The sequence below is a fragment of the Pseudomonas fluorescens genome (genome assembly GCF_001307155.1).
Taxonomy (GTDB): Bacteria; Pseudomonadota; Gammaproteobacteria; order Pseudomonadales; family Pseudomonadaceae; genus Aquipseudomonas; species Aquipseudomonas helvetica.
Genome location: NZ_CP012830.1, coordinates 4,880,680 through 4,996,022, shown reverse-complemented (window position 1 = coordinate 4,996,022; position 115,343 = coordinate 4,880,680). Strand labels below are relative to the sequence as shown.

The window sequence follows — 115,343 nt, the reverse complement described above, 5'->3', positions numbered from 1 at the left end:
CCGAATATCGGCCTGCTGACCGACATCATCTGCTGCCCCGGTGGCGACTTCTGCTCCCTGGCCAACGCCAAGTCGATTCCTATCGCCGAAGCCATCCAGCGCCGTTTCGATGACCTGGACTACCTGTTCGACATCGGCGAACTGGACCTGAACATTTCCGGCTGCATGAACGCCTGTGGTCACCACCACGTCGGCCACATCGGCATCCTCGGAGTGGACAAGAAAGGTGAAGAGTTCTACCAGGTATCCCTCGGTGGCAGCGCCAGCCGTGACGCCAGCCTGGGCAAGATCCTCGGCCCGTCCTTTGCCCAGGACGACATGCCTGACGTGATCTCGAAGCTGATCGACGTGTACGTGGAACAACGTACCGAAGACGAACGCTTCATCGACACCTATCAACGTATCGGCATCGACCTCTTCAAGGAACGCGTCTATGCAGCGAATAATTAAGAACAACGAAGTCATCGACGAAACCTGGCACTTGTTGCCCAAGGACGCGACTTTCGACGGCATTTCCAACTGCGACGACCTGATCGTCCCGCTGGCCCTGTGGCGCGATCACGCGCATGCGCTCAAGGCGCGTGATGGCGGTTTGGGGGTGTGGCTGGATGCCGATGAAGAAGCCGAGGAAATCGGTGACGACGTCGATCACTTCCAGGTCATTGCCTTGAACTTCCCGGCCTTCACCGACGGGCGCAACTACTCCAACGCGCGCCTGCTGCGTGACCGCTACGGCTACAAGGGCGAACTGCGGGCGATCGGCGATGTGCTGCGCGATCAGTTGTTCTACCTGCACCGCTGCGGTTTCGACGCGTATGCATTGCGCGCCGACAAGGACCCGTACGAAGCCCTTGAAAGCCTCAAGGACTTCTCGGTGACCTACCAGGCCGCCACCGACGAACCGCTGCCGCTGTTCCGTCGCCGCTGATCGACAAAAAAACCTTGAGCCCGGCACCTATGTCGGGCTCAAGGTTTTTTATTGTGGCTACAGACTCCTCGCTCCACCTACGACGCTTGAAAAGTCTCACCATCGAGACTGGCTTTTTTCACTGGCGGCTCCTTGAATAAAGTGATTCTGTCTTCCAGTCGTACAAAACTGGCAAACGGATCATCCCTATCGAAAATCGACCATTCCACGCCCTCGAACAGGTGCTGGCAAAGCTCCTGCGAAGCATCCATCTCATTAACCATTCGCCACACTCGCTGTTGCAAAGGTGCATAGTCCACCAGGAAATCGGCCGTGCGTGTCAGCGCGTCCAAAGTACCGAAGAAACGATCACTCCCCTCTTTTGCAAACACACGCTCCCAGCGTGCAGTCTGTTGTGCCGCCTGCTCAGGGAGAAGCCCGGTCAACCACGTGTTTGGACTGGTAACATCGTGTACCGCTGACCCCATCCATAAATTGATCCCCGTCTGCTTTCGATGGGCTACAACCCATTGCAGACTGTCTACGTCGGTTAGCGGATTACCTGAAAGCAAGACGTTGCCCACGGCCACCGACTGCTTACGAACCGATTCAGGCACTCGGACAAGCTGGTTATCACGAAGATCCAAGCGCTCCAGGCCAGGAAAATCCAGAGCAAAAGTCGGGCAAGATTTAAGCTCCGCACGCCTCAACTTGAGTTGACGCAATTCGGACATCTCAAACACTGGCGGTGGGAGACCCAACGGATTTTCGCTTAGATCGAGCTCCTGAAGTCGGGTGAGCTCGGCGAGTTGGCCTACGGTTCCCTCCGTCAGGACCAGCCGGGTCGCTTTCAGGTTCAAGACCTCAAGCCGAGACAACTGGCCGATGGCAGGCGGCAATCGACCAACCGCTATGCCATTCTGGTCAAAGAGTCGTAGATCAACGCCCTGCATATTCAATGTGCGAAGGTTGGGGAAACACTCAAGGAATCCGTTAAGGCTGCCGCGCTGCGTTAACTTGAAATTCGGCATGGTGAGAGAGACTACGTCATTCAACTTTACGTTGAGCTGCGGGAGGTAGTGCATCTGCTCGAAGTCCATATCCAGGTGAAAGCCGATGAACTGTCCGTCCCGATAAACCCGGCTTTCTGGCCCGCTACGCTTTTGCCAAATGGCGATCAGGTCTTCGGCCAGCTCATATCGGGTATCACGTTCAATATCCATCCACTCGTCTATGCGCGCGTCGTTCTCCGCCTTAATCTCGGCGTCGCTCATTCCCTCCGTGCCCTCATCACCCGCGAGCAGAATATCTATATCCATCTCTTCGATATCATCGGTGATGTTTTCGATCCAACCGGTGATATCGAAACGTAGTTGCTCTGACTGCAACCTCAGTCGATAAAGATCAGCCTGAGCCTGGGCACCTGCATTCAATAGAAACTCATCCGCCTGCTCAGTCGTAAAAGCAGGATAAATCTCTTTAACCTGAAGCCGCATGATTTCTGTGGACAGCTCGCCGAACTGCGCGGTGTCAGGGAATCCACCGCCGTGCAACCCGAAACGCTGAAAGGGCAATCCGGAGTCGATCCTGTGTAGCCCCAGCATCAACTCGGAGCGCGACAGGGTGTTTTCCCGAATTATTAACTGCAAGTCCTGCCATTCATGGCCTGGACGCAAACCAAGGGCCGCGCGTTGTTCTTGCGGCAGAAGCCCGAGCAGCGCTTGATCAAAGTCAGCCGTACCGACCCGCCCGTAGAGCGCCTCGATTCGAGTCGCACGCGACCAGCCCGGCAGCCGTTCCAGCGTCTGCAATACAAGAACATCACTGTCGGCGTTTTCGACCGACTTTAGATAAAGCCCCTCATAGGCGCGGCACAGACGTACATTCTGCGTGTACTGCTGCGCCTTGCCGCCCAACTGCCCGAGCACTCGCTTGGCGTCAGCCAGTGTGTGGGGCGCAGCAATGTCCACTCCCGACCTGTCGAGCATTTGCTCCACCGCACTTTTCGGCAAACCGGGGTATTGATCCCGAAACAACCTGAGCCAGTCATTATCCGATTGCTGTAGCGCGTCGTAGCGCTGCCTGAACTGTTCGACTCGCGTGCTTTTTAGCTGTTCGGCCTGCACAGAGCCTTCGGGTAGCGCGTCAATGGCACGCTGCAGATCCTGATCGAGCGTGAAACGACTGATGGTATCCGCCAGCACCGGAGCCGGTGACCGCTGCCCGGTGTGCATCAGGCGTAATACATCATCATCCACGGGGCTGACATGAGCTATCTGGGCCAGAACCTCATCACTGAATGCCTGGACACTCGGCCCAATACCTCGCATCAGCTGCGCCCGTTCAGCGCCAACGGCGGAAGGTGCAACATTTTCGGCCACCAGCGAGGACTCGCCGGACAAGGGTTCGTCCATAAACGCGGGGGCAGGACCGGGTTCAGACCCGATGCCGACGGCATGTTCTTCGGCCTTGATGGCTGCCCCTTCCGCGGCCAGTGGCAAGGCATTGAGCAAACCGAATACGGTACGCGTGACACCTGCCGAACGCTCTTCAGCGGTCTTGCCATCAACCGCCTGAGCCAATCCATAACCGGCATCGATAAGTCCGGCCAGCGCCAACAAACCTTCGCCACCCGGAACGAACAACGCCAAGGGACCAAATTTGTTGATCCATTGCACAATGGGCTGAACCACCGCACTCAAATCATCCCGATTGACCTGGGTATCGTCTCGAATCGATTCAATACTGGACTGGGCCGCTTGCTTCATCAGCAACACCCACTGCGCGAAGGGATCGGCTGGAGACGTCGCAACCTCGAAGTGAATGTAATCGGCAGGATCCCAGTAACCATCATCGTTGAAAAAACCATGGCCTTTCTTCAAATGATGCTGTTTGGGGTAAATCGCCATGCCGTCCAACGCGGTCGACACGCCCGCGTGGAATGTGCCGTCCTGCCGGTCATCTTCGGAAAAATGCGCTGCCAGAGCATCCCGCCGGGCGACGTCCCGGCCCACATCGACCACCCATTTGTGTAACGCCTTTTGATCGGCGAACTCGTGGAACGGAGAAGAGTTACTCGGGATATAAAGCAAAATCCGCTCACTGGTTTTCTCTCGAAAGCTCCAGATATCGCTCGATACATAACGGTAAATGACCAGACGCGCAGCCTCTATGGAGGACTCGGTCGTCGCCCAGGCCTGCAATTGCTCAACCGTCAGTTGCTCCCACGTTTGCTGCGGATCAAACCCGGCAACCTGCAGTGCCAGTTTGAGTCCGTCCTGGGTCAGGCTGTTTTCCCGGTGTTGCAAATAAGCCGCCATGACAAAGGCCGTCTTGACCGAAGTGCGCAGCGGATAACCTTGGGGGGCAAGACAAACCTCGTCGGAAGGCCACGCAGCGTGCACATAAGCGGTGTATTTGTCCTTGAACTCCAGCTCCCACACCCACTTTTTGAACGCTGCCGGCTGCAGCTTTAGCTGAGTGCTCGGACCGTAGAGCTGAGGGTTGGTCTGGCGGTAGATGCCCTCATAGTCCAGGAACCCGCCGTCTGGATTGATAGACTCATCGATCTCGACGATTTGGACTTCCGGGCCCACGACAGGAGGCGTGTACAGGCCGAATCCCGTTTCCCCGAAACGACCCGCGCCCACGGTCTGATGGTTGGACAACAGGGCCTGTACCAGGCTTTGTGATTTTCTGACCCGGCCTTGCTGCACGTTCTGTTGTGCAGGGTAACCATAAAAATGGTAATTGAGGTCAACCAGGCGAGCAGCCAATAACTCTGCTCCCCAACGTTCCTTGATCAGCTTCGCGGCATATTGGGTCGGAGTCGAAGGCAATACGGCGTCCAGTGCAAGGCTCGACAGTGGCTGTTTGTTCCGAGCAGATAACCGGCGTGTGACAGGCTGGTGTTGACTCTCTAGCGCCATCATTTGCAATCCTTTGCAGTTGATTCGGGAGCTAAGAGCTTATGCATCGCCTGCCGCAAAAAAAGCAGGAAATATCCTCAATCCGATGGGAAAACGCGACGGCCTCAAAAGACCTGAAATACGGCGGGTAAACACTCGAAACTGAGCAGCGTCGAGCATTGCACTCGACACCGTAAAAACGGGCCCGCATTGGCGGGCCCCGTGTTCCCTACCAAAAACGCTGCTGGGTGAGACGGCTCCACCACGTCAGCAAGACCCGATCAATCGAACCGCTGGCCGCCAGGCCGACGCGTTCTTGCAGGCTCTTGCGTTCGGCATAATGCAGGTGAAACAGCTCTGCGCCCTTGGCCCGTTCGGCGAGGTATTCATCACTGGTTTTCAGCTCATCGACCAGTCGTTTTTCGAGTGCGGCAACACCCAGCCAGACTTCACCGGTGGCCACTTCATTGATGGCCAGTTGCGGCCGGTAGCGTGAGACGAAGTTCTTGAACAGTTCGTGAGTCACATCCAGGTCTTCCTGGAACTTCTCCCGGCCCTTCTCGGTGTTTTCGCCAAACACTGTCAGCGTGCGCTTGTACTCACCCGCCGTCAGGACTTCAAAGTCGATGTCGTGCTTTTTCAGCAGGCGATTGACGTTAGGCAACTGTGCCACCACCCCGATCGAACCCAGAATGGCAAACGGCGCACTGATGATCTTCTCGCCGATGCACGCCATCATGTAACCGCCGCTGGCCGCGACCTTGTCGATACACACGGTCAATGGCACACCGGCCTGACGAATGCGCGCCAGTTGCGAGGACGCCAGACCGTAGCTGTGAACCATGCCACCGCCGCTTTCCAGGCGCAGCACGACTTCGTCCTTTGGCGTGGCCAGGGACAACAACGCGGTAATTTCATGGCGCAGGCTTTCAGTCGCTGAAGCCCTGATGTCACCATCGAAATCCAGCACGAACACCCGCGGTTTGGCCTCCGGCTTTTTCTTCTGTTTTTTCTCGGACTTGGCTTCGGATTTACGCAAGGCCTTGAGCTGGTCCTTGTCGAGCAGTGTCTGCTCCAGGCGCTCACGCAGTTCCTTGTAGAAATCATTGAGTTTACTGACCTGCAACTGGCCCGTGAACTTGCGCCGGCCTTTGCTGCGCAACGCCGCGAAGCTGGCCAGGACCACCAGAATAGCGATCACCAGGGTAACGGTTTTAGCCAGAAAACTTGCGTACTCGGCAAGAAAATCCACATTGACTCCTTAACGACAGTGCGCCGCAGAACACGCGGACGCGTATACCTTCAGCATACCCATGCAGCCGCGTTGCGACCAGTCGTGAAACCTTCTGTGACAGGCCTCCAACGAGCATTTCAAACAAGCGTATGTTTTTTCATTGACAGCTCATCGCCATCCTCATAACCTCGCAAAACCTTCAACGTACCCGGATGACGCGGACGTGGGCAGCATCTATTTGATTCGACATGGCCAGGCCTCTTTCGGTGCAGACGACTACGACGTGCTGTCGCCAACCGGTATTCGCCAGGCAGAAATTCTCGGCAGTCACCTGGCTGAACTGGGATTGAGTTTCGATCGCTGCCTGTCGGGCAACCTGCGCCGCCAGCAACACACCGCCAGCAGTGCCCTGGCACAATTCGGCGCTGTCGGCCTGCCAGTGCCGCCGCTGGAAATCGATTCGGCTTTCAACGAGTTCGACGCCGACGCGGTGATTCGCGCGCTGATTCCAGACCTGCTGCCCGAAGAACCCGAAGCCCTGAATATTCTGCGCAATGCCGCGCAGAATCGCGGCGAGTTTCAGCGAATCTTTGCCTTGATCATCGAGCGTTGGCTGGCCGGTACTTACGACCCACCGGGGCTGGAAAGCTGGCCAGGCTTCGTCGAGCGGGTCCAGGCCGGTTTGCAGCGTATTCTCGAACAGGCCGACAACACCCAGAAAATCGCCGTGTTCACCTCCGGCGGGACCATCACTGCCCTGCTCCACCTGATTACTCAAATGCCGGCCAGGCAGGCCTTTGAGCTGAATTGGCAAATCGTTAACACCTCGCTCAACCAACTGAAGTTCCGTGGTCGCGAGGTGACACTGGCTTCCTTCAACAGTCATGCACATTTGCAACTGCTGAAGGCCCCGGAACTCATCACTTTCCGTTGAGTCCGGATCACTGTGACCCTTGCTGTAACACTTCATAAAAGGATCGAACCATGACCTCCGTAGCTGACGCCGTACAAGCCATGAAAGCCAAGTTCAACCCAGCCGCTGCTGCCGGTCTGGACCTGGTTTTCGGTTTCCGCATCGACGACACCAAGAACTTCTCGCTGATCGTTAAAGACAGCACGTGCGAGCTGAAAGAAGGCGAGAACCCGGACGCTCAAGTGACTCTGGTCATGGACGGCGAAACCCTGGAAGGCATCGTCGACGGTTCGACCGACGGCATGCAGGCATTCATGGGCGGCAAACTGCGCGCTGAAGGCGACATGATGCTGGCCATGAAACTGTCCGAGCTGTTCCCAAGCTAAGACGACGGCTCCCAGCCTCGGGAGCCCTCTGGCTGCCTACGAATCCCGCCCTTATGGCGGGATTCGTCGTTTCTGCCGGTCGTAAATGTGCCCGCCCGACACATCGACTGCGGATTTGCCGTCTATATTCTTTGCTGGCCGTATGGCTCGCACATTCGGCTGCTCGCTCGACCGAACACCTGCGGAGAACGGCGCCATGAACCCACCTGATGAACACGACGATTTCAACCACCGCCGCGTACTGCAAGGCCTTTCGGCAGGCACCGTCAGCGCCTGGACCAGTCCTCTATTTGCGCAGAGCACCAGCATGACCAACTCCCCAGCCGATCTCATCCTGTTCAACGGTCGCATGCACACGGTCGACCGGGATAAACCCCTTGCGAGCGCGGTCGCCATCAAGGACGGGCGGTTTATTACCGTCGGCAATGATACGGACGTCATGCCCCTGCGCGGCGCCAGCACGCAAGTCATCGACCTGCAAAAACGTACGGTGATCCCTGGCCTCAACGACTCGCACCTGCACCTGATCCGTGGTGGCCTGAACTACAACCTCGAACTGCGCTGGGAAGGCGTGCCGTCATTGGTCGACGCCTTGCGCCTGCTCAAGGATCAGGCCGACCGCACGCCGGCACCGCAATGGGTGCGCGTGGTCGGCGGCTGGACCGAGTTTCAGTTCGCCGAAAAGCGTCTGCCGACGATTGAAGAGCTGAACAAGGCTGCACCTGACACCCCGGTGTTCGTCCTGCACCTGTATGACCGCGCCCTGCTCAACCGCGCGGCGCTGAAAGTGGTGGGCTATGACCGCAAGACCCCGAACCCGCCGGGTGGCGAAATCCAGCACGATGCCAATGGTGACCCTACGGGCATGCTGATCGCCCGCCCGAATGCGATGATTCTCTACTCGACGCTGGCCAAGGGGCCGAAGTTGCCGCTGGACTATCAGGTCAACTCGACCCGGCAGTTCATGCGCGAACTCAATCGCCTCGGTGTCACCAGCGCCATCGATGCCGGTGGCGGCTTTCAGAATTACCCTGACGACTATCAGGTCATCCAGCAGTTGGCGAAAGACCGGCAACTGAGCGTGCGCATCGCCTACAACCTGTTCACCCAAAAACCCAAGGAAGAGCTGACCGACTTCAAGAACTGGACCAGCACCTCGCGCTACGGCCAGGGTGACGATTTCCTGCGGCACAACGGCGCTGGCGAAATGCTGGTGTTCTCCGCCGCCGACTTTGAAGACTTCCTCGAACCACGCCCCGATCTGCCGCAAACCATGGAGCAGGAACTGGAACCGGTGGTGCGCCATCTGGTGGAGCAGCGCTGGCCATTTCGCCTGCACGCCACCTACAACGAATCGATAAGCCGAATGCTCGACGTCTTCGAAAAGGTCAACCGCGATATCCCGTTCGACGGGCTGCCGTGGTTCTTCGATCACGCCGAAACCATCACCCCGCAGAACATCGAGCGGGTTCGTGCACTGGGCGGCGGCGTTGCGATTCAGGACCGCATGGCCTTTCAGGGTGAGTATTTTGTCGACCGTTACGGCGCCAAGGCTGCCGAGCACACCCCACCGATCCAGCGCATGCTCGCCGAAGGCATCCCGGTCGGTGCCGGCACCGACGCCACGCGGGTTTCCAGCTACAACCCATGGACGTCGCTCTACTGGCTGGTCAGCGGCCGCACCGTCGGCGGCCTGGAGTTGTACCCGCAAGGCCTGAGCCGCGACACGGCGCTGGAACTCTACACCCATGGCAGTGCCTGGTTCTCCTCCGAGCAAGGCTCAAAAGGTCAGATCAAGGTCGGGCAACTGGCCGATCTGGTGGCGTTGTCTGCCGACTACTTCAGCGTCGACGACGAAGCGATCAAATGGATTGAATCGGTGCTGACCGTGGTCGACGGCAAGGTGGTGTACGGCAGCCTCGAATTCGAAAAACTCGGCCCACCGCGTTTGCCGGTCATGCCCGACTGGTCACCGGTGGTGAACGTGCCGGGGCACTGGAAACCCTTGGCACCGCTCACCGCCCAGATGCATCAATGCGCAGGCACCTGCGCAGTGCATGCCCACAGCCATGAGCGGGCGCGCTTGTCGAACGCACCCGTCAGCGACGTCCAGGGATTCTGGGGCGCGTTTGGCTGTTCGTGTTTTGCGTTTTGACGAATGCCTTTGACAGTAAGCCCGCCAATGGCGCAATGCTGTTCACTTAAGGAAGTCTGGAGGCCTGAGAAGTATCTGTGGCGAGGGAGCTTGCTCCCGCTGGACTGCGTAGCAGGCCAATTCAGGCGCCGCGCCCAGCATCAATTCAGGGCCGCTTCGCGCCCCAGCGGGAGCAAGCTCCCTCGCCACAACTGCGGTTGTGCCTGAAACATCGGCTTAAGTGAACAGCATTGCGCCATTGGCGGGCTTGTTGTTCAAGGATTTCAAGCACGCCCAACGGTGGCGTGGAGCTCAATGCCCATCGCACGCATCACTTTAATCACCGTGTCGAAGCGTGGCTTGGCGCCTGGCGAAAATGCTTTGTACAAGCTCGCCCGGCCAAGGCCTGAGTCATTCGCAATCTGGGCCATGCCGCGCGCTTTTGCGACGTATCCAACTGCACGGATGAACTCGTCAGTGTCGCCCTCGGCCAGAACCTGAGAGAGGTATTCACCGACCGCTTCGTCAGTGTCCAGGAGCTCCGCCATATCAAACGGCATAAGGGTATCGGACATTTTTAAACCTCCTTTGCCAATCTTTTGGCCTGCCGGATATCGGAAGGTTGAGTGGACTTGCCCCCGCCAGCCAGCAGGACCACGACAACACCGCCGCGCATTGTGAAATACACGCGGTATCCAGCCCCGACATCAACGCGCACCTCGGATACACCTTCACCTACTGGCTTCACATCGCCCAGGTTGCCCGTTGTGGCTCGATCAATGCGTCGAGCGATGGCAATCGCTTGCGCGTATATCACACACAGATACAAGCCAATGAGCAAAATACTTGGTTTGCTGGATCAGATAAGTCACGAGGAAATGTATCCAATTGGAGACAGAAAGCAACCGTGTTTTGTGAGTCGAAGGGGCGAGAGATTCTTCTCAGCCACCTCCAATCAAGCGAATGCGTCTTGACGTGAAAGAAACCATCAGCGATGCAAATGCTTGAACACGTAACCCACCAGGTCGGTGTTGACGAATGCGGGGACCTGATTATTCAGGCGTAGCACCTCCAGCAGCGCGAGTTGGCAATCCCACACCATCTCCCGTCGGTCACGCCGCAGGCTTACTTCGGCGCTGACGATGTGGTTATAGGCTGCGTAACAGGAGCGTGAGGTTTTTCCGGGTGCTCGCTCGATGGCGACCGGGTTGTCAGCGACAGTCACTGTCGCCCCCTTATGATCGACCACCGATTGCGCGGTCAATTGACCGAGCGTGTCGCACTGGCTGCGACAGACGACCTTTCGGTTTTTCAGCTCACCGAACCCACGCTCATACAGGGTGATTTGAGAACCGACCTTCTTCACGCAAGCCTCTTCAAAAGCGTTAAGCACTTTCTCGGCATTACCCAGACTTGTCTCAAGCTCCGAGAGTCTCAGGAAGCGTTCCAGTTGCTCGTCTTGAAGGCTCTTCAAGCCACGGGTGATTGTCGACAAATGGGTGAACTCTTTTTTGCAGGCCACCACGTGAACTTCAAACTGATAGCCGGCTGACACGGCCAGCGGCGGGAAGGCCGCGAAGTCTGCCAAGTCCAGCGCCGACTCCATGATGATGTTGTACTTCTCGGCAAAGGCCTTCTTGAAGACTTCTGTGCACACCGCCCGCACAAAGGCCTCGGTGTGCTCATACACGTGCAGCACGCCGTGGGCTTGCATCTGCGAATACTGCGGATGCTTTTTGCGGTATTCCGGTAGATACAGCCTGATGTAGTTCAAGTATTTGTCGGTTTTAAGCAGTGACTCTTCCAACAACCAGGTTTTCCCCGAGCCCTGGATACCCGCCACGATCAGCATTTGCGGGTTGGAGGTGCTAATGACCTTGTCCTTGAACAGACTGGTGCTGATGTCTGAAAACGCTGCTTTCACCTGTTCGTCTGTGTATGAGTATTCATTGCTGTTTGGCACGTTGGTTAATTCCCTTTAAGTGGATGTCCGATCTTCTTGCCTGAAGATCAGGGGTCACTTTATGCCTTGGCCATCCACTTGAGGCCCTACATAGATAACACCTGCGTGTGTACCGGAACTGCCTTGCCAAGGTGTAGGGCCCGCCCCTGTAGCAGCTGCCGAGCCCTCGCAAACCCTGCGTGCGCGGTTTACCTGAAAGAACGTGTTGCATGATTTACGACCGCCCCGCGGCCGAACGTCGCCTCGCGGGCTCGGCAGCTGCTACGACAGGTATTTAAGCTTGCCCACGCTGTGCCCATCAGAGGCTACAGCGCCTTGCGTCACGGCCTACACTTGCACCAGAATCCGCCGGTTTGTGCGTATTGGCTCTCACCCCTATCGTTTCCGTGTCGCTGACCATTCAGCGAACGGGCTTGGCGGCCTCGAAATCAAGGTGCTTCTCGATGACAAAGTGAGGTTCACCATGTTCAAAACCACCCAGAACCCCTCTGAAACCGACCCCGCTCCCCCTACGCGTCCCTCGATTCAAGAGAACTCCGCGCCGCCGCACAGCGCGCGCTCGATCATTACCTGGTGCTACCCGAGACCAAGCAGTTGTTAGCCGACCGACGTCCTGGCTGTATTTTCGTCATCGCACCGGATGTCGACTTGGCTGTGAATCGCGCCCTCGATCACCTCGACCCACCGGACTCACCGCAGTAGCACGCCAACACGCTGATCGTTCCCACGCTCCCGCGTGAGAATGCAGCCCGTGACGCTCCGCGTCACTGGACGCGGAGCGCCTCTAGAGGCATTCCTTTGCGGCGCGTGGGAACGATCCTGCTAGAGCAACAACGCGACCAGCGCGCTCCAGCCGGTTTGATGGCTGGCACCCAGGCCGCGGCCGGTTTCGCCGTGGAAATACTCGTGAAATAGCACCAGGTCGCAGCTCAACGGGTCGGCCTGGAGCTGCGCGTAGCCGACCATCGACGGTCGGCTACCGTTTTCATCCCGCAAGAACAGTCGGGTCAGACGCTGGCTCAAACTGTCGGCTACCTGGGCAAGCGATGCCAGATAGCCTGAGCCGCTGGGGTATTCGACCGAAAAATTTTCGCCGTAGTAGCGATGAAACTCACGCAACGACTCGATCAGCAGGTAGTTGATCGGCATCCACAACGGCCCGCGCCAGTTGGAATTGCCGCCGTACAGCCGCGAACCGGATTCCGCCGGTTCATAGTCGGCACACAGTTTATTGCCATTGATCTGCATGCCAAACGGATGCTCGGCGAAGGCTTTGGACAAGGAGCGAACGCCGAATTCGGAGAGGAACTCGGCCTCATCGAGCATGCGCTTGAGCAGGTTTTTGGTGCGCTCGCCACGCAACAGCGCGAGCAGGATCCGATTGCCTTTTCCAGGCTCGGTCCAGCGTGAAATCAGACTTGCCAGGTCCGGCCGATGATGCAGGAAGCCCAATAAACGTTCACGCAAGCCCGGCAACCCCTCGTGCTCATGCTGTTCCAGCACCTGCACCGCAAACAGTGGCATCAAGCCAACGATGGAGCGCAGGCGCAGCGGTTCGCTGACGCCATCCGGGCGGTGCAGCACATCGTAGAAAAACTGATCCTGCTCATCCCACAACCCTTCCGCGGCATCGTCCACGCGGTTGATGGCGCCAGCGATATAGAGGAAGTGCTCGAAGAATTTCACCGCGATGTCGACGTACACCGGATTGCGCTTGGCCAGTTCCAGGGCAATCCGCATCAAGTCCAGTGAATACGCCGCTACCCACGCCGTACCGTCGGCCTGATCCAGGTGAAAACCGGGGGGTAACGCGGCCGAACGATCAAACAGCGCAATGTTGTCCAGCCCGAGAAACCCGCCCTGGAACAGGTTGCGACCTTCGGCATCCTTGCGGTTGACCCACCAGGAAAAATTCAGCAGCAGCTTGTGGAAAATCCGCTCGAGAAAATCCATATCGCCGACACCGGTCAAGGCCTTGTCACGCTGATACACCCGCCAACTGGCCCAGGCATGCACCGGCGGGTTGGCATCGTCGAAACGCCACTCATAGGCCGGCAGTTGACCGTTGGGGTGCATGAAGCGGTCTTTGACCAACAGCAGCAGTTGATGCTTGGCAAAACCCGGATCGATCAACGCGTAAGCAACGGCCTGAAAGCCCAGGTCCCACGAGGCGTACCACGGATATTCCCAGGTATCGGGCATGGAAACGATGTCGGAGTTCGACAAATGCCGCCAATGGGTGTTGCGGATGTTCAGCCGTCCGGGCGGTGGCGAGGGTTGTCCGGGGTCGCCATCGAGCCAGCGATTGACGTCGAAGTAATACAGCTGCTTGGACCAGAGCAGCCCGGCCAGCGCCTGACGCTGAACGTTACGTGCGTCCGGGTCCGTCATCTGTGCTTGCAGCACCGCGTAATAGTCATCGGCCTCCAAGCGGCGGCGTTCGAACAGCGCCTTGGCGTTGACCTTGGGCGCGACGGTCGGCGCAAAGCGCAGGTAGATGCATTTGCGCGCCAGCCCGTCCAGTTCGAGAACAAAATGCGCCGCGACCCGAGTACCGGCGTCACGCCGAATCGCCCCCGCCACACCGTCGACCAGATAATCGTTGATGCCATCCTTGAACGGGCCGTTGGCGGGCACACCGTCGAGTTTCGGATGATTGGTCTGGTTGTCGCAGAACAGCCACTCACACTCCTCCTCGCCCCAGGCACTGAGTTGCCGGTCCGTGAGCATCGGGTGCCGCGCCAGGACCGAGTCACCGGTCAGCGTCAGGCTGGGCATGTGTCGGTCACCGCCCCAACTCCAGGTATTGCGCGCCCACACCTGGGGCAAGACTCGCAGACGCGCCGGCAGATCCGAACGGTTGTGCACGGTGACCCGCATCAACAGATCGTCCGGGCTGTTCTTGGCGTATTCCACCGTTACGTCGAAGTAGCGGTCGTCCTCGAACACCCCGGTATCGAGGATTTCATACTCGGTATCGCAAAGGCCGCGACGAGCGTTTTCAGCCACCAGGTCGGCATAGGGAAACATAGCTTGCGGGTATTTGTAGAGCATGCGCATGTAGGCATGGCTCGGCACCCCGTCGACATAAAAATACAGCTCTTTGACGTCCTCGCCGTGATTGCCTTCGGCATTGTTCAGGCCAAACAGGCGCTCCTTGAGAATCGGGTCGCGCTCGTTCCATAGCCCCAACCCGATGCACCAGTGCTGGGCCCGGTCGCAGAACCCGGCCAACCCGTCCTCGCCCCAACGATAGGCCCGGCTACGGGCGTGCTCATGCGGGAAATAGGTCCAGGCATCGCCATCGGCGCTGTAGTCCTCGCGCACGGTGCCCCATTGCCGTTCACTCAAATACGGGCCCCACTCACGCCAGCACTCGGCCTCATCGCCAACCAGACGCTGGCCTTCGACGGTGCCGAGAATGTTCGTGGCCGACTGCGCTGTCATGGGAACGTCCGTTGTTGTCCGGGATGGTTTGCAGTGTAGAGCGAGGATTCGCCCCCGTGCATGCCGCTTCCTGCTCATTCAGTTCGAGTTCAGGCGCGCTTGCTCTACACTGCGGGGCTCTTCACCTGAGCGACTGCTTATGGACATCGATCTCGCCCGTACCTTTCTGGAAATCGTTCGCTGCGGCAGTCTTGCGGCCGCCGCCGATAAGCTGCACGTCACCCAGACCGCGATCACCGCTCGGGTACAGAAGCTCGAAAGCCAGCTCGCCAGCACCTTGTTCGTGCGCAACCGCGCTGGCGCTCGCCTGACCGCAGACGGTGAAGCCTTCGTGGTGTACGCCAATCAGCTGGTACAGACGTGGGAAGCCGCGCGCCGGGATTTGCCGTTGCCGGAAGGCTACCGCAATGTGCTGCACATCGGCGGCGAGGTCAGTTTGTGCAACCCATTGATGCTCAGTTGGGCCCGCGAACTGCGTGAGAAGATCCCCAGCCACGCCTTGCGCACAGAAATCCGCGACGGCGAAAACCTGCTGCGCCAGCTGGAATTGGGCGTGCTGGATGCCGCGCTGGTGTTTCAACCCGAGTACTGGCCACAGCTGCAAGTGGAGCAACTGCTTGAGGAGAAACTCATTCTGGTGCGCCTGCCGTCCAGACCCGAACCCTACGTCTATATCGACTGGGGCAAGGAGTTCCGGCGCCAGCACGACGCGGCGCTGCCGGACAAGGCCAAAGCCGCGGTGAGCTTCAATCTCGGCCCGCTGGCGCTGCAATACATCCTGCAGAACGGTGGCACCGGTTATTTCCGCACTCGGGTGGTTCAGACCTACCTCGACAGCGGCGTGCTGGAACGGGTGCCCAAAGCCCCGGAATTCAGTTACCCGACCTATCTGGTGTATTCGCGGGATCGCGACTCGGCGGTGCTGCAACAGGCCTTCGAGTTGTTGCGCGAACTGGTCAAGACCGACAGCGACTGGTCGCAGCGCTGGGATCCGTTGATCTGAGCAACATCCATACCCGTTCGGCGTGAATACCCACTCATTCCCGACATCCATTGGCTGAATAATTTCTCCGCGACTAGTCTTTTGTTAATAACAACGACAACAGGTGATCGCGGTGAGGCAAACCACGCAGGCGTTTCGTGCCCGTTACCGGGCCGATATTCATCGGCTCTACAACCCGTGGCTGCACGGCGGTTTTGTATTGGCCTTCGGTGTGCTGGGCATCACGCTGTTCTGGAGCACCGTGCACCAGGTGCAACCGCTGGAGTGGCTGGCGGTGCCGCTGACGCTGTTGTTTTTCAATTTCGCGGTCTACGTGGTGCACCGCCACCTGGGCCATCACAAAAAGGCTTTTGCGCGGTTGTTCTATGCCCGACACGCAGGCGATCACCACAGTTTTTTCGCCCCCGGCTACATGACCTACGATTCTGCGCGCGACTGGCGGGTGATTCTGTTTCCGGCGTGGCTGATTGTGCTGCACAGCCTGGCGATCACCCTGCCCGCCTGGTGGCTGCTCAAACATCTCAATGGCAACATCGCCGGACTGTTCGCAGGCTGCATGATCCTTGGCTATCTGGCCTACGAGGTGTTTCACGCCTGCGAACATCTGCCGCCGGGCAATCCCGTCACCCGCCTGCCGTGGATTTGCCAGATGCGCCGCCTACACGCACTGCATCACCGTCGCGAGCTGATGCAGGAGCGCAATTTCAATATCGTTTTCCCGCTAATGGACTACCTGTTTGGCACGCTGTATTGGGAGGCTGAACCCGATCATTCGCACCTTCAAACGAGACGAGCGCCCATGACCCGCCTGCAACACCGGATCGACATCGGGCGCGACCCGATCTCGGTGCTTGCCTACGCCAGCACCGCGACGCGTTGGCCTGAGTGGCACCCATCATCGCTGAAAGTCGACGGCCCGCCAGGACCGCTGCACGCGGGGGCACGTTTTGAAGAGGACATTCATGCGGGTGGACGAGCCGGGCATCTGAGCTGGGAGGTCGAGGAGTATTTGCCGGGGCGACGCTGGAGCGCTCGCGCTCAGGGTGATCATGGTCTGGAGCTGCTGCTGACTTATGAATGCGCCAGCGAGGGTGGCAGCACGCGCTTCGTTCGCACCCTGGAATACCGCTTCAGCGGACGACTGATGCGCCTGGCCAATCGACTGCTGCTCAAGCGGCGTATCGAGCACGAATCGGCAGCCTCGATGCTGGCCTTGCGCGACATGGCGCAACAGACGATCCCGGCCCAGACAGGGGCAATCGCCTGATACGCAACACTCAATGTTGAATCAACGCTTGCAATCGGGCTGCCAAACAAGGGGGCGACACCGCGCCCCCACGGTGGTCACGTTCTGACAGAACCGTTCAAACTCCGGGATATTTCGTCTTTGATTGAAAGGCGCTTTGCCTTGAGCTTCCTCAATTCGTCATCTGCCAGAGCCTGGGCTTCTGCCTCCAGGACACGCTTGTCGATATCCGAATATTTGTCCAGCAGCGCGTTCAGGTGAGGATCATTGGCGCGCTTTTGCTGAATGACTTCCTTTGAGCAGCTCAGGTCCTGATACAGGTCATGATTAACCGGCATGGAACACCTCCGTTTGTTGATCGGTGGCGAACGCCATTGCGTGCGCTCGCCAGTTATCAGAATGGCCTCGCTCGGTGGTCGCTGTCGACTATCAATCAGACCAGCGGTGACCGTTGGTCGGACGTGTCGATATTGTCAGCGCCCTCACCCACCAGAATAGTCTCGTGCCCACCGCTGTGTTGAGCACCGCATGTCGGCAACCGGAATATCAGTCGGTGCCGTACATCGGCGACCGCGGCCCGTACAGCAAGCCCGCCGGGTGTCCCGCCGACAGCAGTCGTGCGCTGGTGATACCGGCAATCGGGTGACCGGCGTCGGTGGAGCTGTTGATGACCTGCTTGACCGCTGCGGTGATCAGCGCACCCAACAAACCGCCTCCACTGTTGTTGTTGCCCTCTTCGCTCGACGCGCTGGCCGAGCCGGTCCACAAGGTCGTGCCCGTCTTGAGGTCCACCAGTTTCGCGCTGGCGGTAACCACGGTTGCACTGGAGATCACCATGTAGCGAGTGCCGTAGTCAGTCACGGTAATGTAGAGCGCGGCATCGGCACCGAAGATTTCTTGCAGTTTGTTGGCCGGCGCCTGGTGGATGTCCGCCGGCGTGGTCAGGCCGTTCTGGTGGAACGTCTCGTCGACCAGCGCGATCGGCAGCACGTAGTAACCGGCTTCAGCCAGCGGGTACGTAACCTGCGAGAGCATGCTGTAGGACGCCTTGACGTCCGGCGAGTTGTTCAGCGGCGGCAGCACCAGAATGGTTTTTGGACGGCTTTGCTTGTAAGCCGAGTAGTCCACGGTCTTGGGGCTGACGCAACCGCCGAGGACGGCCAGGGCCAGCAAGCCGGCCATCAGTTTCAATGAGCGCGCGATCATTGGGCATCTCCGGTCTTGGCGTTTTTAAGCAGAAAGTTCATGTACGGCGTCGACTCGGGAAACAGGGTCTTCTCGGTTCTGAACTGCTGCACCATCTGATCGTCCTTGCCCAGGCTCAGGTACAACAGCCCCAGGTGAGCGTGGTAACCAGGCGGCGGAGTCTTGCCGGTGGACTTGATCTTTTGCAGGTCGCGCTCCAGCGCTTCGGCCTGAGCTTCCTTGGGCTCTTCGCCTTTGAAATACTCATAAACCTGTGGCTGGTAGCCTTCCCACTGATAAAGGGTTTTCGGACTGTTGCATCCGGCCAGCAGGCCACTGACCAGCAACATCGACGCCATCGGCGCCCACGACATATAACGCTTGAACATGCTTGTACTGCTCCTTGTCATCGACCTTGATCAGTTGCCCGGCTTCCATGCACCCGAGTTCATGCCATCCACCAGGCGATTGATCGCCTCGCGCATGGCCAGGTCGAGCACCTTGCCGTTGAGGGTCGAATCGTAGGCAGCAGTACCGCCGAAGCCGATGACTTCACGGTTGGACAAGGCGTATTCACCTGCGCCCTGGGTCGAATAAACGACTTCCGAGGTGCTGATATTGACGATATTCAAATTGACCTTGGCGTATGCCACCTGGGTCTTGCCACGGCCAAGAATGCCGAACAGCTGGTGATCGCCGGTCTCTTTGCGACCGAACTCGGTAACGTCGCCGGTCACCACGAAATCAGCACCCTTGAGGCGCTGGGACTGCCCCTTGATCGCCGCTTCCTGCTGGATCTCGCCCATGTTGTCGCGGTCCAGCACGCTGAAGCGGTTGGTCTGCTGCAAGTGAGTGATCAGGATGGTCTTGGCCTGACCGCCGAGGCGATCCACACCATCGGAGAAGATCCCGCGCATGTAGCTCGAACGGTTGTCGAACTTGCCGACAGCCATCGGCACTCGAACACCGACAAAGGCCTGGCTGGCGCTTTCGACTTTGGCTACCGGCAATGCCCGGGAGCTTTCGGTCGCACACCCGGCCATCGCGCCTAATACGGCAATCGCTGCCCCTGATACCACCATTCGAGAGATCATTCTCACTGTGCATTCCTTCTGAAAAACGGTTTATCCCGGCATGACAGCGACCCGCCACTGCGGATTGTGGTGGCGAAAAAGCGATGGGGATTCGAATCGATAAGCGACGTGCAGGACGTCAGCGGGCGGCATTATGCCAAAGTGCCACTACTGATGACAGTGATTATATTTTCTGGCGTCAGTTTCTTGAATAATCATGGCGACTAGTGAAAATCCCGGCTATGCACGCTGATGCCGTTGAGCAACGGGCTCAGGTCGCTCAAGCGTCCGGCGATCAGGTGCCGGACTTCGCCGACCTTCTCCCAGCGGCCGTCGATCTTGAGCAATTGCGAGCCGATCAGGGCTTTGCGTTGACGCTCGGCGAGGTCGCGCCAGACCACGACGTTGATGTTGCCGAACTCATCTTCAAGGGTCACGAAGGTCACGCCACTGGCCGTGCCCGGGCGTTGGCGGCCGGTGACCAGGCCGGCGACGCTGACGTTGCGTCCATGTTCGACCTCCAGCAATTCCCGTGAGCTGCGGCAACGTCGGGCACGCAACTCATCGCGCAACAACGCCAGCGGATGCGGACCGAGGGTCGTACCGACGCTGCTGTAGTCGGCTTGCAGGTCTTCGCTCACGGTCGGTTTGGGCAGCACCACGCAAGGCTCTTCCTGGCTCGGCAACCCGGCGAACAATCCGAGTTGTTTCTGCACCCCCGCCACTTCCCAGCGCGCGCGATGACGATCACCGGCCAGCCGGCGTAACGCTCCGGCGTCGGCCAGTTGTTCTTGGGCTCGAACATCGAGTCGGGCGCGCTCGCCCAGGTCGGCGATGTCGATGAATTCACCCTGCAAACGCGCGGCTTCGATGCGACGCGCATCGTCCTCGCGAAAGCCCTTGATCATGCGCAACCCCAGGCGAATCGCCGGTTGTTCGCCGTCAATCGGCTCCAGGCTGCAGTCCCAATCGCTGGCGGCCACGTCCACCGGACGAATCTGCAAATGATGCCGGCGAGCGTCCTGGAGAATCTGGTCCGGGCTGTAGAAGCCCATCGGCCAACTGTTGATCAGCGCACAGGCGAACGCCGCCGGCTCATGGCATTTCAACCAGCAGCTGGCGTAGGTCAGCAAGGCAAAACTGGCGGCGTGGGATTCGGGAAAACCGTAGCTGCCAAAGCCCTTGATCTGCTCGAAGATCTGCGCGGCGAACTCCTCCGAGTAACCGTTTTTCAGCATGCCTTCGCGAAGGCGTTTCTGGTGCGGCTCAAGACCGCCATGGCGCTTCCAGGCCGCCATGCAACGGCGCAACTGATCGGCCTCGCCGGGACTGTAGTCGGCGGCCACAATCGCGATCTGCATGACCTGCTCCTGAAACAACGGCACGCCGAGAGTGCGTTTGAGCACGGCCTCCAGTTGCACCGAGGGATAGGTTTCCGGCTCTTCCTTGTTACGCCGTCGCAGGTACGGGTGCACCATCCCACCCTGGATCGGACCGGGACGAACGATGGCCACTTCGATCACCAGATCATAGAAATTCTGGGGTTTGAGTCGGGGCAACATCGACATCTGCGCCCGAGACTCGATCTGGAACACTCCGATGGTGTCGGCGCGGCTGATCATCTCGTAGGTTTGCGGGTCCTCGGACGGTATGTTGGCCAGGCTCAGGTCTCGCCCGCGGTGGTCGCGCAGCAGGTCAAAGCAGCGGCGAATGGCGCTGAGCATGCCGAGGGCAAGAATGTCGACCTTGAGCAGGCCGACCATATCCAGGTCGTCCTTGTCCCACTGGATGATCGTGCGCTCGGCCATGGCTGCGTTTTCCACCGGCACCAGGCTGTCCAGCGGCTGCTCGGAAATCACGAAACCGCCCGGATGCTGGGACAGGTGCCGGGGGAAGCCGATCAACTGCCGGGTCAAGCTCAGCACCTGGCGCAACACCGGGCTGTCCGGGTCGAAGCCACCTTCGCGCAGACGCTCCAGCGGCGGTACATCGTCGCTCCAATGGCCACAGCAATCGGCCAGCGCGTTGACCTGATCCGGCGGCAAACCGAGGGCCTTGGCCACGTCGCGGATCGCACCGGCACCGTGGTAAGTGCTGACCACCGCCGTCAGCGCGGCCCGCGTCCTGCCGTAACGCTGGAACACGTACTGCAAGACTTCTTCGCGGCGCTCGTGCTCGAAATCGACGTCGATGTCCGGTGGCTCGTTGCGCTCTTTGGAGAGGAACCGCTCGAACAGCATGCTCGTCCGGCTCGGGTCGATTTCAGTGATTCCCAGCGCGTAACACACCGCCGAGTTGGCGGCCGAACCGCGTCCCTGACACAGAATGCGCTGGCTGCGGGCGAAGCTGACGATGTCTTCGACGGTGAGGAAGTAACTCTCGTAACCGAGCTCGGCGATCAGCTTCAGCTCCTTTTCGATCAGCGCCATGACCGTGCTGTCCGGCCCTTCAGGCCAACGTCTGCTCAGGCCCTGTTCGGTCAACCGACGTAGCCAGGAAGTCGGGGTCTGCCCTTCAGGCACCAGCTCACGCGGGTATTGGTAGCGCAACTGGCCGAGGTCGAAAGTACAACGTCGGGCAATGATCAGCGTTTCTTCAAGCAGCGACGCTGGGTACAGTTCACGCAACGCCTCAAGGCTGCGCAAGTGCCGTTCGCCATTGGGATGCAAGCGCTGCCCGGCGTCGGCGACCCGCACATGCAGACGAATTGCCGTCATGGTGTCCTGCAATGCACGCCGACCACGGGCATGCATGTGCACATCGCCGCTGGCCACCACCGGAATCTGCAAGCGGGTAGCCAGGGCCTGCCAATCAGCCAGACGCCGGGCGTCGTTCTGCCCGTAATGCAGCTCGACCGCCAGCCACAGCCGCTCGCCGAAAATACCTTTCAGCCAGGCGCCGTGTTCCAGTGCGTCAACGGCATCTGGCACCCACAACGCCAACAGTCCGGGCAATGGCCCGTTGAAGTCTTCGCGCAACACCCGGTACTGGCCCTTTTCCGTACGCCGTCGGGCGTGGGTGATCAGCCGGCACAGGGCCTGATAACCCTCAAGGTTTTCCACCAGCAACACCAGCTTGGGGCCGTTCTCGATGCGCATTTCACTGCCGATGATCAACGGTAATTCCAGCGCCTTGGCCGCTTGCCAGGCACGGACAATACCGGCCAGGGTGCACTCGTCGGTGATCGCCAGGGCCTGGTAACCCTGACGTTTGGCCCGTTCGAACAGCTCAAGGGCACTCGATGCACCGCGCTGGAAACTGAAGTTCGACAGGCAGTGCAGTTCGGCGTAGCCGGCGCTCATGCGAACCAGCCTTGCAGCCACAGCGGCCCGGCCTCGCCCACCGTACGATAGGCCCAGGCCTTGGAGCCTGTGCGGGTTTCGATCAGGTAGTAATCGCGGCGCACGTCGGCGCCATCCCACCAGCCGGACTCGATGCGCTCCGGCCCCATGAGGATGCGCGCCGTGCCTTCGTGCACGGGTAACGGTTCGGTCAGCAACCAGCCGGGACGCTGTACATCAGGCCGCGCCGGGCAGGCCTGAGGCTGTGCATTCGGCAGCCAGGCACACTCCGGTCGATGATCGGACTGAAAACCCAGGCCCTGCACCGCCTCATCCCCGAGCCGCGCACGCAAGCGCTCGCGCAGTTGTTCCCAGGGCAAGGACTGTTGCGGGCGTTCGTCGAACAGCTCCCGGCGCTGCGGGACGAAGCTCGGCAAGTCCTGCGCCGACAGCCGAAAACCGCGCACCGGCGCCTCGACCTGCACCTGTTCCAGCCGACCGCGCGCGAGTTCGAAGAGCATCGCCGGATCACGCTCGGCGCTCAGCAGGCCGACCTTGATCAGCGTGTCCGGCAACCCGGCGTGTTCCAGATGCAGGTCAAAGCGCTGCACGCCGCTGTCCCGGCCACAGAGGAACGCCGAGAGATCACCGGTCAGCCGGCGCAAGGGGAACAGCAATGCCTGATGGGATTGCACATCGAAATTCAGCTCGATCCGCACATCGAAACGGTCCGGCGGCAGATAAAACCCCAGGGCCAGCGGCCGTTCGCCCAACAAGGTATCGAGGTGCTTGAGCACTTGCGCCTCGAAGCGTCGGGCCAGGGTTTGACGCGGCAGCGCCTGAACCTGGCCCAAGGTGCGCAAGCCCATGCGCGACAGTGCAGTGGCGACCGTTTGCTCAAGCCCGATCCGCTCGACAGGCATCTGCCCGAGCAATTGCCGTAGTGCGTCATTGTCCGGCACCGCCAGACCGTCGTAGGCATTGGCCAGGACCCGTGCGGCCAGCGGGTTGGGTGCCGCGACCAGTCGATGGCGAAACCCCAGCGCCGTGAGTTCTGCGCGCAACCGCGCCTCGAACTGCGGCCAAGGCCCGAACAGCCCCAGGCTCGACTCGATTTCAAACAGCACCGCACGCGGGTAATGCACGCTGACCTGAGAGCTGAAGCGGTAAGCCCAAGCGGCGAGAAACTGCTGCCAATGCTCGATTTCGGCCACGTCATAGTCGGTGCTGACAAAGGCCTTGCTCAAGGCCTGGGCGGCGGTCATCGACTGGCCTGGACGCAGCCCCAATGCTCGCGCCGGCGCATTGACCGCTTGCAACACCCGACGCTGCGCCGGACCGCTCAGCAACACCAGCGGTTCGTCAGGATCGCTGCGCTGACGCAACACCGCGTCCAGCGCCAGTTGCGGGAAAAGGATACAAACCCAGCGCATGCCAACCTCACTGCCCGGTGGCGAAGGCAATCGGTGCCGAACGGGCCAGCCCGCCACGGCACTTGAGCACCCTTAACTGCGCGGGCCTTGAATCGATGGCGATGCGCAGGGCTGCCGGCGAAGGATTGATAGCGTCCTTGATCGAGCGATAGGCAAACGCCAGGGTCTGCCCGGTTTCCGCCGCCACCTGCAAACGGCGCAAGGCGCGGTCATCCGCCTGTTGCGGCCAGCACAACACCGCCCCGCAACTGCCTGAGCGCAGGCATTGTTCCGCCGCCCACAGTGCCTCGCGGTCACTGGCCTGGATGATCGACAATTGCCGCAAATCCACCCCGGCGTTCTGCCAGGCTTGGGGATACGGCACATACGGCGGCGCTACCAGCACCACCCGCTCACCAGCGGTCGTCAGTCGGGCCAAGGTTGGCCATACCAGCTGCAACTCACCCACGCCCTGCCCGGCGACAAGGATTTCGCTCAGTGCCGCTTCCGGCCAGCCGCCGCTGGGCAACGCCGCGTCCAGTGCCGCATGCCCGGTCGGTTGCGGGCTGATGCTCGGCGGCGCGGGCCGGCCTTTCCAGACCTGGCCGCCATTGAACAGCGTATCCAGCGCAACGACGGCGCCCATCACCCTTGCCTCACCAGACCGCAGAACACCCCTTCAATCGCCAGGTCCTGATCGGCGGCGACCACAATGGGGCTGTAATCCGGGTTGCGCGGCAGCAACCGCACGCTGTCCCCTGCCCGCTCAAAGCGCTTGATGGTGACTTCGCCCTCAAGCCGCGCAACGACGATCTGGCCGTTCCGCACCTCGGCACTGCGGCGCACGCCCACCAGATCACCGTCGAGAATGCCGTCGCCGATCATCGAGTCGCCCTGAACCCGCAGCAGGTAGTCCGGTGTGCGCGAGAACATTGCCGGATCCAGCCACAAGCGGCTGTGCACCTCGGCATCGACTCCCATCGGCACACCGGCGGCCACCCGCCCGAGTACCGGGATGTCCAGCAACTCGGGGCGACGCGGCTGATTGAGCAAGCGAATACCGCGGGCCTGGTGCGGATTGACCTCGATGAAACCGGCCTCGGTCAGCGCCACCACATGCTTGCGCGCCACGCTGCGTGAGGCAAAACCGAACGCCTCGCTGATTTCAGCGAGGCTCGGTGACTGGCCTTGTTGCGCGATACGGTCGCGGATGAAGGTCAGGATGGCGGTACGGCGGGGAGTCAAAGTCGTCATGGAGTACATTTGTACTCCTCTCGGGTTTTCCTGACAATAACCGCCAGTCGTAACGCTTAGCCCAAGCCGCGCTGGCGCAGAAAAACCGAAATGAAATCGATGAAAGCCGCCACCTTGGCAGTGGCGCGACGGTGGCTGGGATACACCGCCAGGATGTGCGAACCGAACGCGTCCGGATCAATCTCGTAGTCGGCCATCAACCGCACCAGCCGACCATCTGCCAGATACGGCGCGGCACTCCACAGCGGTGCGTGCAGCAGCCCGCGTCCCGCCAGCGCACTGGCCAGCAGCAAGTCGTAATTGTCGCTCTTCAGGCGCGGCCGCGACGGCTGGGGCAAGCTGAGCCGTTGACCGTCGCGCTCGACCCACCAGAATTCACGGCTCAGGGCCGCATGGTGATAGAGCAGCCAGTGATGCTGATCGAGGGTCTGCGGCGTCACCGGAACCGGGTTGCGCGCCAGGTAATCCGGGCTGGCACACAGGGCCAGGCGATTCTCACCGATGATTCGGGCGATCTGTCCGGGCAGGTCGTCATGACCTTCACGCAACGCCAGGTCGTAGCCGCTTTCAAGCAGATCGACGAACTCATCGCACAGGTCGATGTGCAAACTGATTTGCGGGTACTCATCGAGAAAGCCTGCGCACGCCTCGTCGAGAAAGGCCCGACCAAAGGCCAGCGGCGCAGTGATTTTCAGCGTGCCCTGCAAACCATGCTGCACCTGCAGGATCTCTTCGCTGACCTCTTGCAGGCGTTGCAACACCTGGCGCGCGGTCTCCAGATAAAGCCGCCCGACCTCAGTCAATAAAGTGCGCCGCGTGCTGCGCTCGAACAAGCGCGCACCCAGCTCATCCTCCAGATGACTGACCGCTTTGGTCAGCGCCGACGGGGTCTTGCCCAGTTGCTGCGCGGCACGGCTGAAACTGCCGTGCTCTGCGGTCGCAACAAACATTTTCAAGGCACTGAGCGTGTCCATGGTTTTTCCATTCAGGCAAAAGGGTTTTGCTGGTTTCAGGTGTTCTGCCCAGCGTGCCAAGCCACTAGTCTCGCTGCCAGACGAATAAAAACAAGGCATCCCGCATGAATAGAGTTATCCCGACACTCCTGAGCTGCGCCGTGGCTTTTGCCTCGATGGAAGCCATGGCCGCCGCCGATCTGGTATTGATCAACGGCAAGATCTTCACCGCCGACCACGCCCAACCCAAGGTCCAGGCCCTGGCAGTGGAGGACGGCAAAGTGTTGCAGGCCGGCAGCGACGCGCAGATCAAGGCGTTGATCGAGCCCTCGACCCGGGTCATCGATCTGGCGGGTAAAACCCTGATGCCCGGCCTGATCGACAGCCATTCACACGCGATCTTCGGCGGCCTCGAACTGGCCTCGGCCAACATGGAAGATGAACAGGTCAGTCTCGATGTGTTGGAAAAACGTCTGCGCGGCTGGCGTGACGACGGTAAGGCAAAACACGGCGATGTGCTGAGTGTGGCCGGCATGAGTTCGACCTACTGGGCGCAAGCCGAAGCCTTTGCCCAGCGTTTCAACCAGGGTGAATGGGCGCAGGTGCCGATCGTGTTCATCGGCAGCGACCACCACACCGCCTGGGCCAACAACGTGATGCTCACGCGGGCCGGGATCGACGCTGCACTGATCAACACCCTGCCCGCCGCCGAGCGCGACACCATCGGCCGCCTGGCGAATGGCGCGCCCAACGGTTTTCTGGTGGATGCGGGTTGGGACCGGGTCGCTTCAGTCATGCCCAAAGCCAGTCCGGCGGACCTGCTGCGAGCCGCCCAGGCCGCGCTGCGGTTCAACAACAGTTTGGGTATCACCGCCTGGATGGACCCGGCCGCCAACGCCGCGCCGGGGGAACCGGTGTTCGCCCTCAAGCCCACGGAGAAAACCGTCGGCGTCCTGCCGGTGTACAAGGCGCTGTCTGAAACCGGGGCCATGAGCGCGCACATCGCCGCGCTGCTGGTGGCCAACCCGCGAAGCCGCCCGGCCGATCTGGAGACGCTGGACACGGTGCGCAAGCAGTTCCAGGACATCCCGAACCTGAGCTTGCCCGGCATCAAGATCTTCGCCGACGGCGTACTGGAATTTCCGGCGCAGAGCGCGGCGCTGATCAATCCCTACAACAACTCGCACAAACAGGGTGAGCTGTTGATCGATCCGGCGCATTTCGGTGAGCTGGTCAGTGCCGCTGACCAACGCGGCTGGCTGGTGCACATCCACGCCATTGGCGACCGTGCGGTGCGCGAGTCGTTGAACGGCATCGAGCAGGCGCGCAAGGATCGGCAAAGCGGCGTGACCCACTCCATCACTCACCTGCAACTGGTCAACCCCAAGGAGTTCGCCCGCTTCAAGCCACTCAATGTGATCGCCTCGATGCAGCTGCTCTGGGCCTCGGCTGACGAGTACACCCTGGACATGATCAAGCCGTACGTCAGCGCGCTCGCCTTCCGCTATCAGTACCCGGCGCACTCGTTGCTCAAGCAAGGCGCAACGATTGCCGGTGCGAGTGACTGGCCGGTGTCATCGCCGAACCCGTTCAATGCGATGGCCCAGGCCATCACCCGTGTCGGGCCCAAAGGCGTATTGAACGCCGCCGAGGGCATCGACCGCGAGACGATGTTCTACGCCTACACCGTCAATGCCGCCCGCACCATTGGCCTGGAACAGCAGATCGGTTCGCTTGAGCCCGGCAAGCAGGCGGACTTCATTATCGTCGACCGCGATGTGTTCAAGGTCGATGAAAAAGCCCTGCACGACACTCGGGTGCTGAGCACCTGGTTCGCCGGCCGCGAAGTCTATGCCCCCGCCGCACAGTAAAAAGCGATTAGCGCCCCCCCGATCCGTAGGAGCAAGGCTTGCCCGCGATGGCGGTATGTCTGATACACCGCGATATCGTTCATCGCGAGCAAGCTTTGCTCCTACAGGATCTGCGTTAGTCTTCAGCCGATGTTCAGTGCACGCAGATCCAGCTGGCCGTCCTTGAGCGGAGGGCACCAGTAGTAACCACCGGTGATCGGCCGGCTCATGCGGTACAGACCGTCAACGACGCCGTCTTCCAGGCCACTCATGCGGCGCAGTTGGGCTTCGAAGGCGTTGAAGGAATGACCGAAGGCCAGGAACATCAGGCCGGCACGATCACCTTCTATCCACGGCATCGAACGGCGCACAATGAAGGCTTCGGGGGTGAAGCTTTCCTGGGCCGTGCGTTTGACGTGGGCGGAGATCGGCGCGTCGTCGAGCTCTTCGTTGTCGCTCTTGCGGCGACCAATGATGTTGTCCTGCTCATGGGACGGCATCGCATTAAAACCGCTCAGGTCATGCTGCCACTGCTGGATCGCGGCGAAGCTGCCACCCACCGGACTGTCCTCACCCTCGGCCACCAGCGCTGCGGCAACGGCGGCTTCGTCGTGGGGGTTTTCGGTGCCGTCTTCATAGCCTGTCAGGTCGTGGCCACTCATATGACGGAAGGCTTCATTCATCTGCACCAGGCGCAACGCCGGAGCCAGCGCAACTTCAAGGGCGCGGCTACGATTAAGCAACTCGCCGCGATCCTCACCGTGCAACCAGCACCACAGCGCGTGCTGGGTCGAAGGGTTATCGACGCCAACGCCGATCATCGCCGGAAACGGTCGCAGCCCCGCTACTTTCGCGCCCAGTGCATTGACCAGCGACTTGCCAAAACCGACCACCGCCGACTTGCCGTCCACCAGTTTCATCAGGTTGTCGAGCGCAGCCGGCAGAGCTTCGGCGGATTCGAGAGCGAAAAACAAATGACGCGCCTGAGGCGGAACGGGGGTGGCAAGGATGCCCGGCTGGTAGTAACTCATGAGAACTCCTCTGGAAAGGCATGAAGTTTACCCGGCACGCGGCAGTTTGTGTGTGTTGAAAGGTGCAAGAGCGGTGCAGACACGAAACTGTGCTGATGTCGCTCAAATCCTCCGTAGCAGTTGCCGAAGCAATCTGATAAAACGATTCAGCAATGCTAATCATGGCGCACATCCTATGCCGAGCCAAAACCGGCATCAGAATGATGTGTAGCCATCGCCGTCATTCCAGAAAAAGACACGGCTGACAGGTCTTGACCTCATGGCAGTGTCTGGCGATAAAAACCTTATCCGCATCACCCAATCCAGACGGGGTAGCGACATGAGCACAGAAAACATCCTTGGCAACCTGTTCCCGACCGCCCGCGACATCCCGGAGCAATACCGTCTCGACGGGCAAACCGAGCAACGTGAATACCTTGTCGATGGCGTCCTGAAAATCTGGAACGGCCCTCTGGCAATCGTCCGCAGCCCGGTCTACCTGACCGGCAAAAATGGTGATGAGCAAGTCATTCTCGGCAGCACCCCACTGCTCGACGCCGACACCGCATTAACCGCCCTCGACGCCGCCGTCCGTGCCTATGATCGTGGTCAGGGCAGCTGGCCAACGATGCGGGTGGCCGAGCGGATTCAGCATGTCGAAGCATTCCTCTCCCGCATGCGCGAACAGCGCGAGGCGGTGGTCAAGCTGCTGATGTGGGAGATCGGCAAGAACCTCAAGGATTCGGAAAAAGAGTTCGACCGTACCTGCGATTACATCGTCGACACCATCAACGCCCTCAAGGAACTCGACCGTCGCTCCAGCCGATTTGAACTGGAACAGGACACGCTCGGCCAGATCCGCCGCGTGCCGCTTGGCGTCGCCTTGTGCATGGGACCTTACAACTACCCGCTGAACGAGACCTTCACCACGCTGATTCCGGCGCTGATCATGGGCAACACCGTGGTGTTCAAACCGGCCAAGCTCGGCGTCCTGCTGATTCGCCCGTTGCTGGAAGCGTTCCGCGACAGCTTCCCGGCCGGGGTGATCAACGTGATCTACGGCAGCGGCCGCGAGACCGTCAGCGCGCTGATGGCCAGCGGCAAGATCGACATCTTTGCCTTCATCGGCACCAACAAGGCCGCCAGTGACCTGAAGAAACTGCACCCGAAACCGCACCGCTTGCGCGCAGCGTTAGGGCTGGACGCGAAAAACCCCGGCATCGTGCTGCCCGAGGTGGATCTGGACAATGCGGTCAACGAAGCCGTCACCGGTTCGCTGTCGTTCAATGGTCAGCGCTGCACTGCGCTGAAAATCCTCTTCGTTCACGAGCAAGTGGTCGACCGTTTCATCGAGAAATTCAACCACAAGCTGGCCTCGCTCAAACCCGGCATGCCGTGGGAAAGCGGTGTGTCTCTGACGCCGCTGCCGGAGTCAGGCAAGGTCGATTACCTGCATGGGCTGATGGACGATGCCATGAGAAAAGGCGCCAACGTGGTGAACGAGAATGGCGGCCAGGCACGCGGTTCGTTCTTCTATCCGGCGGTGTTGTACCCAGTGACCACCGACATGCGCGTCTATCATGAAGAGCAGTTCGGCCCGGTGGTGCCTATCGTGCCTTATCGTGACCTGGACACGGTGATCGACTACGTCCTCGAGTCAGACTTCGGGCAGCAATTGAGCCTGTTCGGCACCAATCCTGCCGAGGTTGGGCGGCTGGTGGATATCTTTGCCAATCAGGTCGGGCGGATCAACATCAACGCCCAGTGCCAGCGCGGTCCAGACACCTTCCCGTTCAACGGGCGCAAGAATTCGGCCGAAGGCACGCTGTCGGTGCACGACGCGTTGCGGACTTTCTCGATCCGCACGCTGGTGGCGACCAAGTTCCAGGAGAGCAACAAGGAACTGATCAGCGACATCATCCGCGGACGGGAGTCGAGTTTCCTCACCACCGACTATATTTTCTAACACGCACACCGAGGACACCCTGCGAACCCGATGACAGCCTTTCGATCATCTCGATTGCCTCCGTTGCTGCGCCGGCTGCTGCGTCCGCTTCTGGACCCGTACCGGCGCTATCGCAACGCCAAACTGATCCACGCCGTTCGGGTGTCGCTAGGGCTGTTGGCGACGATTCTGCTGACCACCGGGATCCATCTGCCCCACGGTGAATGGGCGTCGGTAACCATGTTGGTGGTGATCGGTGGTTTGCAGCACCACGGCAATATCGGCAAAAAAGCTGCCGAGCGCGCGTATGGCACGCTGATCGGTGCTGGCGTGGGTTTGCTGCTGGTGGCGCAGCAGGCCTGGCTCGGCATGCCGTGGCTGACTTACTTCGGTATGTCGGTGGTCTGCGGGTTCTTCTCCTACCACGCAATTGGCAAAGGTGGTTACACCGCGCTGTTGTCGGCCATCACCGTATTCATCGTCGCCGGACACGGCGATAACCCGGTGACCGACGGACTCTGGCGCACAGTCGATATTCTTATCGGGATCGTCCTGGCCCTGGCCTTTTCCTTCGCACTCCCGCTTTACGCGGTGTACTCCTGGCGCTACAAACTCGCCAGTGCCTTGCGCGACTGCGCGAGCATTTACAGCCGAATCATCAGTGGCCAGTCGGTCACCGATGACCACTACCTGAAGATGCTCAGCCGTCTCAACGGGATGATGGTGCAACTGCGCTCGTTGATGCCGTCGGTGTCCAAGGAAGTGCGAATGTCCATGACCGAACTCGACGCCCTCCAGCGCAATTTACGGATGTGTATCAGCACCCTGGAAATCCTCGCCAACACCCGCCCCGAAGCCAACGACGAACAGGCCATGGCACAAATGCAACTGGCGTTGAAAGCCGAGCACCAGCAGGTTCGCGTGTTACTGATTGGCATGGCCCGGGCGCTGCAATCCGGTACGACACAACGCCTGGAGCGCGCGACCGATGAAACCGCACCGCAGGCCGCCATGGGCACCCCGGTCTACAGCGCGCTGGACGGTTACCGATTACTGACCCGACAACTGACCGCCAACCTGAATGACATGCGCCTGCGCTTGGTGAAGACCGCCCCACGCTGGAAAATCTGAGCGCCGGTCACTGCGTCGCGACTTTACGGACGCCGTTGCCCCACCCCTGTTGCATACCGGCAGCGGCCAGCAGAATCGCGACCACACCGATCCACTGCAACAGTTCGAGGCGATGGCCGAAGGCGAACCAGTCGACGAAAATCGCCGCAATCGGGTAGATAAACGACAGTGCGCCAGTTAGTGCCGTCGGCAGTTTCTGTATCGCGCCGTACAGCAGCACGTACATCACGCCGGTGTGCACAATGCCCAATGTCAGCAAACTGGCCCAAGCGCTGGGTTGTTGCGGCAACGCGGAAAAATTCGCCCAGGGTGCAAGCAACAGCACGCCGGTGCAGACCTGAATCAACGCGATCAAATGCGGCGGTGTGCCGGTCAGGCGTTTGATGATCAGCGCGGCAAAGGCATAAAGCAGCGCGGCGCCCAAGGCCAGTGCAATCCCCAGCAAGTATTCACCGCCCCCCGCGCCCTGCTCGCCATGGGCACTGACGATTGCCAGCATCCCGAGAAATGAAACCCCGAGCCAGAACAGCTTTTGCGCGGTGATCTTCTCGCCGAGAAACAACGCTGCCAGACCCACCAGCATGAACGGTTGCACGTTGTAGACTGCAGTGCCAATGGCAATCGAGGCCCGGGAATAGGAAGCAAATAACAGCACCCAGTTACCGACAATCGCACCCCCGCTGAGCACCGCCAGCAGGAACGTGGGGCGGGTCAGAATGCCCGGGCGCAGAAAGCCGAACACTGCGCAAATCAGCAGCAAGGTCGCAGCGCCGAACACACAGCGCCAGAACACCACGTCCAGCACGGGCTGGCCGGATACCAGCACGAACCATCCGATGGTCCCGGAAATAAGCATGGCGGCGGTCATTTCCAACGAACCACGACGCAGTGTTTTATCCATGATCAGGCTCCTCGATATGAGCCCAAAGTATGCCAATCCAGCGCCGTGCCACTCCAGCGTCAAATGCAGGCTAAACTGCCAGTTCACCTTTTTTATCAAGGCAGATTCCAGTATTTGCCTAATCGGGGGTTGTATGACTGACGACATTGACCAACTGCTGATCGCCGCCCTCATGGAAGACTCCCGACGCTCACTCAAGGCCCTGGCACAGATCAGCGGCCTGTCCTCACCCAGCGTCGCCGAGCGCCTGCGCAGACTCGAAGAGCGTGGCGTGCTCAAGGGCTACACCGTCGACATCGATCCCAAATGCTTCGGTTATCAACTGCAGGCCATCGTGCGTATTCGCCCGTTGCCCGGCCAGTTGCAGAATGTCGAACGGCAGATCCAGGCCATTCCCGAGTTCACCGAATGCGACAAGGTCACCGGCGATGACTGCTTCATCGCGCGCCTGCACGTGCGTTCGATGGAACAGCTGGACACCCTGCTCGACCGCCTCAACAGCTATGCCGAAACCAATACTGCAATCGTCAAGAAGACCCCGGTGAAACGGCGGTTGCCGCCGATGGCGTGAGTGCTGTTTTGTTTCGAACCGCGTAGATTGAGGACTTTCCGGCGAAGGATTGGCGGTATGAAAGCTCAGGCAATGTTATTGGCAGCACTGATGCTCGCGGGGTGCGGCACCATCCAGACAGTGGTGCGCCACGACGATGCGGCCATAAAGAGCCTCAAGAAACAGAAAAGCTACTGCGGCGCCGTCCCTCGAATCTACAGCGGCGTGACCTACGATTTCTGCACACTGTATGCCCCCCTGCGCTCAGGCGTCGACGCGCAAAAATATGACAACGCCACGATTATCGTCTTGATAGACGCCGTTATTTCCGGTGCTCTCGACACTGTGTTGCTGCCCTACACCATTTACCGGCAACAGGCCGACGGCAGCATCATCGTCACTGAGTGAGCCCAGCTCGAATGCCAGACAACAAAAAACCCGCCGTAGCGGGTTTTTTGCTCAAGGCTGGCGATCAGTCATCGCGGCCCATGATGCCGAACAGCTGCAACAAGCTGACGAACAGGTTGTAGATCGATACATACAGGCTGATGGTCGCCATGATGTAGTTACGCTCGCCACCATGAATGATGGCGCTGGTCTGGAACAGAATGCAGACCGAAGAAAACAGCACGAAGCCCGCGCTGATCGCCAGTTGCAGACCGCTGATCTTGAAGAACATGCCCGCCAGCGTCGCGCCCAGCAGGACGAAGAAACCAGCGGTGATGAAACCACCGAGGAAGCTCATGTCCTTGCGGGTAATCAGCACATAGGCCGACAAACCACCGAATACCAGTGCGGTCATCGCGAAAGCCGAGCTGACCACTTCAGCGCCGCCTTGCATGCCCAGGTAACGGTTGAGAATCGGGCCCAGCAGGAACCCCATGAAACCGGTCAGGGCAAACGCCGACACCAGGCCCCAGGCCGAGTCACGAAGCTTGTTGGTCAGAAAGAAAAGCCCGTAGAAGCCGATCAGCACCACAAACACGTTCGGGTAGCCGACACGCATCTGCTGAGCGACGAACGCCATCACACCGCTGAATGCGAGCGTAAGGGCGAGTAAGCCGTAAGTGTTGCGCAGGACGCGGCTAACCTCTAGCTGCTCAGCCTGCACGCTGTTATTAACTGCGTAATCCTGTTCGCGCATGGCGACACTCCTGTTGGTTTGAAACGTTCAGTCGCAAAGATCATAACAGACGCTCTGTAACAAGCTACGCAGAGAGTTTGACAGTGTGTTTCATTCAGGTATTATGGCGCCCGCAACGCAATACGGAGGTGTGGCCGAGTGGTTTAAGGCAACGGTCTTGAAAACCGTCGACTGTAACAGGTCCATGAGTTCGAATCCCATCGCCTCCGCCATATTTGTACGTTAGAGCCCTGATTATTCAGGGCTTTGTCGTTTCTGGGGTTTGGTGAAAATCTCGGCGCTCGGCATGTGTTCCAGAACTATTTTGGAAGTGTTCCAGAACTAAGCCCGTTTTTCAGCCCTTCCGCCCCCTCCCTCGACCGCTCCATTTCCCCGTCGTGTAACACGATATTTCATCTGCGAAGCTAAAGCCTCCACGGAGGATTCGCGATGCCAAAATCAGACCTGCTTCCTTCCCTGCTGTTCAATATCAACGAAAACCAACTCGCCCTAGAGTCAGCCATCCTGAGGCTATCGAACCGGGTTGAGCGGAGTGGCTCGGCCAACGCCGTCGACAACTTATGCGGCGCCCTGGACACGATCGACCGGAATGAGGAGTTCATCAAAATGGCGCTTGCGGTGCTGATGGCACCAGAGTGACGTTCAATGCCAACAGAGCGCCCAGGCGCCTGCAATCACTAGGTGCGGGCAGATGCCAGGTGAGCAGCGACAGCAGCACACTTACCGGCAGTAGGATTAAGAGTAACGTCGTGATGGGCCGATCCGGTGGCAACCATTCCGAAGCCACCAGATACGTCGCCCCCCTCAAAAAAATCATCAGCGCAAGAGCCGTCACACCACATCGTGCTAAGTATTCATCGCGGTCCTTTACACGGGATGCCTTCGATCAAGAAGCAGCGATGCGATGGCCTGGCCGGAAGCCATGCACTCCGGCCGACCAGACCACCGACAGGCTCAGCAACGCCAACACGGCCAATGCCCACGGAAAAGACGCAGGCCCGAGACGCTCCAGCAAGACACCGCCCACCGCGCCGCCACCGGCCACAGCCAGGTTGAAGACCGTCACCAGCATGGATTGCGCCACATCGGCCCCCTCGCCAGCCGTATCAGCCAGAGCGGTTTGTAGCAACGTCGGTGCACCGCCAAAGGTCAGACCCCATGTCGCAACGCCCAGTAGCACCACCAGCGCCGAGCCGCCCGAGAAACCCAACATCAGTGCCGCTACGGTGAACACGGTCAGACTCAGCAAGGTCAGTGTGCGCAGCCAGCGATCCACCAGCACGCCGGTGATCCAGATTCCCATAATGGAGGCCACACCGAACAACGCCAGCACGGCGTCCACCCGATGCCCAAGCCCCACCGACGCCAGGAAGGGCGCGATGTAAGTGTAGAGAACGTTGTGCGCCAATATCCACGCGAATAGCGCGAGCAGTACCGGACGGATGCCGGGCATCAGGAAGATGCGTCGGATCGGCACGCGCTGTCTGGCGGACTGTCCTGCGAAGTCCGGCACCGCCAACCGCACCCAGGCAAATAGCAGTAGCGACAACGCCGACATGATCCAAAACACGCCTCGCCAATCGAACAAGGTGCCCAGCCACGTTCCCAACGGCACGCCGATGGCCAAGGCAATGGGCTGGCCAACGCCCGCTATTGCCAGTGCTCGTCCCTGCAGGTGCTGGGGCACCATGCGCCGTGCATATCCGGCCAGCAGCCCCCATATCACGCCGGCCGCCATACCAGCGACGAAGCGCGCTGCCAGGATTAGCTCATAGTGGGCAGACAAAGCCGTGACGGAATTGAAGACCAGCAGACCGCCAATGGCCAGCAGTAGCAACGGCCTGCGGTTCCAACTGCGTGTGGCGGCGATGATCGGGATTGCGGCCAGTACCGCCCCCAGTGCATACAGGGTCACTAACTGGCCCGCCAAGGCTTCGGAGACACCCAGGCCCTCGCCAATCTGCGGCAACAGACCGGCTGGCATAGTCTCGGTCATGATGGCAAGGAAACCCGCCATCGTGAACGCCAGCAGCTTCCAGACAGGTAGCCCTACAGCGATTGCCTCATGAACGGTTACGGGAGTTTCTTGATTTCGGATGCTCATACGGTGTTCTCCTTATGTATGTCAGGCGAGATAGGACGCGGCCATGTCCTTGGCGCCGTGCCCAGCTTCCAGCGCACGCTCGAAGCGGCAAAGACCGGCCTGCGCCCCATCCATCCGCACACCGACTTGGGCGGCTGCCTCGACCACCAAACTTGCGTCCTTCACTGCATTGACGATGGAGAAACTAGCGGTGTATTCCTCGGCCAGGATGGTGGCGGCCTTGGCCTGGAAATAGCTGCTGTCCATCGGACCGCCCGTGACCACATCCACCACCAACGCCGGATCGACGCCCAGCCCTTTGGCAAGCGCGAGGCTCTCTGCGAGCCCGTGGGTCAGCGCAAAGGCCCAGTTGTTGAGGGCGAGCTTCAAGCGGCTGCTAGCGCTCGCGTGCTCGGACACCCACAAGGTGCGTTTGCCGATCGCATCAAAGACTGGCTGAACGACTTCGCGCTGCTCGACCGGACCAGACGCCAGAATGATCAGTTGCGCTAGTTCGGCTGGCTGGCGAGTGCCTTGCACCGGAGCGTCATAGAACACCAATCCATACTGCTCGGCCAACGAGGAAAGCGTCTCGATGGCCTCGATACCCACGGTGCTCAATTGCAGCCAGACGGCGGCCTTGTTCAAGGCCGGTGCCGCTGCCTGTATGGCTTCCTGAACGCAGCGACCATCCTTAAGTACAGTCACGATGATGTCGGCCCCCCTTACAGCATCGGCCGGGCTGTCGAATGCCAGGATGCCGTCATCCACCAAAGCCTGTGCCTTGGCGGCGGTGCGATTCCAGGCATGCACGGTGAACCCCCGCTTGCGCATATTGCGCGCTACGGGAGCGCCGATCAGGCCAGTGCCGAGGATAGCGATGGTGGTTTTCTGGTTAATGCTCACATGAACTCCTTTTGATAGCGGATGAAGACCCCCTAACTGGAATGATCATTCCAATTTAGATCAAACAAAACCCGCCATCCCTGTGCACTCCGATGCACCAGGATGGCGGGTGGGTGGTTATAGCGTATTGAGCGCCACGTCGATCACATCCAGTAGGCACTGGCGACGCTGCCGCGCAGGGCTGCCCTTGCCCAGTACACGCATCCCCTGCATGGTGTTGACAAAGAAACGGGCCAGCGCACGCGGGTTCTTCTCGGCAGCAATCTCGCCTGATTGCTGCCCCCGGATGATCAGTTTCTCCAGCGCCTTCAGAAGGCGCTGGAAGTTATGGGCCACCAGTTCGGCCACTGACTCGTCATGACCCGCCAGCTCCAGCGTCGCATTGGCAACTAGGCAGCCGCGCCGCTGTGGATCGCCCAGTTCGTCCTCCACAATGCGCATCAGAAGTTGCTGGATCACATCTTTTGTCGAACCGGGGCCGGCCATCAGTTCCACATTGGCCGTAGTTATTGCCTGGTATCGGCGCAGCGCCTGTTGATAGAGCCCCTGCTTGCTCTCAAACGTGCTGTAGAGACTGCTGCGCGACAGCCCCGTGCCTTCGACCAGATCCTGCACAGAGGTCGCAGCATAGCCGCGCTCCCAGAAGACGCGCATGGCGGCATCGGCGATTTCGTCGGGTTCAAATTCCTTGGTGCGCATGCTAATCCATACAATTGGAATGATCGTTCCCAATAATTTACGATGTGCTTTCTGGAGCGTCAACAACAATCGGATCGTCCATCGATATGCCATGAAACATGGCCGGCGCAAGTCAGCGGTGCGCTCCGCCATGATCAACGCTCTTAGAGCCGGTACCGGTTTTTCACGGAGATGAGCAGTTCCAGACTCAGCTAAGCTGAAACCTCCACTGGAGGACTTTGCCAATGTGCGGAAGACTTTCCCAGTACAGAGGAATCCACGACTTCGTTGCGGCGCTGAGCATGCCTAACGCCCGAGTCAACACCCTAGGCGATCAGCCGCTCGAGCGGTACAACGTCGCCCCGTCGACTCTGGTCGCCCTGCTCCACCTCGAAGGCGATACTCTGCACGCTGACCGGGTGCGTTGGGGATGACGCCCGCACTGGGCGAAGAATCGTGCGGCGCCGATCAATGCCAGGGTCGAGAAGGTCGCCCACGGCCCGTTCTTCAGAGCAATCTGGCCACACCGCGCCATCACGCCCATTGATAACTGGTTTGAATGGGTCGATGAAGGAGGACCGAAGAAGCAACCCTATTTGATCCGGCACCGGGACGGTTCACCGATATTGTGTGCCTCCATCGGCCAGTTTCCCGATAGCGATGAAGGCCCTGGGGAGCACGACGGCTTTGTGATCATCACCGCCGACAGCGCCAGCGGCATGGTCGACATTCATGACCGGCGACCGGTGGTGCTTGCGCCGGAACTGGCACGGGAATGGCTCGACCCGGCCACACCCAAGGAGCGCGCCGAGCATATGATGATTCAACAGGGAGAGCCGTCCGAGGACTTCGAATGGTTCAAGGTCAGCGTAGCGATTGGCAATGTGCGCAACCAAGGCGCAAGCCTGATCAGACACCCGCACCTAGACACTCCACATCCCCGAGTCCTGTCGGGTGCCGCCGAAGTTCCTCAGCATGGATGATATAGTAGGCGGTCTGCTCGAAGTTTGGCTCGCCTCACATGCAGCGTATCAATGAACGACGCCCTGATTTTCGCTGCCCTGCCTGCTGGAGCGCGGTAAGCTTGCTCCATGGCACGTTGCTGTCTCGGTTGGGTCATCCGGAGCACTGGTTGGGTTTTGCCGTCCCACCCAAGCATTCACGGAGGCGGAACGCAGTGTCTTAAACCCCTTCAGAGTCTCCCGAATTAACCCGAAAATTTTTGAATGGAATCAAATTTATGGTTGCTGTACGAGTGATATGGGGTTTGTATTTTTTTGTTTTTTGCATTTTTTCCAGCCACGCATCTGCTGGAAATAATAATGCTGACGAGTATCCGATTCCCTTTGAGCTGAATCGAAGCTGGGGGGCTAAAGATAAGAATGGTGTGATTGTGATTCCACCAATCTACAAAAATGTATTGCTATTTAAGGGAGGTATAAGCATTGCAAGAATAGACAAGAAGATAGGCTACATCGATCAGAACGGGGGAATCGCTATACCCTTCGAGTATGATAAAGGTTTGAATTTCAATCATGGACTTGTTGGTGTTTGCACTGAAGGCAAGTGCGGATATCTAGACGCAAAGGGAAATATAGTTATCTCCCTTCTGTATAAAGAGATAGACTACTTCAGAGACGAGCACGGAGGCCTTGCGATAGTAAAGGGAGAACATGGTTGGGGAGTTATTAATACTGCAGGGCGCAACATAATTGAGCCAGTACTTAGGACCAAACCATCTATTTCCGAAGGGGTTATAATTGCCTTTAAAGGCGCACGCGACGGCATGATATACGACATGAAAGGCAATCAGTTAACGCCGTTAAATTATGATCAAATTGCTTATAATGTGTGGGCCGGAAAATACCTCAATGATAATCTTTTCACAGTGGCAATCGATGGTAAATGGGGGTTCATTGATAAAGCTGGCAAGGTCATAATCCCTATGCGCTATGACAAGCGCGCTTTTTTCTTTGAAGGTTATGCCGAATTAGTTCGAGACGGGAAGGTCTACCGCGTAGACAAGCAAGGGACGGAGGAGCTAATTGGTGATTGGCAGCAAGCAACTCCATAAGTGCTGCGACCTGCGGTTGAGGCCTTTGGTATCACCACCCAACCCGCCCACTTGCAACCATTTCGTTGCCAGCGCCGGTGACATCAAGTTCAAGAAAGAGTGACTCCATGGGCAACGCAAGAGCAAACCAAGCTGTTGCAGCAAATTGAGAACCTGCTGACTGCAGTGGACTCCTTACAGGCGTGCCTCGAAGACCCCGACACCACGCGTGCCAATGGCCGCTTCGAGATTTTCCGCACCGTACTGCGCAGTACGGCCGTCGAGGCCAAGCAGGTTGTGGAACATCAACGGGATGTGCAGATGAAGAAACTGGATAGCCGCAAAAAGGTAGCGCTTGCCACGTCGTTACAACGCCGCGCCGAGTACTCAGCGTGCCTTCTTCCACCTGGAAGACCAGTGTCTGCACGTCGACATAGTTCGTTGGGGATGGCGTCCGAACTGTGCTAAAGATCGCGCAGCACCGATCAACGCAAGAGCAGAAAAAGTCGCCCATGGTCCTTTCTTTCGTGCGATCTGGCTACATCGAACGATCATCGCAATAAATAACTGGTTCGAATGGGTGGATGAGGGCGGCGAAAAAAACAGCCGTATCTGATTCGCCGGAAGGATCAGGCGGCGCGTGAGTGGCTGGACATGGCAACGCCCTCACCTCAAGCGATACCCCCGGCGTCCTGCCGACCGGGCATCGCGCAATACAACTCACCCCTTCGGAAAATACTCTGGATTCAAGCATGACACGCATACTCTATCCACGGCCTCGCCGTTTACCCAGTAGTAGCCATTCAACGTGGCCTCAACAACCCAGCCGGCTGCGGTGTACGCTTTTATCGACGCAATATTTCCCGAGAGCATCCCTCCCTGAAGACGCCGGATATCGAATCTTGAAAAGGCGATTTCATTAGCTAAGGCGATGGCTTTTTTAGCACCCCCCTGACCAATAAACTTTCGATTCCCGATCAAACACACAAGGTCTGAGGTCTTATTTTTCAGGTCCATTGGACCTATTTTCACGTTCCCTATCTTTTCTCCACTATCGCTCTCAATCAGAAAATAAGTCCACAGGCCTGACTCGACTCCTTTTTTGTAATCTTCCGTGATCATCTGTTTCGTGAATACACGGCCGGACCCAGTAAAGTAATTCAAATGCCCGTCATCATTGTTGAACCAAGACAGATACTGATCGTCAATGTCGCCAAGCTCAAGCTCGCGCAGCGTTATCCCTATGCTCATACCGCTCCTTAAATGCTGAGTAATTTTGTGACAGAAGACTCTTTCTGTTGAGCAAGATTACAAAATTGCATGTCGCTACAATACTGTCTATTTTTGGTGTTCTGTCGACCCAACATCCCCCCCATTGATTAACTTCCCTCACATACGCCCGACATGCCGCCAGCGCAATCAATCCCTGATCACCGTCATCGGTGATGCCGATAATTCATTGAGCATGCGCTGGGGCAAGTCGGGCGCGCGCTCCTTCATGAACCACACTGCCGGCGCCGGTAGCGGTTGGCACTGCGCAACCACTGGCTGAATCCGCTGCGTCGATGAGGACTGACACACACCGAGGCATTCACAGCAACGCCCTGCGCAGCCCTTCCTCGAACACGGCATCCGGATAGGGACTCCCGCTGTTTTCGTGAACAATGATCCCAAGCATCACCGCGCGCAGGGTCGCCGGGTTCTTGATATCGATCACATCGTTCGGCTGCACGCCCATCGAGCCAGCACCTGCACAACCAGCACCAACGCCCTCCCCGATGAAAGCCGCTCCAGCAGTTGCCGCAATTGCGAAGCCCGCAGCGACAGCCATGCGCTCGGACCGACTCTGTCATACCAGGCAATCGAGAGTCCGCGCCACAAAGTGCAGATAAGCGAAAACGTGGCGCGAATGTTTCGGAATGAGAGCCTGGCAGAGCTGAAGCGCGACCCTGGTGACGAGATCGTTGAGCCAGCATAGCCAGAGTCACACCACATCAAAAACAATAAGCCCTGTATCAATCACCCATTTATCACCAAGGCGAGCTGAACTCACTCGACAGCCCTGGTGGGCTCCCTTGAGACATTCGGCGACTTTTCGTACAGACCCTAATTTACACAACAGGACTTATGTAACCCGACAATACGCCGATACCATGCAGCGGCACGGAAGCACCGAAGCAACACTTACTTCATAGAAGGCAGGAACCTGAACAATGTTTGAACACATCTGGCGCAGCATCCATTCCCCGAACTACTTCCCCAATGTACTGGAGTGGATGATCAATATTCTCCTCAACCCGTTCATGGTGATTATGTGCCTGATGGTCGGAGCGCTGGCCGGTAAATGGTGGAGAGCCGTCCCCTACGGCAGCCTGATTTGTTATGTGGTGTTCCTGAGCCGGTCGTCATTCTATCGGTGGGGAAGCATTTTCCCCGAAGCCGGCCTGCCTGCGCTGTTCATTGATGGCGCACTGCTGGCCCTCCTCGGCTTCTATTTGAAAGGCGTACTCAGAACCCGCTCAGAAGCAAAACCCGAAGGCCATTGGTTGCGCTGGCTTTATCAAAGCCTGAAGGTCGTCATGCTGACAGTTATGGTGATGTTCTGGGCGCTCGTCGTGCTGTTTGTCGTGACCTTCACCGTCTCGGTCGCTACCCAACCATCATTGGTGCACTGACCCACCTTCTGCTTGCCAGGGTCTGTACGAAAAGTCGCCGAGTGGCGATCAGGTAGTTCTCGTACAGAGCCTAATATCCCGATCAGACAATTCGGGATCAAGGATCGCCGGAAACAGTGCTCGGATGTGATGTTCACTCAGCCACTTGTCGCTGGTCTTATTGAAGCAGATGCTTCTGCCCGGGCGGCGCAGCTCAACGCAATACTCAAGCTCATCCGCAATTTCGAAAACCTTTTTCACAAACTCATCAACATTCATGGCCGACACTTCATTGGTACGTCAGCAGAGTGTAGGACTCCCCCGTACCCACAGAAAACCTATAGGCCTCGCTCAGCAACCATCCACGCCCCCTGCTCCCGGCCCGCTACCTGCGCCAGCCCGCGGTCAGCGTAAGTCTGGTCACCGGCCACAACCGGAATCACCACCTCATCAACGCGCTTCACCTCGACATTGATCCGCCAGACCTCCTGGCCGCTCTCCAGTGTTTCGCACTCCATGTAGTTCCAGAGCCGAAATCCTTCGTGCTCGTCATAAATATCGTGCTTGGTCATGTGGTGATCTCTTTAAGGTGACCGCATCGTAGCACTCCACTGTCGGGGCATGGCCCGGCATAGGACGTCCCATGCCCACAGGAAACCGAAAGCTTGATATTCGCAGCATCTTTACCGATTCGTTGTCGCGACCGTAACCCAGCTGGTACCACCAGCGAATGAGCCCGCCCCTTTATTCTCGAACAAGCCAGACGACGCCCGTAAACATCTACAACTCAAATATTAATCCCCAGCAACTACTAATGTGTGCTGAGTACCCCATTTCAAAAAATATTGTAGATCGCACGTCTCAATAACTCCGAACCAAGGATCATAATAATCAATTGTACTAGCAGCAGCATCATAGCCAAGCACCACTACATAGTGCTGCTTAACAAAAACCAAAAAACCTGAATACTGACCTGCATACTGCAAAATCGGCTCCAGCTTTTTATAGGCCTTAATCTCGCGCACGCCATGTACAAGTCCGCTCTCCTTTGAAAAATGAAACTTATTATAATATTCAGCAAGACCATACAACTGATCAAAGGTAATACCATCATAAACCCACTCAGGATAGAAACCAATCACAGCCTGTTCCGAAACCTGCACACCATTTAGTCTCATCAATACCGAAAAACTCGCAGCCCAACAACTATGACTAACCTTCTGTATTTCAATTTTTGGAAAAACAGTAAAGAATTTTTCTCGAGTTACGCCTTCATATGACATATAAATTCCCTTTCTATTAGAAAGCCCATCAAACAAACCCGAAACGTAGAACTGGCTACCCATCTATTCATTTGTAGTTGATGGGCACATTTTTTGCCAAGACCCTGCTCGTTGTTGACAGTGCTAATGAGGCTGTAACCGATCATCAGGTTGATCATTCGACTGCAGCGCTACCACTGAATCCCCCCCTTCAAAGTCAGCCGCTATAGCGGTAAAGGAACAGTCATGCCTGAAGAAACTGTTTTGCCTGTCGCCCCGGTCGGCATCGATCCTGCGGAGTTTGTGAATTCGGATTTTCATTTCTTAAATACCCCGATAGCAGAGTCGAAGGCGGTCAGTGGGGCGGTTGATTGGTAGGACCAATGTCCTGGGGGATGTTGAGGTCTCGACCTACCGGTGCTGAAACCTCAACGACACTGAAAACCGGACTGAATACCCAGTTTTAAATCCAGCGTCGGAACAGCACGCTGGCGTTGACCCCGCCGAAACCGAAGCCATTGGACAGTGCATATTCCAGGGGCAGGTGCTGGGCCCGGCCGCGAATCAGGTTTAGGCCTTCGGCAGCGGTATCCGGGGCTTCCAGATTGAGTGTCGCCGGGACCACCTGATCGCGCAGCGCAAGTACGGTGAAGATCGCCTCGATCCCCCCCGCAGCACCCAACAGGTGGCCAGTGGCGGATTTGGTCGAACTGATCGCAAGGCCGCTGCCTATGCCGAATAGGGCTTTGATTGCCGCCAGCTCACCTTTATCGCCCACCGGGGTCGAGGTGGCGTGGGCATTCAGGTGCTGAACCTGGGATGCTTCCACACCGGCTTGGCGCAGTGCCTGCTGCATGGCCCGGCGGGCGCCGTCACCATCTTCCGGCCCGGCAGTCATGTGGTACGCGTCGGCGCTGGTGCCATAACCCACCAGTTCAGCGATGGGCCTGGCGCCGCGCGCCAGGGCATGTTGCAACTCTTCGATGACCAGTAGGCCGGCGCCCTCGCCCATGACGAAACCGTCGCGGGCCTGATCGAAGGGGCGCGAGGCGCGTTCCGGGGTGTCGTTGTAATCGCTCGACAGGGCGCGTGCGGCAGCGAAGCCAGCCAGGCTGACCCGGTGAATGGCCGCTTCCGCCCCGCCACAGAGCGCTACGTCAATTTCCCCTGCACGAATCATCCGCGCAGCGTCGCCGATGGCCTGGACGCCCGCCGCACACGCCGTCACTGGAGCCCCCAGCGGCCCCTTGAAGCCATGACTGATTGAGACATGACCGGCGGCCATATTGCTTAGAAATGATGGAATGGTGAAGGGTGACAAGCGTCGCGGCCCCTTGCTGTCAGTCGTCCGCACAGCTTCGGCAATCGCCGGAAATCCGCCCACACCCGAAGCGATGATGGTGGCGGTGCGCTCCTGTGCCGCTGGGGTTTGCGGCGCCCAGCCGGCCTGTGCCAACGCTTCATGGGCCGCTGCCAGGGCGAACAGAATGAAGCGGTCCATCTTGCGCTGTTCTTTTGGTGCCAGCAGTAGATCCGGATCGAAGCCGGCCTCAGGGTCTTGGGTGCGGTCGGGAACCTGGCCGCCGATGCTGATAGACAGATCGCCGATTAGCTCCGGCGGCAACTGGCGGATCCCCGACTGCCCGGCAAGAAGGCGTTGCCATATCTGCTCGACTCCGCAGCCAAGTGGGGTCAGTGCGCCCATGCCTGTGACGACGATACGTTTGTTCATGTTGGTCTAGCTCCTTCTGCATATTGGGGGGTAGCGACATATGGACGTCACTATCATTATGAAAGTAACATACCGGACCAACAAATGTTTGCCCCCCCCCCCGTAAGGAACTGCCATGCAGCGCAAGACCCTCATCCATGCCGAATGTCCGATTGCCCGCAGCCTGGAAAGGGTTGGCGAGTGGTGGAGCATTTTGATCATGCGCGATGCCCTGCATGGCCTGAGACGCTTTGAGGAGTTTTCCCGAAGCCTGGATATTGCCCCGAACATGCTCACCAGACGCTTGAACTCGCTGGTGGAGGCGGGTCTGCTCGAGCGTCAGCCTTACAGTCAGCGCCCGTTGCGCTACCAATACGTGCCGACTGCCAAGGGCGAAGATTTCCGCGTGGTGCTCATGGCCTTTGTGGCCTGGGGCAATCGCCATTACGCTCCAGAAGGGGAAAGCGTGCAGATTGTCGAGCGGAAGACTGGGCGGCCGGTGCTGCCGATGATGGCGGATATCACCGATGGCCATCTTGTGCCCTTGGACCAGTGCAGCGTACAGGCCGGACCAGCCGCCAGCGCGGGCATGCGTCAGCGGCTGGGATCCATGGCTGACCCGGATGAGCCTTGCCAGGTCGATTGAGGAGCAGTACAGCGGATGAGCGCGGCACTTTAGGACTGCCAGCGGTTATTCGCCTTGTAACTCACTATTCATGGCACGTCCAAAGCGATCGACCAGCATACCGAAGCACGCGACCCAGACGATCGCTTGCAGCGGCAGTTGAATGTTGCCCCCATCCGTCAGCGCGGCGAAGATCTGCTTGGTTTCAGCGATGCTGGTCACGTTGAGGGACACGGAGCAGCCGCTGATGCCGTTGTCGGGGCGTTCCGGAATGGTGTCCAAGCCGAAGATGGTCTGGTCGCCGGCCAACAGGCGGGTGTAGATGATGCGGTCGTGGTAATCCACCAGCACGTCATCGAGGGCAGGGCTTTCGCCGAAGTTCATCATGACTTCGATCTGGCCTGGCAGGCATTGGGCATAGAAGTTGAAGGCGGCTTTGCATTCGCCATTGAAAATCGGCGAAGAACATTTGTTTCATCGAGGCTCAGTCGTTCGGTTCGTGTGAGGCGGGTATTTCACCAAATCTGAAAGTCTTTTTCAGAGTTTCCCTAACGGACGTTTCAATAAAAAAAAGCGCAAAAAAAACGCTACTCATTGAGTGGCGTTTTTCTGTATTTGGAGCGGGAAACGAGACTGAAATCCGCGCTCTTTCTCCTTGAAAGCGTTGAGATTTTTCTAGCGTCAGCGCTTTCGATGTACTGGATGATGTACATATTAGGTGAGGCTGGAAAGACCCTATGCTTTACAAATCATTCAGAGCCATTCGTAGCGCCCGTCATCTCTCACACCGACATGCTCTGGAAGTCTTTTTTGCGTGTTCAGTTTTCGAATGTCCGCATTCGGCTCGAGTGCTCTTCCTAGAAATAGCGAAGCGAACGGAGGCCTGACTGACCATACACCGCGCTGGTTAATGCAAGACCGTCACTATTCGGCCGATTTAGGCCTACTGGTACAGCCCCCCTTGTCCTTGCGTGTCAGCCGAACTGTCGGTGCCCGCGGGGAAAATACTGCCGTAGCAGGCCATGAGTCTTCAACTTTGTCCCACGTTGCGGCCGCGCCAAAGGAATAGGCCGGCGGCTCGCAAGCGAACCGTCGGCCCGCAGCCTGCCGTCACGAAGTGCGGCGGGCCGTTTTTGGTGCGTGTACCTGATCGCTACCGATTACGACGCCTGCACGACGCTGTACTGTGACGACAGGTAGCGCCGGATATCGTCGGGCGCGTTGATGAAGCGCGTGCCGTTGTACTCCTGAACCGCAACGGACACGTCCTTTGGCTCCCGCCCTTTGCCGAGCACGATCACCGGCGCAGACTGATGCCCTTCTTTCATGGAGGAAAAGATGGGACTTACCGACTTTACGCCTAACACCCAAGACCTCATCGCGGTCGACATACGCACCCTTGGTGTGATCGACAAGATCAAGGCTGGCGACATCCCCGGAGCCATGCCGAAGGCGGCAACGAGGTGGGCGGCACTTCCCGAAGGGCCTGGCAAAGCGAATCATTACCCGCCGCAACCGTATGTCGAATGTTCAAAATTTTTGGCGAACTACAAATCGGCTGGAGGGACTGTTAAATGAAGCTTTCGATCCTCGCGTTCATCGCCCTCTATTGCATTGGCGCCAATGCAGCGTTTGCGGATGGCTCGCAGGCGACAAACGACAGGCATGGGCCGGCAGGCATCGCCGTCGGTGAGTCCTTGGTCGCGGCCAAGGCCAAGCTCATCAAACAAAGATGGACACCGACACGGATGCATACCGCCGACGACTATGAATATAGTGGCGTGGAGCGTGAGCTGGCTGCGCACAAGTACTATGAGGTCGATGTCTGCTCTTTTGATAGCTCGCGTTGCATCTTGTTCTACACAAAGAAAGGCGTTTGCCTGCGCGTAGACACTATCGGCGAGCAATTCAATGACATGACGGTTACGCGATGGGCCGATGAGTGTCCTGACGCGCCTCCAAAACCCAATAAGCGCGGCGCGGGCTAGCGACCGACCATTGCCGAAAATTGCGGTCATTGCGCTTCAGTGTGATCCCCCCCTCACAGACGCCTGGCACGCAGCCAGAGCGATCAGTCCTCGGTCGCCGTCGTCGGTGATGCCGATAATTCGTTGAGCATGCGCCAGGTCAAGTCGGGCGTGCGCTCTTCCATGAGCCAATCGGGTGTTTGTGCAGGCTGGGGCGTGTAACTCAGGAGGTTCTAGCCCACTCAAGCTCCCATCAAAACCCCACATTGGCCCACCCTCCCAAATGCGCGCACTGCTTCGGCGGTATGTTGGACGGCCTCATAGAGCGCCCGAAAACGATCGTCTAAACTCAGGGTTGAACTTGAGGGTTCAGCCATGTGCGGACGACTTTCGCAATACAAGGGTATCCACGACTTCGTGGCGGCGCTGAGCATGCCCAATGCTCTGGTCAACACCGTTGGCGACCAGCCGCTCGAGCAATACAACGTCGCCCCCACAACAAGGGTCGCCCTCTTTCACCAGGAGGGCGACACGCTGTACGCCAACCTGGTCAGGTGGTGTTGGCGACCGCATTGGGCAACCGATCAGCCAGCGAAACCGAACGGCAGAGTCGAAAAGGTAGCGCATAGCCCATTCTACCGCGCGATCTGGCCACACCGAGCCATCACCCCCATCAACAACTGGTTTGAGTGGGTCGATGAGGGCGGGCCGAAGAAGCAGCCCTATTTGATCCGGCATCGGGACGGCTCACCGATCCTGTGCGCTGCTATCGGCCAGTTTCCGATCGGCGACCACGCGCCCAGCGAGTATGACGGCTTCGTGATCATCACTGCCGATTCGGCAGGCGGCATAGTGGACATCCACGATCAACGCCCGGTAACACTGGCGCCCGAGGTGGCACGGGAATGGCTCGACCCGACCACACCCAAGGAGCGCGCCGAGCATATGATGATTCAACAGGGAGAGATGTCCGAGGCCTTCGAATGGTTCAAGGTCAGCGCAGCCATTGGCAACGTGCGCAACCAAGGCGCGAGTCTGATCAAACCGATCTGAATTGCTATTTGTCCCGCTGAGCCCTGCAATTCACGTAGGCATCACTCCCCCGGCTTGGCACCATACGATTGGCAAACGGCGTCATCCGTAGCGTTTTTCTCCACTATGGCGGCCGACAGTTTTTTTAAACATTACGATAAGCTCATGGAGAGACCATTGCATTACAGCAATGGGACTATCTGGTTTCACACACAAGAGCTTTGGCGGATCGCTTAAATGAAACCACACCTTGTTGCTTGCATTTTGCTCTGTTGCGTTAGCTTTTTTGCGAACGCAACAGATGTTCCGATTAAAAAAGGAATGTCATTCTTAAATGCACGAAAAGCATTGATTAAACATGGCTGGAAGCCAGGTTTACCGAATGAGATGCAGCCGGTTGGCACTGCAGTAATACTTAAAAACATGGGTATTAGTGAAATCGAAAGATGCACCCAAGGGGTGCAATATTGCGAGTTCAACTACAAGAGAAACAAGGAATGTCTAGGCATCACCACCACTGGCGAAGAAGTAAAAGATCTGATAGTTGATGGCTGGGGCTTCAAGTGCCCCGAGAGGTATTAGAGAGGTTGCACAACCACTCTTGACCCTGTCTAGTCCTGAAACAGGTATCGCGATCGTGCATCAGCGTCCAGACCTCTCTGCACAAACCAGGACAACGGCAGTGTCAGCAACAAGGTGGCAGCCAACATGATCACCGCGACGGGAACACCGGTGACATCACCGAGGGTGCCAAACAACACCGGCGCCAGCGCACCACCCCCAATGGTGCCGGTGTAAAACACCGCGAACGCCTGCTCGCGTTTACCCGGCCCCGCCAGATCCGGCACGGCGCCATACAGCACCGACGACGTGCCGTTCAGCGCCAGCCCCAGCAGCGGCAACATCACCATCAGGCCGAAAAACGGCAGATACACCGCCATGACGATCAACACCGCCGTGGTGAACTCGGTCAGCCACACCGTCTTCACCATACCGATGCGTGCCCCCAGATAGCCACACAGCAACTTGCCGAACGCGCCCCCCACGAACAACATCGTCAACGCCAGGCCGATGCCTGCCGTCCCGGCGCCCTTGTCTTTCAACAGAAATGGCAAGAAAGTGAGAAACCCCATACGCACCGCGCTGTCCAGCGTACCGGTCAGGATCAACGCGCGCAGCCCGATGGCAGAACCGTTACCCGTGATCGCCTTGGTCGCTTTGCCGTGCGTGGACAAAGGTTCGGCACGAGCCGGGATCAGCCACCACAGCAGGCCCGCTGCCGCCAACCCGAGCAGACCCAGTAGCGTGACACTGGCGCGCCAACTGATGACTGTCAGCAACAGACCGATCAACCCCGGGATCAACGTTTTGCCAATATCGCCGGAGAAGTTGTACTGCGACAACGCTTGTTTGACACCTCCGCCCGCCTCGTAAGTATCGGTAATCAACGAAGATGCCAGCGGGTGCTGAGTACTGGCGCCCAATCCTCCCAACAGCAGCGCCAACAACAGCACCGTCAACCCGCCAGCCTGCCCCGCCAGCAAATAGGCCAGGCCTGCGAGTGCCGTTCCGCCCACCAGCATGCGCTCTCGTCCCCATCGCTTGGCGGCCCGGCTCGCCAACAGTTGGAAACCGGCCATCATCCCGGCATAGACACCGCGCAACAGGCCGATCTGGGCGTAGCTCATGCCGAACTGCGACTGCCAGATCGGCAACAGCACATAGATAACGTCGGTCAGCCCATCATGTACGGCGTGAGCACCGCAGCCAGCCACCAGGGATCGGCGACGGACTGAAGCATCAGCGGATTGCGGCGCGCGCAGGGAAGATACTTCGTCTTTCAAATCATTCATCGTATTGAGAGGCTGGAGAGTGGGACGTTGATATTCAAGCAGGAAGGCATCAGGAACTGTAGCAGCGCCGCGACGACAATCACCGAGCGCTATGCAGACGCGAACTCATGAGACCTCTCGATTCATTCTCGGAGGTCTTTATAGAATACGCAGCCTGCCGAACACCAATACCGAATTCGGACCGATCAATACCCAAGGAACAGGATGCTTGACCTACGCAAGTTACGTTACTTTTTGACGGTCGCCGAAGAGCTGCACTTCGGCCGCGCAGCGTTGCGCCTGCACCTCGCCCAGCCACCCTTGACCCGACAGATTTCGGCCCTGGAATCCGAGCTGGGCTTTCGCCTGTTCGACCGCACCAGCCGCACGGTGACGCTAACAGCACAAGGCCGGCATTTCCTGCCTTACGCGCGGGCCGTACTGGAACAGGCCAACCTGACCGAAGTCATCGCCGGCAAGCTTGCCGCCGGATCGGCCGGTCAGTTGGCGCTGGGTTACGCCAGTTCGATTGCGCTGTCGGATCTGTTCAGCCAAACCATTCAAGCCTTTGCCCAGCGCTTCCCAGAGGTTCAGCTGACGCTGGTGGAAAGTGCTTCCGGCAGTCTTTATTCGCAAGTCGTCGATGGCCGCATCGATATCGGCATGAGCCGGCTGCAGCCTGAAAGCGGGCAAACCGATGTACAGGTATTGTCTCTCGGGGGAGAACCACTGGTGGCCGCCCTTTCCAGTGACAACCCGCTGGCCAGCCAGGACAAGGTCACCCTGGCCCAGCTCAGTGCGCACCCGTTGATTCTGTTTCCGGCCGATTATGGCTCCGGGCTCAATGAATCCATAGAGCATCTGTACCGACACAACGGTCTGCCAATACGTCCAGGTCCGTCTGGGCGACAGATCACCTCGATCATCGCCTTGGTGGCCGCTGGCCAAGGCGTCGCTCTGGTGCCCCAGTGCACCAAGACCCTGGCCAAAAAGGGGGTGACCTACCGCCCGCTGGCAGACCCCGAAGCCTGCGCGCAACTGCTGATACTCACGCGAACACAAGGACGCACCCTGCTAGTCGAGGCATTCTTGGGCGTGGTCGATGAACTTTTGCAGGGCCGGTAGCACTCCCCTTCATTGAACCCGGCGCCACCTCTCTATCTGCGCACCAAGTATGGCAATCGAACCGACTTGAAAGTTGGCACGCATAAATCCCCCCAATTTTTCCGATACAGAAAGCCCACTACCCAGTTCCCGACTTTCCACTGAACAGGCCTTCCCCGGCCCGTCGCTAGTGGACCAAAAACGCTCAGTCACCCACAGCTAATACTCAACACCGCTCGCTCTGCTCACTAGACTCGTAAAAGCTACGCTTAAACATTGGCCGATCATTGCCCAATGCTGTTGTCCAGCCCGGGGGCGCTTTGCAAGACGCGTAAATGGCGAGGGAATTGAGGAATCCATGACTGACCGCGAGCAACTTCATCGAGATGGCTATGCACTGCTCCGTCGAGCGATCCCGGCCAAGTGGCTGGATGACCTTCGTGCCGTGTTCGATGCGGGCGTGAAGCCGGCGGACCAATGGCCAGTGCCGCGTGGCATGGATTGGCGCCATTCGCTGCTGGACGCTGATTCGAAGATTCAGGCTGTGTGTCGTCTGCCGGAGGTGCTGGCGGTGGTGGGTGAGTTGATCGGAGAACGGTTCTTCCTCTCGCAGGTAGAAGGTCGCGAACCTCTTGCAGGTGGCGGTCATCAGCAGTTGCACCGCGACTTGTCGGCCCAACGGCCAGGCGACATTGTGAACGTCCTGGCTTATTTCGACGATTATGGTCCCGAGAACGGCGCAACTCGTATCGTCCCTGGCAGCCATCGCCCTGAGCAGGGAGAGCCGCCATTCGACTTCAATGACGAGTCCCGGTCCGTACGGCTTTCAGGCTCCGCAGGTGACATCCTGGTGTTTGACGTTGATCTAGTGCATGCGGCCAGTCTGAACTTAATCGGCGCACGCCGTCGCTCCATCCTGATAAGTTACTTTTCGGAGCCTCTATATGCGTCACACCTGGAAACGGTGGGCCTGCGAAGTATTCGGATGAAGACGACCGATCGCTTCGATCCCTCGGATTTTGCCTTCGGGGTTACATAGCCTGAGCAGGCTGAGTCAACTGTTGGATACGCGCTCACCCAAAGCGCCCCAACGGGAACATTTTTCCGAAGGAGAAAAAGCTGGAACATCGGCCAGTCATATATTTCATTTGGGTAACATTTCTACTGCATGGAAATAAGCGGGACATACTCCAGCAAAGGACACAAGGCACTCTATGCAGGCCGCGTCATAAGGAATCCAGCGTGCAGGTATTAGCCCTATAGCCTGTCACTGCCGTCAACTCGATGCGGTATAGAACGTCTTAATCCATGGAGTAAACAGTATGAGTCTGTCCAGAAAAATGCTTGTCGGCGTTGCCTTGAGCAGTCTGCTGCTCGGCGGATGCACTTCAAGAGTCACGGAGAAGGAACAGTACTCAGGGTTTCTTCCCGACTACAACAATTTGCAGGAGGTCAGTACACCCAGCGGTGAGAAGGCCATGCGTTGGGTGACCCCGTCCTGGAACCCGAACGCTTATGACACGGTGGCCTTCAAGCGATTGGAACTGTACCCGACACCACAGCCCAATGAACGGGTCAACCGCCAGACGCTGGACCAGTTGCAAACCTACATGACGAACAATGCCAAGAGCGCACTGGGCCAGAAGTACCGTGTGGTACCCAATGTTCCGTCGGCCCCTGCCGGTTCGCGAGTCCTGGTCGTACGCGCTGCGATTACCGGGGTCAGCACGTCCAATGAAGGTATGAAATGGTATGAAGTGGTTCCGGTTGCGGCCGCGATAGGCGCGACTCAGGCGGCCACCGGCCACCGTAATCAAGAGACCGAGTTGTACATTGAGGCCGAGATAATCGACGCAAGTAATGGCCGGACTGTGGCCAAAGTGGTGCGCAAGGTCTTCGGTGAACAATTGAAAAATGCAAGCCAGCCGGTTACCGCTAACGATTTCAAAGCGGCAATCAAAAAACTGGACGGCGATATACAAGCATTCATCGAATAGCAATGAAGTGTCAGTCAGCTTCCGTGGATGACTGTGCTTCTTATCTCAGCCCCCGCAGGAAAAGCTTGGTGCCGTCCAATCTGACGGCGCCAGCCACTCGGGCGCCCGCCTACGTCTATGCAGCTACGCTACACAGGAGCAGCAAGCGGCAGAGCACATTGACACCCGGACTATAAAAACTGCCCTTGCGGCAAGGCGAGATTTATAACCCCGTGCGTAAATGTCGATGCGTTCGCGATTGCCTTCTGCGAAAACAGCCGCAACATGACAACTTTGCCCAACGTATCGCTGCGTAAAGCCTCTTCATCCTGGTTGCCGATCAGGACGATATTGGGCGCTACAGACCAGCCGCCAGCCTGCGCATAGAAACGAGCGAGCGGCGGATCACACGTGAAGACGCCGATATCAAGATTACTGCGCTCCATACAACGAGTCGCCGCGGCGACGGTATTCAACCCAAGGCCTCGCCCCTGACAATCTGGATCGGTCATGACGCAACTCAGCCCGGCGATTTCAAATGTGTCACCCGCATGTTCAATCGCTTTCATTACGACCGCGGCATAACTGACGACCCTGTCGTGCGCGCAGGTATAGAACGAGAATGCATCGAACACCGGATCGTGCAGCGGTATCGCCGTATTGATTTCATCTTCTCCCGTCTCCGGATAGACACGGTTTTGCAGCAAAGCAAACTCTCGTTTCAAAGCCGAAGAGGCCCGAATGTAGGCTATCGCGTCAACAGCCCAAGGCTCTATTGGCTTACGGTGGATCATTGTTATCCCTTCTCCTGAAATGACATGCCTGATCTAAACCTCGCCCCTCATAGGTACGCAGGCACCCAGCGCATAGTGTTTCCAGACTCCTCACACCGTCGGTCTGAAGCCTGAGAACTATAAACGAATGCCGTGCGTCTTAATTCATGCAAACCCACTCACATCGATGGACGCCATCATGCATTTAAAGAAGACGAATTTCGTAGCTTTGATGACATGCGTAATGATGCTGGCTGCAGCGCCCTTACTCCCAATGTCCTCCGCCTATGCAAAAAGTGGTGGCGGCGGAAACAGTGCAGGTCACGGCAGCAGTAGCGGTGCCGGCGGCCAGGGAGTAGGTCATTCTGCTGACGCTGACAGCAATGGCCGTAGCGAAGGCCATACTGCTGACGCTGATAGCACTGGCCGTAGCGAAGGTCTGGATAGCGATCATGACGGTAAAGCAATCAGGGATCATGGAATCAGTGGCAAGCACACCGGGAGTATTCGCCATGACAGCAAAGGTCATGGTTCGGCGACTTCAGGGATCGCACACTCCAAAACTACACACGGACTTACAAAGGCCACTGCGATCTCGACCACCACACCTGGCGATCACAATGAAAAGGGGCTGAGTAACGCTGCTACTTCGAGCACCAAACATTCGAGCACCAAACAAGATCAGGATAAGGATCAGTAGACCCGATCTTTACATCTTCATGCTCCAGTATGATGCAGAGAGCCCGCCGGTTGCGGGCTTTCTCATTCCACCTCAGCCGACCTTGAACATCTTAACCAGCCTCTTGGCTCGCCTGCGTTTCACGACCTCTTTCAGCCTCTTGAACCAACGCGTTCAAGAGTTCTTCGGTATGGTTTATCGATTCACGTATCTCGTCAAACGCCTCATCCAGAGCTTTTTCGATCTCGAGTGCAGGAGATCCACGTAATGTCTCCTGTATTTCAAGCTCGTCTTGCTTGAATTGCGAAAGGTTGGCGCGCAAGCCCTCTAATCGAAGAGATATCTGTGAGATATGGTGTCGGCGGCGCTGAACCATGATGCTTCTCCTGTTGAGCTCCCATACCTGTTTAGAACGCTGTCTGCAAAGAGATGTTCGCATTTCCTGACCAAAGGATTCGGTCTCGGTAAAAGTCCTTTAGAGAGAACTCTACGACACCATTCGTCGCCTATTAAAACGTGGTGCAGGATACGGCTCAAGGATTGCTAAGTACGCCCGTAGCGGCCCCAGGACGACATTATTCTGACGCGGCAGCAATCAACATTAACGCTTAAGGACTCCAGCGATACGCCTGGTCAGTCACCGGAGATGTAACGTGTCAACTCTCAATGAAATCGCAGCGAACCACGCGAGAATGGCTAAGGCAAACGAAGAAGAGTCGACCGGGCTGAGTGAGCGACACCTTCAAATAGTGGGCAGCTTTGAAATCCCCGCCATCGATGCACAACAGCACATTCCACTGCACCTGATCGCCGGGGTGCAGGACAACCACTTCGAACAGGCAACTGGCTACTTGCTCTGACAGCGTTTGATCTCAATACCGGGTTGGTTCGTCATCGGCTTGTCGCAGGCCACGCAGAAAAATTGATATTTTGAACGGTGTGCGAGCAAAACGTACGGTGAGCTGATCGGGATATCCGGGAGGGTGTCATGGCCGCTGTTAGCGATACGCTGAAGCTGTTTCTCGCGGGCGACGTCATGACCGCCCGCGGCATCGATTCGGTACTGCCGCATCCTGGCGATCCGCGGCTTTACGAAGCTTACGTCAAGCATGCCGGCGATTACGTCCGTCTGGCAGAAAGGCTCAATGGCCCGATTCCCCGCCCGGTCGATTTCGCCTATGTCTGGGGCACCGCGCTGGATGAGTTCGAACTTCACCAGCCACACGCACGCATCATCAATCTGGAAACTGCGGTGTCCCGCCGCGGACGACCGGAGCCAAAAGGCATCAATTACCGCATGAGCCCGGAGAACTTCCCGGTCATCAGAGCAGCCGGCATCGACTGCTGCATGCTGGCCAACAATCATGTGCTGGACTGGGGGGAAGCCGGTCTGGCCGATACGCTAGACACCCTGTCGAGCAACGGTATGCGCAGCGCCGGCGCCGGGCGTAACCGGCAAACTGCCGAAGCGCCTGCCGTGCTGCCGCAGCCAGGCGGAGGGCGTTTGCTGGTGTTTGGCCTCGGTGCACCCGACTGTGGCATCCCACCGGACTGGGCCGCCACGGACAAGCGCGCAGGCGTTGCGCGGCTGGAGGACCTGTCGATGCAAAGCCTGGACCTTGTGGCCAAACGGATTCTTGCGGGCAAAAACCCGGGAGACCGAGTGGTCGCCTCCATTCACTGGGGCGGTAACTGGGGCTTCGATATCCCGCGGGAGCAGGTCCGGTTCGCCCATGCGTTGATCGACGAGGCCGGAGTCGACGTGGTGCACGGGCATTCCTCGCACCACATCAAGGGTATCGAGGTGTACCGCGAACGCCTGATTCTCTATGGCTGCGGTGATCTCCTGAACGATTACGAAGGTATCGAGAACCACGCAGACTTTCGTGGCGACCTGGGGCTTCTGTACTTTGCCGCCCTGGACCCAAGCGGGTGCCTGCAATCGCTGGACCTGATCCCCATCCACCTTCATCGCTTTCGCATCTGTCGCGCCGAAGGGGATGACCGTCAATGGCTGCACGACACCCTTTCTCGCGAATGCGCACGCTTGGGCAGCCGCATCCAGCCAGGCGCGAAAAATGTCTTCACGTTGTGTTGGTAGGAATTGAGATTGGCGAGACGTTATCAGCAACGCATTTCCCTGTACGAATCCCAGTAACGCCCTGCCTCACTCGAATGGTAGCCAACCCGCTGGATTCAACTGGATAACCTACGGGATCTCAACCGTCAGGGCTCTGACGCCCAGATAACGTTCAAGCTATTGATAACCGGACACCGGTCAGGGTTGATCTCGCGTTCGCGATGAAGCCAGACCCTGGTTCGCTCGACATCGAATTTTCGCTCGTTCCGTTCCCTCATAACGATGCCGGATATGCCGAAATGCCCGCACTCAGGACAAATCAGTTCAATGCCATCCATTGCGGATTCAATATGTCGCGCGTCTTGCGAGCAGATCAAACACCACATGAGCCACTCCCGAGCACCTGTCAGTTTCCACGACCAAGCAATCTAGCCGCCAACTCATGCCCCACCGCCGGGCATCATCGAACATCTTCCAGGCGCTGACTTCTCGCCTACCCTCACGGTGCAGGTTGTCAATTAATAGACCATTTCCAACCGTCACGCTACCTCGACAAAAAATTCCTTTTACCCAGAGAAAAACCGGCAGCCTGAACTCGATCAGACGGTTTTGAATACCCTCGACGGGTATCGATCAAGTGACCGCCGGCCTCGCCTTTTGTCGCAAGTCGATTGACTGAGGGGAGCCTTTGGAGCCCAGTACTCAACGGGCCAGACCAGATCATACGAAGAAAAAATCATGTCGAAAATAACGGTGATATCCGGTGACTTTCTGGCAGGCGATGCCGAATTTCAATCTGGATTTTTCACTCTGAAATCCGCACTGAAACCTTCTCTCGAACTAAAGATTCCCCTGTCAAATCTGGAAACGCTGGAAACAGCAACCGAAGAAGTCGTCAACAAGAAAGGCAGCGTCATTCGATGGAGTCTGGCGGGAGCATTGCTTCTAGGGCCAATCGGGCTAGTGGCGGGCTGGTTACTATGCGATACAGAAAGGGAAATAACGTTCTATGCAAAATTCAAGGATGGCCGCTGCTTACTGGCCACTACCGATAAAGGTACTTACTCAAAGATCTCTGCTTCTCCCCTCAAGTAACCCCCTCCCCTCAAAGTCAGCCGCTATAGCGGCAAGTGTTCGCCCTGACCAGCAGCTGGCCACTCAGCACGTTTCCTGAAGCATCTGGCAGGGCGAACAGGTAAACCTTACGCGCTCCATAACACCGCGTCCTCAAGCCAATTCTGAACAATTCACAACTGAACAGACACGCTCTGCCGACTGTCAGCATCCATCCGCCCCAAAACCAACAAAGCCCAGCACTGGGCTGGGCTTTTTCACTCCGTTGAGCTTATCTTTTCGGAGGTTTTTTGTGGCTGTCCAATCGACCGCTCTCCAGCAAATCCTTGTACTTCAACGCCTCAGCTTCACTGTGATAGACGCCGACCAGAACATCTCCCTGAAAGACATCCCACATCCTGATTCCCGCGCTACTTGATTCATGAGACATGTGATGCTCATCGCGCTCTTTGATGGTAATGACCATTTGCACATCCTCTGGATTGAGGCAGGTAAGGTATTTTTTACTCCTGTCATCTCCAAGATTCCATACCGAAAGCCTTCACCTCTCTCTGACGCTCCTGGGAGGGAGTGATTGCGGGGCAATCACGCTGTCGTTATTTGACCGCCTGCACATTTGGCAATAAGCAAGATGGGCATATGGCAAAAACGAATACCCACGCTAAAAATACCTCAACGGTATAAAAAAAATAGAATACGCTAACTATTGATACCCACGTCGAATGGCAGGATTTCATGTTGACAAGGAAGGCTTCTTTTTTTTCCGCTGAGTGGACCGATGCCAAACTCAAAGTCGGACACGTCATCCTCTTTGTGGCCATCGTATGCATCTCGCTGATAGCAATCAGTACATGGGGAATCTTCAACTCCCTGGAGTACCATTTGCACGACAAGGAAACCGAGATGTCAAATCTCTCGAAGACTTTATCGTCCAATATCGAGGCAACCCTTACGCAGGCTGACACAGTACTTATAGGGGTCAAGGAACGACTGGAAACAGAAGGCAGCAACGCAGAAAACTTAAACAAACTGGAAGAGTTACTTAAAATACAACAAAAACGCCTGCCTCAAATACATGGCTTTTTTATCTATGATGAACAGGGACGCTGGCTACTCAATTCAAACGGTGTCATACCCGCAGGCGCCAACAACTCGGACCGTGACTATTTCATTTATCATCGCGACCATACGGACCTGGGACCTTATCTTGGCCCTTCCATACGCAGTCGCTCAACCAATGAATGGATCATGACGGTATCGCGCCGAATCAACCATCCAGACGGGAGTTTTGCCGGCGTTGCACTCGCTACCATTTACCTAAACTACTTCCTCAACCTTTACGAAGGTGTCGACACCGGAACGAATGGCCTCATCAATCTGGTGACCTCCAGCGGTAACATTGTGGTGCGCAAGCCATTTCGCGACCAGGACATCGGCATTAACATATCAAAAGGCGAAGTGTTCGCCCTGTTAAAGCCTGACGTGAACTCCGGCACGGCGACCATAAAATCGTTTATCGACGGTGTCGAGCGGGTCATAGGTTTTAGACGCATTAATGGGTACCCCCTTGTCGTCGTCGCCGAATTTGATCGAAATGAAGTACTGGCGGACTGGCGGAGCGAATCCCTCGCCAGCCTGATCATTTCCTCCATATTATTAATAATTCTCAGCTTTATTGGTTATCGACTCATCAAACTCATGGGTCAGCAAATTCAAGCGCAAAGAGAATTGCAAGCCTCTCAGAAAGACTACATTGAAGCCAATAAGATTCTTGGTTTGATGGCCCTCGAAGATGGACTGACACGGCTGGCCAACCGACGCCACTTTGATTTCTTCATAGAAGCTGAAGTTGCCAGGAAAAAACGCAAGAAACTGGACGGCACCGCACTGATCATGATCGACGTTGACCTCTTCAAGAGCTACAACGACCTCTACGGCCACGTACAGGGTGATGAGTGCCTGAAGGCCGTGGGCGCAATAATCAGAAAGCATGTAAACCGAACCGGTGATCTCGCCGCCCGGTACGGCGGGGAAGAGTTTGCCGTTGTACTGTCAAACACCGATTATGTCGGGGCTTTCCTGCTGGCCGAAAAAATCCGACTCGATTTGGAGCACGCTAAAATACAACACAGCGACTCTCCACTAGGGGTGGTCACGATCAGTATTGGCATTAGTTCACTCTCCGAACGAGAAGTCGATACGGTAGAGAGCTTGGTGGATATCGCCGACAAAGCGCTATACATCGCCAAGTCCAGCGGGAGAAACAGGACCGTCATATCAAATTAGCAAGGATGGCGACGGCAGTAAAAAAGCAGCCAAGCAGTAGTTGGCTGCTTCGTCACATCAAAGCAAGAACCCCCATCTAATCCGACGCTACCGATTCTCTGGAACGATTTGGCCGGCTGGCCGACCGCTCTTCGGCGTCGCGATGCAATAAGGAAACGTTGTAATCGTAGGTCGATATCAAGGGCACGGGATCATCATTGCGGGCCATCTCAAGCCATCGCCTTGTGCGTTCAAGGTCAAAGGATTCGTGCTTCAACATCATTTTCGCAACAAGATTGGCCGAGACCCTGAAGTGTCCACAACCGGCTGAGCATTTGACCTCTGAGCAGTCTCCCGGCGCGTGAACAGTCTTGGCGGCAGCCTGACAAATTAAGCACTTCATATGAGATCTCCCTATCGATGACTTCTCAACTGTAGCCGATCCCCGGCCGAAAACGAGAAAAGCCCTGCAAGCGCAAACCTGCAGGGCTTCTCGGTCAGACTGACCTTCTCATCAAGCCGGGCAACCAATGGCTTCCCGGCTTTTTGAATGCGTTGTGCTTATCGGATTTTGTCAGTGGTCGAAGTCACTGCCTTACTCAAACCTTTTGCATTGTGATCACCGGGCGTTGTCGCCGAGATAGCCGTCGCTTTCGTCACCCCTCGCGTTGTTTTCGAGTGCGCAATACCCGAAGTCACTGCCCCATGACCACGATGGCTATCGCGATCACGTCCAAGGTGGTCATCACGGTCACGTCCAACGTGGTCATCGCGATCACGTCCAAGGTGTTTACCGCTCAATCCACGGTCTCGAACAGCCCGGCCGTCGTGATCGGTTTCCTGGCCTTCAGCGCGACCATTGCTCTTGGCGCCCGCAGAGTGACCTTCACCCGCATGAGCACCACCGCCACCGCTGCCGCCGCCATTTCCGCCACCACCACCATTTCCACCACCATTACCGCCGCCGTGACCACCACCTTCTTTGGCATAGGCCGTACCCATTACAGACAACCCGGCGGGGAGCAGAGGCGCGGCAGCAAGCATCAATACGCACGACATAACTGCGGCTAGCTTCTTGTTTTTCAAAGGCATGATAGATTCCATAGTGGTTCGTTTTTTACAAATTGTCTGACAAAAGCACTTGCTTGTAGTTCAGAACAGACGACGAACGGATCCATGCCCCTGTATTGATGGAATCGGTTGCACTGACAGTCGATTCCTTCTTGTTATCCAGCCGCACAAACAGGACGATGCGAACGTTGACTCAACGGTACCCTGCCTACTGATCGAGAGCACCGTTTAGAACCTCGTAAATGATCCCGGTAGTAATAGCGACAAGAATCAGATCGGTCCCGGCCTGCTGCCATTCATAACCATCGTAGTGAGGCAATCTGCCGATCAGCCGGCCATCCAGTTTCCTGGCGATACCGGGAGGCAGGGGTTTTCCGCGGGCGAGGTTTTTCTGAATACCGGGAGGTAGTGCCGGACCTGGTCTCCAGTAGTCGCGGTAACCACCGATGATGCCAAGGACACTGCCACGGTCGATGCTCGGCCCTTGGTCCCAGCTTCTGTCATCGTACGGTTTTTTGCCCTTGCCATGACCTCCCTGGTTTCCATGGCCCTGGCCGCCGCCATTACCCGGGTCGGCAAAAGCTGTCGCAGAACCCGTGACAAGGGCAAGGCAGGTAACAGCTGCAATCAGCGAGCGCGATCTGAACATGTCCGTTCTCTCAGATAAGGGTTATCCCCTGCACTGTAGACGGTATTGGAGGGTTTAGTTCCTGTCTCTGGCCAAGCTGATCAGAGTCGTGCATTGCGGCTCGCGGATGGCCGTCGACCACCCGCGAGCCAGCACCATCAGGCCAGCAACTTGCGTTCGTCTTTACCGTACTTGAGCGATTTTTCGTCCGGAATCATCAGACCGGTATGCTCGTCGCGTCCTTGCAGGATGAAACGGGCGTCCGGCTTACCCAATTGGGTGGCAGCCTGCTGGCTGTCGGCACCAATCTCGCCTTTCTTCATGCGGTTGACGATCACGCCCACCGCCGTGTCGTTGAAGTCGCGCAGCATCCATGCATCACCGTCGCTGTCACCGGCCACCAGCACCGGGCCGTAGCCCTTCTGTTTCACCAGTACATTCTTGATGCCGACGGTCTTGCCCGGCCCGTAATTGAAGTGCCAGTCCGGTTGATAGCGACTGGTGTACTTGCCGTTTTCCATCGCCATGCGCAGGCCGATCACGTTCTCGGGCGGTACGCCGTAGCCGTAGTTGGGGTGGCCGGCGAACACCCGCACCACGTCGTCGATCGAGGCGGTGCTGACGTAGACGTCGATACCGTTGGCGCGCAACGTGTGCATCAGGCCGCGGATTTCCTCATGGATGCGAATACCATGGAAGTGCGTGTCCGCCACTACCCCTGCCTTGCCCGGCAACGTACGTGAACTCTCGTACTTGACCTTGCGCAGCGCGTCGCCCATGGCGTAGTTGTTGGAGGCCTCGGCCATCGCCTGCAATTCGGCCGTGGTCATGTTCTTGTAGAAGTACAGAATCCACTTGTAGCCGATTTCCACCGGGTAGCTGTCGCAGATCGCGTCGTACATGAAGTAGAGCTTGGCGAGAAAGTCCTTGTACTGCTCGCTGGCCTGGATCTCTTCCAGGCTTTTGTCGCCAGCAAGTCCCTTGTAGTTGGCGTGCAACCAGCGGTAGTCAGCTTCCACGTCGCTGGAGATATCTTCCATGGTGACCGGTTTACCGTCCACCGTGGTGTAGTCCTTCATGAACGCGCCATTCGGCACGTCCTGGCGCAGCACGGCGGCGAACTCATCGGGCGTCAGCTTGTACTGCAAATGATTGATCTGATAGACCAACAGCGCTTCTTCACAGTCATTCATGATGCAGGTGTTGTCCCAGTCGAACACCGCGTACGGGCGTTGGTCAGGACGGTAAGACGCGCTTTTGACGCCGTGCTGGTCAATGACCGCCTGCAGGCGCTGGGTGTTCAGTGGTGACCAGCGTGCCGGATCCAGCGCGCTCGGTGTGGCCGCGGGCGTGGCGGCTTGCGTTATACGGGAGGACAACAACAGCGGGGTTACGACGGAAACAGTAGCGAGGGTGTTCAGAAACTGGCGACGCTGCATGGTATAGCTCCTACTTCTAGACGATAGGTTACAACCGAGGCGATGGCGAAAGCGTGTTTCGAAAAATAGGGACGAGGGGAAAAACCGTCCCGCGACGAGGCTAACTTCAAATACACAAAAACACAATATTGCCACAATATTACATTTTGATGATTCGCAGACCGCTCCTGACCCATGCTGATGGAGGCCGGGGCGAACTTGACAGTGACCGACGCCCCTCCACAATGCATGCTCGGAAAGCGACTCAAACAGCAGGGACACCAGGCATGTGGCAAGAAGAGCGTTACCAGCGAATCCGCGCACTGCTATCGACCTTGCAGCGCGTCACCACCGACCGCATCGTCACGGAGCTGAATGTTTCACGCGAGACAGTGCGGCGCGATCTGGTCGCCCTGGAAGACCTTGGGGAGTTGAAGCGGATACACGGCGGCGCCATTCGCGTCGAAGACGAGGCGCCCATCGCCGAGCGGGCGCACAGCAATGTCAAATTCAAGCGTGACCTCGCGCGGGCAGCGGTCGGCCTGCTGTCGCACGGACAGACCGTGTTTATCGACGCGGGCACCACCACTGTCATTCTCGCCGAAGAGCTGGCCAAGCTGGGCGGGCTGACCGTGATCACCAACTCGTTCAACGTGGCGCTGCAACTGCGTAATCCCGCCACCTCGGGCGACCAGCACAACGAGGTGATCGTGCTCGGCGGTTCGCTCGACGACCGTGCTCCCGCTACGGTTGGCGGCACCACGGTGGCGGAGATTGGCCGCTATCGGGCCGACCTCGCGCTGTTGTCGCCCGTGGGCATCGACGCCCAGCGCGGTGCCAGCAACTACGACCACCGTGAGGCCGAAGTGGCCCGCGCCATGACCGAGCATGCCGAGCGCGTGGTCATCCTCGCCGACTACAGCAAGATCGGCGTGGAGAGCCGTGTAGCCTTTTGTCCGCCAGAGCGCATCGACGTGCTCATCACCAACCACAAGGCCAGCACCGAAGCAGCGTTTGCCGCACTGAACGCCAAGCTGAAACACATCATCCTGGCGTAGCTCACATCAGTGAGGCTTCTCTACTGTAAGCGTGATGACGGACCTGGCTCGGTGCCCCGCAAGCCGGCTGCAGAAAGCCGAGTAAGGCCTGCCGTGTGTCATGCCAGGCCGCCGGGTGTTCCATATCGAGGAAGTGCCCGGCGTTCTTGATGGTGTGGAACCGGGACTGACGGGCATGAGCGGCAAAAAGCCGGGCGTCCTCCACCGAGGTGTATTCATCCCATTCGCCGTTGACGAACAACATCGGGACTTCGATCGCGTCGGCACAGACCGAATAGCAGTGGATGTCCTGGGTCAGGATCTCGTTGACGTGGAAATGCATCTGCCGGTATTCGTGTTCGGCCAGGCTGCTGACATGCCGGTGATTGAAACGCTTGAACAACGATGGCAGGTGCTTGCCGATGGTGCTGTTGATCAAGTGCCCGACATTGGGCCGATCACAGGCCTGGAGAAAGTTCAGGCCGCTCTCCAGGTAATCGCGCATCGGCGTATTGATCCGCGCTGCAAATGAATTGATCACCGCCTTCTCGATTCGACGCGGCCGCTGGGCCAGCGCCAGCAAGGTAGCCGCGCCGCCCCAGGAAAAGGACAGCACATGGTGCACGGAAAAGTGTTCGATCAATTCCAGCAGGATCTGCGCCTCGTCTTCCTTTCGGATCGGTTGGCCATGGAGGTTGTGCTCTCTCGACTGACCGGCGTAAGGCTGGTCGTACAGCACCACATTGAATCGCGGCTGCAGGTAACGCACCGTTTGAGCAAAGGATGCGGTAGTTGCCAGCGAGCCGTTGACCAGAATGATGGTTTTGTCAGCGGCGGCGTTGAGATAGTGCTCGGTATAAACCTTGTACTTCTTGCAAATCTCGACGATGGCAGTTTTCGGCATCATGTCATTTTCTTCCCTGAACAAATTTAACTAAGCGCACAGCGTGAGCGACTTCCCGGACGGTCTTTGTGACTGACAAGTCACTGACTGACCGGAGGTTCAGAGTTAAGCAGGGATTTTCCCGTCTGCAAGAGCCCGAACGAGTTATTTCGTTGCCCCGTGGCACACAATGATCCGACTCGCAGTCCCGGGCTCTAAAACCCGATGTAGAGGCCTCCCCCGGGTTCGCTGCCATCGCTTAACACCTGCACCTATGGGAAGATGCTTGCCGCCTTGAGTCGGCGATGAGTTGAGTCGACCCTCTACTTCCAATGCCTGAACTATCGATCATGAACCGGACCACACGCGTATCGAGCACCTGGACCACGGCCCTTTGCAGGCTGTGTCTGTCGGTATCGCTGCTGATGACCTATAACGCGTGCGGTGCACCATTACCGGTTGAACTGTTTATCCCCGATGCGCCCCCCTTGACATTTGTCGATGATCCCAAAGGTCACGGAATCGTCGGAGACGCGGTCCTGATGGCCATTGCCAACGCCGGCTATGCCGCTGATGTACAGGCGCTGCCTTGGGCCAGAGCGCAAAAACACGTCAGTGAGAAGCAGGACATCCTGATAGCCCCGTTGTCACGTACGCCAGAACGTGAGGAGCACTTCAGCTGGATCGCTCCCATCATGTCCATGGAGCGAGCCTTTTTCAGTCTTGACCGGCCAGTGAGCAGCTTCGCTGAAGCCAGGAAAACCTACCGCGTGATCGGTGTAGGTCTGGGCAGCGCACAAGAGGAAATCCTGCGCGCGCAGGGCTTCGACAACCGACAGATCTACCCGCTGACCATTGGCGATAACCCCGCGCAAATGCTCTTGAGAGGACGCATCGATGCCTGGTTCAACGGTGTCCCGGAGACTCAATACATTTGGCCGAAGGTGTCTCGACGCACGCTGCTGATGAGTCCCGTCATGAACAGAACAGATCTCTATCTGGCCTGCTCGAAACAATGTTCCCCTCAACAGGTACAAAGCTTGCGCAAAGCGATTGAAACGCTTCGCCGTGACGGCACCCTGGCACGAATACATAAGGGCTATTTGTCGCAATAAGCGCTGTTTCAAATACACGCAGCGCGGTCTTGAGTCTCTCCGGTACCGGACTACGCTTCGCTGATGGTCGCCGTCACCTTTGCCGGTGGTCTGCAACTGATCGGCGTCGGTTGCGCCGGGTCTATACCGTCCAGGACTGAACCATGGATCTCAAGGAAATCGACATTCTCGGTTCAAGCATCGGTCAGCATTGGTATTACTGTTCAAAAGCTGCGGCGATGACTCGTCTGCTGGGTGATACCCCCGTCAAAAGGATTCTCGACATTGGCGCTGGCTCCGGCTTTTTCACCCAGCATCTGCTGGCCCGGACAACCGCCACCGAGGCCTGGTGCGTGGATATCAGCTATGAGGCGGACTCGGACACCACAACCGCCGGTAAACCGCTGCACTACCGTCGTTCGATTGATTCGGTGGACACCGATCTGGTGCTGTTGATGGACGTGCTGGAGCATGTCGATGACGATGTCGGATTGCTCAAGGCCTATGTCGATAAAGTCCCGTCCGGCAGCCGTTTCCTGATGACGGTGCCGGCGTTCCGGTTTCTCTGGAGCGGGCACGACGAGTTCCTCGAACACAAGCGTCGCTACACCTTGCCGCAACTGGAAACGGTGGCCAGGGACGCCGGCTTGACGGTGATGCAAGGGGTCTATTACTTCGGCCTGGTGTTCCCGATTGCGGCGACCCTGAGGTTGCTGCCAACAGGCGCACAACCTTCGCCGCCACGCTCGCAACTCAAGCGCCATCATCCGCTGGTCAATACCCTGCTGAAGACGCTGTGCACTCTCGAACTTCCGTTCATGCGCGTAAACCGTCTGGCCGGTCTGACCGTGTTTTGTCTGGCTCGCAAGCCGTGACCTCAGCTGAACAGTCAGCGTTGGTCAACGGCGTGGCATTCAGCAAAGTGGTCCCTTGAAGATCAAGAGCGACCCACCGAACCCGAGACCGGCAGATTTCCCAGCAGGTTGAGTCCGGTGATCTTCACAAAAGTCTCATAGTCCACCGGCTTCTCAATGCGGGTTTCCGCGTTAGGTAGCACATAAGCCCAGGCACGTTTGGACGAAGCGTCGTACACCAGTTTGAACAGGCGGTTTGGCACCCAGACCTTGTTGTCGCCAATGGTGGTATGACCTGCATCAAAGAGCGGGCCGGTGAAGACAAAGACATTGCCATCGGCGCGCTTCGCGAACTTTCTGACATCAGACTCGACCTTGCTCCAGATCTTGCGGTTATTGGTCGGGTCTTGCGGCACCATGTTCGACAGTGCAAAGGTCTGGGCCATTGCATGCGGATTCGGGGCATCGGCGGCCGGGGACTGATGGCCACGATCCACGGCCGGATGCTGGCCGCGGTAGTCGCTCAACTCTGCCCGCCCGTCCTTGGGAATACGCGGATCAGGATAGAACTGATTGGTTCGCTCCTCTCCCTTGGCATCCGCCAACTGGGCTGAATTCAGACGCTCAACCACAACCAATGGCGTCTTGCTGGTTTGCGAATACAGCACCGCGAAGTTGTCGGAACACAGGGCCAATGGCTTCATCGTTGCAGGCACAGTGGCCATGCTGATCGGCCTGGCTGCCGGGAACAGGTCTGCGCACCCATCAAACGATGCCTGTTGCTGCTTGCTTGAATACAGCTCGATCGCCGCGCTCTGGCTGATCGAGCCTGAACGGTGCCCCTGCTCCTCATGCTGGCTGGACGGCTTGAGGAAATCCAGCAGGTTGCGAGCTTCTGCCGTACCGGTCGAGAACAAAACAAGGGCCGACAGCCCCACTGCTATTTTGCGTAGGTTCATGCTTGGAATCTTTGAATTGGATTAAGGGAGGATACTGGCGGCAAAGCCCTGAAATCGTCGGCACGAAAAAAGAGGCCAATGCCTCTTTTTTAATGCGGACAACATAATAACCAGACTCGCAGCTAGCGTCTGACCTATTGAAATCAAAGGAGTTTCTTTTACTCCAAAAACAAGAGTGGGCATGATCCGCAAAGACGTGATCGACGACACTAAAAGCTCGGGAAACCCTCCCGGGACTTTTTCGTTTCTGCGTCGCTTTTGCATTTCTGTGCGACAGATCTCACTTAAGGGACTCCCGTACCACTTCCTCATGGTGTTAGTTTGGAAATGTTTCTGTCTCATCGATCAGAAATTTCTCACAAACCACCTGCAAAGGAATGCCACCAGCAATGGACTTCTCACTCAAGCACCTGGCCGCGACAACGTTGATGCTGGCCAGCCTTTCGGCGTTCACCACGTCAGCTCACGCCAACATCACACCGCTACAGAGCGCGACTATCCTCAAGACTTTCAGTGACGCATCGGTCACGGACTTCAGGCAGTTCCTGGGCAGCCTGGCCAACAGCGACCTCGCCAAAACCGCCGACTTCGGCCCGGCAATCAATGCTTTCCAGGGCAACAAGCCCCTTTCTCCTGAACAGCAGAACGAGATCCATCGCCTGCTTGGCATCTACGCACGGGTGAAATACGGTAACGCTGCCACCGAGACTCTGCGCGAACTGGTGGCAATCCCGACCTTCCGCGTGGAGGGCGTCGCCCAGCACGAGAATCCTGAATTCATCAAGATCTCCGACAAGCTCAAGGGCCTTGCCCAGGCTTTCAACCTGAACTTTCGCAACATCGACAACCGCGTCTATGAAATCTCCCTCGAAGGTGCTGGCGATGAAGTCGTGGGCATTCACGCACATGCCGACGTAGTCCCCGTGACTCCGGAGAACTGGGTCCTGAAAGACGGCACTCGACTCGATCCGTTCAAGGTCACCCAGGTCGGCGACCGCATGTACGGTCGGGGCACCGAGGATGACAAGAACGGCATCGTGGTGGCGCTCTATGCCATGAAGATCATCAAGGAAGAAAAGCTGCCGCTGGCGAGGAATTTCAAGCTGCTGGTAGATACCACCGAGGAAACCACCGGCGACGCCATCCCCTATTACTTCGAACACAACCCGACACCCGACTACAACCTGGCGCTGGATGGCGGCTATCCAGTGGTGATTGCCGAGAAAGGCTACGGCACCGTCATGGCCAGTTTTGCCCGGCGTGCAGCAGAGGGCAAAGGCGCCGAAATCACGTCCATGACGGGCGGCCTGGCCACCAACCAGATTCCGTCGACCTCAGTCGCCACCGTTGTGGGTGACAAGCCTGCCGAATTGGCCGCCAGCTTGCAGAAGGCCGGCACTGATTATGCCAAGCGCAATGGCGGCAACTTCGAGGTGACCGCCAAGGTCGTCGGCAAGGACGTCAAGCTGACGGTCACCGGCGTTTCCGCCCACTCCTCCGAGCCCGAGTCAGGCGTCAACCCGGTGGCAAGGATGCTGGGCTTGATCAACAACCTCGACGGTAAGGTTGCGCTCAAGCACAACCACATTACCGACGCCGCCCGCTACGCCGCCGACAACTGGGGCCTGGACTACCTGGGTGGCAAATTGGGGGTCGGTTTTACCGATGCCTTCATGGGACCGCTGACCACTTCCCTGACCTATGTCGGGATGGATGACAAAGCCTTCAAACTCGCGGTCAACCTGCGCGTGCCGGTCGGTAAATCCCCGGAGACGCTCAAAACCGAAATCGCCGATAAGCTTGGCGCCTGGAGCAAGCAGACCCAGATTGCCGTGGTCTTCAACTACTCGATCGCCGAGCCGATGCACCGCAACCCTGAGGGTGAATGGGTCAAGGCCCTGCTGGCCGTGGCCAGTGAAAACCTTGGCATGGAACACAAGTTCGGCACCTCCGCCGGCGCCACCTCGGTCCATGAACTGCCCAATGGCGTGCAATTCGGCCTGGCCAGGCCCGAGGTCAAGTACACCGGCCACACCGACAATGAATTCAAGACTGTCGACCAGTTCCTGCTGGACCTGCAGATCGTGACCGAGATGCTGGGGCGCGTCGGGCAGTTGCCGAAGCTCTGATCCACCTTTCGGACCCGCTGTTCTGGCGGGTCCACTGCCTTGATTGTCTTGATTCCGTTTAGAGGGTAATGGAACAAAAGAAGGGCCTTTCAGCTGTCTGGGCCTCATTCGCTGCTCCGGTTTATTCGGCGACCAGCAACGCAGTAGAAATACTGCCCCCGCACCCGGCTGCCTGAGCTGGCTCAGATTCAGCTCGACGCGTTAACGGTTAAATCCCGGGCGACCTTGAGCGCTGGCGGCCTGCCCTCATTCACAAACGGAATATGCGGCGCCGCTCCTTCACCTATTCATCCCGATTCCCCCTCCCAAGTAGCCTGAAACTCCTATCTCGCGTGGGAGTTTCGGCCGATGCGCAATCTCCGGCGCTTATCCATAGTTGCGGTTATAGGTCAACGGTCAGGCCTCGATGACCGCAATTGCTCAGGAGAGAGTCATGGCTAATCGCGAGCATCCATCATCGCCAACGAGCGATACGGACCCCCAATACACTCCAATCGTCACCTCCGACCTGAAAGACTACGCGCCCGGCAGTACCGCAACCGTCACGGCTAGCGGCTTCGCCCCCGGCAGCACAGTGGAATTTCAAGTGGAGCACGCCACCGGCCCCGGCGCCGATAATGTGTGGGGCACGCCCGATGACGTGCTCGATACTGACACTGGCGAGGGGCACGACCCCTGGTACGTGACCGACGGCGGCGTCGGCGATCTCGACGGTAAAGTCAACGGCAGCATCACGACCTCCTGGTACGTGAATCCCGACGACTCGGCAGGCGCGACGTTTCTGCTCACCGCGACCTCTGCGGGCGCCGATGGTGTGTTCGGCACCAGTGACGACTCTGTGGCGACAACGTCGTTTACCGACAGCTCTCTGAGCGTTGTCGCAACTGGAGTGAACGTTACGCAGGACGAAACGGCCGGGTTGCAGAACAGCACCGCCACTCCAAGCCCTGCGGAAGACGCTAATGACAATGACATTCTGGTGACGGCCCTGCCCTCGACCTTCTCGACCCGTTTGACCGCACTTGGGGCAGGCGCCCCAATGGGTGCGGCCTTGAGTGGCTATACCGGAGCCGCGGGCGACACGGGCAGCAATGCATTCACCATCACCGCTGCGCCCGGAACAATCATTACCGACATCAGCTTCGTCGACAGTTCTGGCGCGGCGCTTAATGGCCTGGACAGCGGACTGAGTAGCCTCGATGGCACCAGCATCCTTCTCTACACGGATACGAACAACAACATCGTTTTGGGCCGAGCCGGGGGACCAACCGGCGCGATCGTGTTCGCTGCCTATATTGAAGAAAGCGGATCGCCGGTCACGGGCGGCAAGATCTGGACCGTGGAATTCCAACCGCTCAAGCATCCGGATATTACGAACCCCGACGATTCGGTGAATCTGCTGAACAAGGTCTTCATCGGCGCCAGCCAAGACTCGAATTTCAGCCTGGATGGGGCGCCGTCGGGCCAGCAGTTGTTCCTGATGTTCACCACCCCGGGCGCAACGGCCGATGCGAACGGCCGGATTCCTGGTGTATCGATCGTCGTCACCGGCAAGGATCCACTGGATCAGTCGGCCAGCAGCGCTGCCATCACCAGTGCTGACACGGTCAACAGCAGCCAGGGCGGCGGCAGTACGACCCTGGGCACCAACAACCAGGCGATCACCGAACAGGAAGGCCTGCGCTTCAGCTTCGTCAGCGGTGCCAAGGCGGACTTCACGATCCCCAACCTGAGCCCGGGCGAAGCAGGTGTCGAAGCGAACATCGACTTCAACCAGTACTTCGGTGCCCGCTCCGCGACCTTCAAGATCGTGCAGGAGACGGGCGGCACGACCGCGAAAATCCTGCTCGCCGCCTTCAAGAACGCCGACAACGTCAACGGGTCACAGAGCGGCGTCAACTTCATCAACAGCTACGCCGACGACAGCTCCGAAAAGGTCGCGATCACTAACGGCAGCGTCACCGTGAAGACGTTCGCCGGCGTCACCATCAGCAGCGCCGTCATCACCTACAACGCCGACGGCACAGTGCTGGTCACCGGCGTTCCGACCGACTCGCAGATCACCTACGGCACGTCGACCGACCACAACCGCGTACTGATCGAAAACGCCGGATTGCTGACCGACAAGAACGGTGACAAGACGCACGCCGACTTCGACATCGGCGGCTTCCAGGTGCTGCAGAGCAGCGCGGCAACTGCCGAAATCGGCTCCAAGATAGCCTTCGAAGACGACGGGCCGAGCATCAGCACCACCGGCACCGAGCCGACGCTGACGGTGGACGAGTCAAACCTGGCCATCAATGCCACGCAGAACTTTGCCGCCAACTTCAGTTCGGCGTATGGCGCTGACGGCGCCGGCACACTGACCTATGCACTGGGCGTGGTAGCCGGGGCCTCCGGGCTCACGGACACGGCCACCGGTGAAGCGGTGAACCTGTCGCTCAACGGCACCGTGGTGGAAGGCCGCACAGCCACGACCAACCTGCTGGTGTTCACGGTCAGCGTGGCCGCCAATGGCGACGTCACCCTCGACCAGCTCCGCGCAATCGTGCATCCCGACACCACCAATCCTGACGATTCGAAGAGCCTGAGCTCGGACAATCTGGTAACGCTGACGGCGACCAAGACCGATGGGGACGGCGACAGCGCTCATGCCACCCTCAACATCGGACAGAACCTGGTGTTCAAGGACGATGGGCCAAGCATCAGCACCACCGGTACCGAGCCGACGCTGACGGTCGACGAGTCAAACCTGGCCATCAACGCCACGCAGAACTTTGCCGCCAACTTCAACTCGGCGTATGGCGCTGACGGTGCAGGCACACTGACCTATGCGCTGGGCGTGGTAGCCGGGGCCTCCGGGCTCACGGACACGGCCACCGGTGAAGCGGTGAACCTGTCGCTCAACGGCACCGTGGTGGAAGGTCGTACGGCCACGACCAACCTGCTGGTGTTCACGGTCAGCGTGGCTGCCAATGGCGACGTCACCCTCGACCAGCTCCGCGCAATCGTACATCCCGACACCACCAATCCTGACGATTCGAAGAGTCTGAGCTCGGACAATCTGGTCACGCTGACGGCGACAACGACCGACAAGGATGGCGACAGCGCTCATGCGACCCTCAACATCGGACAGAACCTGGTGTTCAAGGACGATGGACCAAGCATCAGCACCACCGGTACCGAACCGACGCTGACGGTGGACGAGACAAACCTGGCCATCAACGCCACGCAGAGCTTTGCCGTCAACTTCACCTCGGCGTATGGCGCCGACGGCGCCGGCACACTGACCTATGCACTGGGCGTGGTAGCCGGAGGCTCCGGGCTCACGGACACGGCCACCGGTGAAGCGGTGAACCTGTCGCTCAACGGCAGCGTGGTGGAAGGCCGCACGGCCACGACCAACCTGTTGGTGTTCACGGTCAGCGTGGCTGCCAATGGCGACGTCACCCTCGACCAGATCCGGGCGTTGATACATCCCGACGCCACCAATCCCGATGACTCGATAACTCTGAGTTCGGACAATCTGGTGACGTTGACGGCGACCAAGACCGACAAGGACGGCGACAGCGCCCATGCGACCCTCAACATCGGGCAGAACCTGGTATTCCACGACGACGGCCCATCACTGGCGTACGGCAACCTGGTCGGAACCGGTAGCACCCTTGCGCAATACGGGTTCTGGGATCATGCAACCGGAGCCGACGGGCTAGGTGCAACCGGCCTGGATATTTCGTTGGTGAATGGCCAGTTCACCCTCGTCAGGCCAGACCACACGACCACGACCGGGACCGGCACGCTCACCGAGCAGGCGTCCTCACCGGACGCCAATGGCGCGTTCCATTTTGCAGGAACGTTGACCGGTGATTTCGACAACAACGCCGCAACACCGAACACCAGCGTCGACTACACGCTGACCGCTTTTGCGAATGGCACCTATGCACTGGATCTGGTGCAAGGCTTCAGTTCGACAATCGTGCTCAGCAGTGCCGACGGCTCGCTCTCTGCCGGCGGCCCGGATCCAGTGCGCACATTGGTAATTCCGACGACGAATCCTTCGGGATCTGAGGATGTTGTCTTCTTTTCCGCGAAGGCGCTCGCATCGACTTCGGACATCCTGACCGGTATCGGGCTCGGAGCTCCCGACCCCACCGAGGCCCAGCTACAGACCAATCCCCTGCCGTCGTACATCGACCCGGCGGCCATGAACGTCAGTACGTCCGGCATCGGCGTCGGCAATAACCTTCTCCAGGGAGACAACCTGGTGGCTATCGGCGCTGCCGATGAAAGTTTCGTCATCAATCCCCAGACCCTGCTGACGGGAATGAAGGTTTTTATCGACAACTCCGTGGGGGGTTACGACCCGGCGACCGAGGACCTGTACTACAGGATCTACTACGAGGATGGCACGTTTTCGAACCTCACCAAGGTGAACACCCTGACGCCAGAGGCCGGTGGAGAGGTGTCCTTCCTCGTTGAGAAGCAGGGATCGGCGTTAATCGATGCAGTCCAGCTCACGATGGGCCGGGGCGCAGTCAAGATCCCGGTGATCCAGTTCATTCAGCAAACCGATAACCTTGCCAGCGATGTCAAACTGTCGTTCAACGCGAAGCTGACGGACAAGGATGGGGACTCGGCGACGAGTACGTTTAACGCCAACCTGTTCGCCAATGACCCGCACAACGCAACCTTCGACTACACGCTGGTTGGCACGACCGGTGTGAATGATGCCTTCAACGTCGATTTGGCAGCCAATGAGAACAAGTACCAGATCACTGGGTTCGATGTGAACCCAGGCCAGAGAGACACCCTGGTGCTCAACGGCGACCACAACGCGACTGTCCAATCGATCGACAACACAGGAGCAAACAGCGTCGTGACGGTTGCCGAGTCTGGCGGACAAATAACGACCATCACCTTGGTCGGGATTGATCTTCAGGCTAGCGACATTGTTTTTGGCGCCTGATACATCGCGCGCGTGAAAAAATGCGAGGGTGGCGTAGGAGCCACCCTCGCATTGCTTCCAGCCGTTCTAATATGAAATCCGAACGATCGTATCCGCTGCGAACGCTTGAGGAGTTCAATCCAATTCCACCCAAGTAGACTCGGGCGGTTCTTCGTTGTTGGTGAGCCCGTGCTTCATCGCGTACATCAGCAAGTCGATGCGGTTGATGAGATCAAGCTTTTGATAGATGTTGCTGAGGTGGTTGTGCACAGTGTGCTCGCTGATGCCCAGGCGCTCGGCAATGCACGTGTATTTAGCGGACGGATCCCCCACGATGGCGCGAATCAGTTCCCTCTCGCGCAACGTCAACCGCGCCTGTTTCGCCTGCTCCAGATTACATCTGCGGGGGACATACCTGGTTGTGGCATAGCCGGAAAGCCCACCAGCCCAGGCTCTGTCCAGTCCGATGTCGTTATGGTAGACCTTGATAATGGCTTGGGTGATCGATTCCGTCGGGTCTTCCGCCAGCACGATGCCGCGTGCGCCCGCCTCTATCGCCTGGGCAACGGGGACGGATTCGTACAATCCCTTGAGCACCAGCACTTTCATTTCGGCGCTGCGAGCGAGTCCCGCGACGACCGCCAGCGGGTTCAGTGCATCCGGAAAAAAACTGAAAAAAATGACATCGGGACGCAACTGATCAGCAAGATTCAGCGCATGGGTATAGGTGGTGGCCTGGCCGCTCACTTCCATCTGGGGCTTCTTGGCATTGATCAAGTCGTGAAGGCCCATGAGAACGAGGGGACGACAATCGATCAGCATCACGCGTATCGGTTTTCTGTGGGCTGCCATTACGTGATTCCCTTGAAAGTGAACTATGGCCCCCACTGACCTTCCTGGATCAACAGCTCGCTCACCTGACCAACGCGATTTAAGGACAGATGCGAGCGCCGGCAGGTGATGACGTTCTCCCTCGAGCCGCTCAACTGAGTCTAGGCCAGCCCAATATACTGCCTGCCGCCCATCCGCCAGGCGTAAACGTTAGCCTCATGCGGATAGCCCGGCCGATGTCTGCCCTCACTCCTCGAAAATCAAGGTCTTAGGATTGTCACGGGCGACCTGCGACCAAAGTCTGGTCTCGATCAGAGTCGTCAATTACTCGACGAGTGGTGTGCAACCAAGCGCAACAGCAACGCAATCGTCAATTTCCCGGCGACAATATTTCTCTACGAGCCAAACCTTGGCGAAATCAGCAAATAGCACGGACCTCACCGCCCTGCTGGTGCGAAATGGCAACTGGCGCCCGCACCAGTCATGCAAGTGAGTCTCGCCGCGGTTTTTGCCTTGCAGGATCAGGGAGATGTGGGTTTTTGGCTGGAGCTGCCAGGGCTCAACCAGGCATTAACATTCTCGACACTCTCGGCAGGCGGCTTTCCCGCCCAGCGATTGAGCGTCAAGACATTGCTGACGAAATCGTATTGCGTCTTGAGCAGATCACGACGAGCCCGGAACTCGTTGCGTACGCTGGTCAGTACATCGACGGCATTGACCATACCGTAAGTGAGCGCTTTCTCTACTGCCACTCTGGACAGCTGTGCCGAAGCCAGGGCATGCCGGCTCGCGCTGACCTTTTCTCCGCTCGAGTTGGCGGTCAGGTAAGCGCTGGTGATCTCCTTGACCACCCGGCGCCGGACCGATTCCAGTTGCTGCTCGGCCGAAATCTGATCCTGGTAGAGCCCACGCACCCGCGCCGAGGTTGAGCCGCCGCTGTAAAGCGGCACTTGCAAGCCAATACCGGCAACATAACTGTCGGTGCGCGGCACCAGGGCATTGTTGTAGCCCTCGTTGGTCCGCTGCGCGCTCAGAGTCAGGCTCAGGGTCGGATAGTGCCCGCCTTTCCCGCTGCGCAACGCAGCGCCCGCCGCTTCGACGCTGCTTTCGTTGGCCTTGAGTGCCGGGTTTTGCGCTACCCCCTCGCGGACCCACGTTTCAAGACTCTGCGCTGATATTCGTAATGGAACATCGTCGCGAACACGACTGAGTTTCTCCTTGACGGGACGGCCAACGATCTCCGCCAGCGCCTCCCGGCTGACGCTGACCTGGTTCTGGTTATCCAGCTCCTGAGCAGTCAGCCCATCGACCCTCGCTTTGAGGTCGAGCTGATCGGTAATCAATGCCAACTGCTTTTCGTACAATGCATTGACTCGATCCAGACTCTTTTGCGTGGTCCGAAGTTCGGCCCGGGTCAATTCCAGTTCGTCCTCGGCTGCCAACGCAGTGAAGTAACGCTGGGCCAGTTCCACCGTAGCTTCGGCCTGAGCCTCCAGCGCTTCGGACTCGGATTGTCTGGCCAGACTCTTGAGTTTTTGGTAGTTCTCCCACGCGGCCTTGTTGTAGAGGTACTGACGCAACACCAAGCTGTAGCTTTCGCTATCAAAACTGCGCTGCAGCAGGTCGTTTTCCTGGTGAATCCGATTCGCCCCTGCATTGAGCGAGACTTGCGGTAACAGCGTCCCCATCGCTTCCCTCTGGTATTCCTTGCCCGCCTGCGCTCGTGCATACGAGGCCAATATCCGCGGGTCCTCCAGCCGGGCCTCGCGATACAGCTGCATCAGATCGGTGGAGAACGCCGAGGCACTGACCCCGATCGACGCCGACGCAGCGGATTGCGCCAAGGCAATATCGATTCCCAGTGCAAGCATGAGCAGACCGCCTGGCAGAGCTGCAAGCACTCGCACGGTCATTCCTCGATCATCGACTGAGAGAAGGCGTTACGGGCCGGCTGCATCAGGTAGTGCAACAGCGTGCGTTGCCCCGTGATGATCAACACATCCGCTGGCATTCCCGGCAGTAATTTGCGCTCACCCAAGGCGCGCGCACCGGCTTCGGTGACCCGGACCCGGGCCAGGTAATAGGGAGTCCCGGTCTTTTCATTGACCAGCCGATCTGCCGAGACACTGCTGACCACGCCTTCGATCACCGGCGTCGTATAGCTATTGAACGCGCCGAAACGGATATCGGCACGCTTGCCGATGGCGATGCGATCGATATCGACGGGCGCTACCTGGGCCTCTATGACCAGCTCTGAAACCGAGGGAACAATATCCAGCAGCGGTGTCGCCGGGCGCACGATGCCCCCGATCGTATGCACCGTCATACCAATCACCATACCTGGATCGGGTGCGCGGATGATGATATGGCTGAGCCGGTCCTCCAATGCGGAAGCTTTCTCTTGCAGGTCGTAAATCCTGGTCTGAACCTCGGCTAATTGTTTGGTGACGTCGGCATTGAAGTCTTTATCGATTTGTAGAATCTGCAGCTGTGTTTCGTTGATCTGCAGGCGAGTCTTGGTAATGGTGGAACGGTGATCGACCATTTCGGTCCTGAGCATTTCGAGCTTGCGCTGCTGCTCAAGCAGACGTTGTTTGTCAACGAACCCTTGGGACAACAGGTCACTCAATTCAACTATTTCACCGCTGTAGGATTTATCCAGATGCCCCTTGGCACCGATCATCGCCTCCATCCCTTTGATATGTTGATTCAACTGACCAATACGCTCTTGCAGCACCGATATCTGGCCCAGCCGTGATCCCCGTCGTGCGTTGAATACCTGTGTCTCGCTCTGGCGCGCTTCGGCACCTCGCAGACTGTCGGGATCGGGCATGGTGCCAAAGCCGATTACCGACAGATTGTCCCGCTCGGCTCTGAGTCTTGCCTGCATGGCACTGGCTGCAACGAGCTGACTTCGGGTCGTCTCGTATTCGAATCGCAACTGGGCATCATCGAGAATAATCAGCGGGTCATCACGCTTGACGATGTCACCGTCATGGGCCAACACCTCTTTGACGATGCCACCTTCGAGGTGTTGAACCGTTTTTCGGTAAGCCTGCACGGTGACCACGCCAGGCGCGTAGGCAGCGCCATCGAGTGGTGCGAACGCCGCCCAGGTGCCGAACAGTCCGAAAGTGACCAATACAATGCCAAAACCCAGGCGACGTACTTTCCGGTCAGATACCGCCAGGTCAGCGAAGCTATCAATTTGATGACTGGGAATCGTACGATTCATCGACATCGCCCTTACCGGTAGCAACCGAAGCCGTACTTGCGACGGCTGCTTGCGCGGCATGCTTTTGCGCCTGCTGCTGCTGCGCGTTTAGTTCGTCCAGCACGTTCTTGCGTGGCCCATAGAGACTGATAGCTCCACCGTTCATCACCATGAGCCGGTCAAGTTGGGACACGATGTTGGTTCGGTGCGTAATCACAAAAACGGTTGCGCCTGTCAGCTTGAGCTGCTGGATGGCCGCCGCCAGGGCGCGATCACCGACATCGTCGAGATTGGAGTTGGGCTCATCGAGGATAATCAGTCGCGGGTTGCCATACAGGGCACGGGCCAGGCCTACGCGTTGGCGCTGCCCTGCCGAAAGCGTGAAGCCATCGCTGCCAATGACGGTGTCATAGCCATCCGGCAACATCAAAATCATTTCGTGAACGCCAGCCGACCTGGCAGCCAGAACGACCTTCTCGGAATCGACCTCGGCGAAGCGGGCAATGTTCTCGCTGATGCTGCCTTCGAATAATTCAATGTCCTGGGGCAAGTAACCTATATACGGCCCAAGCTCATGTTTGTCCCACGCGCTGATGTCCGCACCATCGAGCCGAACCACACCATGCAGCGGCACCCAGACCCCCATCAATGCCCTGGCCAGGGTGGACTTGCCCGCGGCACTTGGACCGATGATTCCGACAACACAACCGGCAGGTACGCTGAAACTCATGTTTTTGATGATCGGAGTTTTCGAGCCGGGCGCCGCGACGATTAAATTTTCTACTTGCACGTGCCCCTGAGGCGCAGGCAACGACATACGTTCGGGTTGAGCCTGCTGTTTGCCGAGAATGTCGCTGAGACGACCGTACTGCGAGCGGGCCGCAATAAAGCCCTTCCAGCTGCCGATGATCAAATCGATGGGGGCCAATGCGCGCCCTAGCAGTACGGACCCGGCAAACACCATGCCGGCCCCCACCTGATGATCCACGGCCAGGTACGCCCCCAGGCCAAGGATCAATGATTGCACCAGGATCCGGAAGGACCTGGAAAGCGTGCTGACTATGGCACCCCGATCGCTCGCCCAGGCCTGCAGAAAAAGGACGTTTCTTTGCCGGCGCGCCCAACGGTCCATAAGGGTTTCAAGCATGCCCATGGACTCGATGACTTCAGCATTACGCAGATTTTTAGTGGTATGGAGCGTCGCGCTTATATGTTCCTTGTTAGCCTGAGCGAGCGCCGGCCCTGTCAATTTCTCATTGATAAACGCAAGCAGTAACAACAACAGCGCACTGCCTATCGCTACCCAGCCAAACCAGGGATGAAACAGGAACATCACAGCGATATAGATAGGCAACCAGGGCGCATCGAAAAAGGCGAACAATCCATTACCGGTGAGAAACTGTCTCAAGCCCGTCAAGTCGTTGAGCGACTGGGCCGAAGCATCCATGCCGCCACTTTCCAGAGCCCGTTTGAAACTGGCCTTATAGACTTGGCGGCTCAGCAACACATCCAGCCGTGTACTGACCCGAACCATGATGCGCGAACGAACCCACTCCAGGGAGCCGAGCGTGACCACCAGTCCGGTCATGATCAGCGTCAGCATTGCCAGGGTGGTCAGACTTCCGCTGGTTATCACTCGCCCATACACCTGAAGCATATAGAAAGTAGGAACAAGCATTAATGCGTTAATGAATAAGCTGAAAAAACCAACGGAAACAAAGCTGCTCCTACAGGCTTTCAACGCATTTTGCAGACTATTTTCAGGTGGGCTTCGCATTGAAACTCCTGATAGAAAAGTCATCTTTCGTGGAGATTAGATCATGCCAAACGACTGTGCGTAGCAATTGGCGATATCGCCTCAGGCAACCAGAACTATCCCTGCCAAGCCCCGTCGGTGAAGAGTTCAAGATACAAGCTGACCGGAGTCAATCATGTGCGTTATCGCAATCTGGCTACTGACGGGTCGGGAACTGCGCAAGCGCAGCAACAGGCTGCCCGGCAGCAAGTGGACGTTCTGAAAGCTGATCTGGAAAAAGCCAGGGCAGCGCTTGCCTGTGCGCATTCGCATCGATCCCGATCAGCCCGCTGCGGCGAAGCTGCGAGTCGGTATGTCCGTCACACCGAAAATCCGTATCGATCAATGACGTCATCAAATGGCCAAGAGACGCTGGCGATCGCGCTTAACGACCGCTGGAGATTTCTATCGGGCCGGCTTGATCGCTTGATCGAAAGCAGAGCTCGGATCGGGCGCTACCCAAGCAACTGACTCAACGCCGCTCGCAGCTTTCCGGGTTTGACCGGTTTGTTCAGCAGCGGCGCGCCGAGTCGTTGCAAGGAGCGGCGACACTGATCGCTGCGGTCTGCGGTGATGATCACGGCGGGAATGGCGGCGGCGAAATGCTCGCGCAGGTGGCGAATCACGTCGCAGCCGATGACCCCATGGTCGAGATGGAAATCCGCCAGAATCAATTCCGGCGCCCGCCCCTGCAAGGCCAGCAGCGCACCGCTCTCGTCGGTTGCCGTCACCACCTCGCAGCCCCACTGGCCGAGCAATGCGCTCATGCTCTCGAGGATGCTCACTTCGTTATCCAGCACCAGCAAACGACGGCCCGGCAGAGGGTTGCCGGTACTCGGCTGCGGCGCCGCCTGATGGATGGGCAGCGGCACTTGCTCGCCGATCGGCACCTGAATGCTGAACATCGAGCCGCGTCCCGGCAACGAGCGGACCTCGACCTTGTGCTCGAGAATTCTCGCGATACGCTCGACGATAGCCAGCCCCAACCCGACGCCCTTGCGGTCGGCGGCACGTCCGACGTCCAACTGGTTGAACTCCAGGAAAATCGAGTCCAGACGGTCGGCCGGAATACCGCGACCAGTGTCCCAGACTTCCAGGCGCAGGTTCTTGCCACGTCGCCGGGCGCCCAGCAGGATGCTGCCCTGCTCGGTGTAGCGACAGGCATTGCTGAGCAAGTTACGGATGATCCGCGACATCAGCCGCAGGTCGGTGTGGATGGCAAAATTGCCCATGTGTACCCGCAGGTTCAACCCGGCCGCTCCGGCCACCGACTGGAACTCCGAGACCAACGGGCCCAGCAGTTCATCGAGGCGATACAGGGCTATGTCCGGCTTGACCGCGGCCTGATCGAGACGGGAAATATCCAGCAGATCGGTGAGCAGGTCTTCGGCGCCTTCCAGTGCCTGATGGGTGCGTTCGACCAGCACCTGTTCAACACTGGGCAACGGGCGTTCGCGTAAAGTGGAAATCAGCAGGCGCGCCGCGTTCAACGGTTGCAGCAGGTCGTGGCTGGCGGCGGCGAGATATTTGTCCTTGCTGTTGTTGGCTGCCTGCGCTGCATCCCGGGCATCGCGCAAGGCCTGTTCGACCTGCTCACGCTGGGCGATCTGCTGTTGCAGGTTGCGGTTGGCTTCGAGCAGTTCATCGGTGCGCGCGGTGACCCTTTGTTCCAGCTCATCGTTGAGCGTCTGCAAGCGTTGCTGGGCCAATTTGCGCTCGGTGATATCGGCGACAAAACCTTCCACCAGGCCCTCCTGATCCGGCTTGAGCAGCAGGTTCATCAACACATCGATGTGGCTGCCGTCCTTGCGTCGCAGCTGGGTTTCATAACCCAGCAGGCTGCGTTGAGCTTGCAGGGTCTCAGCGATGTCCTGCACTTCCTGCGCATCGCCGACGAACAACTGGCTTGCCAGATCGGCCCGGGAGAACAGCACTTCCTGAGGCGTCTCGTAACCCAGCATGTGCGCCAGCGCCGGGTTGGCGGCGAGCATGCCCTGTTGCAGGCTGGCCTGGAAAATTCCGTGGACAGCGTTTTCGAACAACCATTTGTAGCGGTTGCGTTCGGCTTCCAGCTCGTCGAGACGGGCCGCCAGCTCCGGGTAATGACTCTTGCGCGCCGAATGATTGCCCAGCCCCAGCAATCCGGTCAGCGCCCGCTGTTGCTCGTCAGAGGGCTTCGCCATAGACGACCTCGACATCACGCTGGCTCGACTCGCGGGGGTTGGTGAGAATGCACGGGTCATCCATCGCATGCTGGGACAGGAACGGAATGTCAGACGTGCCGACTCCGTGCAGGCCCAGGGTTTCGTGGAAACCGATGGCGTGTTTCAGCGCGATCAGGTGCTCCACCAAACGCCCACAGATCTGCCGATGATTGAGGCCGCGGCAGTCGATGCCAAAGGTCTCGGCAATCACTTTGAAACGCTCCGGTGCCGAGCTGTAATTGAACGCCACGACATGTTCCACCAGCACCGCGTTGCACAAGCCATGAGGCAGGTCGAGGAAACCGCCCAGGCTGTGCGACATGGCGTGCACCGCACCGAGAATCGCGTTGGAGAACGCCAGGCCGGCCTGCATGCTGCCCAGCATGATCTTTTCGCGCAGGGCGATATCTGTCGGGTTGGCGATCATCTGTACCAGATTGCCGTTGATCAGCCGCATGGCCTCCAGCGCATGCGGGTCGGTCAACGGGCCGTGACCGGTGGAGACGAATGCCTCGATAGCGTGCACCAGGGCATCGATGCCGGTACAGGCCGACAGAAACGGGTCCATGCTCAGGGTGGTTTCCGGGTCAATCAGCGAAACGTCCGGCACCACCGCCTTGCTGACGATGGAGAACTTCATCCGCTCCTGCTGGTTGGAGATGATCACGAACTGCGAAACATCCGCCGAGGTGCCGGCGGTGGTGGGGATCAGGATCAGCGGCGGGCTCGGTACACGGATCATGTCCACGCCCTCGAACTCGAGAATGCTGCGACCGTGGGCAACGACGATGCCGATGCCCTTGCCACAGTCCATGGGGCTGCCGCCGCCTACGGCGACGATCACATCGCAGTGGTTTTCACGGTAGATTTCGGCCCCCAGCATGACTTCTTCGACCCGCGGGTTGGGCGACACGGCGCTGTACAGGCAATAGTCGATGCCGAGGGCCTGCAGGCTGGCCTCGACATCGGCGACCCAACCGGCAGCGATCACGCCGGGGTCGCTGACCACCAACACCTTGCGCGCGCCGAAGGTCTTGGCATAGTTGCCGACGTTATGCCGGCAGCCGGCACCGAAGATGATTTCAGGCGAAACGAATTTACGCAGCTGGCTAAGATTCTGGCTCATTGGAAAGCCTGTTTTTATTGTTTTAGAAGGTAATAGCCAGCCTAAAGCATCCCGCTGCGAATGCAATCAGACCAAAGGGTAGTCCGCGCCTCAGCCGCGAAAGATCAACTGCGACGCCTTCTCGTTGCGCAAGGTCAGCTGCTCGATCCCCTGCCCCGGCGCTTCGGCTTGCCGGCGGGCCTCGAGGATCTTGCCATGGTGCGGTGACTTGCTGCACACCGGGTCCGCATTCGCGGCATCGCCGGTGAGCATGAACGCCTGGCAACGGCAGCCACCCAGGTCCTGGTGTTTTTCATCGCAGGAACGACAGGGCTCGGTCATCCACTCATCGCCGCGAAAGCGATTGAAACCGAAGGAGTCGTTCCAGATGTGCTCGATGCTGTGGTCGCGCACATTGGGAAACTGCACCGGCAACTGCCGGGCGCTATGGCACGGCAACGCGGTGCCGTCCGGGGTGATATCGAGAAACAGGTTGGCCCAGCCGTTCATGCAGGTCTTGGGGCGTTCTTCGTAGTAGTCCGGGGTGACGAAGATCAGCTTGCAGGGGTGACCCTGCTGCTCCAGGCGCTGGCGATACTCGTTGGTGATGCGTTCGGCACGCTGCAACTGCTCACGGGTCGGCAACAGGCCGACGCGGTTGAGTTCGGCCCAACCGTAGAACTGGCAGGTGGCCAACTCGACGAAATCCGCCTCCAGCTCCAGGCACAGCTCGATGATCTGTCCGATCTGGTCGATGTTGTGCCGATGGGTGACGAAGTTCAGCACCATCGGATAGCCCTGGGCCTTCACCGCCCGGGCCATGGCCAGCTTCTGGGCGAATGCCTTGCGCGAGCCGGCGAGCATGTTGTTGACCGCCTCGTCGGCGGCCTGGAAGCTGATCTGGATATGGTCCAGTCCGGCCTCCTTGAACTGCCGGACCTTGCGCGTGGTCAGGCCGATCCCCGAGGTGATGAGGTTGGTGTAGTAGCCCATGTCCCGGGCGGCCTTGATCAGCTCGGCCAGGTCCTGGCGTACCAGCGGTTCGCCACCGGAAAACCCCAGTTGCGCAGCGCCCATGTCCCGTGCCTCGCGGAACACGCGGATCCACTCGGCGGTGCTCAATTCCTCACCGTGCCGGGCGAAGTCCAGGGGGTTGGAACAATACGGGCACTGCAACGGGCAGCGATAAGTCAGTTCCGCCAGCAGCCACAGCGGCGGACCCGGACGCGGGTCATTCGATCCAGTATTGAGCATGGGCCACCTCCAGGAACGCCAGCACATCTTCATCGATCCCCGGCACCTCGGGGAAACGCGCCGACAGCAGCTCGATGATCGACGCCACATTGCGCTGACCGTCCACCAGGCTGAGGATCTCGCCGGCACTGCGATTGAGTTTGATCATGCCTTCCGGGTAGAGCAGCACATGGCAATCCTGACGTGCTTCCCATTGCAGGCGAAAGCCACGGCGCAGTGCCGGTTGCAGGTGACGTTCGATGCCGCTCACAGGATGATCCCCCGATGCCAGACCGCCTCGCGGGTGACGCTGTGGTACGGCGGACGTTCCAGTTCATAGGCCATGCTCATGGCATCGAGCATGCTCCACAGTACGTCGAGCTTGAACTGCAGAATCTCCAGCATCCGCTGCTGCCCCTCACGCGTGACGTAATGCGCCAGGGTAATGCGCAAGCCATGTTCGACATCACGCCGCGCCTGACTCAGGCGTGTGCGGAAATACTGGTAGCCGGCAGGGTCGATCCACGGGTAGTGCTGCGGCCAGGCGTCGAGTCGGGATTGATGGATCTGCGGTGCAAAGAGCTCAGTGAGCGAACTGCTGGCGGCCTCCTGCCAACAGGCGCGGCGGGCGAAGTTGACGTAGGCATCCACCGCAAAGCGCACCCCCGGCAGGACCATTTCCTGGGACAGCATCCGCTCACGCGCGATGCCCACCGCCTCCCCCAGCCGCAGCCAGGCCTCGATTCCACCCTCGCTGCCGGGCACGCCGTCGTGATCGACCAGGCGTTGCAGCCACTCCCGACGCACCTCGCGATCCGGGCAGTTGGCCAGAATCGCCGCATCCTTGAGCGGAATGTTGAGCTGATAATAAAAACGATTGGCGACCCAGCCCTGGATCTGTTCACGCGTGGCGCGCCCAGCGTACATCGCCTGATGGAACGGATGGTGAATGTGGTAATAGGCGCCCTTGGCACGCAGTGCCTGTTCGAACTCGGCGGGAGCCAGTGGTGTGTCAGTCATTTCGGTTCTCCGGGGAATAACCGTTGGATTCTGTGGTGTTTGCTCTGGCCTCATCGCGGGCAAGCCTTGCTCCTACAGTATTGCGTCGCACGCCATTTGCGCGCTCGCCAAAGGTCTCGTAGGAGCAAGGCTTGCCCGCGATAGACCGCGCAGCGGTCTCCGCTCTTACAGCTCGATGCTCATGCCGTCATAGGCCACTTCAACGTTGCGCCGTGTCAGTTCGGCGCGTTCGGCCGAGTCTTCGTCGAGGATCGGGTTGGTGTTATTGATGTGGATGAGAATCTTGCGTTGGCGAGGAAATCCCTCCAGCACGTCGAGCATGCCGCCGGGGCCGCTTTGCGCCAGGTGGCCCATCTCGCTGCCCAGACTCTGGCCGACTTCGCACAGGCGCATTTCATCGTCGCGCCACAGCGTGCCGTCGAGCAGCAGGCAGTCGGCGCGCTGCATCCAGCCCAGCACCTCGGTATCGACCTCGCCCAGGCCGGGGGCATAGAACAGGCTCGCGCCGCTGCGCAGGTCCTCGATGAACAGGCCGATGGTGTCGCCCGGTTGCGGGTTGCCGCGATTGGGCGAATACGGTGGCGCGTTGCTGCGCAACGGGATCGCTCGCCATTGCAGATGCGCGCAGGCCGCGATAGGGAATGGCTGACTGTCCAGCCCGATGGGCTGCCACTGCAAACCACCGTTCCAGTGGCTGAGCATGTTGAACAAAGGGAAGCCGCTGCTCAGGTCCTGATGGACCCGCTCGGTGCACCAGACCTGATGCGGGCAGCCTTCGCGCAGGCTGAGCAAACCGGTGCAATGGTCGATCTGGCTGTCCAGCAGCACGACCCCGGCAATCGCCGTATCACGCAAACGACGCGCCGGTTGCAGAGGGGCGAAGCTCTCGAGTTGGGTACGGATGTCCGGTGAGGCATTGCACAAGACCCAGTCCACACCATTGTCACTCAAGGCAATCGATGACTGGGTACGACGCTGCGCCTTCAGGCGGCCATTACGCACGCCGCTGCACTGGCGACAGTTGCAGTTCCATTGCGGAAAACCACCGCCGGCGGCGGAACCAAGAATGCGGATATGCATGGACAGTGCTCCCGACAAGAGGCCCGGCCACCGTGCAGATGGCCGGACGGAACATCAACGATTGGCGAAATACATCGTCACTTCGAAGCCAATACGCAGGTCGGTAAACGCGGGTTTAGTCCACATGGGTCAATCCTCTTCTTGTGCCGGTGCATTCCGGTAGAGGCATTAATACACGCGAGGACTGACGCCCGAATGCTACTTTCGAAGGAGGTGGCGGGGTGCCTTGGTAGGGGGTACACGAGGCAGGGCCGAGACGGTTAAACGCGAAAATCAAAAGATCGCAGGCTGCGCCAGCTCCTACATCGCGGGAGTACATCCCGAGTCCTTAGGAGCTGCCGCAAGGCTGCGATCTTTTGGCCCGAACCTGTGGCAGCGTCTACGAGCGGTTAACGTTGCAGGTCAGAAGAAACCCAGCGGGTTGATGTCGTAGCTCACCAGCAGGTTCTTGGTCTGTTGGTAGTGGTCGAGCATCATTTTGTGGGTCTCACGGCCAACGCCGGACTTCTTGTAACCACCGAACGCCGCGTGCGCCGGGTACAGGTGGTAGCAGTTGGTCCAGACACGACCGGCCTTGATCGCCCGGCCCATGCGATAGGCGCGGTTGATGTCGCGGGTCCACAGACCGGCACCGAGGCCGAACTCGCTGTCGTTGGCAATCGCCAGGGCTTCGGCTTCGTCCTTGAAGGTGGTGACACCCACCACCGGACCAAAGATTTCTTCCTGGAACACGCGCATTTTGTTGTGGCCCTTGAGCAGGGTCGGCTGGATGTAATAGCCGCTCGACAGGTCGCCTTCAAGACGTTCGGCCGCACCGCCGGTGAGCAGCTCGGCGCCCTCCTCCTGAGCGATTTTCAGGTACGAGAGGATCTTGTCGTATTGCTGCTCGGACGCCTGGGCGCCGACCATGGTCTCGGTGTCCAGCGGGTTGCCACGTTTGATCTTGACGATCTTCTTCATGACCTCGGCCATGAACGGTTCGTAGATCGACTCCTGCACCAGCGCACGGGACGGGCAAGTGCAGACTTCGCCCTGGTTGAAGAACGCCAGCACCAGGCCTTCAGCAGCTTTTTCGATGAACTCGGGCTCTGCCTGCATGATGTCGGCGAAGAAAATGTTCGGCGACTTGCCGCCCAGCTCCACGGTCGACGGGATGATGTTCTCGGCGGCGCATTTCATGATGTGCGAACCGACCGGGGTGGAACCGGTGAAGGCAATCTTGGCGATACGCTTGCTGGTGGCCAGGGCCTCGCCAGCTTCGCGGCCAAAGCCCTGGACGATGTTCAGCACGCCCGGTGGCAGCAAGTCAGCGATCAACTCGGCGAAGACCATGATCGACAGCGGCGTCTGCTCGGCCGGTTTGAGGACGATGCAGTTACCGGCGGCCAGGGCCGGAGCGAGCTTCCAGGCGGCCATCAGCAGCGGGAAGTTCCACGGGATGATCTGCCCGACCACGCCCAGTGGTTCGTGAAAATGGTAGGCGGTGGTCAGTTCGTTGATCTCGGCGGCGCCACCTTCCTGGGCACGGATGCAGCCGGCAAAGTAGCGGAAATGGTCTGCCGCCAGCGGTACATCGGCGTTGAGGGTTTCGCGCACAGCCTTGCCGTTGTCCCAGGTTTCGGTCACCGCAAGCACTTCGAGGTTCTGCTCGATGCGGTCGGCGATTTTCAGCAGCACCAGCGAGCGATCCTGAGCCGAGGTCTTGCCCCAGGCGTCGGCAGCGGCATGGGCAGCGTCCAGGGCCTTGTCGATGTCTTCGGCGGTGGAGCGCGGGAACTCGGCGATTGGCTGGCCGTTGACCGGTGAAGTCGTGGTGAAGTACTGGCCTTTGACCGGGGCGACAAACTCACCGCCGATGAAATTGCCGTAGCGGGACTTGAAGGAAACGACGGCGCCGGGTGTTCCGGGTTGAGCGTAGATCATGATGAACCTCTGCTGGGTCGAGGCCTGTCGGTCAACAGGCGATAGACCGATAGTAGAGAGCCCCACAGCCCGGACGAATGCGCCGTTGGCAGGGGGACTCTCGTCATTTGGTCGTAGTTTTGCCTTGAGGGTATTCAGGCCCCTCCAGGCTCAGATCAATGCTTGGCCACCAGGTCCTTGGGCAGTTTGAAGGTCCAGAGCATGCCGCCCTGGTTGAAGTCCTTGACCCGCTTGGCCACTTCGCCACCCCACAACGGGACAGCACCTCCCCAGCCGGACAGCACCGAGACGTACTGCTCGCCATCCATCTCCCAGGTAATCGGCGAGCCGAGCACGCCGGAGCCGGTCTGGAACTCCCAGACCTTTTCCCCGGTTTTGGCGTTGAAGGCCTGCAGGAAGCCTTCCGGCGTACCGGTAAACACCAGGTTGCCCTTGGTGGTCAGCACCCCGCCCCAGAGCGGCGCGTAGTTTTTGTGCCGCCAGACTTCCTTGCCGGTTTTCGGGTCAATGGCGCGCAGCACGCCGATGTAGTCTTCGTTCAACGGTTTGATGGTGAAGCCGGCGCCCAGGAATGCCGCGCCTTTCTTGTAGGCGATGCCTTCGTTCCAGATGTCCATGCCCCATTCGTTGGACGGTACGTAGAACAGTCCGGTGTCCTGGTTGTAGGCCATCGGCATCCAGTTTTTCGCACCGAGGAATGCCGGTGCGACAAACACCGAACTGCCTTTTTCTTCTGTGCCCGGCGCGCCCGGGCGGCTGGCTTCGTTGTAGATAGGCCGGCCGTCCTTGTCGAGGCCGCTGGCCCAGGTGATCTTGTCGACAAACGGGAAGCCACGGATGAACTTGCCGTTGGTGCGGTCGAGCACGTAGAAGAAGCCGTTGCGGTCAGCGGTGGCCGCTGCCTTGATCTCTTTGCCGCCGTCCTTGTAGTTGAACGAGATCAGCTCGTTGACGCCGTCAAAGTCCCAGCCATCGTGCGGAGTGCTCTGGAAGTGCCACTTGATGGTGCCGTCGTCCGGGTTCAGCGCCAGACGCGACGAGGAATAGAGGTTGTCGCCAGGGCGCAGGTGGGAGTTCCACGGTGCCGGGTTGCCGGTACCGAACAACAGCAGATTGGTTTCCGGGTCGTAGTAGCCACCGAGCCAGGGCGCAGCACCGCCGGTTTTCCAGAGGTCACCCGGCCAGGTCTTGCCGGCCTCTCCTCCGGAGATGCCGTTCTCGATGGCCTTGCCGTCTTTGTAGACGTACCCCATGTGCCCTTCGACCGTTGGCCGGGTCCACAGCAGCTCACCGTTTTTCGGGTTGTAGGCTTCGATCTTGCCCACCACCCCGAACTCGCCGCCGGCCACGCCGGTGATCAGCTTGCCGTTGACTACCAGCGGTGCGGCGCTGATGGAGTAGCCTTCCTTGTGGTCGGCGACTTTCTTGCTCCAGACCACTTTGCCGGTGTCCTTGTTCAGGGCCACGAGCTTGGCGTCCAGGGTGCCGAAAATCACCAGATCGTCGTACAGCGCCACACCACGGTTGATCACGTCGCAGCACGGCCGGATATCGTCCGGCAGGCGTGCATCGTACTGCCAGAGTTTCTTGCCGGTGTGGGCATCCACCGCAAACACCCGCGAGTAGGATCCGGTCATGTACATCACGCCATCCTTGACCATCGGCTGCGCCTGCTGACCACGCTGCTTTTCACCGCCGAACGAAAAGGCCCAGACCGGGCGCAGTTCCTTCACGTTATTGACATTGAGGATGTCCAGCGGACTGTAGCGCTGGCCCTGGACGCCGAGGCCGTTGGTGACGACCTGCCCGGGGTTTTTCGGGTCCTGGAGAATGTCCTGATCGGTGACGGCGGCCAGGGCCGAGCCGGACAGCAACATGGCACTGAGCAGCACACTGAGGGCGAAGGGTTGACGACGTACGGGGTGGGTCATGACGGCTACCTCTGCGGTTATTGTTGTACCCGGAAATTTCTCCGGTCTGACGCAGATTCTTGGGCGCCGCCGCCGGTGCAACAATTGCCCGCAGTGCGGAGATTGCTAGTTCCTTAGTACATATCGAGGATGAGAGGAGCGTCAGTGCCGATACTGCCAGCGCTCGCCCGCAGCGCAACAGCCGACACAATGACGCCTATCGGTTATTGGTACATGTCGGGTACGTCATAGCGCAGGCCATAGCTGGCGTAAATCGCCTTGAGCGTGCCGTCGCGGATCAAGCCTTCCAGCGCTTCCTCTACCGCATAGGCCAGCTGACGGTTGCTTTCATGCACCGCCATGCCGATCTCCCAGAGCTGCTTGCCCATGTTCGGGTAGGCGTTTTCTGCCAGCGCCAATTGCGGATCGGCCGCCTCGTGCACCTGCCAGTCGATCTCGCCGCGCATCGCCATCACCGCATCGACCTCGCCGGCCTTCATGGCAGCAAAGGCCTGGGGTACCCCCGGATAGTGATGAGTACTGGCCCTGAGCATGCCGTTGAACACCGAGGTCAGGTAGAACGACGGCACACTGTCGACCTCAACCCCGATGGAGTGATGCTCGAACACTGCAACGCTGCCTACCGACTCCAGTCGACGACGGTCGTAAGCGACCTGCCATTGCTCGTTCTGGTAAGGCCCGAACATCACTACGTGGCCGTTCTCCAACTCACCGAGCTCGTTGCGCTTTTGCGAGTAGTCGCGGTCATACGGTACGCGCATCATCAGGTCGGCCAACTGCTGGTTGCGCAGTTGGCTGCCGCGCCAGATGTAGTCGCGCAAATCGTCGTCGAGCTTTTCTCCCGGCGGCGCCCAGATCAGCGTGAGACGGACACCGAGCGCCTTGGCCAGGGCCTGGGCCAGTTCAACATCGACCCCGCGTGGCGTGCCCGCCTCTTCGAAGCTGTAGGGGGCGAAATCCTTGTAGACCGCGACCTTCAGCTCCCCTTCGGCAATCATTTGGTCAAAGGTGCGGACCTGCGCCTGCACCGCCTGGCAACACAACAACACTGCACTGATGAACACCGCGAGCAGGCGCATGGGTCATTGCTCGACATGCACGCTGTCGAGGTAAGTGCGCACCGCCCACAGCGCTTCCTGGCTCAGGTAGTCGGCCATCTTCGGCATGTAGACCCGACCGTCGCGCACCGCGCCATTACGGACACGCTGGACGAACCATTCATCACCCGCTTCGCCGACATCCAGCAGGCGCAGGTCGGGGGCAATACCACCGGACTTGGCTTCCAGGCCATGGCAGGCGGCGCAGTTCTGGTTGTAGGCCGAAGAGCCGATTTCCAGAGCCTTGTCATGTTCAGGGGAGGACCGATAGGGGTTCGCCGCAGCCCAGCCATCGGCATCGACCTGCACGCCGGCATCCTTGATCGGGGTCAGGCCCTTGGTTTCCACTGCCTGGGGGACCACATTGCCATGAGCCCAGGTTGCACCGGCACCGAACAGGCCGGTCAGCAGCCCGGCAACCAGCAAGGCGTTGCGTTTTGTTGTCATTGTTTTGCCCTCAAGATTGCACGCAATACCTCTCTACAGAGGCTACGGACTCATCTTAGGAACAGCGCGGCACGATCCGAATGCTGCTTTGGTGGTCGCCCGCTCATCCCTTGGTAGTAGGGCTTGTGGCGAAGCGCTGGGCGATCGGCGGCCTGCGCGCCTAATTCCCTGGGGTCACGGGGACCACCGGCACGGAGACAGGGCGGGCTCCGTGCAGTTTGTCGACGCCGATCAGGCTCAGGATCAGCAGCAACGGCAGGAGCAACGCTTTAAGAATTCGCATGATCGTTGTGCTCCGGGTGGGTGGCTGTTACCCATGCTAAAACCGCGCCGCACGCGGCAAGTTACGACCTTGGTACTGGCTCACTGGTACTTTCTGCATATTTCGCTGCCCTCCCGGACTTCCTATGCTGGCGCCATACGAAGTGGAGTGCCCTATGCGCCAGCTTATTGGTTACGCCCTGTTCTATTGGTTGGCGATTGCCTGCTCCGCGTTGCTGGCCACCCAGAGCCAGGCGGACGACGACCCGTTGCAAGTGCGCATCGGCTACCTGGGTTATCGCCCCGATCCCGGACCATTGCTGTCCACTGTCATCCCCGAACCCACTGATGCGGGGCTGCGAGGTGCCGAGTTGGCAATCATCGACAGCAACAGCACCGGGCGCTTTCTCAAACACGACTATCACCTGCAAAGCACCGTCGTCGACAGTCCCGAAGCGTTGCTCGAAGCCGCCAGAGTCCAGCACGCTCAAGGCCTGCGATTGTTCGTGGTGAATGCGCCGCTGGACAGTCTGCGCCAGCTCAGCGCCGCCCTGCCCGACAGCCTGCTGTTCAATGCCGGCAGTGCCGATGACAGCCTGCGCAGCACCGACTGCCTGGCCAACGTGCTGCACAGTCTGCCCAGCCGGGCCATGCTGGCCGATGCACTGGTGCAGTTCATGGTGGTGCGCAAATGGCAGCGGGCGTTGCTGATCGTCGGTCAGACGCCGGAAGACCAGGCCTATGCCGCCGCTCTGCGACGGGCCATGAAACGCTTCGGGCTGAAGATCGTCGCCGAGAAACCCTGGACGTTCGACAACGACCAGCGCCGCAGCGCCCAGGCCGACATGCCCCTGTTCACCCAGACCGCCGAATACGACGTGGTGCTGGTGGCGGATGAGCGCGGCGACTTCGGCGAATACGTCCCCTACCAGACCTGGTACCCGCGCCCCGTGGCCGGCACCCAGGGACTGACCCCAACCGGCTGGCACCACAGCGTGGAAACCTACGGGGCCGCCCAGTTGCAGAAGCGCTTCGAAGCCCTGGCCGGACGCAATATGAACGACCGCGACTTCGCCGCCTGGGTCGCCGTGCGCAGCATCGCCAGCGCAGTCAGTAAACTGCGCCAGACCGACCCGGTGGCCATTCGCCAACTGGAACTCAGTGACCAGTTGCCACTGGACGGTTTCAAGGGCCGCAAACTCAGCTATCGCCCATGGAACGGCCAGTTGCGCCAGCCGATCCCCATCGTCCAGCCGCGAGCGCTGGTCAGCACCGCGCCCGAGGACGGCTTTTTACACCCCACCAATGAAATGGACAGCCTGGGTTTCGACAAACCTGAAGTGAGTTGCCGCTATCCCTGATCACACCACCACAACAATAAGGAATCCGCCATGCGCCGCACCCTGCTCACTTGCGCCCTCCTGCTCGCCGCCGGGCAAGCCGTGGCGAGCACTGCCTGGGTCTCCAACGAGAAAGACAACAGCCTGAGCCTGATCGACATGCAGACCCTGCAAGTCACCGAGACCCTGCCCGTGGGCCAGCGTCCGCGCGGGCTGTTGCTGTCCCACGACAATAAATTGCTGTACATCTGCGCCAGCGACTCGGACCGGGTCCAGGTGATGGATGTGGCCACCCGCAAGATCATCAAGGAGCTGCCCTCCGGCAAGGACCCGGAGCAATTCGCCCTGCACCCCAACAACCGCTGGCTGTATGTCTCCAACGAGGACGATGCACTGGTGACGGTGATCGACACCGAAACCGCCAAGGTCCTGGGCCAGGTCAATGTGGGCGTCGAACCCGAAGGCATGGCGGTCAGCCCCGACGGCAAGTGGGCGGTCAACACCAGTGAAACCACGAACATGCTGCACTGGATCGACACCAGCACCCAGACCCTGACCGACAGCACCCTGGTGGATCAGCGGCCGCGTTTCGTCGAGTTCAATCGGGATGGCTCGCAACTCTGGGCTTCCGCCGAAATCGGCGGCACCGTAACCATTCTCGATGTGGCGACCCGCAAGATCCTCAAGACCCTGAAGTTCCAGATCAAGGGCGTGCACCCGGACAAAGTACAGCCGGTGGGCGTCAAGCTCAGCGCCGACGGCAAGTACGCCTTCGTCGCACTGGGCCCGGCCAACCATGTGGCGGTCATCGATGCCAAAACCTTCGAAATCCTCGACTACCTGTTGGTCGGGCGACGCGTCTGGCAAATGTCGTTTACCCCGGATCAGAGCCAGTTGCTGGCGACCAACGGGGTCAGCGGCGATGTATCGGTGATCGATGTCAACAGCCTCAAAGTCATCAAATCGGTGAAGGTCGGACGCTACCCATGGGGTGTGGTGGTCACGCCATGAACGCCCTTGATGTCTGCGACGTGAGCTTCGCCTACGGCCCGCGCGAAGCACTGAAACAGGTCAGTTTCAGCCTGGCGCCCGGGCGTTTCGCGGCACTGCTGGGGCCCAACGGCGCGGGCAAGTCAACGCTGATCGCCCTGCTCACCCGGCTCTATGACCTGCAACGCGGGGACATTCGAGTCGGCGGTTGCTCGTTGCGCAACGCCGCGCGCCCGGCCTTGCGTCAATTGGGGGTGGTGTTCCAGCAAAGCACTCTGGACCTGGACCTGAGCATTGAACAGAACCTGCGCTATCACGCCGCGTTGCAGGGTTTGTCGCGCGGCCAGAGCCAGAGGCGGGTCGATGCCGAACTGGCGCGCCAAAGCCTGAGCGAGCGACGGCACGAACGGGTTCGTGAACTCAATGGCGGGCATCGTCGGCGGGTGGAAATTGCCCGCGCCCTGCTCCACGAACCGCGCTTGCTGCTGCTGGATGAAGCCAGTGCCGGCCTCGACCCGGCCAGCCGCCTGGCGCTCAATCGGCACATTCGCACACTGTGTCACGAACAACAGATCAGTGCGCTCTGGACCACCCACCTGCTGGACGAAGTGCACCCCAACGATGACCTGCTGATCCTCCATCAGGGCCGGCTGGTCGCCAGCGGACAGGCGGACGCACTGAGCCGGGAGCACGGCGGCGACCTTGATGCCGCTTTCGCCCGCCTCACCCCTTCACCAGGCCTCGCGGCCACTACCGGAGTCAGCACCCGATGAACGCATACTGGCGGTGTTTCAGCGGTATCGTGTTGCGCGAATGGCTGCGCTTCGTGTTGCAACGCACGCGTTTTCTTAGCGCCCTGGTGCGCCCGCTACTGTGGCTGCTGGTGTTCGCCGCAGGATTTCGCGCTGCCTTGGGTATCGCGATTATCGAACCCTACGACACCTACATTCCCTATGAGGTGTACATCATCCCGGGCCTGGCCTGCATGATCCTGCTGTTCAACGGTATGCAGGGCTCGCTGTCGATGGTCTACGACCGGGAGATGGGTAGCATGCGGGTGCTGCTGACCAGCCCTCTGCCGCGAGCCTTTCTGCTGGGCAGCAAATTAGTGGCCACCTCGTTGATTTCCCTGTTGCAGGTTTATGCTTTCCTCGCCATCGCCTGGCTGTACGGCGTGCAACCACCGGCGGCGGGACTGCTGCTGGCATTACCGGTGCTGCTGCTGGTGGCCCTGATGCTCAGCGCCCTGGGGCTGCTGCTGTCCAACGCGATTCGCCAGTTGGAGAACTTTGCCGGGGTAATGAATTTCGTGATCTTCCCGCTGTTTTTCCTGTCATCGGCCCTGTATCCGTTGTGGAAGATGCTCGAGGCCAGCCAGTGGTTATACTGGCTCTGTGCCCTGAACCCGTTCACCCATGCGGTGGAGCTGGTGCGTTTTGCCCTGTACGAACGCCTCAATCTGCTGGCATTGGCGGTGTGCCTGGGGCTGACCCTGCTGTTCAGCTCGCTTGCGGTGCTGACTTTCAATCCCCAGCATGCGGCGTTACGCAAGGCCGGATAACCCGTCTCCTACTTTAGTACTGGTTTTCTTATCTATGGTCGCATTCACAAAGCACCGTCCCTGGCATGTAATGGGTCCATGACAAACAGGATGAGAGCCTGTGCCGAGTGCCTTGCGTCGCCGGCAGCCCCTTTCCCTGACGCCATAGCCTGAGAACCCTGCCCCACCCTAATCACAATAACGAGGTGAAAGGCCATGTATAAAATTCTGATTGCCGACGATCACCCGCTGTTTCGCGAAGCCATTCACAACGTTATCAGCGACGGCTTTCCGGGCAGCGAGGTGATGGAGACCGCCGACCTCGAGAGCGCCCTGACGCTGACCCGGCAGCACGACGACCTGGACCTGATCCTGCTGGATTTGAACATGCCCGGCATGCACGGCCTCAATGGCCTGATCAATCTGCGCAACGAGGCGCCGACCATTCCGGTGGTGATCGTCTCTGCCGAGCAGGACAAGCAGGTGGTACTGCAAGCCATCACCTATGGCGCCGTGGGCTTTATCACCAAGTCTTCGCCACGCTCGCAAATGACCGAGGCGATCGAGCAGATCCTCAACGGCAACGTTTACCTGCCGCCGGACATCATTCGCACGCAAAAAAGCGCCTTCACTCGACGCATGAGCGAAACCCCGAGCTTTCCTCCCGAATTGCTCCAGGCCCTGACCCGCAAGCAACTGCTGGTGCTCGAACGCATGACCAAGGGTGAATCGAACAAGCAGATCGCCTACACCCTGGACATCGCCGAAACCACGGTCAAGGCCCACGTCTCGGCGATCCTGCGCAAGCTCAACGTGCACAACCGGGTGCAAGCGATCCTCAGTGCCGGGGATATCGACTTCGGCGCTTATCTGCGGCGCTAGGTTCTTCTGGCGCGAGAGCAAAAGATCGCAGGCTGCGATCTTTTGCTCTTCGATCGCGCCTCAAGGCTGTCCGAGCAGATGGCTCATCGCAGTCTTGAGTTTCATCGGCCGCACCGGCTTGTGCATCAGGGTGTGGCCGCGTTCGCGGATCTGTTGCTTGAGTTCGTTGCTGTAGTTGGCAGTGATCATCATCGCCGGTATCGGCAGGGCCCGACGCGCGTTGATCCGCGCCACGGCATCGACACCGTTGCAGTCGTTATCCAGGTGGTAGTCGGCGATCAGCAGGTCGGCTTCGGCATGGTAATTGTCCACCTGACGCGCCAGGTCCTCTTCCGATAATGCAGTGACCACCAGGCAGCCCCAGCCTTCCAGCAAGGTCCGCATACCGGCACAAATCGCAGCATCGTTGTCCAGCACCCACACCCGCGCACCGCGCAGGCGTTCGAGCATCGGCTCGCTGATCACCGGGCTCGGCTGAGCCTTGGGCGCGGTGGCGCTGAGAGGGACTTCGACGGCAAACATCGAGCCCTTGCCCGGCCACGAACGCACCCGAATCCGGTGGCCGAGGATGCTGGATATCTTCTCGACGATAGCCAAGCCCAGGCCCAACCCGCGATCCAGGTTCGGCCGCTGCACATCACCGCGTTTGAATTCCTGGAAAATTTCTTCCAGACGCTCCTCGGCGATCCCGATGCCGCTGTCCCAGACTTCGATCGACAGGTGCCGACGATGCCGTCGGCAGCCCAGCACTACCCGGCCGCCGGGGGTGTAGCGAATCGCATTGCTCAGCAGGTTACGCAGGATCCGCGCCAAGAGCTGGATGTCGCTGCGCACCAGCGCCGAGCAGGCCACGAAGTGCAACTCAAGCCCTTCGCTGCGTGCTATCTGGGCATATTCGGTGGCCAGGTTGTCGATCAATTCGCTGAGGGCGAACGGCGCGATATCGGCCTTGATCACCCCGGCATCGAGCTTGGAAATATCCACCAGTGTGCCCAGCAGATTCTCCACATCCTCCAGGGAATTGCTGACATTGCGCACCAGTGTCGCATTGGCTACCGGCTCGCGGCGCTCAAGCAGCGCACTGGTAAACAGCCGCGCCGCGTTCAACGGTTGCAGCAGATCATGACTGACGGCAGCGAGGAATTTGGTTTTCGACAGGTTGGCCTGTTCGGCCTCCAGCTTGGCCTCGCGCAAGCGCGATTCGACCCGACTGCGTTCGTCGATCTCGCGCAGCAACTGGTCATTCAGGGTGGTCAGTTCGGCCGTGCGTTCGCGCACCCGCAGCTCCAGATTCTGATAGGCCTGGTGCAGCGCTTGCGCCGTTCTGCGACGCTCGGTGATGTCGCGAATCAGCACAAAAATCCCCACCACCTCACCACTGGCCAGACGGTTCGGGACATAGGAGCGCAGCATGTAGCGCTCCTGATTATTGATGTTGGTTTCGGCCACCTCAAAGGTCACGCTTTCACCCGCCAAGGCCCGCGCCACATAGCTCTCCAGCCGCTGATAGTGCTGTTCGCTGTGCACCTCGCGCAGACTCTGGCCGAGCATCACGCCCCGTGGCCAGCAATACCATTCTTCATAAACCTTGTTGGTGAACTCGTAGACCAGGTCGGCATTCAGATAGGCGATCAGCGCCGGTACATGGTCGGTGATCAGGCGAATCCAGCGCTCGCTCTCACTGAGGGCCTCGGCATGCTGATAGCGCTCGGTGATGTCGGTGAAGGTGTTGACGAAGCCGCCGGTGGGCAGCGGATGGGTGCGGATTTCCAGTACCCGTCCGTCGTAAAGGCGCTGCTCGCATTCGTGGATGATCCTCCCGTTATCGTCGCGACTGTCCGGGGTCAGCAGGCGCAACTCACTGTCGCCGATCACCTCGGCAAAGGGCCGGTGAGCGGCCACCGGCGCCAGGCCGCTGAGTTCGAGAAAGCGCCGGTTCCACAACTCCAGGATGCCCTCGGCGCTGACCATGGCCACCCCTTGGGACAGGTTGTCCACCGCTCGCTGCAACAGACGGGATTTTTGCGCGACAGCCTGTTCGCGGCGCACGGTTTCGCTGAGCTTGACCTCAGTGATGTCGGTAAACAGCATCACCCGCCCGCCTTCCCGGGTGGAGCGCTCGCTGACTTGCAGCCAACAACCGCTCTGCAGCCGATAGAGCAGTTGCTCGTCGGCATGGCCTCGCGGTTCTTCGTTGAACAGCCCGGTGGCGGTCATCAGTCGCTTGACCTCGGCCAGCCGCATGCCAGCGATAATCCGCACCTTGCTGTTGGCCCAGAATGCCTTGAATCGGCTATTGAACAGCACAATGCGCTGGTCTTCATCGAACAGCACGAAGGCATCGGAGATGCTCTCGATCGCATCGATCAGATACCGGTGAGCGGTTTCGGCCCGTAGCCGGGCTTCGCTGAGCAAGTGATTGCCGGCCTTGAGTTCGGCCATGGCCTGGTTCAATGCATCGGTGCGCTCGCGGACCTGCTCGGCCAGCACCACCGAATGCTGAAATGCCGAATAAGGGTCGTTGCCCCGCGTCACCCCGGACTCGATCCGCTCGATCAGCGCGTCATTGATGCGCTGTAACTTGCGGTTCTCATGCTGCAGTCGGGCGACCTGCTGTTGCAGTTCAACGGCTGACAGGGGTTCGGTTCCGGGCAATGGCAACTCCGGTGAAGGTTTGGTTGATGTGCATGCCATTGAACTGTTCTCCATAGGTGTTGAAACCCATCACCCGCTGCTCGCGCAAGAACGCGCCGATCTGTTCCAGGCCATTACCGCCTTCCAGCTCCAGGCGCCGGAGAAAACAATCGCAACCGATGGTCAGCAGCAGCTCGCCGAGACGCGCCTGCAAACCGTCGAACAAATGTTGCAGATTCGGCAGCATGGGCCCGGGGGTCATGGCGGTCAGCACGATGCCGTTCTCCACCGCACAATAAAAACTCAGGCTCAGGTCCGGATGAACCTGCTGGATCGCCCGCACGTAATACTGGTCGTGGATCCGCACCGCCAGCGGGTGGGCGGCGAATACCCGGTGATCGAGCTCGGCCACCGGCACACCGATGTGGCGCGCGTACTCTTCGGCAGCGGGCTCGGCGTTAAGCTCGAAGACCCGACGCTGGGCACTGTCAGCACCCGTCACCACCAGTTTCTCTTCGCGGGGCAGGATGTGATGGGTGGTGAACACTTCGAAATCCAGCCAGGTATTGACCAGCACCACCACCGCCGCGCCGCAGTGGAATTCACCCTCGAAATAGACGTGAGTGTGAGTCAGGTAATTGTCGTCGCCGGCTGAGCCACCGAAATGCGGAATGTCCCCCAGTGCTGCGCTCAAGGCAGCCAGGACCATCTCCTCACGACTGGACAGGCCATCAAGCAGGGTCAGGGCGAAGCTGTTGCCCTTGATCGGCGCCAGGGTGTTGCTGCGACAGTCGCTGACCAGCCTCTCGACCATCCGTTGGGCGTCGATCAGGCTGAAGCGCTCCATTTCGTCGATCCGTTCGGTGGCGATGGAAAAGTGCCGATGATCAAAACCGACCGCTGTCACGCAATTGCGGCCATAGCCAAGGGGAGTGATTTCACCGGCGCTGGTGCAACCCACCAGGCGGATACCGCCGAAACTCTGCTCCAGGGCTTCGCCCAGCGCCTGCAAATCGTATTCGGCAGAACAGAAAAACAGCACGAAGCCCAAGTGCGGATGCAACAGCTGTCGCGCCAGTTCCTGGGCCACCAGCCGGGCATCGGTCGCCTGGGACATTGCACTGACGACACCCTCGTTCTGGGCCTGCTGCATCTTCGCCTCCTGCCGGCGCGCAATACGAGGCCTGAGTGTACGAAGCCTGCCGGCTGCCACGAATGCTACTTGGGTAGGGGTTAGCCGCTTCCATGGGATGAAAAGGCCGGTCGATCAGACGTTGCCGCCGAAGGATCGCAGCCTTCGGCGGTGCCGACAGAATGTATCTGTGCAGGCGCTGCAGCAGGCGACGATGCTGGAGATCGAGCCTGCAAAGACAGCCGGTCGGATGATCGGGGTTTACCAGGTCAGCCTCCGAAAACAAAACACCCCGCGAAAGCGGAGCTCTCGCAGGGCGTGGGGTGACCCTCTCATTAACTGTCTGCCCCTAAGGAGCAAGCAGCTTTTTAAAGCTTGTTTGTTAACGTGGGGAAAACCAGATTGCAGGCACCTCACTCTGAACCGTAATGGTCTTCACTTGGGTATAGGCATTCAGTGTTTCCCGGCAAAACTCCCTGCCGATCCCACTGTTTTTATAGCCACCAAACGCAGTGCCATCGGTGATATTTGAGTAGCGGTTGATCCATACCGAGCCTGCCTCCAACCGCCCCGCCGTTTCCATTGCATGCTTGAGGTTGCAGGTGTAGATACCGGACGCCAATCCATACTCTGTATCGTTCGCCTGGGCGATCATGGTTTCGTAGTCGTCCCAGATGATCATCGACAGCACCGGGCCAAAGATTTCCTCCTGACAGATCCTCATGTCATTGCGCGCCAATAGCAGGGTCGGTTGGATAAAGTACCCATACTCGCAACCTGGCACTTGCGCCCGCCCCCCACCGGCAAGCAGTTCGGCGCCTTCCTTGAGCCCGATGTCGATGTACTCCAGCACCTTCTCGCCTTGGCGGGCGTTGACCAGGCAACTGACGCGTACGCTCTCGTCTTGTGGTGAGCCGACCTTGACCCGCTTGAACGAGGCAATCAATTTCTCTCTGAACGCATCGGCGATATCCGCGTGCACAAACAGTCGTGTACCCGCCAGGCATGACTGCCCATTATTGTGAATGGCTGCGAAGGTTGCGTTGTCGACCACGGTATCCATATCGTCAATATCGGGGAACACGATATTGGCACTCTTGCCACCCAACTCCAGAGTAACGGGTACCAAGCGCTCGGCAGCTACCTTGGCAACGGTCCTGCCGACTTCGGTGCTGCCGGTGAAGGACAGCTTTCTTACCAGGGGATGTTGACTCAAAGCCGCACCGACCACCGCCCCCAACCCCGTGACCATGTTTACCACACCAGGCGGTAGGATGCCGTTGATCAACTTGCCAAGTTCAAGGGTCGACAGCGAAGCATTTTCATCCAGTTTTAACACCACGGTATTCCCCGCCACCAACGCCGGCGCCAGCTTGAACGCCGCCATGATCGCCGGGGCATTCCAAGGAATGATCTGCCCACAGACGCCCAGCGGTTCGCGCTTGGCGATTGCATAGCCACCTTCGATCTCCCGCCCGGAATCTTCATGGGCCATGATCACCGAGGCAAAGTAGCGGTAGTAGCGCACAGCGGTCAGGTAGTCCTTGCGCACTTCGCTGATGCAGCGACCCACGTCATGGGAGTCGATGCGGGCCAGGCGTTCGCTGTGGGCTTCAATTGCATCGGCCAACAGGTTGATTAGTCGCGCCCGGGCCTGTTGTCCTTGTGCTCTCCATGCCGGATAGGCGTCCTGGGCCGCCAGGACTGCACGGTTCACATCCTGCTCGTTGCAGTAATGGATATCCGCCAGATGTTTACCCGTGGCCGGATCAATGGCGGCGAATGGACGATCGCCAGGGGTTTCAAATATGCCGTTGATAAGTGGTCCGTATGAGCGATCCAGTTCGATGTTCATCATCAAGTCCTCTGCTTAATTAATGCGTCCGCCCAGGACAATCGATGTGCTAGGCTTCCAATATTTTGCTTTTCGTCCAAAAAGGTGCCCCATGGACCCACTTTCCGGTGTGCTTTCACTGTTGAGAATTCGCAATTACCACTCGGCAACCTTGAGATTGGGCGGCGATTGGGCGTTCAACTTCCCCAGGAACGAAGGCATCAAATTCACCGCCGTGGTGAAGGGCAGTTGCTGGTTGCAGGTCAAAGGCGAGCACGCGCCGCAACAACTCCAGCAAGGCGATTGCTTCCTGATGACCCGTGGCGTGCCGTTTACTCTGTCCAGCGACCTGTCGGTACCGGCCAGGGACTCCGAAGGCCACTTCCAGATCCTGGCCAAGGACGAAATCACCCTCGACCACGGTGGCGACGAAGTGCAACTGGTGGGCGGGCGTTTCGACTTCACCGGGATCCCGACCCAGTTCCTGCTCAGCACCCTGCCCTCGCTGGTTCATGTGCCGGTTGACTCACCTGAAGCATCACTGCTGCGCTGGGCTCTGGAGCGTTTCACTTCAGAATTGCAACATCGTCAGCCCGGCCGGTCGCTGATGAATGAGCACCTGGCACACATCATGTTGGTGGAGGTGCTGCGCGCTCACCTCGCCACCCTGGACAGCTCCGGTATGGGCTGGTTCTTCGGCCTGGCGGACCGCAATCTCAGCGCCGCCTTGAGCGCCATGCATGCCGAGCCTTCCTACCGATGGACCGTCGAAAAACTGGCACGCCTGGCGAACATGTCCCGGTCTGCCTTCGCGCTACGTTTCAAACAGATCGTCGGCGATGCCCCGATGGAGTACCTGACTCACTGGCGCATGCTGCTGGCCGGTGATCGCCTGAGAAACTCCAGCGACTCGGTATCGACCATCGCCTTCTCCCTGGGCTATGAGTCGGAGAGCGCCTTCAGTACCGCGTTCAAACGAGTCATGTCGCAATCGCCACGCCAGTACCAGCGCGAGCAAGCCGTCCAGGCTTAATGCAGCCCCCCGCCAATCACCAGGATCTCGCCGGTGATCCAGCCAGCATCGTCAGAAGCCAGGAAAGCGACAGCTGGCGCGATGTCCTCGGGGCTGCCGATACGGCCCAACGGAGTAATAGCCTCGATCTTCTGGCGGAATGCGTCCTCGAAGAAGCCGCTGGCATGCACGCCTTCCGTGACCACCAGGCCTGGATTGACCGAATTGACCCGGATATTCTTCGGGCCCAGTTCGTTGGCCAGGGTCTTGGTAATGGCATCCACCGCGCCCTTGGAGGCGGTATAGACCGTCGAGTTGGCGGGGGTGAACGAGGTGACGCTGGAGCTGATATTGATGATGCTGCCGCCCTTGGGATTGAAAACGGCGACAGCTTCCTGGGTGCATTGGATCAAGCCCAGAACATTCAGGTTGAACTGGCGATTGAACTCCTGTTCGGTGATTTCAGCCAATGCACCAGTAGCATAGACACCAGCATTGTTCACCAGGATATCGATATGGCCATGCTCATGAACGATGGCCTTGAACAGTGCCTTCACTTCAAGGGCATTGGAGACGTCAGCCCGGATGGCATAGGCCCTGGCACCCGTTTCCAGAATCTGTGAAACCACCCGATCAGCATCTTCTCGGCTACGGGTATAGTTGACGATCACCGTCGCGCCATCTTTGGCCAGTTGCCTGGCGATCGCCGCGCCGATGCCTTTGGACGAACCGGTGACCAGAGCGATTTTCCTGTGCAGTTTTTTCATCATCAAATCCTTCGCTTGCAGGTTCAGAAACACTGAACACAGCTTATGAGCGGCGACTTGAAGGGGTAATAGCTGGTGCTCCAAAATACTTTCGTTATCGTCCAGACGCCTAAGCGCTTCAGTGATCGCCAACGCCACAGTGCCAAGTACAAGAACAGCAGCGAAATCAGCAACGGCATCAAAGCGATATAGATCAACGTGAGTTCCATCCCATGTGTTCGAGCGTTTGCCGATCTTGACTGAAGCCAACGCCTCGCCCGGCAAACTGTTGCACCGTTCAGCCGTTAGCCAAGAAGACACTGAACCAGATAATGAGGCTTGCCGCCGTGATTAGACTTTATCCATTCACCCTGTCCCCCCAGGATCGCTCCCCCCTGGATATGCCTGGACGATAACGAATAAAGCCTGGGGTTTCAGGCATGGTGCTTACTACCCGAAGACCTATCATTTGGCGGGCGGGTGAAGCCCGCAAAAATCATGTAAGCCGTACGCACCAAATCTTTCATTTCGGTAAAAGCCCAAAAGGTCGGGCGGGGAGAGTCATGCCTGTAACTACCCATCAAAGAAACGGCTTCCTGTTGTTTTTGGCACTATCATTGATGGCGTCGCTCATGAACAGCAGTGCCCCAACACCGCTGTACCCTTTTTACAAAGAACACCTGCTACTCAGCGCTGTGGACTTGACCTTTATCTTTGGTGCGTATGGCGCCGGGGTACTGTTGTCACTGGTGACCATGGCCCGTGTGGCCGGGCGCACGAAAGACCAGCGTACTTTTCTGATACCAGCCACCGTGCTGGTCCTCATCGGTGCCTGGCTGTTTTCCCAAGGCAGCTCGCTGTGGTACCTGTGCGCTGCCCGTCTGGTAGCAGGGTTGGGCACCGGGACGCTGACCGCCAGCATTAACGTAGCGCTGAAGCACTTCGGCCCTGATGACAATGGCAAGCTGGCGGCCTTGCTGGCCACGTTGGCCATGGTCACCGGGCTGGCACTCGGTCCAGTGTTGAGCAGCGCCGCCTTGCAACTGGATCTTTATCCGGTGGGTCTACCCTTCTGGCTGATCATGGCCCTGGTGGTGACCACGACCGTGGGCACCCTGGCGCTGTGGCCACGACAGAAGAAGGACGCAGCACAGCCCAAGGCAATGCAGGAGCATCCGAGGAGTCTGCGCGATGCATTCGAAGGAAGCGGGCCCCCCTTTCACCTGTGCGCCTGGTCGGTATTTTTCAGTTGGTCTTTTGCCGCCTGCGTCTTTGTCATCGGCCCGGGAGCTGCCGAACAGCAGCTGAATTTAAGTGACCGTGGCGCGTTTGGCTATGGTATTTCGGTGTACCTGCTGATCGCCGGTGCCAGTCAATTGCTCTGCCAACGGCTGGATGCTCGCCGCACCCTCCTATCTGGCCTGGCAGCCCAAAGCGTGACATTCCTGATCCTGCTGGCGGCGTTTTACAACCACTCGCTGATGCTTGGTGCTGTGGGGTTGGTTGTCGGTGGCTACGCTTACGGGGCAATCTTCGTCGGCAGTGCCAGGCTGATAAACCAACTGGTTCCGGCTCATAGCCACGCCAAGCTGGTTTCCTATTTCTACATCACGGTTTACCTGTTTAACGCGGTCCCGATTCCATTAGGGCTCATGGTGGATGTGCTGGGTATAGCCCAAGCCGTCACCGTTTCCCTCAGCGTATTCCTCGTTATCGGGATGGGCCTGATTGTGCTCTCTACAAGAACCGCGTTCTCTCGACGCTGGCCAGCCTGAACCAATCTGCGCGGGACTCTCCATTCAGCCTTTGAGCAGGTGCCGAATACGTACAGGTTTTCCGGCGATTTGAAAGCGCCGGGCGGCTGATTCGATTTTCAACTCGGCGCGAGTGACTCGACCGTGATGGCGTAGATGATCGAGCCAGGACTCGTCAAAAAACAGCTCTATCCACCGTTGCGGATTTTCGGTGTCCTGCATCAATTGCCAGGAAAAAGAACCATTGCGGTGGCGCATTCTGCGCACTTCTTCCATAGCCTCTTTGAAGGCATCGGCATCTGCCGTATCAATCTCATACTCGACCGTGATCATGACTGGCCCACGTTCGCCATCAGCATCGACACTCAGCAACGGTTGAGGCCAATGCAGCGAAGGGGCCAGGTCTTCTGCGCTCAGCGTGGGCAGTTTGAACCACCGGCCCAGCGCGACTCCCGCCACCATGATGACAGCGGCAAAACTCAGCGATATCGAGATCGAAAGCCAGCTGGCGATCAGCCCCCACACCACACCGCCCATGGCCATGCTGCCAAAAAACGTCAGAATGTAGACCGCCAACGCCCTGGCCCTGACCCACGCCGGTACCGATGTTTGCGCAGACACCTGAAGGCTGGACAATACCGCGATCCAGGCAGCACCACTGATGAGCATCACCGGGATAAGCAGATAGAAATCCCGAACCCATGCCAACGCCAGCAAGACTGTCGCATAGATAAGGCTGGCCGATGCCACCAGCAGATTGACCGCAATATGACGACGAATTGCGGGCAGAAACATTGCGCCCGCGACCGCCCCGATCCCGACGCAACCGAGCAAGATCCCGAATTGCTCAGCACTGCCCTTCAACTCACCTCGCACAATCAGTGGAAGCAACGACATGCCGGCGCTTGCGCCGAGAAAGAAAGCCAGGGCACGCACCATGACTCGCTGTAGTTCGCGTGAACTACGGGCATGGCGCCAACCCACACGGATAGCGCCAAACAGCCGTTCTGCCGGTAATACGGACGGTTGTGGCGTACGACGCCACAAGGCGAGCACGGCGATAACGCCAAAGAAAGACAGGGCGTTGACGGCAAATGTCGCCCATGGCCCTACCAGGCTGATGATGATGCCAGCGATGGCCGGTCCGAGCGCTCGGGCAACGTTGACCCCCACGCTGCTAAGCGATATCGCGGCGGGCAGATCACTCGCTGGAACCAACTCGGGTGTCAACGCTGACCATGCGGGCATGGTCAGCGCTGTTCCAACCCCCATGGCCAGCGTAAAGAGGAGTAAAAGCGTCGCGCTCATCAGGTTCGCCAAGGTGATCAAGGCGAGCACAAGCGCAATGACGGCCATCCCTGTCTGGACAGCCAACAGGTAACGTCGTTTGTCGATGATGTCGGCCAGCGCACCAGCGGGTAGCGCGAGAAGGAACATGGGAGCGGCACCCGCTACCTGCACCAGAGACACCATGAAAGGACTGGCCGACAAGGAGGTCATCAGCCAGCCAGCACCCACTTCATGCATCCACGTCCCGATGCTGGATGCAATGCTGGCAAGCCACAGACTGCGAAACAATCCATGACGAAGCGGCTGCCAGGCCGACGTTGTCGGTGGCTGCTCATTGGTCATCGTACTCACCCGTCTCTCCTTACAGTTTGCTCAGGAGTGGCCAGCGATGCGACAGACTCGTACCCACTGCCAATTTCCCAGACCCGCCGACCAGAATCGTCGAGAAGATGATCAGCAGCAGCCAGGCGAACTGGCCCTCGGCCAGGCTCCACTCGGGATGAACCCGGATAACCGAGACAACCAGCAAAAAGAGCACAGGCAGTGTCGCAAGGCGCGTCAGCAGTCCCACTGCGATGAATATCGGACAAAACACTTCCGCGAAAATTGCCAGCGACAAGGTCAACCGAGCCCCCATGCCAAACGGGTCTTCAATCAACGTCAGTTCGTGCTCAAAATTGAACAGCTTAGGCAATCCGTGCACCAGCAACAGCATCAGTACACCGGTGATGCGTAGCCAACACAGCGCTACATCCGCTGCAGTCGTCGTATTCATATCAGATGTGGACATGTTCCATTGCTCCCCACCGCTCGCCTGAGTGCGCCTCCTCCCCTATCAAGGAAGAGGCGCAATTCAGATCAGTGACCTTCCGATGCGTTAAACATGGTTTTGGCATAAATCAAACCAAGACCATAAGCGCCGCCGTGAGCGATAGAGGTTTTCACCGTCTCGTTATAGGTGTCGCTGCGAGCCCAGTCACGTTGCAGTTCCAGCAAGTACTGGAGTGAGGTCATCGGACGCGCACCGGCTTGAATCATGCGCTCGATAGCGCGCTCATGAGCCTCATCCGAAACGTCACCGCACGCATCGCAAATGATGTAGACCTCGAAGCCTTGTTCAAGCGCCGAGATCGCCGGGCCGACAATGCACACCGAAGTCCAGAGACCGGCAAGAACAATACGGTCGCGACCGATCTTGTTCACAGCGACAGCTATGCGCTCGTCTTCCCAGGTATTCATGCTGGTGCGGTCAATCAGTTCCTGACCGGCAAAAACCGAGGTGATTTCTTCAAACATCGGGCCCGAAAAGCTTTTTTCGGCGACGGTGGTAAGAATGGCCGGAACGCCAAACTCCTTCGCTGCCTTGGAGATCAGTGCAGCGTTATTGCGGAGTGAAACAGCGTCGATGGATTTGGTCGCAAATGACATCTGCGACTGAAAGTCGATCAGGATCAGAGCGTGGTTGCTTGGATTGATCAGACCTTTACCTGGTGCTGCTTTTGCGGTTGCCATAACACTTCTCCGGATATGTTTGAGAGGGGCTATTTTCGGCTTCGCTGTAGCAGAGCGATTGTATGGATGTGCGACTCTGGAAAAATCATGCTGATAAAATTTCTTTTTACGCCCACCGCCTCAGGCGTCCTCGGTCCGATCCAGCCGTTCACGCAAGAATTCGATCAGCGCCTGCACCGGTCGCGAGCCCTGGCGATGCTGCGGATAGACTGCCGATAACGTCAACGGCGCAGGGCGGAAGTTGTCCAGCACCGGCACCAGCCGCCCGTCCTTCAAGGCCGAGCCGACAATGAAGGTCGGCAAATAAGTAATGCCCATGCCGGCGATGGCCGCGTCCTTGAGCAATTCACCGTTGTTGACCCGCATCCTTCCGGTGACGTTCACGGTCAATGGTTTGCCCTGCCCTTCAAACCGCCATTGCACCTGGCGACCGTGGCCGTAAGGCAGGCAGTCATGGCTGTGCAAGTCTTCGGGGTGAACCGGCGTACCGCGCTCGGCCAGGTAGGCCGGGCTGGCGCAGTACACCCGCTGGATGGCGGCGAGGCGTCGGGCGATCAGCGTCGAGTCTTCCAGCACGCCAATGCGCAATGCCAGGTCGTAGCCTTCGCCGAGTAAGTCCACCGGACGATCACTCAAGTCCACTTCCACCGTGACGTCGCGATAGCGCTGCAAAAACACTGGCAGCAGGCACCCCAAGTGCGCCACCGCGAACGACAGCGGCGCGCTCAAGCGGATGGTGCCGCGTGGCTCGGCGGTCTGCCCGGCGATGCCCTGCTCCACGTGTTCGACTTCGCTCAGTAGACGTAGCGCCGATTCGTAATAGCTCTGCCCTAGCGGCGTGACGTCCAGCCGCCGGGTCGAACGATTGAGCAGCCGCACGCCGAGGCGCTCCTCCAATTGCATCAGCCGGCGGCTGACGAACTGCTTGGACAGGCCCAACTGATCGGCCGCCGCCGTGAAGCTGCCGGAGTCCATGACCTGGCAAAAAATACGCATGTCTTCGAACGGGTTCATTGTCACTTCCTGGTTGACAGTTAAACGCTTTATAGCCGCTTTTTCACTTTCAGGCACCTCATTAGTCTCTGCTCACGGTGTTGCTGAGACCTGAACCCCAGCGTCACAGCAGCCCGATCCCAAGGCATAAAAACTCGAACGATTGAAAAAGGAATTGACCATGAACATCAAGCAAACCCTCAGCGCTTCCCTCCTCGCCCTGTCCATCGGCAACGCTTTCGCCGCCGGCAGCCCCGGCGTCGAACACAACACCCAGGCCTTCCTCGATGCCCTCGCCGCCGGTGGTGGCAAACCGCTGGAGCAACTGAGCCCGAAAGACGCCCGCGCGGTGCTGACCGGTGCCCAGGCCTCGGTGAAGGTCGATCTGTCCGGTGTTGAAGTCAGCGACAAGGCGATCAAGGTCGACGGCCAGACGATCAACCTGAAAGTGGTGCGCCCAGCCGGGGCCAAGGGCGAATTGCCGGTGTTCATGTTCTTCCACGGTGGCGGTTGGGTACTGGGCGACTTCCCGACCCACCAACGCTTGATTCGTGATCTGGTGGTGGGCTCCGGGGCAGTTGCCGTGTACGTCGACTACACCCCGTCGCCTGAAGCGCACTACCCGACCGCGATCAACCAGGCCTACGCCGCCACCAAATGGGTGGCCGAGCACGGCGAGGACATCGGTGTCGACGGCAAGCGTCTGGCGGTGGCCGGCAACAGTGTCGGCGGCAACATGGCGGCAGTGGTGGCGTTGATGGCCAAGGAACAGAACACCCCGGCCCTGCGCTTCCAGTTGCTGATGTGGCCGGTGACCAACGCCGGGTTCGATAACGGCTCGTACCAGCAGTTTGCCGAAGGCCACTTCCTGACCAAAGGCATGATGCAGTGGTTCTGGGACAACTACACCACCAGCCCGGCCGAACGTGCGCAGATCCACGCCTCGCCACTGAATGCCAGCGCCGAACAGCTCAAGGGCCTGCCTGCCGCGCTGGTGCAGACCGCCGAATTCGACGTGCTGCGTGACGAAGGTGAAGGCTACGCTCGCCACCTCGATGCGGCCGGCGTGCCGGTGACCTCGGTGCGCTACAACGGGATGATCCATGACTTCGGCCTGCTCAATCCGCTGAGTCAGATTCCGGAAGTTAAGGCCGCAGTGCGACAAGCGGCGGCTGAGCTCAAGACCCATCTGAACTGAGTCCACATTGTGGCGAGGGAGCTTGCTCCCGCTGGGCTGCGCAGCGGCCCCAAAATCCTCAAGACACCGACGATTTTGTGAGTGCTGCGCACTCAAGCGGGAGCAAGCTCCCTCGCCACAAATGTCATCCTGACTTTGGAGTTCCTCATGTCCTTTCTCCTCACCCACCTGCTGTCCTGGAGCGCCCTGCTTCTGGTGCTCGACACACTGCTCTGGCACCTCGCCCCGTTCAAGCACCGCGTCCCGCGGGTCGGCGTGCGTCTGGCATTGTTTCTGGCGTTCAGTGCGCTGGTCATCAACGCCGGCGTCAGCCCGTTGCAGGCGCCGTTGTTCGCCGATGACCCTGTTGCACAACTGGGCGCCACGGCACTGGGGATTCTCTGGTGGCTGTACGCCGCGCGGGTGCTGACCGAAGTGATCGGCCTGGCCCTGATGCGCCGCATCGGTCACAGCGGTCGGTTGTTGCAGGATGTGATCGGTGCACTGGTGTTCCTGGCCTCCATTGTCGCTGCCGCCGGGTATGTGCTGGAGCTGCCGGTCAAAGGCCTGCTCGCGACCTCCGGGGTGGTTGCCATCGTGGTCGGTCTGGCGTTGCAGAGTACGTTGAGCGACGTGTTCTCCGGCATCGTGCTCAACACCACCAAGCCCTATCAGGTGGACGATTTGGTGATGATCGATGGTGTCGAAGGCAAGGTGCTCGATATCGACTGGCGCGCCACCCATCTGCTGACCAGCGCTGGCACCCTGGCCGTGGTGCCGAACTCGGTGGCGGCCAAGGCCAAGATCGTCAATCTCAGCCGCCCGACCCACCTGCACGGCGTGTCGATCAGCATCAAGGTGCCGAACCACGTCCGTCCGCGCCGGGTACTCGATGCCCTTGAGCGGACTCTGCAAGGCAGCAGCAGTCTGTTGCTCGATCCGGCGCCGAAAGCGCTGCTCAAAGAGGCCGGTGAAGAAATGTCCGAATACGTGGCCAGCGGTTTCATCGCCGAACTGGGCAAGAAAGGCGACGTGCGCAATCAACTGTTCGACCTCGCCCATCGACACCTTGAAGCGGCGGGCATCTCGCGGCATCCGGACGGTTTGATCGAACCCTCGAGCCGCGCCCGCGCACTGCTCGATGAAGTGAAGATTTTCCGCTCGCTCAGCCATGAAGAACGTGACCGCCTCGCCGAATCGATGGTGCCGCAGCAGTACACTGCCGGCCAGGTGGTGCTGGATCTGAACGAAGTGCCAGACAGCCTGTTTGTGATTGCCACCGGTGTCGTCAGCGCCAGCGTGTCCGACGGTAATGGCCTGGCCGAGGCAGGTCGCATGGGGCCGAGCGAAGTCATGGGAGAACAGAGCATCCTTGCCGATACGCCGTCCCAGGCGACGTTCACCGCGCTGACTTCCTCCATCATCTACCGTCTCGACAAGAACCTGACCCGCCAGTGTATGGAGCAGCGCAACGAAGTGGGCCAGGCGTTGAACAAGTTGCAAGCGGTACGGCAACAGAACAGTCGGCTGGCGTTGATGGCCAAGCCTGTGCCGGTCAGGAAAGGTGGATTTCTGGGGTGGTTGCAAAAACGTTGAGCAGAAAAATGCCCGCACATCGGCGGTAATGCTGTTCATTTAAGGAGGTCTGGAGGCCTGAGAAGTATCTGTGGCGAGGGAGCTTGCTCCCGCTGGACTGCGTAGCAGGCCCAATTCAGGGCCGCTTCGCGCCCCAGCGGGAGCAAGCTCCCTCGCCACAACTGCGGA

104 protein-coding genes, 1 tRNA gene and 5 pseudogenes (1 of these 110 running past the window's edge) are annotated in these 115,343 nt (G+C 58.8%); 46 read left to right on the top strand and 64 right to left on the bottom strand.

Annotated features, from left to right (window positions below):
* Both AO353_RS22800 and AO353_RS22795 read left to right on the top strand, forming a co-directional pair.
* Positions 1-450: the 3' portion of a nitrite/sulfite reductase gene (locus AO353_RS22800; RefSeq protein WP_054597002.1), read on the top strand. Its footprint begins 1,209 nt before the window's first position; 450 of the gene's 1,659 nt are visible here — the last part of the coding sequence; its start codon lies off the left edge, out of view; the stop codon is at positions 448-450.
* Entirely contained in the window at positions 434-928 is a 495-nt protein-coding gene (locus AO353_RS22795) for a DUF934 domain-containing protein (protein WP_054597001.1), read from the top strand. Before AO353_RS22800 ends, AO353_RS22795 begins: the two co-directional genes overlap by 17 nt.
* 77 nt (positions 929-1,005) lie before the next feature.
* On the opposite strand, the gene AO353_RS22790 is transcribed toward AO353_RS22795, so the two are convergent.
* Together AO353_RS22790 and sohB are read right to left on the bottom strand one after the other, a co-directional pair.
* Positions 1,006-4,839, bottom strand: a complete 3,834-nt coding sequence (locus AO353_RS22790) for a dermonecrotic toxin domain-containing protein (protein WP_054597000.1) — start codon at positions 4,837-4,839, stop codon at positions 1,006-1,008.
* Positions 4,840-5,044: 205 nt separating this feature from the next.
* On the bottom strand, positions 5,045-6,067 hold the full coding sequence (gene sohB, locus AO353_RS22785) for a protease SohB (RefSeq protein ID WP_054596999.1): 1,023 nt from the start codon (positions 6,065-6,067) through the stop codon (positions 5,045-5,047).
* A 205-nt stretch (positions 6,068-6,272) separates the two neighbouring features.
* Between sohB and AO353_RS22780 the strand changes: the two genes are divergently transcribed.
* The 3 genes from AO353_RS22780 to AO353_RS22770 all read left to right on the top strand — a co-directional run bounded on the left by AO353_RS22780 (position 6,273) and on the right by AO353_RS22770 (position 9,503).
* Positions 6,273-6,983, top strand: a complete 711-nt coding sequence (locus tag AO353_RS22780; protein ID WP_054596998.1) for a histidine phosphatase family protein — start codon at positions 6,273-6,275, stop codon at positions 6,981-6,983.
* Positions 6,984-7,033: 50 nt separating this feature from the next.
* The gene (locus AO353_RS22775) at positions 7,034-7,348 is read left to right on the top strand and encodes an SCP2 sterol-binding domain-containing protein (RefSeq protein ID WP_019690779.1); all 315 of its coding nucleotides are present in this window, start codon (positions 7,034-7,036) and stop codon (positions 7,346-7,348) included.
* Positions 7,349-7,655: 307 nt separating this feature from the next.
* Positions 7,656-9,503, top strand: a complete 1,848-nt coding sequence (locus AO353_RS22770; RefSeq protein ID WP_162491292.1) for an amidohydrolase — start codon at positions 7,656-7,658, stop codon at positions 9,501-9,503.
* 263 nt (positions 9,504-9,766) lie between these two features.
* Here the strand turns inward: AO353_RS22770 and AO353_RS22765 are convergent, their stop codons facing one another.
* The 4 genes and pseudogenes from AO353_RS22765 to AO353_RS22750 form a co-directional block, all read right to left on the bottom strand.
* Positions 9,767-10,057 carry an addiction module antidote protein gene (locus AO353_RS22765; RefSeq protein WP_054596996.1) on the bottom strand — a complete coding sequence of 97 codons (291 nt, stop codon included), beginning with the start codon at positions 10,055-10,057 and terminating at the stop codon, positions 9,767-9,769.
* 2 nt (positions 10,058-10,059) lie between these two features.
* A pseudogene (locus AO353_RS31960) lies at positions 10,060-10,354 on the bottom strand (type II toxin-antitoxin system RelE/ParE family toxin).
* Between the two features lie 116 nt (positions 10,355-10,470).
* Entirely contained in the window at positions 10,471-11,445 is a 975-nt protein-coding gene (locus AO353_RS22755; protein ID WP_054596995.1) for a zeta toxin family protein, read from the bottom strand.
* A gap of 822 nt (positions 11,446-12,267) precedes the next feature.
* Positions 12,268-14,892, bottom strand: coding sequence for an MGH1-like glycoside hydrolase domain-containing protein (locus AO353_RS22750; protein WP_054596994.1), 2,625 nt, complete (start codon positions 14,890-14,892; stop codon positions 12,268-12,270).
* Between the two features lie 139 nt (positions 14,893-15,031).
* Between AO353_RS22750 and AO353_RS22745 the strand changes: the two genes are divergently transcribed.
* Both AO353_RS22745 and AO353_RS22740 read left to right on the top strand, forming a co-directional pair.
* A complete protein-coding gene (locus tag AO353_RS22745; protein WP_054596993.1) occupies positions 15,032-15,895 on the top strand; it encodes a LysR family transcriptional regulator in 864 nt (287 codons plus the stop codon).
* Positions 15,896-16,007: 112 nt separating this feature from the next.
* Positions 16,008-17,162 carry a sterol desaturase/SRPBCC family protein gene (locus tag AO353_RS22740; protein WP_054598304.1) on the top strand — a complete coding sequence of 385 codons (1,155 nt, stop codon included), beginning with the start codon at positions 16,008-16,010 and terminating at the stop codon, positions 17,160-17,162.
* A gap of 77 nt (positions 17,163-17,239) precedes the next feature.
* Here the strand turns inward: AO353_RS22740 and AO353_RS22735 are convergent, their stop codons facing one another.
* The 9 genes from AO353_RS22735 to AO353_RS22695 all read right to left on the bottom strand — a co-directional run bounded on the left by AO353_RS22735 (position 17,240) and on the right by AO353_RS22695 (position 26,320).
* Positions 17,240-17,479, bottom strand: coding sequence for a YdcH family protein (locus AO353_RS22735; protein WP_054596992.1), 240 nt, complete (start codon positions 17,477-17,479; stop codon positions 17,240-17,242).
* Between the two features lie 208 nt (positions 17,480-17,687).
* Positions 17,688-18,347, bottom strand: a complete 660-nt coding sequence (locus tag AO353_RS22730) for a DUF799 domain-containing protein (RefSeq protein ID WP_054596991.1) — start codon at positions 18,345-18,347, stop codon at positions 17,688-17,690.
* Positions 18,344-18,700, bottom strand: coding sequence for a DUF4810 domain-containing protein (locus AO353_RS22725; protein ID WP_371917649.1), 357 nt, complete (start codon positions 18,698-18,700; stop codon positions 18,344-18,346). The genes AO353_RS22730 and AO353_RS22725 overlap by 4 nt, the downstream gene beginning before the upstream one ends.
* A 45-nt stretch (positions 18,701-18,745) precedes the next feature.
* Positions 18,746-19,420, bottom strand: coding sequence for a CsgG/HfaB family protein (locus AO353_RS22720; protein ID WP_162491272.1), 675 nt, complete (start codon positions 19,418-19,420; stop codon positions 18,746-18,748).
* A 203-nt stretch (positions 19,421-19,623) separates the two neighbouring features.
* Entirely contained in the window at positions 19,624-22,722 is a 3,099-nt protein-coding gene (locus AO353_RS22715; RefSeq protein ID WP_203226129.1) for an error-prone DNA polymerase, read from the bottom strand.
* Entirely contained in the window at positions 22,698-24,113 is a 1,416-nt protein-coding gene (locus tag AO353_RS22710) for a Y-family DNA polymerase (protein ID WP_054596987.1), read from the bottom strand. Before AO353_RS22710 ends, AO353_RS22715 begins: the two co-directional genes overlap by 25 nt.
* Before the next feature lie 7 nt (positions 24,114-24,120).
* The gene (imuA, locus tag AO353_RS22705; protein WP_054596986.1) at positions 24,121-24,738 is read right to left on the bottom strand and encodes a translesion DNA synthesis-associated protein ImuA; all 618 of its coding nucleotides are present in this window, start codon (positions 24,736-24,738) and stop codon (positions 24,121-24,123) included.
* The gene (lexA, locus tag AO353_RS22700) at positions 24,738-25,355 is read right to left on the bottom strand and encodes a transcriptional repressor LexA (protein ID WP_054596985.1); all 618 of its coding nucleotides are present in this window, start codon (positions 25,353-25,355) and stop codon (positions 24,738-24,740) included. Before lexA ends, imuA begins: the two co-directional genes overlap by 1 nt.
* Positions 25,356-25,402: 47 nt before the next feature.
* On the bottom strand, positions 25,403-26,320 hold the full coding sequence (locus AO353_RS22695; protein WP_054596984.1) for a LysR family transcriptional regulator: 918 nt from the start codon (positions 26,318-26,320) through the stop codon (positions 25,403-25,405).
* Between the two features lie 104 nt (positions 26,321-26,424).
* Between AO353_RS22695 and AO353_RS22690 the strand changes: the two genes are divergently transcribed.
* On the top strand, positions 26,425-28,170 hold the full coding sequence (locus AO353_RS22690; protein ID WP_054596983.1) for an amidohydrolase: 1,746 nt from the start codon (positions 26,425-26,427) through the stop codon (positions 28,168-28,170).
* A 122-nt stretch (positions 28,171-28,292) separates the two neighbouring features.
* Here the strand turns inward: AO353_RS22690 and AO353_RS22685 are convergent, their stop codons facing one another.
* Positions 28,293-29,180 (bottom strand): Dyp-type peroxidase, encoded by an 888-nt coding sequence (locus AO353_RS22685; RefSeq protein ID WP_054596982.1) that lies wholly within the window; start codon positions 29,178-29,180, stop codon positions 28,293-28,295.
* A 319-nt stretch (positions 29,181-29,499) separates the two neighbouring features.
* Here AO353_RS22685 and AO353_RS22680 point away from each other — a divergent pair, with 319 nt between their 5' ends.
* Positions 29,500-31,125 carry an NADP-dependent glyceraldehyde-3-phosphate dehydrogenase gene (locus AO353_RS22680; protein WP_054596981.1) on the top strand — a complete coding sequence of 542 codons (1,626 nt, stop codon included), beginning with the start codon at positions 29,500-29,502 and terminating at the stop codon, positions 31,123-31,125.
* A gap of 30 nt (positions 31,126-31,155) precedes the next feature.
* The gene (locus AO353_RS22675; RefSeq protein WP_173860003.1) at positions 31,156-32,235 is read left to right on the top strand and encodes an FUSC family protein; all 1,080 of its coding nucleotides are present in this window, start codon (positions 31,156-31,158) and stop codon (positions 32,233-32,235) included.
* A 7-nt stretch (positions 32,236-32,242) separates the two neighbouring features.
* Here the strand turns inward: AO353_RS22675 and AO353_RS22670 are convergent, their stop codons facing one another.
* Positions 32,243-33,136 (bottom strand): DMT family transporter, encoded by an 894-nt coding sequence (locus AO353_RS22670; protein WP_054596979.1) that lies wholly within the window; start codon positions 33,134-33,136, stop codon positions 32,243-32,245.
* A 133-nt stretch (positions 33,137-33,269) separates the two neighbouring features.
* Here AO353_RS22670 and AO353_RS22665 point away from each other — a divergent pair, with 133 nt between their 5' ends.
* Entirely contained in the window at positions 33,270-33,707 is a 438-nt protein-coding gene (locus tag AO353_RS22665) for an Lrp/AsnC family transcriptional regulator (RefSeq protein WP_019690796.1), read from the top strand.
* A gap of 57 nt (positions 33,708-33,764) precedes the next feature.
* Positions 33,765-34,094, top strand: a complete 330-nt coding sequence (locus AO353_RS22660) for a YceK/YidQ family lipoprotein (RefSeq protein WP_054596978.1) — start codon at positions 33,765-33,767, stop codon at positions 34,092-34,094.
* A gap of 64 nt (positions 34,095-34,158) precedes the next feature.
* Here AO353_RS22660 and AO353_RS22655 read toward each other — a convergent pair whose 3' ends face one another.
* Positions 34,159-34,830 (bottom strand): Bax inhibitor-1/YccA family protein, encoded by a 672-nt coding sequence (locus AO353_RS22655; protein WP_054596977.1) that lies wholly within the window; start codon positions 34,828-34,830, stop codon positions 34,159-34,161.
* 124 nt (positions 34,831-34,954) lie between these two features.
* On the opposite strand from AO353_RS22655, the gene AO353_RS22650 reads away from it, so the two are divergent.
* Together AO353_RS22650 and AO353_RS22645 are read left to right on the top strand one after the other, a co-directional pair.
* Positions 34,955-35,042 (top strand) — tRNA-Ser (locus AO353_RS22650).
* A 217-nt stretch (positions 35,043-35,259) separates the two neighbouring features.
* Positions 35,260-35,469 carry a hypothetical protein gene (locus tag AO353_RS22645; RefSeq protein ID WP_054596976.1) on the top strand — a complete coding sequence of 70 codons (210 nt, stop codon included), beginning with the start codon at positions 35,260-35,262 and terminating at the stop codon, positions 35,467-35,469.
* A 247-nt stretch (positions 35,470-35,716) separates the two neighbouring features.
* Here the strand turns inward: AO353_RS22645 and AO353_RS22640 are convergent, their stop codons facing one another.
* The 3 genes from AO353_RS22640 to AO353_RS22630 all read right to left on the bottom strand — a co-directional run bounded on the left by AO353_RS22640 (position 35,717) and on the right by AO353_RS22630 (position 38,650).
* Positions 35,717-36,934 carry an MFS transporter gene (locus tag AO353_RS22640; protein ID WP_054596975.1) on the bottom strand — a complete coding sequence of 406 codons (1,218 nt, stop codon included), beginning with the start codon at positions 36,932-36,934 and terminating at the stop codon, positions 35,717-35,719.
* Between the two features lie 21 nt (positions 36,935-36,955).
* Positions 36,956-37,819 carry an NAD(P)-dependent oxidoreductase gene (locus tag AO353_RS22635; protein ID WP_054596974.1) on the bottom strand — a complete coding sequence of 288 codons (864 nt, stop codon included), beginning with the start codon at positions 37,817-37,819 and terminating at the stop codon, positions 36,956-36,958.
* A 117-nt stretch (positions 37,820-37,936) separates the two neighbouring features.
* Positions 37,937-38,650 carry a TetR/AcrR family transcriptional regulator gene (locus AO353_RS22630; protein WP_237142917.1) on the bottom strand — a complete coding sequence of 238 codons (714 nt, stop codon included), beginning with the start codon at positions 38,648-38,650 and terminating at the stop codon, positions 37,937-37,939.
* Between the two features lie 92 nt (positions 38,651-38,742).
* On the opposite strand from AO353_RS22630, the pseudogene AO353_RS22625 reads away from it, so the two are divergent.
* From AO353_RS22625 to AO353_RS30080, 3 genes and pseudogenes are all read left to right on the top strand, one after another.
* Positions 38,743-39,480 (top strand): annotated as a pseudogene (locus AO353_RS22625) (SOS response-associated peptidase family protein).
* A gap of 257 nt (positions 39,481-39,737) precedes the next feature.
* Positions 39,738-40,571 (top strand): WG repeat-containing protein, encoded by an 834-nt coding sequence (locus tag AO353_RS22620; protein ID WP_054596972.1) that lies wholly within the window; start codon positions 39,738-39,740, stop codon positions 40,569-40,571.
* A gap of 343 nt (positions 40,572-40,914) precedes the next feature.
* A pseudogene (locus AO353_RS30080) lies at positions 40,915-41,186 on the top strand (SOS response-associated peptidase family protein); the annotation flags it as partial.
* 84 nt (positions 41,187-41,270) lie between these two features.
* Here AO353_RS30080 and AO353_RS22615 read toward each other — a convergent pair.
* The 3 genes and pseudogenes from AO353_RS22615 to AO353_RS31220 form a co-directional block, all read right to left on the bottom strand.
* A complete protein-coding gene (locus AO353_RS22615) occupies positions 41,271-41,801 on the bottom strand; it encodes a GNAT family N-acetyltransferase (protein ID WP_054596971.1) in 531 nt (176 codons plus the stop codon).
* Positions 41,802-41,928: 127 nt separating this feature from the next.
* Positions 41,929-42,129 (bottom strand): annotated as a pseudogene (locus AO353_RS32255) (lysis protein); the annotation flags it as partial.
* A 12-nt stretch (positions 42,130-42,141) separates the two neighbouring features.
* Positions 42,142-42,288, bottom strand: a complete 147-nt coding sequence (locus tag AO353_RS31220; protein WP_158246534.1) for a hypothetical protein — start codon at positions 42,286-42,288, stop codon at positions 42,142-42,144.
* A gap of 475 nt (positions 42,289-42,763) precedes the next feature.
* Between AO353_RS31220 and AO353_RS22610 the strand changes: the two genes are divergently transcribed.
* On the top strand, positions 42,764-43,225 hold the full coding sequence (locus tag AO353_RS22610; protein WP_054596970.1) for a hypothetical protein: 462 nt from the start codon (positions 42,764-42,766) through the stop codon (positions 43,223-43,225).
* A 48-nt stretch (positions 43,226-43,273) separates the two neighbouring features.
* On the opposite strand, the gene AO353_RS22605 is transcribed toward AO353_RS22610, so the two are convergent.
* The 3 genes from AO353_RS22605 to AO353_RS22595 form a co-directional block, all read right to left on the bottom strand.
* Positions 43,274-43,483, bottom strand: a complete 210-nt coding sequence (locus AO353_RS22605) for a hypothetical protein (protein WP_054596969.1) — start codon at positions 43,481-43,483, stop codon at positions 43,274-43,276.
* A 59-nt stretch (positions 43,484-43,542) separates the two neighbouring features.
* The gene (locus AO353_RS22600) at positions 43,543-43,776 is read right to left on the bottom strand and encodes a hypothetical protein (protein WP_054596968.1); all 234 of its coding nucleotides are present in this window, start codon (positions 43,774-43,776) and stop codon (positions 43,543-43,545) included.
* A gap of 222 nt (positions 43,777-43,998) precedes the next feature.
* A complete protein-coding gene (locus tag AO353_RS22595; RefSeq protein ID WP_054596967.1) occupies positions 43,999-44,550 on the bottom strand; it encodes a papain-like cysteine protease family protein in 552 nt (183 codons plus the stop codon).
* Positions 44,551-44,712: 162 nt separating this feature from the next.
* On the opposite strand from AO353_RS22595, the gene AO353_RS31890 reads away from it, so the two are divergent.
* Positions 44,713-44,844, top strand: a complete 132-nt coding sequence (locus AO353_RS31890; protein WP_256583881.1) for a hypothetical protein — start codon at positions 44,713-44,715, stop codon at positions 44,842-44,844.
* An 85-nt stretch (positions 44,845-44,929) separates the two neighbouring features.
* Here AO353_RS31890 and fabF read toward each other — a convergent pair whose 3' ends face one another.
* On the bottom strand, positions 44,930-46,198 hold the full coding sequence (gene fabF / locus AO353_RS22590; RefSeq protein ID WP_054596966.1) for a beta-ketoacyl-ACP synthase II: 1,269 nt from the start codon (positions 46,196-46,198) through the stop codon (positions 44,930-44,932).
* A gap of 115 nt (positions 46,199-46,313) precedes the next feature.
* Between fabF and AO353_RS22585 the strand changes: the two genes are divergently transcribed.
* The gene (locus AO353_RS22585; protein WP_054596965.1) at positions 46,314-46,823 is read left to right on the top strand and encodes a winged helix-turn-helix transcriptional regulator; all 510 of its coding nucleotides are present in this window, start codon (positions 46,314-46,316) and stop codon (positions 46,821-46,823) included.
* Between the two features lie 45 nt (positions 46,824-46,868).
* Here AO353_RS22585 and AO353_RS22580 read toward each other — a convergent pair whose 3' ends face one another.
* Positions 46,869-47,258 (bottom strand): VOC family protein, encoded by a 390-nt coding sequence (locus tag AO353_RS22580; protein ID WP_054596964.1) that lies wholly within the window; start codon positions 47,256-47,258, stop codon positions 46,869-46,871.
* A 704-nt stretch (positions 47,259-47,962) separates the two neighbouring features.
* Positions 47,963-48,130 carry a DUF3088 family protein gene (locus tag AO353_RS30905; RefSeq protein WP_237142916.1) on the bottom strand — a complete coding sequence of 56 codons (168 nt, stop codon included), beginning with the start codon at positions 48,128-48,130 and terminating at the stop codon, positions 47,963-47,965.
* Between the two features lie 10 nt (positions 48,131-48,140).
* On the opposite strand from AO353_RS30905, the gene AO353_RS22575 reads away from it, so the two are divergent.
* Both AO353_RS22575 and AO353_RS22570 read left to right on the top strand, forming a co-directional pair.
* Positions 48,141-48,380 (top strand): hypothetical protein, encoded by a 240-nt coding sequence (locus tag AO353_RS22575; protein ID WP_054596963.1) that lies wholly within the window; start codon positions 48,141-48,143, stop codon positions 48,378-48,380.
* Complete coding sequence (locus tag AO353_RS22570) at positions 48,377-48,790, top strand: hypothetical protein (RefSeq protein ID WP_054596962.1); 414 nt, start codon at positions 48,377-48,379, stop codon at positions 48,788-48,790. The genes AO353_RS22575 and AO353_RS22570 overlap by 4 nt, the downstream gene beginning before the upstream one ends.
* Before the next feature lie 36 nt (positions 48,791-48,826).
* On the opposite strand, the pseudogene AO353_RS32250 reads toward AO353_RS22570, so the two are convergent.
* Positions 48,827-48,961, bottom strand: a pseudogene (locus tag AO353_RS32250) (lysis protein); the annotation flags it as partial.
* Between the two features lie 183 nt (positions 48,962-49,144).
* On the opposite strand from AO353_RS32250, the gene AO353_RS22565 reads away from it, so the two are divergent.
* A complete protein-coding gene (locus AO353_RS22565) occupies positions 49,145-49,822 on the top strand; it encodes an SOS response-associated peptidase family protein (protein WP_054596961.1) in 678 nt (225 codons plus the stop codon).
* Between the two features lie 216 nt (positions 49,823-50,038).
* Positions 50,039-50,383, top strand: a complete 345-nt coding sequence (locus AO353_RS22560; RefSeq protein WP_237142915.1) for a hypothetical protein — start codon at positions 50,039-50,041, stop codon at positions 50,381-50,383.
* Between the two features lie 29 nt (positions 50,384-50,412).
* Here the strand turns inward: AO353_RS22560 and AO353_RS22555 are convergent, their stop codons facing one another.
* On the bottom strand, positions 50,413-51,654 hold the full coding sequence (locus AO353_RS22555; RefSeq protein WP_054596960.1) for an MFS transporter: 1,242 nt from the start codon (positions 51,652-51,654) through the stop codon (positions 50,413-50,415).
* 204 nt (positions 51,655-51,858) lie between these two features.
* On the opposite strand from AO353_RS22555, the gene AO353_RS22550 reads away from it, so the two are divergent.
* From AO353_RS22550 to AO353_RS22540, 3 genes are all read left to right on the top strand, one after another.
* The gene (locus AO353_RS22550) at positions 51,859-52,758 is read left to right on the top strand and encodes a LysR family transcriptional regulator (RefSeq protein WP_054596959.1); all 900 of its coding nucleotides are present in this window, start codon (positions 51,859-51,861) and stop codon (positions 52,756-52,758) included.
* 337 nt (positions 52,759-53,095) lie between these two features.
* Positions 53,096-53,776: a phytanoyl-CoA dioxygenase family protein gene (locus AO353_RS22545; protein WP_054596958.1), complete on the top strand. Its 681-nt coding sequence runs from the start codon at positions 53,096-53,098 to the stop codon at positions 53,774-53,776.
* 283 nt (positions 53,777-54,059) lie between these two features.
* Positions 54,060-54,734 (top strand): DUF3313 domain-containing protein, encoded by a 675-nt coding sequence (locus AO353_RS22540; RefSeq protein ID WP_054596957.1) that lies wholly within the window; start codon positions 54,060-54,062, stop codon positions 54,732-54,734.
* Between the two features lie 170 nt (positions 54,735-54,904).
* On the opposite strand, the gene AO353_RS22535 is transcribed toward AO353_RS22540, so the two are convergent.
* The gene (locus AO353_RS22535; RefSeq protein WP_054596956.1) at positions 54,905-55,507 is read right to left on the bottom strand and encodes a GNAT family N-acetyltransferase; all 603 of its coding nucleotides are present in this window, start codon (positions 55,505-55,507) and stop codon (positions 54,905-54,907) included.
* A 178-nt stretch (positions 55,508-55,685) separates the two neighbouring features.
* Between AO353_RS22535 and AO353_RS30060 the strand changes: the two genes are divergently transcribed.
* Positions 55,686-56,186: a hypothetical protein gene (locus AO353_RS30060; protein WP_081013798.1), complete on the top strand. Its 501-nt coding sequence runs from the start codon at positions 55,686-55,688 to the stop codon at positions 56,184-56,186.
* A 91-nt stretch (positions 56,187-56,277) separates the two neighbouring features.
* On the opposite strand, the gene AO353_RS22525 is transcribed toward AO353_RS30060, so the two are convergent.
* The gene (locus AO353_RS22525; protein ID WP_054596954.1) at positions 56,278-56,541 is read right to left on the bottom strand and encodes a hypothetical protein; all 264 of its coding nucleotides are present in this window, start codon (positions 56,539-56,541) and stop codon (positions 56,278-56,280) included.
* Between the two features lie 277 nt (positions 56,542-56,818).
* On the opposite strand from AO353_RS22525, the gene AO353_RS22520 reads away from it, so the two are divergent.
* From AO353_RS22520 to AO353_RS22505, 3 genes are all read left to right on the top strand, one after another.
* Positions 56,819-57,025, top strand: a complete 207-nt coding sequence (locus tag AO353_RS22520) for a hypothetical protein (protein WP_054596953.1) — start codon at positions 56,819-56,821, stop codon at positions 57,023-57,025.
* Between the two features lie 128 nt (positions 57,026-57,153).
* Positions 57,154-58,266, top strand: a complete 1,113-nt coding sequence (locus AO353_RS22515; protein ID WP_054596952.1) for a CapA family protein — start codon at positions 57,154-57,156, stop codon at positions 58,264-58,266.
* 717 nt (positions 58,267-58,983) lie between these two features.
* Positions 58,984-59,340 carry a hypothetical protein gene (locus AO353_RS22505; RefSeq protein ID WP_054596950.1) on the top strand — a complete coding sequence of 119 codons (357 nt, stop codon included), beginning with the start codon at positions 58,984-58,986 and terminating at the stop codon, positions 59,338-59,340.
* Positions 59,341-59,590: 250 nt separating this feature from the next.
* On the opposite strand, the gene AO353_RS22500 is transcribed toward AO353_RS22505, so the two are convergent.
* Positions 59,591-59,785: a hypothetical protein gene (locus AO353_RS22500; RefSeq protein ID WP_054596949.1), complete on the bottom strand. Its 195-nt coding sequence runs from the start codon at positions 59,783-59,785 to the stop codon at positions 59,591-59,593.
* A gap of 269 nt (positions 59,786-60,054) precedes the next feature.
* Here AO353_RS22500 and AO353_RS22495 point away from each other — a divergent pair, with 269 nt between their 5' ends.
* Positions 60,055-61,605 (top strand): sensor domain-containing diguanylate cyclase, encoded by a 1,551-nt coding sequence (locus AO353_RS22495; RefSeq protein WP_054596948.1) that lies wholly within the window; start codon positions 60,055-60,057, stop codon positions 61,603-61,605.
* 540 nt (positions 61,606-62,145) lie between these two features.
* Here the strand turns inward: AO353_RS22495 and AO353_RS31670 are convergent.
* From AO353_RS31670 to AO353_RS22480, 3 genes are all read right to left on the bottom strand, one after another.
* Positions 62,146-62,676, bottom strand: a complete 531-nt coding sequence (locus tag AO353_RS31670) for a hypothetical protein (RefSeq protein WP_102667308.1) — start codon at positions 62,674-62,676, stop codon at positions 62,146-62,148.
* A gap of 187 nt (positions 62,677-62,863) precedes the next feature.
* Positions 62,864-63,304: an anti-virulence regulator CigR family protein gene (locus tag AO353_RS22485; protein WP_054596946.1), complete on the bottom strand. Its 441-nt coding sequence runs from the start codon at positions 63,302-63,304 to the stop codon at positions 62,864-62,866.
* A 137-nt stretch (positions 63,305-63,441) separates the two neighbouring features.
* Positions 63,442-64,722: a haloacid dehalogenase-like hydrolase gene (locus tag AO353_RS22480; protein ID WP_054596945.1), complete on the bottom strand. Its 1,281-nt coding sequence runs from the start codon at positions 64,720-64,722 to the stop codon at positions 63,442-63,444.
* A gap of 266 nt (positions 64,723-64,988) precedes the next feature.
* Here AO353_RS22480 and AO353_RS22475 point away from each other — a divergent pair, with 266 nt between their 5' ends.
* Complete coding sequence (locus AO353_RS22475; RefSeq protein WP_054596944.1) at positions 64,989-65,759, top strand: DeoR/GlpR family DNA-binding transcription regulator; 771 nt, start codon at positions 64,989-64,991, stop codon at positions 65,757-65,759.
* Position 65,760: 1 nt separating this feature from the next.
* Here AO353_RS22475 and AO353_RS22470 read toward each other — a convergent pair whose 3' ends face one another.
* Positions 65,761-66,645 carry an alpha/beta fold hydrolase gene (locus AO353_RS22470; protein WP_054596943.1) on the bottom strand — a complete coding sequence of 295 codons (885 nt, stop codon included), beginning with the start codon at positions 66,643-66,645 and terminating at the stop codon, positions 65,761-65,763.
* A 326-nt stretch (positions 66,646-66,971) separates the two neighbouring features.
* Here AO353_RS22470 and AO353_RS22465 point away from each other — a divergent pair, with 326 nt between their 5' ends.
* Positions 66,972-67,736: a substrate-binding periplasmic protein gene (locus tag AO353_RS22465; RefSeq protein ID WP_054598302.1), complete on the top strand. Its 765-nt coding sequence runs from the start codon at positions 66,972-66,974 to the stop codon at positions 67,734-67,736.
* A 143-nt stretch (positions 67,737-67,879) separates the two neighbouring features.
* On the top strand, positions 67,880-68,590 hold the full coding sequence (locus AO353_RS22460; protein WP_054596942.1) for a class I SAM-dependent methyltransferase: 711 nt from the start codon (positions 67,880-67,882) through the stop codon (positions 68,588-68,590).
* A 62-nt stretch (positions 68,591-68,652) separates the two neighbouring features.
* Here AO353_RS22460 and AO353_RS22455 read toward each other — a convergent pair whose 3' ends face one another.
* A complete protein-coding gene (locus AO353_RS22455) occupies positions 68,653-69,528 on the bottom strand; it encodes a DNA/RNA non-specific endonuclease (protein ID WP_054596941.1) in 876 nt (291 codons plus the stop codon).
* A 389-nt stretch (positions 69,529-69,917) separates the two neighbouring features.
* On the opposite strand from AO353_RS22455, the gene AO353_RS22450 reads away from it, so the two are divergent.
* Together AO353_RS22450 and AO353_RS22445 are read left to right on the top strand one after the other, a co-directional pair.
* Entirely contained in the window at positions 69,918-71,657 is a 1,740-nt protein-coding gene (locus AO353_RS22450) for a dipeptidase (protein ID WP_054596940.1), read from the top strand.
* A 433-nt stretch (positions 71,658-72,090) separates the two neighbouring features.
* Positions 72,091-76,623: a DUF5801 repeats-in-toxin domain-containing protein gene (locus AO353_RS22445; protein WP_102667309.1), complete on the top strand. Its 4,533-nt coding sequence runs from the start codon at positions 72,091-72,093 to the stop codon at positions 76,621-76,623.
* Positions 76,624-76,737: 114 nt separating this feature from the next.
* On the opposite strand, the gene AO353_RS22440 is transcribed toward AO353_RS22445, so the two are convergent.
* From AO353_RS22440 to AO353_RS31885, 16 genes are all read right to left on the bottom strand, one after another.
* Complete coding sequence (locus AO353_RS22440; RefSeq protein ID WP_054596939.1) at positions 76,738-77,454, bottom strand: LuxR C-terminal-related transcriptional regulator; 717 nt, start codon at positions 77,452-77,454, stop codon at positions 76,738-76,740.
* 500 nt (positions 77,455-77,954) lie between these two features.
* The gene (locus tag AO353_RS22435) at positions 77,955-79,304 is read right to left on the bottom strand and encodes a TolC family outer membrane protein (RefSeq protein ID WP_054598300.1); all 1,350 of its coding nucleotides are present in this window, start codon (positions 79,302-79,304) and stop codon (positions 77,955-77,957) included.
* A 38-nt stretch (positions 79,305-79,342) separates the two neighbouring features.
* Positions 79,343-80,668: an HlyD family type I secretion periplasmic adaptor subunit gene (locus AO353_RS22430; RefSeq protein WP_173860005.1), complete on the bottom strand. Its 1,326-nt coding sequence runs from the start codon at positions 80,666-80,668 to the stop codon at positions 79,343-79,345.
* The gene (locus AO353_RS22425) at positions 80,637-82,424 is read right to left on the bottom strand and encodes a type I secretion system permease/ATPase (protein WP_054596938.1); all 1,788 of its coding nucleotides are present in this window, start codon (positions 82,422-82,424) and stop codon (positions 80,637-80,639) included. The genes AO353_RS22430 and AO353_RS22425 overlap by 32 nt, the downstream gene beginning before the upstream one ends.
* Positions 82,425-82,897: 473 nt before the next feature.
* On the bottom strand, positions 82,898-84,625 hold the full coding sequence (locus AO353_RS22420) for a NahK/ErcS family hybrid sensor histidine kinase/response regulator (protein WP_054596937.1): 1,728 nt from the start codon (positions 84,623-84,625) through the stop codon (positions 82,898-82,900).
* Positions 84,609-85,772 (bottom strand): alcohol dehydrogenase-like regulatory protein ErcA, encoded by a 1,164-nt coding sequence (gene ercA, locus AO353_RS22415; RefSeq protein WP_054596936.1) that lies wholly within the window; start codon positions 85,770-85,772, stop codon positions 84,609-84,611. The genes AO353_RS22420 and ercA overlap by 17 nt, the downstream gene beginning before the upstream one ends.
* A 90-nt stretch (positions 85,773-85,862) precedes the next feature.
* Complete coding sequence (gene pqqE, locus AO353_RS22410; RefSeq protein WP_054596935.1) at positions 85,863-87,005, bottom strand: pyrroloquinoline quinone biosynthesis protein PqqE; 1,143 nt, start codon at positions 87,003-87,005, stop codon at positions 85,863-85,865.
* On the bottom strand, positions 86,983-87,255 hold the full coding sequence (gene pqqD, locus AO353_RS22405) for a pyrroloquinoline quinone biosynthesis peptide chaperone PqqD (protein WP_054596934.1): 273 nt from the start codon (positions 87,253-87,255) through the stop codon (positions 86,983-86,985). Before pqqD ends, pqqE begins: the two co-directional genes overlap by 23 nt.
* Positions 87,252-88,004, bottom strand: a complete 753-nt coding sequence (pqqC, locus tag AO353_RS22400) for a pyrroloquinoline-quinone synthase PqqC (RefSeq protein WP_054596933.1) — start codon at positions 88,002-88,004, stop codon at positions 87,252-87,254. Before pqqC ends, pqqD begins: the two co-directional genes overlap by 4 nt.
* 165 nt (positions 88,005-88,169) lie before the next feature.
* Positions 88,170-89,084: a pyrroloquinoline quinone biosynthesis protein PqqB gene (gene pqqB / locus AO353_RS22395; RefSeq protein ID WP_054596932.1), complete on the bottom strand. Its 915-nt coding sequence runs from the start codon at positions 89,082-89,084 to the stop codon at positions 88,170-88,172.
* Positions 89,085-89,138: 54 nt separating this feature from the next.
* Entirely contained in the window at positions 89,139-89,210 is a 72-nt protein-coding gene (gene pqqA / locus AO353_RS30050) for a pyrroloquinoline quinone precursor peptide PqqA (RefSeq protein WP_003253598.1), read from the bottom strand.
* Positions 89,211-89,486: 276 nt separating this feature from the next.
* Entirely contained in the window at positions 89,487-91,007 is a 1,521-nt protein-coding gene (locus tag AO353_RS22390; RefSeq protein ID WP_054596931.1) for an aldehyde dehydrogenase family protein, read from the bottom strand.
* Positions 91,008-91,162: 155 nt separating this feature from the next.
* Positions 91,163-92,938: a PQQ-dependent methanol/ethanol family dehydrogenase gene (locus tag AO353_RS22385; RefSeq protein WP_054596930.1), complete on the bottom strand. Its 1,776-nt coding sequence runs from the start codon at positions 92,936-92,938 to the stop codon at positions 91,163-91,165.
* 203 nt (positions 92,939-93,141) lie between these two features.
* Positions 93,142-94,017, bottom strand: a complete 876-nt coding sequence (locus AO353_RS22380) for a substrate-binding periplasmic protein (RefSeq protein ID WP_054596929.1) — start codon at positions 94,015-94,017, stop codon at positions 93,142-93,144.
* A 3-nt stretch (positions 94,018-94,020) separates the two neighbouring features.
* Positions 94,021-94,482 (bottom strand): cytochrome c-550 PedF, encoded by a 462-nt coding sequence (gene pedF, locus AO353_RS22375; protein WP_054596928.1) that lies wholly within the window; start codon positions 94,480-94,482, stop codon positions 94,021-94,023.
* Positions 94,483-94,642: 160 nt separating this feature from the next.
* The gene (locus tag AO353_RS31885; protein WP_256583907.1) at positions 94,643-94,765 is read right to left on the bottom strand and encodes a hypothetical protein; all 123 of its coding nucleotides are present in this window, start codon (positions 94,763-94,765) and stop codon (positions 94,643-94,645) included.
* Between the two features lie 154 nt (positions 94,766-94,919).
* Here AO353_RS31885 and AO353_RS22370 point away from each other — a divergent pair, with 154 nt between their 5' ends.
* The 5 genes from AO353_RS22370 (at position 94,920) to AO353_RS22350 (ending at position 99,495) form a co-directional block, all read left to right on the top strand.
* A complete protein-coding gene (locus AO353_RS22370; protein ID WP_054596927.1) occupies positions 94,920-96,104 on the top strand; it encodes an ABC transporter substrate-binding protein in 1,185 nt (394 codons plus the stop codon).
* Positions 96,105-96,134: 30 nt separating this feature from the next.
* Positions 96,135-97,094, top strand: a complete 960-nt coding sequence (locus tag AO353_RS22365) for a YVTN family beta-propeller repeat protein (protein ID WP_054596926.1) — start codon at positions 96,135-96,137, stop codon at positions 97,092-97,094.
* Positions 97,091-97,846, top strand: coding sequence for an ABC transporter ATP-binding protein (locus tag AO353_RS22360; RefSeq protein WP_054596925.1), 756 nt, complete (start codon positions 97,091-97,093; stop codon positions 97,844-97,846). The genes AO353_RS22365 and AO353_RS22360 overlap by 4 nt, the downstream gene beginning before the upstream one ends.
* A complete protein-coding gene (locus tag AO353_RS22355) occupies positions 97,843-98,634 on the top strand; it encodes an ABC transporter permease (RefSeq protein WP_054596924.1) in 792 nt (263 codons plus the stop codon). The genes AO353_RS22360 and AO353_RS22355 overlap by 4 nt, the downstream gene beginning before the upstream one ends.
* A 195-nt stretch (positions 98,635-98,829) precedes the next feature.
* Positions 98,830-99,495: a response regulator transcription factor gene (locus AO353_RS22350; RefSeq protein ID WP_054596923.1), complete on the top strand. Its 666-nt coding sequence runs from the start codon at positions 98,830-98,832 to the stop codon at positions 99,493-99,495.
* A 60-nt stretch (positions 99,496-99,555) separates the two neighbouring features.
* Here the strand turns inward: AO353_RS22350 and nahK are convergent, their stop codons facing one another.
* The 3 genes from nahK to AO353_RS22335 all read right to left on the bottom strand — a co-directional run bounded on the left by nahK (position 99,556) and on the right by AO353_RS22335 (position 105,116).
* Positions 99,556-102,189 carry a hybrid sensor histidine kinase/response regulator NahK/ErcS' gene (gene nahK, locus AO353_RS22345; protein WP_371917647.1) on the bottom strand — a complete coding sequence of 878 codons (2,634 nt, stop codon included), beginning with the start codon at positions 102,187-102,189 and terminating at the stop codon, positions 99,556-99,558.
* On the bottom strand, positions 102,119-103,282 hold the full coding sequence (gene nosP / locus AO353_RS22340) for a nitric oxide-sensing protein NosP (RefSeq protein WP_054596921.1): 1,164 nt from the start codon (positions 103,280-103,282) through the stop codon (positions 102,119-102,121). The genes nahK and nosP overlap by 71 nt, the downstream gene beginning before the upstream one ends.
* Before the next feature lie 361 nt (positions 103,283-103,643).
* Entirely contained in the window at positions 103,644-105,116 is a 1,473-nt protein-coding gene (locus AO353_RS22335) for an aldehyde dehydrogenase family protein (RefSeq protein WP_054596920.1), read from the bottom strand.
* Between the two features lie 91 nt (positions 105,117-105,207).
* Between AO353_RS22335 and AO353_RS22330 the strand changes: the two genes are divergently transcribed.
* Positions 105,208-106,128, top strand: a complete 921-nt coding sequence (locus tag AO353_RS22330) for an AraC family transcriptional regulator (protein WP_054596919.1) — start codon at positions 105,208-105,210, stop codon at positions 106,126-106,128.
* Here the strand turns inward: AO353_RS22330 and AO353_RS22325 are convergent.
* Complete coding sequence (locus AO353_RS22325; RefSeq protein ID WP_054596918.1) at positions 106,125-106,874, bottom strand: SDR family NAD(P)-dependent oxidoreductase; 750 nt, start codon at positions 106,872-106,874, stop codon at positions 106,125-106,127. The two genes, AO353_RS22330 and AO353_RS22325, sit on opposite strands and share 4 nt — an antisense overlap.
* A 542-nt stretch (positions 106,875-107,416) precedes the next feature.
* Here AO353_RS22325 and AO353_RS22315 point away from each other — a divergent pair.
* Entirely contained in the window at positions 107,417-108,628 is a 1,212-nt protein-coding gene (locus AO353_RS22315) for an MFS transporter (protein WP_054596916.1), read from the top strand.
* 24 nt (positions 108,629-108,652) lie between these two features.
* On the opposite strand, the gene AO353_RS22310 is transcribed toward AO353_RS22315, so the two are convergent.
* From AO353_RS22310 to AO353_RS22295, 4 genes are all read right to left on the bottom strand, one after another.
* The gene (locus AO353_RS22310) at positions 108,653-110,239 is read right to left on the bottom strand and encodes an MFS transporter (protein WP_054596915.1); all 1,587 of its coding nucleotides are present in this window, start codon (positions 110,237-110,239) and stop codon (positions 108,653-108,655) included.
* A 19-nt stretch (positions 110,240-110,258) separates the two neighbouring features.
* The gene (locus tag AO353_RS22305) at positions 110,259-110,687 is read right to left on the bottom strand and encodes a DoxX family protein (RefSeq protein ID WP_371917648.1); all 429 of its coding nucleotides are present in this window, start codon (positions 110,685-110,687) and stop codon (positions 110,259-110,261) included.
* 68 nt (positions 110,688-110,755) lie between these two features.
* The gene (locus AO353_RS22300; RefSeq protein ID WP_054596913.1) at positions 110,756-111,409 is read right to left on the bottom strand and encodes a hydrolase; all 654 of its coding nucleotides are present in this window, start codon (positions 111,407-111,409) and stop codon (positions 110,756-110,758) included.
* 120 nt (positions 111,410-111,529) lie between these two features.
* Positions 111,530-112,423 carry a LysR family transcriptional regulator gene (locus tag AO353_RS22295; RefSeq protein WP_054596912.1) on the bottom strand — a complete coding sequence of 298 codons (894 nt, stop codon included), beginning with the start codon at positions 112,421-112,423 and terminating at the stop codon, positions 111,530-111,532.
* Between the two features lie 160 nt (positions 112,424-112,583).
* Here AO353_RS22295 and AO353_RS22290 point away from each other — a divergent pair, with 160 nt between their 5' ends.
* Positions 112,584-113,600, top strand: a complete 1,017-nt coding sequence (locus AO353_RS22290) for an alpha/beta hydrolase (RefSeq protein ID WP_054596911.1) — start codon at positions 112,584-112,586, stop codon at positions 113,598-113,600.
* A 147-nt stretch (positions 113,601-113,747) separates the two neighbouring features.
* Positions 113,748-115,175 carry a mechanosensitive ion channel family protein gene (locus AO353_RS22285; protein WP_054596910.1) on the top strand — a complete coding sequence of 476 codons (1,428 nt, stop codon included), beginning with the start codon at positions 113,748-113,750 and terminating at the stop codon, positions 115,173-115,175.
* Positions 115,176-115,343: the final 168 nt, after the last annotated feature.

Coding starts and splice junctions, on each gene's coding strand:
- AO353_RS22460 (WP_054596942.1), top strand. CDS start 67,880: ATGGATCTCAAGGAAATCGACATTCTCGGTTCAAGCATCGGTCAGCAT.
- AO353_RS22620 (WP_054596972.1), top strand. CDS start 39,738: ATGGTTGCTGTACGAGTGATATGGGGTTTGTATTTTTTTGTTTTTTGC.
- AO353_RS22655 (WP_054596977.1), bottom strand. CDS start 34,830: ATGCGCGAACAGGATTACGCAGTTAATAACAGCGTGCAGGCTGAGCAG.
- AO353_RS22595 (WP_054596967.1), bottom strand. CDS start 44,550: ATGGGTAGCCAGTTCTACGTTTCGGGTTTGTTTGATGGGCTTTCTAAT.
- AO353_RS31890 (WP_256583881.1), top strand. CDS start 44,713: ATGCCTGAAGAAACTGTTTTGCCTGTCGCCCCGGTCGGCATCGATCCT.
- AO353_RS22355 (WP_054596924.1), top strand. CDS start 97,843: ATGAACGCATACTGGCGGTGTTTCAGCGGTATCGTGTTGCGCGAATGG.
- AO353_RS22610 (WP_054596970.1), top strand. CDS start 42,764: ATGTTTGAACACATCTGGCGCAGCATCCATTCCCCGAACTACTTCCCC.
- AO353_RS22795 (WP_054597001.1), top strand. CDS start 434: ATGCAGCGAATAATTAAGAACAACGAAGTCATCGACGAAACCTGGCAC.
- AO353_RS22475 (WP_054596944.1), top strand. CDS start 64,989: ATGTGGCAAGAAGAGCGTTACCAGCGAATCCGCGCACTGCTATCGACC.
- AO353_RS22365 (WP_054596926.1), top strand. CDS start 96,135: ATGCGCCGCACCCTGCTCACTTGCGCCCTCCTGCTCGCCGCCGGGCAA.
- AO353_RS22550 (WP_054596959.1), top strand. CDS start 51,859: ATGCTTGACCTACGCAAGTTACGTTACTTTTTGACGGTCGCCGAAGAG.
- AO353_RS22585 (WP_054596965.1), top strand. CDS start 46,314: ATGCAGCGCAAGACCCTCATCCATGCCGAATGTCCGATTGCCCGCAGC.
- AO353_RS22535 (WP_054596956.1), bottom strand. CDS start 55,507: ATGATCCACCGTAAGCCAATAGAGCCTTGGGCTGTTGACGCGATAGCC.
- AO353_RS22615 (WP_054596971.1), bottom strand. CDS start 41,801: ATGAGCATAGGGATAACGCTGCGCGAGCTTGAGCTTGGCGACATTGAC.
- AO353_RS22685 (WP_054596982.1), bottom strand. CDS start 29,180: ATGAGTTACTACCAGCCGGGCATCCTTGCCACCCCCGTTCCGCCTCAG.
- AO353_RS31220 (WP_158246534.1), bottom strand. CDS start 42,288: ATGGGCGTGCAGCCGAACGATGTGATCGATATCAAGAACCCGGCGACC.
- AO353_RS22385 (WP_054596930.1), bottom strand. CDS start 92,938: ATGACCCACCCCGTACGTCGTCAACCCTTCGCCCTCAGTGTGCTGCTC.
- AO353_RS22600 (WP_054596968.1), bottom strand. CDS start 43,776: ATGACCAAGCACGATATTTATGACGAGCACGAAGGATTTCGGCTCTGG.
- pqqE (WP_054596935.1), bottom strand. CDS start 87,005: ATGCTCAATACTGGATCGAATGACCCGCGTCCGGGTCCGCCGCTGTGG.
- AO353_RS22350 (WP_054596923.1), top strand. CDS start 98,830: ATGTATAAAATTCTGATTGCCGACGATCACCCGCTGTTTCGCGAAGCC.
- AO353_RS22370 (WP_054596927.1), top strand. CDS start 94,920: ATGCGCCAGCTTATTGGTTACGCCCTGTTCTATTGGTTGGCGATTGCC.
- AO353_RS22545 (WP_054596958.1), top strand. CDS start 53,096: ATGACTGACCGCGAGCAACTTCATCGAGATGGCTATGCACTGCTCCGT.
- AO353_RS22660 (WP_054596978.1), top strand. CDS start 33,765: ATGAAAGCTCAGGCAATGTTATTGGCAGCACTGATGCTCGCGGGGTGC.
- nahK (WP_371917647.1), bottom strand. CDS start 102,189: ATGGCATGCACATCAACCAAACCTTCACCGGAGTTGCCATTGCCCGGA.
- nosP (WP_054596921.1), bottom strand. CDS start 103,282: ATGCAGCAGGCCCAGAACGAGGGTGTCGTCAGTGCAATGTCCCAGGCG.
- AO353_RS22565 (WP_054596961.1), top strand. CDS start 49,145: ATGTGCGGACGACTTTCGCAATACAAGGGTATCCACGACTTCGTGGCG.
- AO353_RS22485 (WP_054596946.1), bottom strand. CDS start 63,304: ATGTTCAGATCGCGCTCGCTGATTGCAGCTGTTACCTGCCTTGCCCTT.
- AO353_RS22515 (WP_054596952.1), top strand. CDS start 57,154: ATGGCCGCTGTTAGCGATACGCTGAAGCTGTTTCTCGCGGGCGACGTC.
- AO353_RS22300 (WP_054596913.1), bottom strand. CDS start 111,409: ATGGCAACCGCAAAAGCAGCACCAGGTAAAGGTCTGATCAATCCAAGC.
- AO353_RS22525 (WP_054596954.1), bottom strand. CDS start 56,541: ATGGTTCAGCGCCGCCGACACCATATCTCACAGATATCTCTTCGATTA.
- AO353_RS22470 (WP_054596943.1), bottom strand. CDS start 66,645: ATGATGCCGAAAACTGCCATCGTCGAGATTTGCAAGAAGTACAAGGTT.
- AO353_RS22500 (WP_054596949.1), bottom strand. CDS start 59,785: ATGGTCATTACCATCAAAGAGCGCGATGAGCATCACATGTCTCATGAA.
- AO353_RS22630 (WP_237142917.1), bottom strand. CDS start 38,650: ATGGCGGAGCGCACCGCTGACTTGCGCCGGCCATGTTTCATGGCATAT.
- AO353_RS22390 (WP_054596931.1), bottom strand. CDS start 91,007: ATGATCTACGCTCAACCCGGAACACCCGGCGCCGTCGTTTCCTTCAAG.
- AO353_RS22695 (WP_054596984.1), bottom strand. CDS start 26,320: ATGGACACGCTCAGTGCCTTGAAAATGTTTGTTGCGACCGCAGAGCAC.
- AO353_RS22295 (WP_054596912.1), bottom strand. CDS start 112,423: ATGAACCCGTTCGAAGACATGCGTATTTTTTGCCAGGTCATGGACTCC.
- AO353_RS31670 (WP_102667308.1), bottom strand. CDS start 62,676: ATGCCTTTGAAAAACAAGAAGCTAGCCGCAGTTATGTCGTGCGTATTG.
- AO353_RS22720 (WP_162491272.1), bottom strand. CDS start 19,420: ATGATCTCTCGAATGGTGGTATCAGGGGCAGCGATTGCCGTATTAGGC.
- AO353_RS22540 (WP_054596957.1), top strand. CDS start 54,060: ATGAGTCTGTCCAGAAAAATGCTTGTCGGCGTTGCCTTGAGCAGTCTG.
- AO353_RS22675 (WP_173860003.1), top strand. CDS start 31,156: ATGACAGCCTTTCGATCATCTCGATTGCCTCCGTTGCTGCGCCGGCTG.
- AO353_RS30905 (WP_237142916.1), bottom strand. CDS start 48,130: ATGAAAGAAGGGCATCAGTCTGCGCCGGTGATCGTGCTCGGCAAAGGG.
- AO353_RS22305 (WP_371917648.1), bottom strand. CDS start 110,687: ATGTCCACATCTGATATGAATACGACGACTGCAGCGGATGTAGCGCTG.
- AO353_RS22670 (WP_054596979.1), bottom strand. CDS start 33,136: ATGGATAAAACACTGCGTCGTGGTTCGTTGGAAATGACCGCCGCCATG.
- AO353_RS22775 (WP_019690779.1), top strand. CDS start 7,034: ATGACCTCCGTAGCTGACGCCGTACAAGCCATGAAAGCCAAGTTCAAC.
- AO353_RS31885 (WP_256583907.1), bottom strand. CDS start 94,765: ATGCGAATTCTTAAAGCGTTGCTCCTGCCGTTGCTGCTGATCCTGAGC.
- lexA (WP_054596985.1), bottom strand. CDS start 25,355: ATGTACTCCATGACGACTTTGACTCCCCGCCGTACCGCCATCCTGACC.
- AO353_RS22455 (WP_054596941.1), bottom strand. CDS start 69,528: ATGAACCTACGCAAAATAGCAGTGGGGCTGTCGGCCCTTGTTTTGTTC.
- imuA (WP_054596986.1), bottom strand. CDS start 24,738: ATGGGCGCCGTCGTTGCGCTGGATACGCTGTTCAATGGCGGCCAGGTC.
- AO353_RS22555 (WP_054596960.1), bottom strand. CDS start 51,654: ATGAATGATTTGAAAGACGAAGTATCTTCCCTGCGCGCGCCGCAATCC.
- AO353_RS22445 (WP_102667309.1), top strand. CDS start 72,091: ATGGCTAATCGCGAGCATCCATCATCGCCAACGAGCGATACGGACCCC.
- AO353_RS22790 (WP_054597000.1), bottom strand. CDS start 4,839: ATGATGGCGCTAGAGAGTCAACACCAGCCTGTCACACGCCGGTTATCT.
- AO353_RS22430 (WP_173860005.1), bottom strand. CDS start 80,668: ATGAATCGTACGATTCCCAGTCATCAAATTGATAGCTTCGCTGACCTG.
- AO353_RS22325 (WP_054596918.1), bottom strand. CDS start 106,874: ATGAAAAAACTGCACAGGAAAATCGCTCTGGTCACCGGTTCGTCCAAA.
- AO353_RS22465 (WP_054598302.1), top strand. CDS start 66,972: ATGAACCGGACCACACGCGTATCGAGCACCTGGACCACGGCCCTTTGC.
- AO353_RS22570 (WP_054596962.1), top strand. CDS start 48,377: ATGAAGCTTTCGATCCTCGCGTTCATCGCCCTCTATTGCATTGGCGCC.
- AO353_RS22645 (WP_054596976.1), top strand. CDS start 35,260: ATGCCAAAATCAGACCTGCTTCCTTCCCTGCTGTTCAATATCAACGAA.
- AO353_RS22690 (WP_054596983.1), top strand. CDS start 26,425: ATGAATAGAGTTATCCCGACACTCCTGAGCTGCGCCGTGGCTTTTGCC.
- fabF (WP_054596966.1), bottom strand. CDS start 46,198: ATGAACAAACGTATCGTCGTCACAGGCATGGGCGCACTGACCCCACTT.
- AO353_RS22285 (WP_054596910.1), top strand. CDS start 113,748: ATGTCCTTTCTCCTCACCCACCTGCTGTCCTGGAGCGCCCTGCTTCTG.
- AO353_RS22290 (WP_054596911.1), top strand. CDS start 112,584: ATGAACATCAAGCAAACCCTCAGCGCTTCCCTCCTCGCCCTGTCCATC.
- AO353_RS22730 (WP_054596991.1), bottom strand. CDS start 18,347: ATGATCGCGCGCTCATTGAAACTGATGGCCGGCTTGCTGGCCCTGGCC.
- pedF (WP_054596928.1), bottom strand. CDS start 94,482: ATGACAACAAAACGCAACGCCTTGCTGGTTGCCGGGCTGCTGACCGGC.
- AO353_RS22330 (WP_054596919.1), top strand. CDS start 105,208: ATGGACCCACTTTCCGGTGTGCTTTCACTGTTGAGAATTCGCAATTAC.
- AO353_RS22360 (WP_054596925.1), top strand. CDS start 97,091: ATGAACGCCCTTGATGTCTGCGACGTGAGCTTCGCCTACGGCCCGCGC.
- AO353_RS22735 (WP_054596992.1), bottom strand. CDS start 17,479: ATGCCGGTTAATCATGACCTGTATCAGGACCTGAGCTGCTCAAAGGAA.
- AO353_RS22710 (WP_054596987.1), bottom strand. CDS start 24,113: ATGCGCTGGGTTTGTATCCTTTTCCCGCAACTGGCGCTGGACGCGGTG.
- AO353_RS22420 (WP_054596937.1), bottom strand. CDS start 84,625: ATGGCGAAGCCCTCTGACGAGCAACAGCGGGCGCTGACCGGATTGCTG.
- ercA (WP_054596936.1), bottom strand. CDS start 85,772: ATGAGCCAGAATCTTAGCCAGCTGCGTAAATTCGTTTCGCCTGAAATC.
- AO353_RS22665 (WP_019690796.1), top strand. CDS start 33,270: ATGACTGACGACATTGACCAACTGCTGATCGCCGCCCTCATGGAAGAC.
- AO353_RS22575 (WP_054596963.1), top strand. CDS start 48,141: ATGGGACTTACCGACTTTACGCCTAACACCCAAGACCTCATCGCGGTC.
- AO353_RS22310 (WP_054596915.1), bottom strand. CDS start 110,239: ATGACCAATGAGCAGCCACCGACAACGTCGGCCTGGCAGCCGCTTCGT.
- pqqC (WP_054596933.1), bottom strand. CDS start 88,004: ATGACTGACACACCACTGGCTCCCGCCGAGTTCGAACAGGCACTGCGT.
- AO353_RS22335 (WP_054596920.1), bottom strand. CDS start 105,116: ATGAACATCGAACTGGATCGCTCATACGGACCACTTATCAACGGCATA.
- AO353_RS22560 (WP_237142915.1), top strand. CDS start 50,039: ATGAAACCACACCTTGTTGCTTGCATTTTGCTCTGTTGCGTTAGCTTT.
- AO353_RS22495 (WP_054596948.1), top strand. CDS start 60,055: ATGTTGACAAGGAAGGCTTCTTTTTTTTCCGCTGAGTGGACCGATGCC.
- AO353_RS22770 (WP_162491292.1), top strand. CDS start 7,656: ATGACCAACTCCCCAGCCGATCTCATCCTGTTCAACGGTCGCATGCAC.
- AO353_RS22380 (WP_054596929.1), bottom strand. CDS start 94,017: ATGCGCCTGCTCGCGGTGTTCATCAGTGCAGTGTTGTTGTGTTGCCAG.
- AO353_RS22605 (WP_054596969.1), bottom strand. CDS start 43,483: ATGAATGTTGATGAGTTTGTGAAAAAGGTTTTCGAAATTGCGGATGAG.
- AO353_RS22725 (WP_371917649.1), bottom strand. CDS start 18,700: ATGTCGTGGGCGCCGATGGCGTCGATGTTGCTGGTCAGTGGCCTGCTG.
- AO353_RS22750 (WP_054596994.1), bottom strand. CDS start 14,892: ATGACAGCGCAGTCGGCCACGAACATTCTCGGCACCGTCGAAGGCCAG.
- AO353_RS22745 (WP_054596993.1), top strand. CDS start 15,032: ATGGACATCGATCTCGCCCGTACCTTTCTGGAAATCGTTCGCTGCGGC.
- pqqB (WP_054596932.1), bottom strand. CDS start 89,084: ATGCATATCCGCATTCTTGGTTCCGCCGCCGGCGGTGGTTTTCCGCAA.
- AO353_RS30060 (WP_081013798.1), top strand. CDS start 55,686: ATGCATTTAAAGAAGACGAATTTCGTAGCTTTGATGACATGCGTAATG.
- AO353_RS22680 (WP_054596981.1), top strand. CDS start 29,500: ATGAGCACAGAAAACATCCTTGGCAACCTGTTCCCGACCGCCCGCGAC.
- AO353_RS22765 (WP_054596996.1), bottom strand. CDS start 10,057: ATGTCCGATACCCTTATGCCGTTTGATATGGCGGAGCTCCTGGACACT.
- AO353_RS22425 (WP_054596938.1), bottom strand. CDS start 82,424: ATGCGAAGCCCACCTGAAAATAGTCTGCAAAATGCGTTGAAAGCCTGT.
- AO353_RS22450 (WP_054596940.1), top strand. CDS start 69,918: ATGGACTTCTCACTCAAGCACCTGGCCGCGACAACGTTGATGCTGGCC.
- AO353_RS22640 (WP_054596975.1), bottom strand. CDS start 36,934: ATGAGCATCCGAAATCAAGAAACTCCCGTAACCGTTCATGAGGCAATC.
- AO353_RS22480 (WP_054596945.1), bottom strand. CDS start 64,722: ATGCAGCGTCGCCAGTTTCTGAACACCCTCGCTACTGTTTCCGTCGTA.
- AO353_RS22440 (WP_054596939.1), bottom strand. CDS start 77,454: ATGGCAGCCCACAGAAAACCGATACGCGTGATGCTGATCGATTGTCGT.
- AO353_RS22505 (WP_054596950.1), top strand. CDS start 58,984: ATGTCGAAAATAACGGTGATATCCGGTGACTTTCTGGCAGGCGATGCC.
- AO353_RS22315 (WP_054596916.1), top strand. CDS start 107,417: ATGCCTGTAACTACCCATCAAAGAAACGGCTTCCTGTTGTTTTTGGCA.
- AO353_RS22435 (WP_054598300.1), bottom strand. CDS start 79,304: ATGCTTGCACTGGGAATCGATATTGCCTTGGCGCAATCCGCTGCGTCG.